This is a genomic window from Streptomyces sp. NPDC104096 (assembly GCF_055584385.1).
In genome coordinates this window covers 1-86,295 of the sequence record NZ_JBVJMD010000039.1, presented here as the reverse complement: position 1 = coordinate 86,295, position 86,295 = coordinate 1, and the positions used below count along the sequence as shown (strand labels likewise).

Here is an 86,295-nt window from a genome sequence, read left to right as displayed (position 1 = left end):
AACGGCTTCACCACCCTCGCCGTCACCAACCTCATCGCCGGCATCGCCTACATGCTGCTCCTGGGCGGTCTCGGCAACTCCTACGAACGCACCCACTCCATGGCCTGGGCCGCCGCCGTCATCGGCATCTGGACCTGCGTCGCCCCCTGGGTCGTCGCCGGCGACGTCGCCCACACGCGCTCCATCACCAGCAACCTCATCACCGGAGTCATCGCCACGCTCCTCGCCTGCGCCGCCGCCATGGCCGCCCGCGGCCATGACACCACCCGTGGAGCCGGCAACCTCCACGGCCGCCACGGCATGCCCGGTCGGCCCTGAGGCCCGGTGCGCGCCTGCAAGAGGGCATCTGGTCCGGGCGAGTCGGCCGGTGTACGCGGCCAGTTGGCCGGACGTGGAGGTCATTGCCGATCGGCGGGTGATGATCGACGTGACCTCCCGGCTCCCGGAACCTCTCGTGGCGGCGAGCGTCGGCCGGCGTCTCGTCCGTCGCCTGATGCCGACTACCGCGGACCGTGGGCAAGCCGTCGCACCACGGCGCCCAGAGGATCACGTGCCCATGAAGTCAGGCGGATACCGTAGGCTCCTGCCCGGTTGTTGAGGCTGCGTACGCGCCCGGCACCGGACTGTCCGGTGCCGCTCTCGAGAGTGCTCAAGTCGGGCGATCTAGGTGGATTCTGGTGAGCGTAAGCGGGGCTCAGACAGCGGCCTTCTTCCGTGAGATCGCTCGAACCCGTACCGTTTGGTGGGTTCGAGATGACGCCGGCAGTCCGACCCCGGTCTCAAGTTCCGGGCAACCGGCTTTCCCCTATTGGTCGTCGGAGACCCGTGCGCAGCGCGCCGCTCAGCTATGGGGTCCTCGATTTCGAGCCGTTGCGATGCCGCTGGATCATTGGCGAAGCGCGGCTTTGCCGGATCTGGCCAAGGACGACTTCCGGGTAGGGATCAACTGGAGCGGACAGCGCCTGACCGGATGGGACTTTACTGTCGGTGAAATAGCGAATCGTCTCATTCATGCGCTTGGCGAGCCACCGTACGACCGGGAGATTCGGCCGAGCGACGGCTGTCGCGACAGCTGCGATCCGGGATGAACGGTTGTCGGCCGACGCTCCGGTAACTGCCTGCTCTCCATTCGACGATCCGAACGGCTATGTGCCCCCGAGGCGATCCGCGGCGTGTGGCTGGTGGACAGCGGCGGGAAACTGACAGGCGAGTACCAGGAGAACTCCCGTATGACCGTGGACGCGAACGACGGGACCTGCGATCGGCAGTTGCCCCTGCCTCCAAGACCAGTTCTGCCGGACATGACTGCGGCACGCGGTCGCGGACCGGCTGACGTCGTCGAGGCTCATCGGCGGTCCATTCGGCTCGCCTGGCAGTGGAGACACGCAGTGCACCGGATACGGTCGCCCGAACGCCCGTATCCGGGCATCGTCTTGCTGCTGGAGGCTGCCGCCGCTCAGCCACGACTCCGGCGGCTGTATCCGTTCACCAGCCACTTCACCCTGCTTTTCAGCAGCTCCACCAGCTATCCCTGGACCTTGCAGGCCGGATCGATCGAGCCTCTGCGCAACGGACGGTTCATGGTTCGCCGACGCGGTCCTTTCACTGTGATCGGCGAAGACGATGTGTGGGGTCTTCGGCGAGGCCGCGGTGGCGGAGGTGATCGCGTCGGCTCAGTGGATAAGCGCTGGCTCGTGTCCCGTCCCGTGCCTCACAATTCCCGGCGTGACAGACACGGGACCCACCGGGGAAGAGGCGCCGGAGGGGCTGCTGGGGTGGTGCCTGGTGGCCAACGTGGCGCGGGAGACCGCGCACGGCGAGAGCGGCCTCGAGATCCAGCACGGCACGAAACACTTCCGCGCAGGCACCCTGCTGTGGATCCCGCCTGTCCGCTGGGATCCTGGCTGGGGTCGCTGGCATGCGGTGGGCCGGCACCGGGGCAACGGCCGCCGGTACGTCAACATGGTGGTGCGCGCGGACGACTTGGAGAACTTCCGGGTCAAGGGTGTCTACGGCGAAGCTCTGGTGCGCAGCCTCAACGGTCACGACCATGACCCGGCCGCCCCGCGGACCCTGCAGAATCCGTGGACCCATGAGCGGGCCCAGGAACGGGCGGACGGCTGCAACGGTCTCCGGAAGCCGCTCTTCATCGAGGGCCACCGCTACGCCCGTCCGCGGATCTCTTTTTCCAACCCTCCGCCGGCCGAGATCGAGATCGACGGTGAGACCCTCCATCTCACCTGTTACGGCACCTGGGGAGCGCACTACAGCCGCACGCCCCCGCCCGCGGAGCGGACCCCCGAGCACTGAACGGGATGGTCGTACGCACGGACGGGGAAGTCGGTGCCGCTGACGGTGAAGTGCGCGCCCGCGGCGAGAAATTCGGTGACGCCCCGCGACGGGGATCGACTCTGCTGTGTGCCTGTGGGTGAGCCGTTCGTGCTGATCAGACGGTGGGTTAGGGTCGTGACGATCCATCGGTGTTGGGCGAGTTCGGGGAGGGCGCCGGTGACGGTGACGACGTTCGATGAGAGTGAGCGGCTGATCTGGGCGGGCCGGGCGGCCGCTTATGCCGCGAGCTTCGCCAAGCTGTGCGCCCATCCGGTGCCGCCGCTGCTCGATGCAGTCGGTGTCGGGCCGGGGGTTCGGCTGCTGGACGTGGGGACCGGGCCGGGTACGGTCGCTGCTGCCGCGTGTGCCCGGGGCGCGACGGTGACAGCGGTGGACGCGGAGCCGACCATGGTCGAGCTGGCCGTCAGGGCCGCACCTGCGGCTGACGTGCGGGTGGCTTGTCTGCCCGAGCTTCCCTTCGCCGACGCGGAATTCGACGCCGTCGTGGCCAACTTCGTTCTCAACCATGTCGGTCGGCCCCAAGTGGCGCTGGCTGAACTGCGCCGTGTCGTCAGGCCCGGCGGCTGGATCGCGGTGACGATATGGGCGGCGCCACCGGCGCCGGGACAGACGTTGATCGGCCGTGCGATCCAGGCCGGGGGCGCGGTGCGTCCACCGCACCTGCCCGCAGGACTGGCTGCCGAGGACGATTTCCCCCGCGACGAGAGCGGCCTGCGAGGGCTGATGGACGCGGCGGGGCTGCGCGAGGCGACGTGCGAGACCTTGCGCTGGGACCATCGCGCGGGCGCCGACGAGTGGTGGAGCGGTCCCGCGGGCGGCGTGGCGTTCGGCGGGCAGCTGGTGCAGAGCCAGACACCAGCCGTCCGCGCCGAGATCAAGCGTCACTTCGATCTGCTGAGCGCGGAGTTCGCCGACGAGGAGGGTCTGCTGACGCTGCCGCATGCGGCCCTCCTCGCGCGCGGCCGCCGCTGACCCCTGAGCCTGTGGATCCTTCCCGTCGGGTGTTCCTCCGGCGGGGACGGCGGTGTCGGACCTCATGAACCGCTGTACGCAGTGCGCAGGGTGTGAGAGGGCGGCAGGTGCGGTGGCAGGGGGGACAGCCGCCCGGGGCCGGCCGGAGCAGGAATCATCCGCCTCGGGCGGGCTGCCGAGCCGGCCCGCTGCATCCATCCTCCGGGCAGGATGCGGGCCGGTGCTGCCGGACGGAGCACGGGCCCACCGGTTTTTCCCGAGCCTGACACCAACGGCCTTGGTGCTCTGGCCGCATAGGTCGCCGGGGCGAGGACCGTGGCGGCCGGACTGTCGCTGAGCGGCCACGAAGCGCAGATGCGATCCGAGTTGTCGGGAGCCCCCTGGACGGTGCTGTGACCGCACGGATTCGACGCGAGGGACGGGGTGTCCGCACGGAGGACTCCGGTGAACAGAGCGAACGTCGCTCGATCGGGCACGAGGGCGGGTTGCGAAAGCGTGTGCGGTGACGGGTGCGCCGTAGTACTCCTGGAGTGGCTCGGAGATCCGTTCGTCCTTGCTTGGAGGCGTCGATGGCTGTTCGCCGTGTCGTGCCCAATATCCAGTCCGACGCCGCGCGGGAGAGCAGGGACTTCTACGGCCTGCTGGGTTTCGAGGAGGTCATGAACCACGGGTGGATCATGACGCTGGCCTCCCCGTCCGCCCCGGCGGCGCAGATCAGCGTCATGACCAGCGACAAGACTGCACCGGTCGTGCCCGATGTCAGCATCGAGGTGGACGACGTGGACGTGGCCTACGCGATCATGCGCGACAGCGGTGCGGAGATCGTGCACCCGCTGCGGGACGAGGAGTGGGGAGTGCGCCGGTTCTTCGTCCGTGACCCCAACGGGCGGGTGGTCAACGTGCTGGGCCACAGGTAGCCGCCATCGTGCACCGGCGTAGGGCTCGGCGTCTGCCGCGCCTCGACGCCCTCGGCGGGGGCGAGGCGGGTCAGGTTCCCTTCGCGGTTTCGGGGTGGGCGCATTCGGTCAGTCCGGCCGCGGTCAGGGTGAGGTGCTGGACGAGTACTTCGGCTGCGGTGTCGGCGTCGCGGGCGAGCGCTGCCTCTTCCAGTCGGCGGTGCTCGCCGACGTGGTCCCGGCCGGGCCGACGGTGTGACGACCAGCGGCGGGCCAGCTCGCTCGCGGTCCAGGTCCGGTCGAAGGTCTCCAGCAGAACGGGGTTGCCGCAGCCCTCCAGCAGGGTGCGGTGGAAGACCCGGTGGGCTTCGGACCACGCACTGCTGTAGTACGCGCCCTCGTCCGGCGCGTATGCCGGAGTGCGGGCCAGGCGGTGATGGGCGGCTCGTACGCGGGCCTCCCAGTCGACGTCGCCGCGCTCGATGGACATGCGCAGCACGACCGGTTCGATGGTCCGGCGGGCTTCGGCGATGTCCTGCCAGCGGCGGTCGGAGACGGCCGGGACGGCGAAGCCGCGGTTGGGCAGCCGGTCGGCGAGGCCCTCGCCGACCAGCCGTACGAGCGCCTCGCGCACGACGGCCAGGCTCACGCCCTGCTGTTTGGCGAGGTCCTGCGGTTTGAGGGCGTCGCCGGGGGCGTGGTGCCCGCCCATGATCGCGTCCCGTAGGTGTGCGTAGACCTGCTCGGAGAGCATCTGCTTCGCCGGCGGGGTCGGGGTGTGGGCCGTCTGAGTCACAGTCGTCAGCATAGACGATCCGATAAATAATCGATTATTGATGCTATGGTCGATCGTATGGCTGATGGAGGGCGACTGCGGCACCTCCGCGGGTACCTCCGTGTGCCCTTTCGTCGGCCGCGTCACCGCCATCCCGCAGCACGGCCCGAGAGGAACAACGCGATGAGTGCCAACGACCCCTTCGCCCGTCTCCCCGAGGCGGCGTCCTTCACCGTCACCAGCACCACCGTCACCGACGGAGCCGCCTGGGCGCCCGAGCAGTTCTCCGGCATCTTCGGCGTCCCCGGCGGCAAGGACGTCTCCCCGCAGCTGTCATGGAGCGGCGCCCCGCGCGGCACCCAGAGCTACGCCGTCACCGTCTACGACCCCGACGCCCCCACCGGGTCCGGGTTCTGGCACTGGGCGGTCGCCGACATCCCCGCCACCGTCACCGAGCTGCCCGAGGGGGCCGGCGACGACACCGGCTCGGGCCTGCCCGCAGGCGCCTTCCAGCTGCCCAACGACGCCCGCGCCGCCCGCTTCGTCGGCGCCGCCCCGCCCGCCGGACACGGCCCGCACCGCTACTTCATCGTGGTGCACGCACTCGACGTCGCATCCATCGGCGTCGCGGCCGATGCCACCCCGGCCGTCCTCGGCTTCACCATGGCCGGCCACATCCTGGGCCGCGCGGTGATGACCGCCACCGCCGAAACCTCTGCCTGACGCACCGCATGACCCACCTCACCGGCACCACCAAGAGGTATCTGCGCACCATCCTGGAGCTCGAGGACGAAGGCACGGTCCCGCTACGCGCCCGCATCGCCGAACGCCTGCACCACAGCGGCCCCACCGTCAGCCAGACCGTCGCCCGCATGGAACGCGTCGGCCTGCTGCACATCGCCGCCGACCGGCACCTGGAGCTGACGCAGGCGGGCCGGCAGGCCGCCACACGCGTGATGCGCAAGCACCGGCTCGCCGAGTGCCTGCTCGCCGACGTCATCGGGCTGACGCGGGAACAGGCCGACGCCGAGGCCTGCCGCTGGGAGAACGTGATGAGCGAGGCCGTCGAACGCCGCATCCTCGAGCTGCTGCGCCACCCGACGCACTCGCCCTACGGCGACCCGATCCCGGGCCTGGACGAACTCGGCCGCACGGGCACCGCAGACGCGTACCCCGACGGGAACGCGATCGGCCTCAGCGACGTGGCGTGATGCTCGCACACGGCAAGAAGACTGCTGAACCTCCCACGCGGAGCGCCGTGCACGTCTTCGTGACCAACCGCCGGGTCCGGCCGGGCGGCGACCCGTCACCGTAGCCCGTGCGGGGCCGAGGACGGCCCTCGACCACGATCCCGGTCGAGGGCCTTCCTCGTGGCGGCGACCCGCGATGTCGTTCGATCGCCATGGTGGTCGCCGACCCCGGCCGCCTGGCTCACACGCTCGCCCCGTAGCCTCCGCGCATGACTGATGATCCGTTCCAGTGCCGTTGCGTCCTTTGTCATGACTACGGTGACCGTGACGAAGCGGACCGCGTGGATCTGACGATCATGGAGAACGTGCAGCGGCACGGATGGCACGTAGTGATGGTTCCGGAGGACGAGATCGGTCCTGGATTCGCCTACACGATCGGCCTCTCACACACTCACGGGGCACCCGAACTCGCCATGTTCGGACTCGAAGTCCACGCCATGCACCGCATGCTCAACGGGCTCGGAGCGAAGTCCGCCGCGGGCGCGGTACTGGCTGACGGCCAGACGCATCCGGACGTCGCCGATGGTCACCAAGTCGCGCTCAGGCAGGTGGATCTCCGCTGGTACCGGATCTTCTTCGGACGGGCCATCGGGTTCTACCGGCGGCCTCCCTTCCCCGTGCTCCAGGTCGCGTGGCCCGACGTGAATCACCGCTTCCACTGGGAGGACCGGGCTCAGGAAAGGCATCGCGAGTCACAGCCTCGACTGTGGCTGCCACCGAGCGAGCACCCCGCCGGAATCTGGACCACCGAACTCTGATCAGACCTCGTAGCGGGTTCGGGTCGGTTCGACCCCGACTGCGGGTCCGCCACAGGCACCGCCTTCACCCGCCGAGCTGCCCCATCGGACACCCTCCGAGGCTCCGTTTCCCCGACCAGGACCGGGAAGCGGAGGCGGCACGGGCCGGATGTCAGCGCTGTGCGAGGGCCCGGATCTCCTCGGCGATCAGCTTGGGGTCCTCCTCGGCCATGAAGTGGCCGCACGAGACCGTGCGGTGGCGGAGGTCGTCGGACCAGGCGCTCCACAACCCCTGGGCGTGGTAGCCGAGGGCCGCGCCCCAGTCCTGCTGGAGGACGGTGACCGGCATGGCCAGCCGGTTGCCCGCCTCCTTGTCGACGGTGTCGTGGTCCACGTCGACGCCGGCCGAGGCGCGGTAGTCGGCGACGATGGAGGGTACGGCCGCGGCGGACGCGGCGAGGTAGTGGTCGCGGACGTCGGCGGGGATCGCGTCCGGGGCGTTGGTCCAGGCGTCGAGGAAGCAGGAGAAGAAGGCGTCGGCGGATGCCTCGATCATCCGCTCCGGCAGGCCCGGGGGCTGGGCCATGAGGTAGAGGTGGAAGCCGACCGCGGCGGTCACCCCGTGCAGGGCGTCCCACATGTCGAGGGTCGGCAGGACGTCGAGGAACAGGGCGTGGGACACGGCCCGCGGGTGGTCCATCGCGGCGCGGAAGGCGACCAGGGCGCCGCGGTCGTGGCCGGCCAGGGTGAAGCGGTCGTGTCCCAGTCCGGCGGCGAGACGGACGATGTCACGGCCCATGGTGCGCTTCGAGTAGGTCCCCGGCCCGTTCTCGGCGGGCTTGTCGCTGGCGCCGTAGCCGCGCAGGTCGGGACAGATGACGGTGTGGTCGGCGGCGAGGTCGGCGGCGACGTGCCGCCACATCAGGTGGGTCTGCGGGAAACCGTGCAGCAGGACGAGGGGGCTGCCGGTGCCGCCGACGGCGGCGTTCAGCGTGACGCCGTCACCGACCGGCACGCGGTGCTCGGTGAATCCGGGAATGCTCGGGTGTGTCACAGCGACTCCTGTGGCTCGTGGCAGAGTGGACATCCCGGACCTCCGGCCTCGGCGGACCGGGGCGTCCGGGGACGGCACCCAGGTTGCGGGCCCCGGATCAGCGATCGATGAGTGGACACGCGGCACCCGGGGACGGCGCCGCCCGCGAAGGGACGATGCCGTGGGCGTGGAGTTCGGACTGCTGGGACCGGTCGCCGCCTGGGACCCCGACGGCACGCCCCTCGCGCTCGGCGCGCCCCGCCACCGCGAGGTGCTGGGCCGGCTCCTGATCGCCCGGGGCCGGGTGGTGCCCGTCGGCCGGCTCGTGGCCGACCTGTGGGAGGAAGAACCCCCGGCCGGCGCCGTCGGCGCGGTCCGCACCTTCGTCGCGGCCCTGCGCCGTGCCCTGGAACCCGCACGCCCGCCGCGTCGGCCGTCCCGGCTGCTGGTCACCGACGGCCCCGGGTACGCCCTGCGCGCCGGACGCGACACGGTCGACGCCCGGCGGTTCGAGGACACCGCCGCACGGGCCGCCGCTGCCGCGCCGCACGCGGCGGCAGCCCTGTGGGACGAGGCACTCGCCCACTGGCGAGGACCGGTCCTCGCCGACTTCGCCGATGCCACGTGGGCCGCCGCGGAACAGGCCCGGCTGGAGGCCCTGCGCCTCGACGCCGTCGAGCGGCGCGCCGACGCCCTGCTGGTCACCGGTGCCGCCCGCGACGCGGTCGCCGACCTGCGCGCCCACGTCGCCGCGCATCCCGGCCGGGAGGACGGCTGGGTCCTGCTGGCGACCGCGCTGCACCGGTCCGGCCGCCGTGGTGAAGCCCTGGACACGCTGCGCCGCGCCCGCCAGGCCCTCACCGACGCGTACGGCCCCGCCGGCGCGACCGCCCTGGCACGTGCCGAAGCCCGCATCCTCAGCGACACCGCCGGCTCCGCGTCCGAGCCGGCCGGAGCGGCGGACAGCATCTGGGACCGCACGGCCGCCGCGTGGGACCGTTCGGTGCCCGCCCGGTCCCGGGCCCGGCTGCACGCCACGGCCGGCCTGCTCCGCGACCTCGCGGTGACCGGCGCCGACGGCCTGGAAGAGGCACGCGAACACCGCCGGGACCTGGTCGCGGCGGCCGAGACGACCGGCGACACCGAGCTGGCCGCCAGGATCATCGGTTCCTACGACGTCCCCGCCGTGTGGAGCCGCGCCGACGACCCCGCGGACGCCGGCGAACTCGTCCGAACCGCCGCGCGTGCCGCCGCCCGGCTCGGCCCGGACGGACCGCCCGCCCTGCGGGCCCGGCTGTTGTCGGTCGTCGCGGTCGAATCACGCGGCGACGCCGCCGCCGACGCGGCACTTCCCCGGGCGGCCGAACCTCCCGCGGCCGAACCGTGGCGGCGGCGCGCACAGCGCGCCGCCGAGGAGGCCGTCCGCATCGCCCGCCGCCTCCAGGACCCCGCGCTGCTCGCGTTCGCCCTCAACGGCGCCTTCATGCAGTCCTTCGCCACCTGCGGATCCGCCGCACGCCGAGACGCCCTCGGCACCGAACTGACCCGGCTGGCAGCCGACCACCAGCTGCCCGGGCACGAGGTCCTGGGACGCCTGATCCGCCTCCAGGCGCTCGCCGGACTCGGCGACCTCGCGGCGGCGGACGCGCAGGCCGAGGAGATCGACCGGCTCGCCCACCGCAACGAACGACCGCTCGCCGCGGTGTTCACCGCCTGGTACCGAGCTCTGCGCACCTGCGAGACCGACGGCTGGCCGGCCGCCCGTACCCAGTACTCCCGCGTCCTGGCGGAAACCGCCGACTGCGGGATGCCCGGCCTCACCCGGGGAGCCGGCGTCCTCGTCGCGCTGGTCCCGGTCATGCGGGGTGACACCCTGCCCGACCCCGACGACTTCGCACACCTGGACCCCGGCCCCTACCGGCCCTGGCTCGACCCACTGCTCCTGGCCGCCTCGGGCGCCGACGAACAGGCCCACCGGGCACTCACCGAGGTACCCCGCCCACCGCACGACCTCCTCCAGGAAGCGCTGTGGTGCGTACTCGCCCGTGCCGCCGCGTCCGTCGGACACCTGCCGGTCCTGCGCCGTGCCCGTGACGAACTGGCCGCGGCCGAAGCGGAGTCCGTCGGCGCCGGCGGCGGCCTGATCTCCTTCGGCCCGGTCACCCGCCACCTGCGGGCCATCGACACGGCCCTCGCCGCGCGCGTCCCCTCCTGCGCGGCATCGACCGGCCACACGAAGATCATCTCCATGTCGCCCGGTACTGGCTGAGGGACGGACTCGGGCCGCGGCATTCCCCCGAGGGCCGGACGCGAAGGCCGGGATGTGCGGAGCCGCCTCGCTCAGACCGACGAAACGGCGGTGCACATCCGCGACCGCGACGGTGGCGTTCACTCCCCGTACCGTCATCCCGGCGCTCGACCCGGATCGCACCCCGGACGGGGCATCCTCGATGACCAGGCGGTCTCCCGGCCCGGCGCCGAGCCGCTCAGCGGCTCGAAGACAGGGGACGGGAGAGGGCTCGCCCTTCTCGACAGCAGCCGCGTCCGCGATCACGCCCGGTACCGGCAAAGCCGACCTGCCTATGCACGATGCCGAGGCCCGGTATACCTACGTGCCTACCTGTCCCTGCGCGAGGTACGGCACACATGTCCCGCTTGCCCGTCGGGCCGGCGGGGTTCGACACAGAGGACCTCCTCGTATCACGACTCGCCTCACCGCATATGCAGCGACACGCCGATATCGAGTGGTCGTCGGCGTTCAAAGATCCCCCTAAGGGGCTAACCGTAGGTCAATCCGCTGCTTGTGGCGCTGATATGACCGCGTGTCGGCTTCAGGGAAGGGTGTAAATACCCCGATTGGCTCTCTCCTGCTGATCTTTCGATATGACCGATATGTCGGCCGTGGGTAAGTTCGTTCGCAAGCCGGCTGACGGGTCGGCATCCCTGAAACAGGAGACAGCGACATGAAGCTTCGTTCCAAGGCGGTCACGGCCGCCGTCACCGCCGCCGCGGCTCTGGCCGCGACCGGCATCACCTACGCCTCGGCGGCCTCCGACCCGGCCGCCTCGGCCCCGGCCGCCCGTGTGGCCCCGGTTCCTCAGGCGGCCAAGGCCCCCCAGGCGGCTCCGGCTCCCCAGGCGGCCCCGGCCGCCGCCGACCTGGTCGACGGCGGCAACGGGCAGAACGGAAACAACGGCGGAGGCGACGAGGGCGACGACGGCGGCAGGGGTGACGACGGCGGCAGGGGCAACGGAGGCGACAGGGGCAACGGAGGCCGCGGGGGCGGCGGCGGGTACCGGGGAGAGGAGGGCCGCATCTTCATCAACGAGCGGTCGTACTCCGCTTACCCGGGCGACTGCATCACCGTGGCCAGCGGCCTGGGCGCGTGGAGCCTGAACGTCACCAACGAGTCCCGTCGGACCGTCGAGGTCTTCCGCGGTGCGGTCTGCGACAACGGCGCCCCCGTCGCCGTCGTCGGCCCCCACAGCTCCAGCAACGGCGTGCACCCGGGTCGCACCGAGGGCATCGACATCCACCACGGCGTCGTGGGCAGCTTCCGGGTGGTCAGGGACTACTACGGCGGCGGCCGCGGGGACTGGTAGTCGACGGCTGCCGACCGCGTGCTGTGGACCCTCGGCCCTCTGGAATGGGGCCGGGGGTCCAGCCCTGTCCGGTCGACGGCGTTCCTGCCGGACGGGACCGCCGCCGGTCACCGGCCCGGGGTTCGCCACTCGGGAGCGAGGACCGCCCACAACTGCTTGTCGTGGCGCACGCCCTGGTACGTCCATGCCTGGCGGCGCACCCCCTCCAGCGTCATGCCCAGTCGCCTGGCCACCGCCGAGCTGCGGTCGTTGTCGGCCCGGCAGTGCCATTCGCTCCGGTGCAGCCCCCGGGTCGTGAAGGCCCAGTCCAGCAACGCGCCGCACGCTTGCGTGACCAGGCCGTGGCCCTCGGCGGACGGCTCCAGCCAGCAGCCGATCTCGCACGAGCCGGCGGCGGCGTCGAAGGCGGTGAACATCACGCCGCCGACCAGGCGGCCGTCCCGCCAGATGCCGTAGAGACGGGCACCGTCATCGGCCTGGCGTTCGGCATACCGCTTCAGCGTGGCCCGCGCCCCGTCCACGTCGTCGGTGACGAACGCGGGCCCGACCCAGGGGCGAATGTGCTCGCGGGCCCGGTCCATGTGGTCGGCGAACTCCTCGGCGTGCCAGACCTCCAGCGGACCGAGGCGAGCCCCGTCGCGCAGTGACAGCGAGAACATGCGACTCTCCCCATTTGCATAACAAGCGTTATGACAATGTACCGTGACGGCATGCCACGCACCAAGGGAGATCACGAGGCTCGCCGGCGCGACGTCTCCGCAGCGGTCTGGCAGGTCATGGCCACCCGCGGTTTCGCCGGCCTGACCCTGCGGGCCGTCGCGGCCGAACTCGGAGCGACCACCGGCCTGCTCACGCACTACTTCCCCACCAAGCAGGCCCTGGTGGAGTACGCCCTCGACCTGCTCGAACAGCGCACCGTCTCCCGCCCCCGCCGTCACACGGGCGAAGGTCTGGCCGCCCTCAGGGACGCGTTGCTGGACATCCTGCCGCTGACCCCCGAGGCCACCGACAGCAACCGCATCTGGGTCTCCTCCTGGGACACCGCGCTCTCCGACCCCGCCCTGAGCACCGACTACGCCCGCAAGTACGCGAAAGGCCGGGAGCGGCTGACCGAGCGGGTGGCCGCGGCCCAGGAACTCGGCGAACTGCCCCCCGGCGACCCCGCCCAGATCGCCGCCGGAGCTCAGGCCTTCGTCCTCGGGCTGGTGGTCCAGGCACTGCTCGACCCGGCGGAGTTCCCGCCCCCGCGGCAGGTCGAGCTCCTGGACGACTACCTGGCCGCCCTGACCGCCTCGCACTGATCGACGACGGTCGCTCGGCGCGGGCCGGCGGACTCCGTGGCGTGCGTGCGGAACGCGCCCGGCGCGATCATCGGGGCTGCCCGCGGATGCGTGGCCCATGCCCTTCACGACACCACGGCCTCCTGGTACTGCCCCAGGTACCGGAACGCGCCGTCGACGACCTGGAACTCGAACATCGCCGCGTGGTTGTAGCCGTACCCCGACTCGTACTTGACCGTACGGGTGATGCCGGAATACGTGACCTCGGGCATCCGGCGGGCGATCGCGCCCCGCTCCCTGAGCGCGGTGCCGTTCTTGTCGCAGGCCTGGGCCAGGAACATCACGGCGTCGTAGGCCTCCGCCGCGTACCACCCGGGGGTGGTGCCGAAGCGGGCGCGGTAGGCGGCCGTGAACGCGTGGGCGGAGGCGCGGGCCGTCGGGTCGGTGAAGGCGGTGGCGAAGACCCAGTCCTTCGCCGCGGCGCCGGCCGATCTCAGGAACCGTGGGTCGAGGGCGCGTTCCGTCGCCATCCGGGTGCCGGTGAACCGGGCGGCGGTCAGTGCCGACGCGAGCCCGGCGGTCCGGGGCGCGTCGCCGGTGAAGACGACCGCGTCCGCGCGGGCTGACCGCACCTCGGCGGCGAGCGACGCGTAGTCGATCCTCCCGGCGGCCGCACGGGTCACCGTGACGTCCCGGCCGCCCTGGCGCAGCGCCCGTTCGGCCTGGTCGCACACGGTCCAGGCGAAGTCGCCCTGCGCCCGGTCGTCCACGAGGAACACACGCCGGGCATCGACGTGGTTGCTGAGGTAGCGGACGCAGGGGGCGGCGAGAAGCCCGTACGTGACGTGCAGCGCCGCATGACAGTGGAAGGTGTTCGAGCCGAACGACGCGCTCTGGGTGTCGGCGCCCACCGAGACGGACACGACGGGCATCACCGCCTCGGTGTAGGCCCTCTCTGTGGCGCTGAAGCAGGCGTCGGTCGTGGGGCCCAGCACGGCGAGCACCTCCGTGTCCTTCGCCAGCCGGGCGGCCAGCTCCTCGGCCCGCCCGGTGTCGCCGCCGTCGTCGTACGTCCGCAGCTTCAGCCGGAAAGGGCGGTCGCTGTGCGCGGCGAGGTGTTCGACGGCCAGCCGGGCGCCGTTGAGCTGGGCCCTCCCGCTCTCCTTGCCGGCGCCGGTCAGGTCGCCGTGGAACGCCACGACCAGTTCCGGGCGCGGACGGCCGGTGCCCGACGGTGTCGACGGTCCCGGCTTCGCCCGGGTGCTCCACCACCAGGCCCCGCCACCGCCCGCCGCGAGGAGTCCCGCCGTCGAGCCCAGGCGCAGGAAGCCGCGCCGCCCGACCGTGCGCGGGGTGGGGCGGGTGGCGGTGACGGCGGTCAGCGTCGCGGCCTGCGGCGACGCGGGGCTCACCGTGCTCGCGATGTCCGACGGCGCGGACGCCGAGACCTGGGTCGGCTCGATCGAGCCGATGGTGAGTACGGCGGCGGACCTGTCGTTGATCAGCCGGGTGACCGGCGCGGGCAGCCAGCCGGACGGTGGACCCGAGTCGGCTGCCGTTCCCTCCGCGAGGGTCGCACGCAGGAGCGCGAGGCTCGGGCGGTCGGCCGGATCCTTGTGCAGGCAGGCTCTCAGCAGGGGTGCCAGAGCGTCCGGGAGCGCCGCCGGATCGGGCTCCTCGTACACCGTGCGCAGCAGCACCCCCGCCGCCGCGCCGCCGCCGAACGGCCGTACCCCGGTCGCGGTGAACGCCAGCACGCAGCCCAGCGAGAACACGTCGCTGGGCGGACCGATCCCGCCGCCTCGCGCCCGCGCCTGCTCGGGCGACAGGAAGCCGGGGGAGCCGACGATCATGCCGCTGGAGGTGAGCGCCGTGGCATCCGGCGCGCGGGCGATGCCGAAGTCGATGAGCCGCGGCCCGTCCGGGGCCAGGAGGATGTTCCCCGGCTTCACGTCGCGGTGGACGAGACCGGCTGCGTGCACCGCCTCCAGCGCCTCCGCGAGCCGCACGCCCAGCATCCGAACGGAAGCGGGCGGCAGCGGCCCGAAGGTGCCGACCGCTTCGGCGAGCGAGGGTCCCGGCACGTACGACGTCGCCAGCCACGGTGTCTCCGCGTCGGCGTCCGCGTCCAGCAGCGGGACCACCCAGCGGCTGACGACCTGCCGGGCGGCCTCGACCTCACGGCGGAAACGGGCCCGGAATCCGCTCTCGTCGGCGTACGAGGAACGGACCGTCTTCAGCGCGGCGATCGCCCCGCCCGGCGCCCGGGCCAGGAAGACCACGCCCATGCCGCCGGCGCCCAGCCGCCGAAGCAGACGGTAACGGCCGATCCGGGACGGGTCGCCGGCCCGCAGCGGCTCCATCAGGCGGTCAGCGGCGCGGGGCCGTCGTACACGAAGGCACCGCCGGCCACCCGCCAGAGGAAACCGCCGGTGCCGTCGATGACCGTGGCGCCGTACTTGTCGAAGGCGAACGACTTGGTGATGCCCGTGTACGTTCCGCCCCGGAGGGCCGCGAGCAGGTTCTGCCGGGTGCGGCTCTTCGGCGGCAGCCCGGCCAGCGCCTTGAGCAGCATCCCGGTTATGTCGTAGGCCTCCGCCGCGTACCGGGGCGGCGCCTCCTCGAAGCGCGCGCGGTAGGCGGCGGCGAACTTCCGCGCCTCGGGTTTGCGGCTCGCGTCGATGACCGTGGCCACCATCGTCCAGCCCTCGGCCCCCTCCCGTGCCTGCTTCAGGAACTGTTCGTCCAGCAGCGCCGGGCCCGAGACCCGCGCACCCGCGAAGGCGCGTTCCCGGAGCGTCGCGGCGATCAGCGCCGCCCGGTCGGGCAGACCGGCGAAGAACACGGAATCGGCGCCGGCGGAGAGCACCGTGTCCACCGCGCTGCCGAAGTCGTGGCGCATCGCGCTCACCACGTCCGGCACGGACGGGTACTGGATGCTGTTGAGGTAGTTGGCGAGGGAACTGGCCAGCGTCGTCCCGTAGGCGCCGGCCGGGCGGTCGACGACGATACCGATCTTGCGTGATCGAGCCGTGCCGCGCAGGTAGTTGCACGCATAGACGGGCAGCACGGCGTCGGGCAGCCGTGCGTTGAGGAACGAGCGGAACCCCTGGTAGGACAGGGCGGTCGCGCCGGGGGACACGCCGACGACCGGCAACAGCCCGGCATCGTACTCGGCGAGCGCCGCCTGCGCGGTCTCGTCGGTGGTCGGACCGACCACGCCGAGGACCGACGGAGTGTCGGTGAGCCGCGCGGCGAGCCGGGCCGAGGCCACCGGATCACCCCCGTCGTCGACGGTCTCGACCTTCACGGTGAACGGGGCGTCGCCACGCGCGTTGAACTCCTCGACCGCGAGCCGCAGTCCGCGCTCCTGGGCCCGGCCCGTCTCCCGCCGCGGGCCACTGAGGTCGCCGTGCAGCGCGAGAGTGTGCACCGGCCGGCGAGGGGACGCGGCGCTGTCGCCGTCCGGGCCGTTGTCGCGGGCGGCCGCCCACCAGGCGCCGCCCCCGCCCGCCGCCAGCGCCACGGCCCCGCCGGCGAGGAGCAGGAAACGCCGTCGGCCGGCCGGGCGGGAGTCCTCCGCCTCCGCAGGCCCGGACGTCTCACGGGTGTCGGGCTCCGCCGGGTCCGCGGTAACCGGCGCGTCGGACGGTGCCAGCGTGTCCTCGATGTCCGGCAGCGCCAGCGCGGCGGCCGAGCGCTCGGCGATCAGCCGAGCGACCGGCTCGGGCAGCCACCCCTCCGGCCCTTCGTCCTGTGGTGCGGCCCCCGATGCGCCTTCGCTCCGGGCGGCGCCGTCGGCCGTCAGCTCCCGCACCAGCTCGCCGACGTCCGGCCGCCGGGCGGGATCCTTCTCCAGACAGCGGTCCAGCACCTCGTGCAGCCATACCGGTACGCCTTCGAGGTCCGCCGGGTCGTGGACGGCCCGGAACAGCAGGGCGTCGACCGCTCCACTGCCGAACGGCGCCCGGCCGGTCGCCGCGAACGCCAGGGCGCAGCCGAGGGAGAACACGTCGCTCGCGGGGCCGATGCCGTCCCCGCCCCGCCCTTCGGCCTGCTCGGGAGAGAGATAGCCGGGTGTGCCGACCACGACCCCGGTCGCCGTGAGCGTCCGGTCCTCCGGCGCGCGGGCGATGCCGAAGTCGATGAGCCGCGGCCCGTCATGGGCGAGCAGCACATTGCCCGGCTTCAGGTCCCGGTGGACCAGCCCGGCCCGGTGCACCTCGCCCAGCGCCTCCGCCAGCCGGGCGCCGAGCAGCCGCAGCCCGCGCTCGGACAGCGGCCCGTACGCGGTCACCGCCTCGGCCAGCGACGGTCCGGGCACGAACGCCGTCGCCAGCCACGGAGCCTCGGCGCCCGGGTCGGCGTCCACCAGCGGCACCACCCAGGGACTGTCGACCCGCCGGGCGACCTCGACCTCGCGGCGGAACCGCTCCTTGAAACCCGGCTCCTCCGCGTACTCGGCGAGCAACACCTTCAGCGCCACCAGCGCGCCGCCCGGCGAGCGCGCCAGGTACACCACGCCCATGCCCCCGGCGCCCAGCCGCCCGAGCAGACGATGGTCCGCGATACGCGCGGGATCCGACGAACGCAGCGGCTCCATCAGCTGTTACCTCCGAGCTCGGACTCCAGACGGGTGAGCATCGCGGCGTTGGCGTTCGACGCGTACGTGGTCAACTCGTGGTCCGAGTAGCCCTTTGCGCCCTTCACCGACACCGACAGGGTCACCGTGCCGAGCCGGGTGACGTACCAGCCGTAGGTCTGCTCGCTCTTCCCGGTGAGGTATTTGCCGATCTCCACGACCTGGTCGTCGGCGTAGTCGTTGTTGCCCTGACCGTAGGGACTGGCGGTCGACATGAGCTTGGAGATCCACTCGTCCGTCCGGACCTCCTGCTGCCTGCACCGCAGCGGCTCCTCCAAGGTGGTGGCCAGCCGCTCGTCGGCGTCGCGGACGGTGGTGTGCACGGTGACCGCCGCGCTCACCTTCAGCTCGCCCCTGCCGTCGGCGGCGGGAATCTCGCTGTAGCGGGAGAGGGAGGCCAGGACGTCGTGGGGCAGCTCGTGCCGCTCCCACCGGCACTGCCCGTCCAGCACGGCGACGGTGCCCGGAGTACTCACGGCAGGCCGCTGCGCCCGGAAATCCGCGCCCCATCCCTGCGGTTGCAGCGCTACGGCCGTAGCCAGCGCCTCGGCCCGGCTCTTGGTCCTGGGCACCTTGGCGGGGTCCGCCCGGAACGGTGTCGGTGACGGCGCGTCGCTCTTGGCGGAGCCCGCGGACTCGGCGCCCGAGGGGGAGCCGGAGGCGGTCGCGGCGGCGGATCCCGAAGGCGCCGTAGAGCTCGGCGCGGCCGCCTCGCCATGGTCTGCGAAACCGCAGCCGCCGAGCACCAGGGCGGACGCGGCCCCCCAGGCCGCGACCCGCATCCACCGCCAAGTCACTCTGTGCGTAACGGCGTTGTCGTCGTCCATCCCCGCCCCCCAACGGCCACGAGCCCACGCTCGCATTCGATGATCGTACTGACCGACGCGAGGAGGGGGCGGGCGGTTGCACGAACAGGCGGTGACGGAAGCCACGTCCGGCGCGGCCTGGGTGCGCAAGCCGAGTGCACCTGCCCGTGCTGCGGTGAAGGCTGGGCCCGGGACAGGCTGCAAGAGGCACTGTCCATGCTGCCGCCGAGAGCCGCCGCCGAACTGCGGAAACAGGTCGAACGCCTGGACGGGGTGTCACTCAGGCGAACGCACCACGAGCCCATGGCGGATCCGGGGTTGGCGTGGTGGCATCGCCGGTGCTGACCGTGCTGACGCCACCCACTGACTCGTTGGCTTTCGTGTGACTGGTCGACGCGGCGAGAAGAGCATCCGCTGGGGCGGTCGGCGGTCGGCGGTCGGCGGTCGGCGGTCGGCGGTCGGCGGTCGGCGCTCGGCGCTCGGCGCTCGGCCGGTGTCGGCGGTGGCCTGACCGTCCCACCTGGCACGACTAGGAGGTGGCGGCCTCCGCCAGGACGCGGGCGAGTTCGCGGGGGCGGGTGGCCATCGGCCAGTGGCCCGAGTCGAGGTCCACGTACTCGAGGTGGGTAGCGCGAGCGAGCTCAGGACTGTCGCCGGCGGCGATGCACTCCTTGGCCTGGGCAGGGGTGAACTCGGGGCAGACGACCACGACGGGGACGTCGAAGCGTCGCTCGTCGGTCAGGCGTACGACTCCCTTGGCGACCGCTTCGGGGACAGGAACCGCGGCGGAGGCGAAGCGGTCGCGGGTCTGCTGGTCCAGGTCGGCGGCGTCCGCTCCCTCGAAGGGATCCCAGCCCGGGAAGGGCATGGCGCCGTCCTCGATCGCGAAGTAATCGGCGTAGGCCTGTCCGTCGGTGGTGGGGAAGCCGCCGATCAGGGCGACCTTGGCCACCTTCTCCGGTCGCCCGTCGGCGGCCATCCAGGCCAGGGTCGACGCTGCGGAATGCCCTACCACCAGCGGCTTTCCGGGCGCCGCGTCGACCGCGGCAAGCACTGCTTCCAGCTGGTCGTCAAGCGTCGCGGAGGCGGCGCCGTCGCCCTGGCCCGGGAGCGTGAGCGGCACGGGACGGTGGCCGAGCGCGGTGAGTTCCGGCACGACGTCGTCCCAGGCGGACCCGTCGAGCCACAAGCCGGCGATGAGCAGGATGTCCACGATGGTTCTCCCGAAGTGGAGTCGGATCTGGTGGCCGACACGTTATCGGGAGGGTCTGACACCGGGCTCTGGCCAGAGTCCGACCTTTGAAGGCGACTCGGCCCAACCCAACCCGACCCGACCCGACCCCGGCGAACCTACGCGGTCACGGAACTAGGCGTTGCTCCACCCGGTCGTGCTGGAATACGAGTCCAGCAGGTCCACCACGAAGACCAGGGTCGAGCCCGGCGGGATCAACGGCGAGGGCGACTGATTGCCGTATCCGAGACGCGGAGGAACGACGATCTCGCGCCGACCGCCGACCTTCATCCCCCTCACTCCACGGTCCCAGCCCTTGATGACCTTGCCACCGCCCAGGGCGAACTTGAACGGCTGACCCCGATCCCAGGAGGCGTCGAACTCCTTCCCGGACTCGAAAGTCACCCCGACATAGTGGACCCTGACCACCATGCCCGGCTTGACCTCGGCCCCGTCACCGACGACCAGGTCCCGGATGGTCAACTCGGTAGGGGCGTCACCCTCCGGAACGTCGACCTCGGGCTTTGTCAGTTCACTCATCGCAGCCTTACCACTTTCCGTCGGAAGCCGTCGGACCAGCCGGACACATGGACACTCCATGCGGCAGACGGTCACGCCATCGAGAGTGCCGGTCCGCGCCTTATCTTCTCAACATCGACTCCGGGCGGGCCGCATGCTGCCGAGGCGACGTCCGCCTGGGCGTCCTCGCTCATGCGGGCCGCCCGCCGAACTGCCAGTTGTGCACCTCGATGTCGGCGTACCGGTCCGGGGTCAGGACGGCGCGTGCCGTCTGCGGGTCCGGTGCCCGCAGCAGCACCGCCGTGCCCAGCCAGGTGGTGCCGTCGTCGGACAGCAGCGGCCCGTAGGCGATCAGCTCGTCCCGGTCGGACGGTACCGCGAGATCGGCGGCCCGCCCTGTGCCGAGGCCGAGCACCAGATATCGGTTGCCGCCATTCCGGCCGCCGGGGAAGTCCCACATGGTGCGCCCCAGCACGTTGCGCCACCGTCGCAGCAGCACGTCCCGGTAGGCACCGGCCTGGTAGTTCGGCTCGTCGAAGGCGAACGCGCGGGCGGCGGCGGGACCGGGCAGGTCGACGATGTGCACGCTTCCGGTGGGGGTGTCGCCGTCGTCGGCGAGGGTCGGGCCCCGGGCGATCATCTCCTTCGCGTACCGGTCCATGTAGGACCAGTGGTCTTCCAGCAGTTCGTCGCGCAGCGGCAGGGAGCCCGGCCGGTCGCGGTGGTAGCAGAGGAACTCCATGCCCGTAGGGTCTCTTCCTGGACGTGAGCAGGGCGAGTGAGTTTCCCCGTGGTGCCCTCCACAGCGTGAGCCGTAGACATCCCCCTCCTTCAGGAGGAAGAGGGAGCCAAGGGTCAGGGAGTCGGCCGGCGGGATCGGGCCGCCTCGATGTCCGGGACGTGTTCTTCGGCCCAGAGCCGTACGGCGCGGAGCGGGACGAGCAGAGAACGGCCCAGCGGTGTCAGGGCGTACTCCACGCGGGGCGGGTTCTCCGCGTAGTCGTGACGACTGATCAGACCGTCGGCTTCCAGGGAGCGCAGGGTTTCGGTGAGGACCTTCGGAGTGATGCCCTGGATGTGCCCCTTCAGTTCACCGAAGCGACGAGGCCCGTCGTCGAGGGCGTTGACGACGAACACGGTCCAGCGGGCGCCGATACGGTGCAGCACCGTGCGGCTCGGGCAGGTCGCCGCCATCACGTTGTACGCCTTGCCCATGGCTGCTCCCAGTTCCGTTGAAGATACCGGTATCAAATCCATACCGTGGTGCCCGATCCTACGAGAGGGAGTGGAGACACATGGAACGGATCCTGGTCATCGGCGGTGCGCGGGCGCTCGGCGCGGCCGTCGCGAGACGTGCGGCGAAGGACGGGTACGACGTTGTCGTCGGTGCCCGCGACCTGGCCGCGGCCGAAGCGCTGGCGGGCGAGATCGGCGCCACAGCGGTGCGGGTCGATCTGCAGGACGAGTCGACGCTCGCGGCCGCGGCGGAACGGCTGAAGGACGGTATCGACCACATCGTGACGACGGGTTCGGCGCCGCACGATGTTCGCGCCGCCGAGCTGGATCGCGACAGGCTGCTGGCCGCGTTCACGGCGAAGGTGGTCGGCCCGATGCTGGTGGCGAAGCACTTCGCGTCGGTCCTGCGGCCGACCGGGTCGATGGTGCTGTTCTCCGGTGTGGTCGGCTGGCGCCCTGGGCGGGGATCACTCGTCAAGGGCGTCACGAACGGTGCGGTCGAGTACGCCGCGCGCCACCTGGCGGCCGATCTGGCGCCGGTACGGGTCAATGCCGTCTCGCCCGGTGTCGTGGACTCGGGCGCATGGGATCGCCTCGGTGACAGGAAGACCGCCTTGCTGGGCAAGAGCGCCGACGGGACCTTCGTCGGACGCCACGGCGAGGCCGACGACGTCGTCGACACGGTGATGTGGCTCCTGCGCGCGGGCTTCGTCTCCGGCGAGACGATCCACATCGAGGGCGGTGCCCGCCACAAGTCCGCCTGATCGGCAACGGCGGCGGCCGGGAAGGGGCACCGGGGGAGAGGGGGATGGGCAGCGCGAGCCAGGAAGCGGGGCGCGCGTGCCCGGCCCCGCTCTTGCGTGGCGGTGGGGTCGATTCCCGTCCGGCGGTGGCTGTGGGGCCGCCAGGTGCGGACCGGGGTTGCGGGTGGGTGGTCCAGGCCGGCCAAGGTCGCCGCGGCCGACCGGTCGTTACTGAGGCCGACGCTTCAGGGTGTCCGGGTCGCCACGAAGCAGCTGACGCTGTCCACAGCCCAGTGCCGCATCAGACAGCGTTCGCCCTGTTGATGCGCCACGCGAACACAGCCGCACCGACGGGTGTCGCGACCAGGTAGCCGATGAAGACACCGACCTCTGAGTCAGCCGATGCTGGAAGGGCCCAGTTCGCTGCTGCAGCCACGAGCAGTGTCACCGTTGCCAGCGCAAGGACAGCGGCAACAACGGCAAGCCGTCGGGGCGGCCCCGCACGGTACAACTCAACCGCAGGCCAGAGCGCGGGCCAGGTCACAAGCATGCCCGAACTCAACGCGGCGAGACCGGAGTCGGGCAGCCAGCCGAACGGCCACGCCAACAGGACGACGATCCCGAAGAGGGCGAGGCCGCCGAGTTCCAGCAGGACGGTCTCCACCACCAGGTCCCACATGAGGCCCCATGGACGTCGCCGGATCGAGCCGTTCCCGCTGTCCTCCTCATCCGCCACGTCGGCACAGTACCCACCGGCAGGGCGGATGTTGCCTGTTGTGGCACCCGTCGCCGCGCTCAGGTGTTCACGCTGCCGACGGGTGAGACCGGATCCCGCACTCTGGAGCGCCGGTCTCAGCACTGCCCCAGCGGCCGCGCTCACGCCGGTGACGGCAGGGTCGCGCTGCTCTTCCTCGTGCCCGTCCACGGGCTTCAACGACGGTGGAGCGCCGGGACGCTGCCCCCGACGGGCAGCATCCCGGCCGACGCGGCCCACCGTCTGCCGGTGGCCTGGTGGTCCGGTCCTACTTCAGGTGCCGGGCGAAGAACCCGGCCGCGTCCTCCCCCGCGAAGTGTGGGACGCCGGTGTGTCCGCCCATATTGGCGTGCAGCGTCTTCTCCTTGGAGCCGAAGGCGTCGAACAGGTCCAGGGCCGCCTGCCGGTCGTTGCCTTCGTCGTCCCACTGCAGCAGGACGTGCAGCGGAACGGTGACCTGGCGGGCCTCCTCGAACATGACGCGAGGCACGAGGCTCCCGGCGAAGAGGCCGGCGGCCACGATGCGCGGCTCGACCGCCGCAAGGCGGACGCCGATGGAGATCACCCCGCCCGAGTAGCCGACCGGGCCGCCGATCTCGGGCAGCGACAGGAGGGCGTCCATGGCGGCCTGCCATTCCGGGACCGCCTTGTCGACGAGCGGCAGGACGAGGGCGTCGATGATCTCGTCGCTGACCGGCGTGCCGTCTTCCATCGCTCGGCGCAGGTCGGCGCGGGCCTGGTCGACGGCGGCCCACCGGGGGCGTTCACCGCTCCCGGGGAGCTCGATGGTGGCCGCGGCGAAGCCGTCCGCCGCGGCCTGCTGAGCCCGGGCCGCCAGCCGGGGATACATCCTCTGCAGTCCGAGCGGGGGGTGGCCGAGCAGGATCAGCGGAACCGGTGCGGACGCGGACGCGGATTCCGGCGTCCACAGGATGCCGGGGATCTCATCGAGGGTGAATCGGCGCTCGAGAATGTTGTGGTCGAGACGCTGTTCAGAAGTGAAATGCATGGTCGTGCCTTTCGGGAGTGCACTGGAACGGCGCTCCCGGACGACGACCTATCGCCCGACCGTGACCCCGAAGGAGAGCACCCATGTCGATACTGTGTTCACGGGTACCACCTCCTCGTTCTCTCGCACGGCCTCCGCGAAATTAGCAGAGGCCGCCGTGATTCGCCAAACGGGTTCTCGCGGCTTCGATGTTGCCGTGGTCGGCGGCTCGGCGGGCCGGGTGCACTGAGTATCGGCGCACAGTGCTGCGGCTCTGTGATATCCGAGTGCTCTGCCGGGAAAGAGAACCCGGCAGAGCAGAGCTCACAGCAGGTCGGCCCAGGTGCTCCAGCCGGCGGTGGCCTTTGTGACGCGGCTCTTGAAGCTGCCGGTGCCGGTGCCGGCGTAGAAGTACAGGGCGCCGGAGGAGTTCGTGGCCATGAGGTCGGCCTTGCCGTCGCCGTTGGCGTCGCCGGGTGAGAACACCTTCTTGTACTGCTGCCAGCCGGTGCCGACCTTCACCCGGGCCGAGAAGGGGGCGGACGCGCTGCCGGTGCCGGCGTAGCGCCACAGGACGCCGGAGGTGTCCCGGGCCATCAGGTCGGGACGGCCGTCGCCGGTGAAGTCGCCCGCGCCGACGACGGCGTTGTAGCGCTGCCAGCCGGTGCTGACCGTCACGCGGGAGCCCACGGAGGTGCCGGAGTTGTCGCCCGCGTAGAGGTAGAGCGTGCCGGAGGTGCTCACGGCCAGCAGGTCGCCCTTGCCGTCGCCGGTGACATCACCGGGGCCGATGACCCGGTTGTAGGAGGTGGAGCCGGTGGCGAGTTGGGGGTCCGAGAGCGCGTAGAACGCCGGGTTGGTCAGCCTGCCGCTGCTGACGGACTGGACGACCAGGTCGGCGAGGCCGTTCTGACGGAGCGAGGAGGCGTACGCGAGGCGGGTGGTGGCGGACGGCCAGGCCTCGCCGACCAGAAGCTTGCCGGTCAGTGTGCCGGTGCCGGTGACCTCGTAGCTGTAGAGGCTGCCGGCCGTCGTACGGGCCATGGTCCCGAACTTGCCGAAGTGCGGGTTGTCGCCGGCTCCCGCGAACTGCGTGACCTTGCCCCAGCCCTTGCTGCGGGCGGACCGGGTGCCGAAGGTGCCCTTGCCGTCGCCCGGGTAGAACCACAGGGCGCCGGAGAAGTCCCTGGCCAGCAGGTCGGTCCTGCCGTTGCCGTCCCAGTCGCCGCCGCCGATGATCTGGTTGTACGACGCCCACTCGGTCCTCGGGTCCTTGACCCGGGTCCCGAAGGTGCCCCCCTTCTTGCCGGGGTAGCGGTAGAGGACGCCTGCCGGAGTGCGGGCCAGGAGGTCGCCGACGCCGTCGCCGGTCAGGTCACCGGCGCCGATCAGCTCGTCGTACTGCTGCCAGCCGGTGCCGACCAGCACACGGGTGCCGAAGGCGCCGGTGCCCTTGCCGGGGTAGTAGTAGAGCGAGCCGGCCGGAGTACGGGCCAGCAGGTCCGCCTTGCCGTCGCCGTTGAGGTCCCCGGGGGCGACGACCTTGTTGTAGATCTGCCAGCCGGACGCGACCGTACTGTACGAGCCCAGGCCGCCGGGGCTGCGCGCGTAGCCGCCGGAATGGAAGTACAGCACGCCGCTCGCGCTGAGGGTCAGCACGTCCTGGAAGCCGTCCCGGTCGAGGTCGCCCGGGGTCAGTACGTCCTTGACCTTGGCGACGTCCGAGTCGAGGACCATGACCTCGGCCGAACCCGTGTCGAGGTACAGCTGGCCCGCGACGTTGCGGTAGATCAGGTCGGACGTGCCGTCCCTGTCGAAGTCACCGCGCACCGGGGCGGCGGCGTCCGCGTGGGTGGGCAGCATCACGAAGACGCCTGTGGTGAGCACCGCCGCCGTGGCGGCCAGCACCGATGCCTTCATGCCAGGGGAGCGCCGGCTTCCGGGGCTCCGGTCGCGCCGCCGGGGGCGGGTGGTGAACACGTTCTCTCCCGGAAGGTCAGGGGGTGGCGGAGACGTCGGTGGTGGCGACGTCGGTGGCGGCGTCGCTCGGGGACTGCGTGACGGAGGGCGATGCGGGCGCGGTCGTCGCGGCCGGGTCCGTGGCCGACTCCGTCGGCTCGGCCGACTGCGTAGGGGTGGCGGTGTCCGCCGGGGTGGCGGTGTCCGCCGGTCCCGCGGGCTCCTCCGCACTCGCGCTCGTGCTCGACGAGGGCTCGGTCGGGACGCCGACCTGGTACACGCCCGGCACACCGTTCTCCACCCGGAAGGTCGCCGCCGTGGTGGTCGTGCCGTTCCTGGTCAGCACGGTGGAGATCGCCCGCAGTCGTGCCTCGACACGGTCCTCGGTGATGTCCAGCAGCAGATAGCCGCGCCGGGCGTCGATCATCTTCCAGTGCGGGTTGTCCGCCAGCTTGGGCGCCCACTCGGCGGCGAAGGCGACCAGGTCCTCGTCCCCGCTGCTGGAGATGGACGTCCCGACGAACTCCGCGCCGACCACGGCCGACTTCGCGTCGGCGTAGTCCAGCTTGAGGTCGCTGACGATGGTGCGGTGCCTGTCGCCGGAGAGCACCACGGGGTTGCGGACGCTCTGGAACTCGGCGAGCAGGGCGGCACGTTCCTTCTGGTAACCGTCCCAGGCGTCGTACGACCACTGCTTGCCCACACCCGCGAGGTAGTCGGTCTCGGCCATCATCACCTGGGAGGCGACCAGGTTCCAGCGCGCGCCGGAGGTGCGCATGCTGTTCACCAGCCAGTTGCGCTGGGTGTCGCCCATGATGACCCGGCCGGCCTTCAGGGCCCCGGCGGCGGTGGTCGCCTGGTCGTCGCGGTACTGCCGGGTGTCCAGGACGTGCAGCCGGGCCAGGGGGCCGAAGTCGAGCGAGCGGTACATCAGGACATTCGGGCCGCTGGGCTTCTGCGCGGCACGGATCGGCATGTGCTCGTAGAAGGCCTGGAAGGCGGCCGCCCGGCGGGCCCGGAACTTCGCGGCGGGCCAGGCGACGGGGTCGTTCGCCACGTCACCGGCCCAGTCCTGCTCCACCTCGTGGTCGTCGAAGACGACGACGAAGGGTGCCGCGGCGCGCATCGCCTGGAGGTCCGGGTCGGTGTTGTACTGCTCGTGGCGGGCACGGTACTGGGCGAGCGTGACGGGCTGGCCCACGCCTTCGTGCCGGCGTACGCGATAGGAGTAGGCCGAACTCTCGTAGATGTAGTCGCCGACGAACAGCACGAGGTCCGGCTGCTGTTCGAGCATGTCCCGGTAGGCGGCGAAATAGCCGTGCTGCCAGTTCTGGCAGGAGGCCAGCGCGATCCGCAGGTTCTTCGGGGCGTCACCGGCGGCGGGGGCGGTGCGGGTCCGGCCGGTGATGGAGGTGCGGCCCAACGCCTTGAACCGGTACCAGTAGTCGGTGGCCGGGGTCAGGCCCGTGACGTCCACGTGGACGCTGTAGCCGAGGCCGCTGGTCGCCGACGCCGTACCGCTCTTGACGACCTTGGTGAAGCCGCTGTCCGAGGCGAGCTCCCAGCTCACCGCGACGGTGGGAGCCAGAATGCCGGAGCTGCCCTGCTGGGCCGGCACCACCCTGGTCCACAGCACGATCGCGGTGGGCAGCGGATCGCCGGAGGCGACGCCCAGCTTGAAGACCGTGCCGCTCACCGCCGCACCGGCACCGGCCGTGGCGGTCGCCCCGCCCACGGACGCCGAGGCGCTGCCCGCCAGCAGTTGCCCGGCGGCCGCCGCACCCGCGGCGCCCAGCGTGACGGCCCCCGCGCCCAGGAACCGCCTGCGACGGATCCCGTTGGCTTCTGTGTCGTTGTCACTCGGCTGCACCGGCATGCCTTTTCCCCCCGGGGCGGTGCCCTGCGCAGCGCCGGTGAACATGATCGCCAGGGATTCTATGCAATACCCTCGCGTCTACAGCACCGGGCCCGTGAATCCGTTCGAACAACCAGCAGGAGCCATGCACCGACCGCACCGACCACTGATTGCCGCAGTCACGGTCCTGCTCCTCGCCGGCGCGGCAGGATGCTCGTCGTCCGGCGCCGAGCAGGAGGCGGGAAGCGGCTCCGGTGCGGGTTCCGGTTCGGGTTCGGGTTCGTCGAGCATCGTGCCCAGGGGCGGGTCGGAGAGCGACGGCTCGCCGAGTGCGGACGGGAGCGGGGCCACCCGAGAGAGCGGCAGCGAGGGCAGAGGCGGCAGTGGTGGGGCGTCCTCCCCGCCCGCCGAGGTGCTCTTCGGAGCCGACTCCCTCCCCACTCCCGCCGCCGACCACTGCCGTACGGAGAACCTGACGGCCGTGGCACGCAGTACCGGTCAGGGCCTGGCCTCGGTAGTGATCACCAACCACGGCACCGGCTCCTGCACGGTGCGCGGCTTCCCCTCCCTCCTCTTCAAGACCGAGACCGGCAGGACCGAGTTGCCGGTGGACTGGGCCGGGTCGGCCACCGAGGCGGCGGAGGTCACCCTCGCTCCTGGCGATTCGGCTTCGGCCGCGCTCAGCTTCGCCGGCCTCGGCGAGTGCGAGCCGGTCACCGGCCTCGACCTCGTCCCGCCCGGCGAATCCCGGGCCCTCACCCCTGCTTTCACGACCTCGAACGGGAAGAAGGCGGCGGTGCACATCTGCGACACCGGGGTGAAGGTGCAGGCGTTCTCGCCCGCGCGGTGATCCTGGGCTCTGCCCTGCGATGCTGCGAGGCCCCCGTCGGGGGGCGCCGGAGACGCACCCGCGCCAAGCCGAACCGCCTGGTCGCACACGGCGGTGCCGAGCGTTGATGGGGACCGTTCGACGGCGATGCGTTAAGGGGCACCGCTCGACGGCGATCGAAAGCGGGCCATGATCTGCTGTGCGTACTGATCGTCCGGGCCGATGTCCTGGACCACTCGATGGGCCTCTTGGGCCCGACCCGTCTCGCACAGCAGCCGAACCAGGACGTACAGGGCACCACGATCACCGTCTCTGGCGCGGTCGTGCAGTGTCGCCTCCATCCCCCGCTCGCGAAGCGCTCTGTTGAGTCTCCGACGTGCGTGGACATCCGTGAGGGCGCGCTCGGTGAGTTCCGGGAGCCGTTCCGCGCGGGCGAGCAGATCCATGTGCCACAGGTGGTTGTCGTGCCTGTAGGGATCGGTGGAGTAGCACTCGGCGTGGGCGCTGACCAACGTGATGGCCGTATCCCAGTCCCGGCGCCGTTCCGCTGTCCGGGCTTGCTCGAGCCAGTCCACCGGACGAGTATCGCGCAGCGCTGCGTCGTACAGCATCGCGGGCGCGGTCGCCGACCGGCGTCCGCCAGGAGCAGGCCCCCACCGCTGTCTGCCGAACACTCTCGAAACGACGGGGCGGCGGTGACCCCGGACGGTCCTGACACCTGACCTGCGGTGGGTGGGTCCGGGAATGCGGGCCCGTTGGTCCGACCGGTCGGATCTGCCGGTGGGTCGCGCCGGGACGCTCCGGGCGGCGGCAGCGCCGAGGTTATGAATATGCCGCACCTGACCGTCCACGAACATCAACTTCAGGAGCCACACAATGCGCCCCATCAGGGCAGCCTGCCTCGGCACGGCCACCGCGCTGGCCGGTCTTCTCGCCTGCGCCCCTCTCGCGGCCGCCGCGACGGACACCGGTTTCGCACCCGCCACGGGCAAGGACCGGGTCATCACGCTCATCGGTCATCTCGCACAGCAGACCCGTTTCCCCGTCAACCCCGGCGGCAGCCCCGCCCAGGGCGACCGGACCGTCTTCCGCTCGGACCTCTTCGACCTGAACGGCAACCAGGTCGGCGACACCGCCGGCACCTGCACCACCACCCGGGTCGACAACGGCGGAGCGGAGGTGTGCAACGTGAACTACAACCTCCCCGGTGGCCAGCTCACCGTGCAGGGGATGGTCTTCGGCAACCTCATCCCGGGCCCTCCGCCCTCGTTCGACAACGCGATCACCGGCGGCACCGGGGTATACGACCGGGCTCGTGGCCAGGTCCACGCCGACACGATCGGCATGGGCATCAGGCGCTTCACGATCGACCTCGACCGCTGAGCGACCCTGCCCCTGCCCGGTGAGCGGGCGGCGCGGTCGAGCGCGGCGAACGCTTCGCCGTCCTGGCCGTTGCCGCCCGGCTCAAGTGCAACCGCACCGGGCAGCAAGGCCGTCAGGTCGCCGCAGCCCGGTGCGACTACGGCGGTCGGCTGAAGGCAGTCGTAGGCTGTCACTGCTGCGGAAGGGCGCTGTCATGGACGAGGACTCCCGGACCAGGGCCGCGATCGAGGAGCACTGGCGGGCCTCGGAACGCGGGAACACCGAAGCCGAGCACGCCATCTACGCCACGGACGCGATCCTGGACTACCCGCAGTCAGGTGAGCGGTTCCGGGGCCGCGCGGCGATTTCGGCGCAACGCGGTGGGCATCCTGCCGACCGTCACTTCACCGTCGAGCGGATCACCGGCCACGCGCACCTTTGGGTGAGCGAATGCGTGATCACCTACGACGGTGTGCCTTCGTACTCGGTGAGCATCATGGAATTCGCCGACCAGCACGTGGTGCACGAGACGCAGTACTTCGCCGAGCCCTTCGGCGCGCCGCCCTGGCGGACCGCGCTCGCGGAGCCGATGCCAGACCGAACCATCACCGGAATCTGAGGTCCGGCCTCGTTCGGGGCACGGACTGATCAGCCTGTCGCTTTGCCCCCTGGCGAGGAGGACCTCGTGCAGCTGGGGGCCGGACATCGTCGCCGGCCGAACGGCCCGCTGATCGCCGAGGAGACCGGGCCGCGCGAGCGACTGGTCGTCCAGCGCGCCGCTCATACCGCCACCGACCGCGAGGAGGTCACCTCGAGACGCCGGGACGGCACCGGACGAAGGGGGAGTGCCCGCAACCCGGCGCCGAGGAAGCTGTGCTTCTTCGGCCGGTGTGCAAGCGGGTTCAGGTGAATGCGTCTTCGAGGGCAAGGCGCCGTACCGTGCGCAGGGTTGATCGGAGGCTGTGCAGGTCGGCCGAGCCGAGGGCGAGGCGAATGGCCTGCGGCGGGTGAGCCGAGGTGGTGAACGGCTCCGCCGTGGTGACCGAGATGCGGTGACGCGCGAGGGTGGCGGTCAGGCGGTCGGCGCGTGCGTTGTCGGGCAGCGGGACCCAGGTGAAGTAGGACGCGGGATGGCCGACCAGCGTCAGCCCTGCCAGTTCTTGCACGGCGAGGGCCTGGCGGGCCTTGGCGTCCTCTCGCTTCTGCGCCTCCAGCTGGTCCACGGTGCCGTCGTCGAGCCAGCGGCAGGCGATCGCCGTGGTCAGGGCCGGGGTGTTCCAGGTGGTCGCCCGGACCGCGCGTTCGAGCAGTGGCACCACGGTCGGCGGGGCGAGCACGAAGCCGACCCGCAGACCCGTGGCGACGCTCTTGGACAGCCCGGAGACGTAGACGGTGATGTCCGGTGCGGCCGCCACCAGCGGCGGTGGCGGGTTCTCGACCAGGTAGGCGTACGAGGCGTCTTCGATGACGAGCACGCCGTGCTGCCGGGCGATCCTGATCAGGCGGACGCGGTCGGTTTCCGTCATGACCCAGCCCAGCGGGTTGTGCAGCGTCGGCATGGTGTACACCGCGCGCACCGGTCGGGTCGCGCACAGCTTCTCCAGGGCGTCGAGGTCTGGTCCGTCGGCGGTGGTGGGGACGGGCTCCAGGTCGAGGCGCAAGGTGTGCGCGAGCACCTTGAAGCCGGGATAGGTGAGCGCGTCGACCGCGATGACGTCGCCGGCGTTGAGCATGGCCATGGCCGTGACGGCCAGGCCGTGCTGCGCACCGTTGACGACGAGGACGCGGTCCGCGTCAGCGGGGATCCCCCGGCGCCCCAGGTGCCGTCCGATCGAGGCCCTGTCCTGGGGGCGGCCCGGGTGCGGCTGATAGCGCAGCAGCGAGTCGAGATCACCGGAGACGGCCACTTCTCGTAGGGCCTGGCGCAGGAGGCCGGTCTGGCCGGGCAGCGACGGATAGTTGAAGTTGAGGTCGACCGCGTCCGTGGCGACGACCTGCTGGTCGATGCCCTGGCTGGGAGAAACCGCGAGGTCGCGCACGAACGTGCCGCGGCCCTGCTCCCGGCTGACCAGCCCCATGGCCTCCAGTTCGGCGTACACCCGCGTCGCGGTCACCACCGCGACGCCCTCACGGGCGGCCAGCGCGCGGTGGGTCGGCAACCTTGCGCCCGCCGCGAGGCGTCCCGTCCGGATGTCGGAGGCGAGTGCGTCGACCAGAGCTTTGTAGCGCGGGGCTGCCATGGGCCGAAATTGTATCCATGACAATTCTTTGACTGTCCTGATCGCGGGTCCGTACCGTCGCGGTGTTTCCGCGCTCACCTGGAAAGGACAGCCGTCATGCACGTCGCCATCCTCACGTTCGAGGGTTACAACGAGCTCGACTCCCTGATCGCGCTCGGAGTGCTCAACCGCATCAAGGCGGACGACTGGCGCGTCACCATCGCCACGCCCGGCCCCAAGGTGACGTCCATGAACGGGGTGGTCATCGAGCAGATGTCCACCCTGGAGGAGGCGTGCACCGCCGACGCCGTCATCGTCGGCAGCGGCATCGCCACCCGTGAGGTCGTCGAAGATCCGGCGATCATGAGTGTCCTTCGGGGCCTGGACCCCTCGCGCCAGCTCATCGCGGCACAGTGCTCCGGCGCGCTCGTACTGGCCAGGCTCGGGCTGCTCGACGACATCCCCGCCTGCACCGACCTGACCACCAGGCCCTGGGTCGTCGCGGCCGGTGTCGAGGTCCTCGACCAGCCCTTCTACGCGAAGGGCAACGTCGCCACCGCGGGCGGCTGCCTGGCGTCGCACTACCTCGCCGCCTGGATCATCACCCGACTGCACGGCAAGGACGCCGCCGAGAGCGCACTGCACTATGTCGCCCCGGTCGGCGAGAAGGACGAGTACGTCGAGCGTGCCTGGCGCAACATCAACCCCTATCTGCCCGCCCCCACGCCGACGCTCGTCTGACGCTTCACGCCGGGTCTCCAGCCTCCTCCGGCAGCTCGGCGACGCATTGATCGCCCAAGAGCCTGGCCACGACGGCCTTGAAGAGGCGGTCTTCCTCGGCCGGGAGCAGGATTTCAAGCTGTCGCCCGGCTGCGTCGCACACCAGCATCGAGTGATCAGCGACGACTTCGACACCCACGAGTGGGGCCCCGAGCTGAAGTTTCGCGATTGTGCCGTCGGCCATGGACAGGAAAACGCCCTCGGCTTCCACTGTCAGGCGCGCGCGGTGCCGACCGCCGCCGGAGTTGCGGAAGCGTGCGGCACAGCGAATGCGGGCGGTGCCCCCCTGGCCCAGTGCATCGACCGCCTGGCGAATCCGCATCCGGCGCCACCGCTTCCGTATCTGGCGAAGGAGTGAATCGGCCATGATCGCAAAGACCGCGGTCACGAAAAGCTTCTCCCGCACAGACATCTCCTGCAGCTCGGCACTCTCATGATCAAAATGATGCTCAGCCTGCCGCTGACCTCAGGATCTGGCGCCTCGGAATGATCCCATGACCCTGCCCACTCCGTACGGCTGAGGGTGGACGGCGGGCACGGGGAGCGTGTTCGATGTGCGCGAGAACCGACAGAAGCAGCGGATCGCATCCGACCGCCTGCGGTGTGGTGGGATCACGCGGAACGAATCTTCGCGGTGCTGGGAGGACACGATGGCGGCTCGCGCGGTGCTCTTCGCTGTGGAGGCCGAGGAGCCACTGGACGGGCAGTGGCTGAGCGATCGCTTCGCCACACTCACGTTCGACACCTACCAGGGCACCGGCGACGCCGACGACATCGCCTACACCCAGGCGTTCCTGCCCGGACTGAAGAACTTCTACCTCACCGCAGCACAGAACGACCGAGCGGTCGTCTTCACCGTCGACCAGTAGACCGGCGCCAACTCAGGCCGCAGGCCGGGGCGAACTCGGACCGGAAGCGGCTCTCGTTCGGATGCTCTGGCCAGGCCGACTCGGTCCGCTGCGGGGCGGCGGACGCCGCCGCTCTGGTACGGAAACCGGTGGACGTGGCGCACAGGCGCCCGGAGCGCCCGCCCGACCAAGCTGATCGGCTGCCCCTCTCGCCGACGTCTCCATGTCTCATCCCGCTGAGCCGGTGAAAACCCGTGGTCACGCATCTGTTCCTCCACGATCACGTGATCATCCGTGGGCGGTGCGTCGATCGCCCGAGGGCGCCGTCGGCTGCCGACGGGCGCGGCGGGCGCGGGGGTCATGTGCCGTGGAGTTCGGCCTGGACGCGGCGGGAGGGGCGGAAGGCGTAGAGGTCGAGGATGTCGGGCGGGTCGGCGAGGCCGGGGCCGCCTTCCTCGATCCAGGCGGTGATGTCGATGGTGGTGTCGGGGTCGTTGACCAGGCCGAGCCAGACGGGGCGGCCGCCGTTCTCGCGGCCTTCGGCGGAGGGCTGGACGACGATGACGTTGGCGCGCTCGCAGGCGTCGAGGCAGTCGGTGACGCGTACGGTCGCCGTGCCGTCGAGAGCCTGGCGCAGGTCGCGGAGCTGGGCGGTGTGGTCGAGGCCGGGGACCTTGGGGGTGCCGCAGCAGCAGCCGCGGCAGACGGTGACGGTGGGCAGTGCCGGCCCCGGGGCGGAGGCGGCACGACGGGTGCGTCTGCTCACGCGGTGTCCTCGGTGGGTCGGGGCCAGGCGGTCTCGCGCAGCAGGCGCAGGCCGTTGAGGCCGACGATGACGGTGGAGCCCTCGTGGCCGGCGACGCCGAGGGGCAGGGGGAGGGTGCCGATCAGGTCCCAGGCGACCAGGACGGCGATGAACGAGCCGGCGATGGCCAGGTTCTGGATGACGAAGCGGCGTGCGGTGCGGGAGAGCTGCACGATCGAGGGGATGGTGGTCAGTTCGTCGCGGACGACGACGGCGTCGGCGGTCTCCAGGGCGAGGTCGGAGCCGGCCTTGCCCATCGCGATCCCGCAGTGCGCGGCGGCCAGGGCGGGGGCGTCGTTGACTCCGTCGCCCACGACCAGCACCTTGTGTCCCTGGGCTTCCCACTTCTTGACGGCGCCGACCTTGTCCTGGGGCAGCAGCCCGGCGCGGACGTCGGTGATGCCGACCTCGGCGGCCAGGCGCCGGGCGGCGCGTTCGTTGTCGCCGGTCAGCAGGATCGGGGTGCGACCGGTCAGGCGGGTGAGCGCGGCGACGGTGGCCGCCGCGTCGGGCCGCAGCCGGTCCGCGATCCCCAGCACGCCCACCGGTGCCCCGTCGCGCAGGACGACGACCGCGGTACGCCCGGCCTCCTCCAGCTCGGCCGCCACTGCCCGGTGCGGCTGGTGGCCGGCAGCGTCCAGCGGCCGGGCGGGGGAGCCGACCGTGATGGTGCGGCCGCCGACGACGGCGGTGACGCCCTGTCCGGGGGCGGAGGCGAAGTCTTCCGCGTCGGTCAGGGGCAGGCCGCGTTCGCGGGCGGCGGCGACCACGGCCCGGGCCAGCGGGTGCTCGCTGGGGTGCTCGGCGGACGCCGCCAGGGCGAGGAGCGAACCCTCCTCCAGGCCGCTGCCGGGCAGGGGGCGCAGGTCGGTGACGTGAGGGGCGCCTTCGGTGAGGGTGCCTGTCTTGTCCAGGGCGACGATGTCGATCTGGCCGAGCCGTTCCATGGCGACGGCGGACTTGGCGAGCACGCCACGGCGGCCGGCGTTGGCGATGGCCGACAGCAGCGGCGGCATGGTGGAGAGCACCACCGCGCACGGCGAGGCCACGATCATGAACGTCATCGCCCGCAGCAGTGCCGCGGAGAGGGTGTCGCCGAAGGCGAGCGGGATCGCGAAGACGGCGAGGGTCGCGAGGACCATGCCGATCGAGTAGCGCTGCTCGACCTTTTCGATGAACAGCTGGGTGGGCGCCTTGGTCCCGGAGGCCTCCTCGACCATCTTCACGATCCGGGCGATCACCGAGTCCGACGGGTCGCGCTCGACCCGTACGCGCAGGACCCCGGTGCCGTTGACGGTGCCGGCGAACACCTCGTCCCCTGCCTGCCTGGCCACCGGAAGCGGCTCACCGGTGATGGTGGCCTGGTCGACGTCACTGGCTCCGTCGAGCACCTGTCCGTCCGCGCCGACCCGCTCGCCGGGCCGGACCAGGATCGTGTCCCCGACCGCCAGGCGCTCGGCGTCCACCGTCTCCTCGGTGCCGTCCGGCAGGAGCCGGGTGGCGGTGGTGGGGGCGAGGTCGAGCAGTCCGCGCACGGAGTCGGCGGTGCGGGCGGTGGCCACGGCTTCCAGGGCGCCGGAGGTGGCGAAGATGACGATCAGCAGCGCGCCGTCGAGGACCTGGCCGATCGCGGCGGCCCCGAGGGCGGCGACGACCATCAGCAGGTCCACGTCCAGCGTCTTGTCCTTCAGGGCTTTCAAGCCCTCCCAGCCGGGCTCCCGGCCGCCGGTGACGTAGGTCGCGGCGAACAGGGCGCCCCACAGCCACGCCGGACCGTCGAGCAGGTGGACCGGCAGCGCGAGAAGGAACAGCACCAGCGCCGCGAGCGCCCAGCGGGCCTCGGGCAGTGCGAGCAGGCGGGTGCGGCGCCGGGGCGGTAGCGGACGCGGAGCCCCGGTGGGCGGCGCGGAGCGCTGCTCCAGGACAGAAGACATGACAAAACAACCCTTCACGGGCGGGAGGGGGTTACGCCTCCACCGTACATGAACACCTGAACAGCTCTTCATGTGTCATCGGTATGATGGGCGCATGGGACATGGACGGGACGCCACCGCCGGCAGCGCCAGTACCCGCGAACGGCTCGACGCGGTCGGTACCACCGATGTCGCCGCCACCCTCCAGGCCCTCGCCGCACCCTCCCGGCTCTACATCCTGGCCCGCCTCCAGGAAGGCCCCTGCCCGGTCGGAGAGCTTGCCGAAGCCGTCGGCATGGAAGCCTCCGCCTGCTCGCACCAGCTCCGGCTCCTGCGCAACCTCGGCCTGGTCACCGGCGAGCGGCAGGGCCGCTCCATCGTCTACTCGCTCTACGACAACCACGTCGCGGAGCTTCTCGACCAGGCCCTCTACCACGTCGAGCACCTGCGCCTGGGACTGCACGACACCCCGGCCCGCGAGGCTGCTGCCGCCGCCGGGCGCTGAGCACGGGCCTGGCGCAGCTCCCGCGAACTCATCCCCCGCATTCCCGTCCTGAACGAGCTGCGCGCGGGCGCCGGGGCGGTGGTGGGCCGACTGCCCGCCGCCGCCGTCGTCCTGGCCGTGCTCGCCGCCGGGACCTGGTGGCTCGGCCGACGGCGCGACCCGTGCTCCTGTGGGCCGAAGACCGCTGAGCAGGACGGGTGCGGCTGCAAGGCGCCGGGGGGCCCGTTGAAGATCACGGGTGCGGGCCGCGGGGCTTGACCGTCGAGCCGAGGTGAAGGCTTACGGGCGAGGGGGGGGGAGCAAGATGCGGATCTCGTCGCTCGTCGAACGCAGCGGCGTCCCGGCGGCCGGCAGACCGGCGGGTCCACGGGACCGCAGCTCTGCCGGCCGCCGAGCGGACCCCGGCCGGTGACCGCCTGTACGGCGGGGACGTGCTCGGCCCACTCTTCATCCGCTGTCTTTCGGAGCCCGGCCGGCACCTCTAGTGGTTCTGTTCGACCGCTCGGAGTGCTTCTGCCAGCCAGTTCCGATACCAGCGGGAGAAGGTGATCGGCTCCTGTTCCGGCCCGAGCAGCGGTTCGAGGTCCCGCTCGTCGACCCGGTCGTCGGACCAGATGTGACCGCGTTCGGGACCGCTCACGACGAGCCACTGGCGGTAGGCGCAGCCCAGATGGCACAGAACGATGGCGCCGACTGTCCGCTCGGGATTCCACATCACCGCGTCCCACTTCTCGTCCCAGGCCTCGTACGCCTGGTCGAAGTCCGTGATCTCCTCGAAGTCCTCCTCCTCCGGACACTCCTCCTGCAGTGCGAGGACCAGCGCGGGGTCGGGGCCCTGGGCCGGGAACGGCTCGGTGAGCCGGTCGAGTTCAGCCAGGTCCGCGCCGTCACCCGTCCACCGCCATCGCCCCTCCACCCGACGTACGGGGAAGACTCCGTAGGCGGGGCCGGCACCGCCCGCACCGACCTGGGTCAGGAACTCCCGGTAATCCTCGGGAAGCCGGACGCCCAGCTGCTCCTCCAACTCGGCCAGCTCGCGCTCGCCGAGAGGATCCTCCAGCGCGAAATCGTGACCGTTGAAGCCGAACACCGCGTCGGCTCCCGGCGCCTTCGCCAGTTCCTGTATCTGCTCGCGGACGCCCGCCCATGATCCTGCACTCATGGCCGCAGCGTACGGGGCGGCTCCGACATCCCCCGGCGGGCCGTCGTCCGGCCTGCCCGCGCGTCATGGGGCGGCGTCGGCGGTGATCGCTTCGGAGTCCGGTCCCCGGCGGCCGCGACGAGCTTCATCGGCGCCCGGCAGCAGGCGGGGGCAAGGATGTCGCGGGGGACGCCACTGAGGTCGTAGACCACCTCGATGCCGATCCCACCGACTGGAATCACATCCAGGACGAGTGGGGTCGACCTCCTACCGGGGCCGCATCGTGGCCTCCTCCCCGAGGACGAGGCGGACGGGTCGGTTGGTGCTGTGTCAGCAGGCGGAAGTGCGAGCAGGCGCACGATGCCTCGGGGCAGGGTTCACGGCCACTCTGGTGATCCACCCGAAACCAGACCTGGAGATCCGTTTCCCGTGGCCAACTTGCTCTACCGACTGGGCCGGACCGCCTTCCACCGGCGCTGGCTCGTCACATTGCTGTGGGCGGTGATCCTCGGTGCCGTCGGCGTCGGGGCCGCCACGGCTCCGTCCTCCTCGGACGACGGCACGTCCTTCATGCCCGGCATCGAGGCGCAGAAGGCGTTCGACCTGATCGGAGAGCGCTTCCCGGGCTCGTCCGCCGACGGAGCCGGCGCGCAGATCGTGTTCGTCGCCCCCGACGGGGAAAAGGTGACGGCCACCGGCCGTCGTGCCGCGATCGACACCTTCGTGGAGGAGGCCGCCTCCGAGCCGCAGGTCGCCGCGGCCGTGAGCCCCTTCACGGCGAAGGCGGTGAGCAAGGACGGTTCCACCGCCTACGCCACCGTGAACTTCAAGGTGCCGGCGGGCCATCTCACCGAGGCCGACAAGAGTGCGATCGAGAAGGCGATCGACCAGGTCCGCGACTCCGGGCTCACGGTCGAGGTCGGCGGTACCGCGCTCGCCGAGCAGGTGTCGGCCGGCGGTTCCTCCGAAGCGATCGGTATCGTGCTGGCCGCGGTCGTCCTGCTGATCACCTTCGGGTCCCTGGCCGCTGCGGGGCTTCCGCTGCTCACCGCCATTATCGGCGTCGGAGTCAGCATGGCCTCGATCACGGCGCTCGGCAGCACCTTCGGTCTGTCCCTCACCACGGGCACGCTCGCCACCATGCTCGGGCTCGCGGTCGGCATCGACTACGCCCTCTTCGTGGTCTCCCGCTACCGCGAGGAGCGCGCGCAGGGTCACGAGCCGCGTGAGGCGACCGCCCTGGCCACCGGTACGGCCGGGTCCGCCGTGGTCTTCGCCGGGCTCACCGTCGTCATCGCCCTCGCGGGGCTGTCGGTGGTCGGTGTGCCGATGCTGACGAAGATGGGTCTGTGTGCGGCGGGCGCGGTCGTCGTCGCCGTACTGATCGCCCTCACGCTGGTGCCCGCCCTGCTGGGGATGTGGCCGAACGCCGTGCTCTCCCGTGCCACGCGCAAGCGCGGTGGCTCGACCGCTCGGTCGGACAACGGCGGTACGCGCTGGGCCCGCTTCGTGCTGCGCCGTCCGGTGACGGTGCTGGTGACCTGCGTCGTGGGCCCGGGCGCCCTGGCCCTGCCCGCCGTCGACCTGCGGCTGGGCATGCCGGGCGCCGAGTCCAAGCCGGTCTCCTCGACGGAACGGCGCGCCTACGACGCGCTCGCGGCCGGCTTCGGCGCGGGCTTCAACGGGCCGCTGACCATCGTCGCCGACGTCCGGGGAACGGACCGGCCCCAGGCCGCCGTCGCCCGGATCAGCAGGACGATCGGAGACACCGAGGGAGTCGTGTCCGTCTCCGCCGCCCGGTTCAACCCGGCGGGCGACACGGCGCTGTTCTCCGCGGTCACCGCCACCGGCCCCAACGACGAGCACACCAAGGATCTCGTCCGCACCATCCGGGCCGAGCGCGCGGGCCTGGAGAAGGACACCGGAGCGACCTTCGAGGTCACCGGCAGCACCGCGATGAACATCGACATCGCGCAGGCTCTCCAGGACGCCCTCGTGCCCTACATGGCCGTGATCGTGATCCTTGCCCTGCTCCTCCTGCTGGTCGTGTTCCGCTCCCTGCTGGTGCCGGTCAAGGCGGCCTTCGGCTTCCTGCTGTCGGTGCTGGCCGCGCTCGGTGCCGTGGTCGCGGTCTTCCAGTGGGGCTGGGGGGCGGGTCTGCTGGGCGTGGAGCAGCCGGGGCCGATCATGAGCCTGATGCCGATCTTCCTGGTGGGCATCGTCTTCGGCCTGGCGATGGACTACGAGGTGTTCCTGGTCGCCCGGATGCGCGAGGCGTACGTGCACGGCGATCGGGCCCCGCAGGCTGTCGTCAGCGGGTTCCGGCACAGCGCACGGGTGGTCGTCGCCGCCGCGGTGATCATGATCGCGGTGTTCTCCGGGTTCATGGGTGCCGGCGAAGCGATGATCAAGACCATCGGGTTCGGGCTCGCCGTCGCGGTACTGTTCGACGCGTTCGTCGTCCGTATGGCGCTGGTGCCGGCGGTCCTGGCACTGTTGGGTGACAAGGCCTGGTGGCTGCCCAGGTGGCTCGACAGGCTCCTACCGCGCGTCGACGTAGAGGGCGTCGGCCTCACCCCGGTCACGACGCCGGATGCCGCGGCTGCGAACGGCGCGACGACGTCGCAGGAGACGGTCCGTATCTGATGCGCCTGCCGCAAGGCCGCGGGGCTGCCTCGGGCACCCACGGCCTTGCGGCCGTGGGACCCGCGCTCTCCCGCGGCGGGTGGTGACGATGTCGGTTTGTGCAATTGGCTCGGAGCGAGATGAAGACCAGCTGGCAGCGCTGGGCGGCGGTCCGCCCGCATGCCGCCGAGGCCGTGACCCTGCTTGTGGTGTTCACGATCACCATCGTGGCCGTCGTCGTCACCTGGGCGGTGATGCCCGGATCACTGCTGTGGCCGGCCATCGGCGTGTCGGCTCTCGCCTGCGGCGCTCTTCGGTGGCGACGCAAACGGCCCTTTCCCGTGCTCGTCCTCACCCTGCTGTGCGCCATGGCGCAGGGAGCACTCGGTTACCTCCTGACCCCCGGCCTCATGGGGCCGCTGCTCGTCGCGCAGTACTCGCTCAGCGCGCAGAGCCGCCGACGCACGACCTGGAACAGCGCGTTCGTCGCCGTCCTCGGCATAGGGGTGACGGGATTCGTCCTCACGCCGTTCCACAAGTCGCCCGTTCTGGCCGTCGTCAACCCGACGGCATGGGTGCTCCTGTCCGCGGCCTTCGGCAGCTACGTCCGGGTGCGCCGCGAGTACGCGGTGGCCCGCGCGGAGCACGCCGCCTGGGAACGCGAGGAGGAAGCGCGTCACCGGGTCGTCCAGGAACGTATGCGCATCGCCCGGGAACTGCACGACGTGGTCGCCCATCATCTGACCCTCGCCGACGCCCAGGCCGGCACCGCCGCGCACCTCGCCCGGACCCACCCCGACCAGGCGCTCGCGATCATCGGCAAGCTGCCGCAGACGACGTCCGAGGCCCTGCGCGAACTCAAGGCCGCTGTCGGCCTGCTGCGCCAGGACACCGACACGGACGACGACCTGGCCCCCGCACCGGGGCTCGAGCACCTGCCCGCTCTGGTCGAGACCTGCGCGTCCGCGGGCCTGACGGTGACCGTCACGGTCGACGGCGCGGCTCGTCGGCTCACCCCGGTGCTGGACCTCACGGCATACCGCATCGTCCAGGAAGCCCTGACCAACGTCAGCAAGCACGCCACCACCCGCACCGCAGCGGTGCGCCTCGCGTACACCTCGCACTATGTGACACTCACCGTCACCAACGACGCGACTCCCGGCGGGTTCTCCGGGCCGCAGGGCGGATTCGGTCTGCTCACCATGCGCGAGCGCGCCACCGCGGTGGGCGGCACGTTCCACGCCGGCCACCGCCCGCAGGGCGGCTTCGAGGTCGCCTGTACCCTCCCGCTCGACAGCCACGACGAAGGCCCCGCCACATGACCATCCGTGTCCTGCTCGCCGACGACCAGGCGCTGCTCCGCGCCACCTTCCGCATCCTCATCGACACGGTCGAGGACCTGACCGTCGTCGCCGAGGCGGCCGACGGGCGGCAGGCCGTCGACCTGGCCGTCGAACACCGTCCCGACGTCGTCGTCATGGACCTTCGGATGCCGGACATGGACGGCGTCGCCGCCACTGCCGCGATCTGTGCCCGGCCGGAACTCTCGCAGACCCATGTGCTCGTCCTCACCACCTTCGAGAACGACGAGAACGTGGCCAAGGCCCTGCGCGCCGGAGCGAGCGGCTTCCTCGGCAAGGGCGTCAGCCCCGACGTCCTGCTCTCCGGGATCCGCACCGTCGCCGACGGTGAGTCCCTGCTCTCGCCGAGCGCCACCCGGGCCCTCATCACCCGGTTCCTGGCCACTCCCGACACCGACGGCGTCCTCGCGCTCACCGACGATGTCAAGTCCCTGACCGACCGCGAACGCGAGGTCACGGCACTGGCCGCGTACGGCAAGTCCAACGCCGAGATCGCCGAGCACCTGGTCGTCAGCCCACTGACCGTGCGCAGCCACATCCAACGGGCGATGGCCAAGGTGGGCGCCCGCGACCGCGCCCAGCTCGTCGTCAGCGCGTACCAGAGCGGTCTGGTCAAGGCGCAGCAGATGCCCGGTGGGTGAAGAGGGCGGTCGGGTCTGTGAGCGGCCGCCCGGGGAGCAGGCCGATGGACATGGGATGGCACCGCCTAAGCTCTGACTCCCGCTTCTTTGCCCGCTGACCTGCCACGGTCACCCCATTCGGCCCCGCAGGGCGGCGATGGCCTTCTCGACGCGCCGTCGGCCTCGACCTCGTCGCCGACCGTGACACCGGCCGACCGGCGGTTGGCCTTGCTCAAACAGAGCAGGTGGCGACCGCGCATGACGGCAACCCGGCTCTTCCAGGAACGCCCGTCGACCGTGATCGCCAAGCGGGCGAAGCCTCACGGCACCGGCCTGGGCCTCTTCCACGAAGCCGTCGAGCGCACCATCACCGGTTTCGCTGCTTCCACCGCTTGCGCATCTGCCGGGAGCGACGCGACGGCATCGACGAAAGCATTCCTCGGCAGGGACAGCATGTCCGTCCACTGTGCTCCGCACGACGTGCGGAGGTTGTCGCCGAAGTTTCAGGGGTTGGGGGAGACGTGCGGACGTCCTCGCGCGCGGTGTGGAGTCCGTTCGGCGACGGTCAGTCGGTCCTCTGCTCCGCGGGAAGAGCGGCGTCCTGGGTCGCGGCCCAGGAGGCGAGCAGACGCAGACCCTCTTCGGAGGCCGAGCCGGGTTCGGCGGTATAGATGGTGAGCGTGAGACCGGGTTCGGCGGTCATTTCCAGGCCCTCGTAGGCGAGGGTGAGATCGCCGATGGTCTGGTGGTGGAAGCGCTTGGTGCCGGTGCCGTGGTGGCGGACGTCGTGGGAGCCCCAGCGGGTGCGGAACTCGTCGCTGCGGGTGGACAGCTCGCCGACCAGGTCGTGGAGGTCCTTGTCGTGCGCGTTGCGGCCGGCTTCGGTCCTCAGGATGGCGACGGCCATGTCGGCGGCCTGGTCCCAGTCGGGGTAGAAGCGGCGCGAGGCGGGGTCGAGGAACTGGAAGCGGGCCAGGTTGGCCTGGTTGCCGGCCGTGACGTAGACGTCGTCGTAGAAGGCGCGGGCGAGCTGGTTCGTGGCGATCAGGTCCATGCGGCCGTTGCGTACGAAAGCCGGTCCGGCGGTGACGGCGTCCAGCACCCACTGCAGGCTCGGGTGCGCACTCCAGGCCCGGGCGCTGCGACGGCGGGGCCGAACGAGCGCGTCCGAGCCGTCAGCGGTGTGGGCGAGGTTGAGCAGGTGGGCGCGTTCGGCCTCGTCCAGCTGGAGGGCGCGGGCGAGGGCTTCCAGGACGGCCGGGGAGGCGCCGGCGAGGTTGCCGCGTTCGAGCTTGGCGTAGTACTCCACACTCAGGTCGGCCAGAGCGGCGACCTCGCTCCTGCGCAGGCCGGGCACCCGGCGCCGGCTGCCGACGGGCAGGCCCGCACGGTCGGGGGTGATCTTGGCTCGTCGCGAGGTCAGGAACTCGCGGACCTCTGCTTGGTTGTCCACGCCTTCGACGGTACGTCCCGCACGCGTCCATAGGGATGTACCGGCAGTACACCCCTTGACGGTGTCTCGCTGCCCGCGCCAGGACCGGGTTACCTGGATGCCGTGGTGCTTTCCGCCCGTCCCCGTCACGGCGGGCGTGCACCCCGCCCTGCACACGGCGGCGGTCCCGGTCATCCCGCGGCCGCACGCCTTGGAACGCAAAGGAAACCCCGCTCATGCGCGGCGCAGTGATCCATGCTCCTGGCGACGTCCGGTTCGAGACCGTGGACGACCCCAAGATCCTCCACCCGACCGACGCGGTCATCCGGACCGCCGTCACCTGTGTCTGCGGCTCGGACCTGTGGCCCTACCGCGGGGCCGAGCCGATCGGCGACCCCCACCCGATGGGCCACGAGTACGTCGGATTCGTGGAGGAGGTCGGCTCCGAGGTCACCGCACTGCGGCCGGGACAGTTCGTCGTCGGCTCCTTCGCGACCTCCGACAACACCTGCGCGAACTGCGCGAACGGCTTCCAGTCGAACTGCCTGCACCGCGAGTTCATGTCGACCTGCCAGGCCGAGTACGTACGCATCCCCAACGCCCAGGGCACCCTGGTCGCCACCGACGAGGTGCCGGACGAGGAGCTCTGGCCGGGTCTGCTGGCCGTGTCCGACGTGATGGGCACCGGCTGGTGGGCCGCCGACGCCGCCGAGGTCAGGCCCGGCTCGACGACCGTGGTCGTCGGAGACGGCGCGGTCGGCCTGTGCGGAGTGATCGCCGCGAAGGAGATGGGCGCGGAGCGGATCATCGCCATGTCCCGGCACGAGCCCCGCCAGAAGCTGGCCCGGGAGTTCGGCGCCACCGACACCGTCACCGAGCGCGGCGAGGAGGGCGTGGCCCGGATCAAGGAGCTGACCGGCGGGATCGGCGCCGACAGCGTCCTCGAGTGCGTCGGCACCGCCGAAGCCATGCGGCAGGCCCTGCACTCGGCCCGGCCCGGCGGCAACGTCGGCTTCGTCGGCGTCCCCCACGGGGTCGCCGTCGACGGCCAGGAGCTGTTCTTCTCCCACGTCGGCCTGCGCGGCGGCCCGGCCCCCGTACGTCGCTACCTGCCCGACCTCATCGACCGCGTCCTGTCGAGCCGGATCGACCCGGGCAGGGTCTTCGACCTCACCCTGCCCCTGGGCCAGGTCGCCGAGGGCTACCAGGCGATGGACGAGCGCCGCGCCATCAAGACCCTCCTCAAGCCCTGACCCCCTGCCATTCAAGGAGCAACCGTGCAGATCACCCGCAGTTCCCTCGACACCGCCAAGGGCCCGGCCGACTGGTTCACCGGCGACGTCTACATCGACGCCGTCGCGGCCGCCCCCGACCCGTCCCGGGTCACCGCGAACCTGGTTCACTTCATGCCCGGCGCCCGCACCCACTGGCACCGCCACCCGCTGGGCCAGACCGTCTTCGTCACCGAGGGCGTCGGCCTGTGCCAGCGCCGCGGCGGACCGGTCGAGGTCATCCGCCCCGGCGACCGCGTCCTGTTCGAGGCCGACGAGGAGCACTGGCACGGCGCCGCACCCAACCGGCTGATGGTCCACCTGGCCATCAACGAGGGCGACGCCGACCACGACGTCGTCCACTGGCTGACCCCCGTCACCGACGAGGAATACCAGGCCGCCCCGGCCACCGGCTGAACTCGGCCGGGAGAACCACCGCGACCGCCTTCGCCGTCGTCGGTGACGGCCCGGGCCTGGGCTCGAGCCGGCGCGGGAGGGCATCCAAGGCCCGTGCGGCTGCCCTCGACGTCCAAGATCCACACAGGCATGATGCCGAAGACGACGAACCACCCTTGGTCCAGCGCTTCGGCGCGAGCGTCCGAGCCGGCTGACACGGAGGTTCACGAAATCCGCCGTCTGGACGGGCGGCACAGTCAACCTTGAGGGCATGAGTGAAACAGAGGAATTCAACGTCTCGGCGCCGTGGAGCTGGAACGCCCGCCACTTCGTGGACCGAGGATGCCCTCGGACCGGTGGATTTGAGTTCCTCCTCTACTCCGACAGCGGCGCAATCGGCGGGCTCGAGGCGGCGTGTCCTCCGTATGTGCTGACCAACTGCCTCGGGGAGCCCGAGAACGGGCGCCTGGCCCCGGTCATCGCGGTCTACCTCGACGACCACAGCCCCGTCTTCGACGTGCAGCCGATGGACAAGACGGACACCGAAGGCTGGTTGAACCTCTCCCTCGACGACGAGATCGCCTGCCTCATCTCCGTCGTGGCAGGCGTGCGTCTGCGTTCCGGCGGCCCCGTCCGGCGCTTCACGGCGGAGCCGGCCGACCGGGGCACGCCTGGGTTCTCGGCCCATCGCGTGCCCGACTGGACGGCGGCCGCACGCCCCGTCTACCCCACCCCGCAGCAATTTCCTCTCAAGCCGTCGGCCGACTGGATGAACCGATACCTCGCTCTGGGCAGAGAGGACGCCGTGACGCTGGTCCGTGCCGCCCGCCAGTTCAGAGACGCCCTGTGGGTGGCCGATACGGATCCGGAACTGGCCTGGCTGCTCCTGGTCTCAGCGGTGGAGGTCATCGCCGGCCGGGAGGCGCTCAAGGACGTACTCCCTGCCGAACTGCTGCGGCACGAGATGCCGGCGCTGGCGGAGCAGCTGCTCGAAGCAGGGGGTGACACGCACGTGGAGGCCGTGGCGGAGCAGCTCGTCTCCATCGTGAAGGCCACCACGCGGTTCATGTCCTGCATGGACAGGTACCGGCCTGACCCGCCGGTGATGAGGCCCGAAGAGTATGCGCAGGTCGACTGGAAGTGGACCGGTCTGAAGAAGGCCATCAAGCTGGTCTACAGGTACCGATCGGAAAGACTCCACGCGGGCGTGCCCTTCCCGCAACCGATGTGCCATCCGCCCATGACGAGCGGGGTCGCCCTCGACGAGCGGCCTTCGGTGCGGGCTGTCGCGGCAGGGAACTCCGCCTGGATGGCCCGGGACCTGCCGATGCACCTGCATACCTTTGGATACATCGTCCAGGGGTGTCTCCTGAATTGGTGGCGATCCCTGCCGGCCGCGGCAGTTGAAGCACCGGGTCCGGACGCTTCCGGGTGAGGTGCGAGCGATTCGGCTCGTGGAGGACGCCGACGCCGGAGGAGACAGCTGCCTGCCCCGGCGTCGGATCTCGGAGGTCCACCATTTCCTCGGAGGTCATGGTGTCGGACTCGCCCCCACTCACGGCCGACGAGTCCTCCGACCGGGGCCGGCCGCCGTCGCGTGCGCGGACGTCAGACGCCGGTGACGCCGTTCGAGTAGGACTTCATGTAGTACGTGGCGAAGCCGTTCTGGACCGGATCGCCGGCCTTGTCGATGGCGTGCAGGATGCCCCCGCCGCCGGGGCCGTTGAGGCAGACCGTCATGAGGTCGGTGAAGACGACGCCGGGGGTGTCGGGGACCTCGTACGCGCGGTCGGTGTAGATGTCCGCGTTGAGGTTGAAGAAGCAGTAGCTGCCCAGACCCCAGGCATGGTGGTCGCGTACGTGGTCGCCGACCTTGTAGGCGGCGTAGCCGAGGGTGGAGCCGTGGCGCCAGGCGGTCTGGGTGGGCACGTCGTAGGGGTGCTCGTTCTGGAAGAAGTAGGTGCGGCCGTGCTCGCCCTGCCAGAGCACCTCGTACTTCTGGTAGTGCTCGACGAACAGCCCGTACGCGGTGACGTGGTCGCCGTTGACCACGATGCCGGTGTCGGCGGGGTTGACCGTCCAGCCCACGGTGTTGTCGAGGCCGTGGTCGGCGCGCCAGAGCCAGAGGTGGTCGAGGACCACGTCGTTGCTGTCGATCTGGACGCTGATGCCGGCGCCGCCGGGCAGCGCGCCGCCGATCCGGGCGACGATGTCGAACAGCACTGTCGGGTCGGTGCTGTGTCGACGCCGGGTGCAGCCGTTGCCGACGCGCAGCAGGACCGGGGTGTGGTGGGAGGCTGCTTCGAAGAGCAGGCCGGCGAGGGTGACGCCGGGGACGTCGGCGACCTCGAGCACGGTGTTGCCGTGGGTGGAGCGCAGGGTGGTCAGGCCGAGCCCGAGGACCACGGTGCCGGGGCGGTTCACGCGCAGCGGTGCGGAGATGTCGTAGATGCCCGGGGTGAACAGCAGGTGCTTGCCGGTGGACAGGGCCCGGTTGAGCTGTGCGGCGGAGTCGCCCGGCTTGGCCACATGGAAGTGCGACAGCGGGATGTTGTGTCCCTTGGCCGGGCCCTTCGCCCAGGTCGTGCCGGTGCTGTCGGTGCGCAGCGCGGGTACGAACACCTGGTGGGAGCCGTGGCGGTCCACGGTGAGGAACGGCTTCTCCCGGATCACGGGGGTGCGGTCGACGGTGGTGTGCGGCGGGGTGGGGAAGGACTGTGCGGGGGCGCCCTGGGTGCCGACGAACACCATGTTCCAGTTGGCGCCGTTCCAGCTGCCGAAGGTGTCGTTGCGCGAGAGCCACTGCTGCTGGGAGCCGGACTCGACCTGTCCGTCCACCACGCTGTCGGCGAGGAAGCCGCCGCTGGACCACCGGTTGCCGGGCGGGCTCGGCCACAGGGTGATGTCGCCCTTGATGTGGACGCGGCGCATCGGAGCGGCCTGGGCGACCGCCCAGCGCTCGAGTCCGTCCGGCGGCACGATGGTCAGGTTCTCCGCGGCGCGCCAGAAGTTCTGGGTGCCGTTGCCGTCGAACCACTGCGCGTCGACGGTGACATGGCCGTTGATCACCACGTCGGAGGGGCTCGCGCCCAGGCCCAGGACGTGGGTGTAGAAGCCGACGTTGATGTCGACGGTGTAGGTGCCAGGCAGGAAGGCCAGGGCGAAGCGTTCGTCGCCGAACTGGTTGGACTCCTGGACGGCGAACACGGCGTCGACCTTGGCCTGAATCGACGCGTCGCTCATGGACGGATCGAAGACCAGGACGTTCGGGCCGAGCACGGTGGAGCTGTGGCCGGGCCGGTGCGAGTCGGAGGCCGACGCGAACGCCTGTCCCGAGCTGATACCGCTGATCAGCGGCACCGACGCAGCGGCCGCCCCGCGCAGCACACCACGACGAGAGGGAATCATGGACACGGCTCTCCCTGCATAGGGTGAATGGACGGGACCGTCAACCGGCCCCCGGTCTCTGAGAGCGCTCTCAGCCACGAAGTGAATCACCGTGGCTGGGGATGGTCAATGCGCTTGTGGCAAAAGGGATTTGAGCGCTCATCAGGGAATGTGGGTGCCCGTGTGAGCCCGTGAGGATCGCGCGGTGCGCTTCCGTTCGCGCGGACGCAGCCGACGGTCTGCGCCGCGGTCCCGTCGCAGGCGGGGCCCCGGGCCCGCGTCCTGGTCCTCGGCTCCGTCGAGGGCAATGGGCAGTCGGACAGGAGCGGGATGCGCGGGGGACCGGGTCGAGCATCGTCTCGTCGCGGGGCGGGCGCGGATCCGTTCACCGCCTCCGGGACGCCGGGCACGTGAACGCCGTGCGGGAGGGCGGGAGACAGGACGGCCAGGGCGGTGCCGATGCCGTGGGCGAGTCCGAAGTCGCCGGGTCCGACGAGGTGGTCGGGGTGTGGGGACGGCAGCTGAGGTGGTGGGCGCCCGACCCGGTCGAGCCCTGGATCAGGAGGCGCCCACCGCTCGGAACGGAACGTGTGCGGGTCCGTGAGATCGATGACGATCGAGGCCGGAGGTCACTGCAAAGCCCGGCACCCGGATCGGCGCTCCGGACTCCGCACCGTTGTCGGTCTCGCAGGTCAGCCTTCGGAGGGACGCGGGGCGCGCAGGTGCGCCCGCTCCTTCAGCTCCTCCTCGTCGACCAGCCTGAGCATCGGCTGCCCTGGTGCGCACACCATGGTGACCACGAACTTGGTCGGTGCGTCCGAGAGGGCGTTGCCGTCCTGGTAGTGGATCACGTCACCGCCTGGCTCCCAGAACGTCCCACCGGCCTCGATCACGCGCTCCGGCTCGCCCTCGAGCTCGAACCGGACGGCGCCGTCCATCACGTAGCCGAAGGCCGGGCCCGAGTGGCGATGCGGAGGGAGCCCGGGGTGACCGGGTGGCCAATCGACGAGGATGGTCATCGCCGAACCGCCTTCGGGAAAGAAGGGCGGATCGACCTCCTGCAGCAACTTCACCTCGGGCGGCAGGGAGACCTCCTCGGCGCTCTCGCCCTCGGAGTTCTTCGCTGACATGTGTCACACCTCCGTAGGCCCCGGAGTCCCGGCTCGGACACCGGCCGCAAGGTAGCGGCTCAGGGCTTTGCGATCGCGGTCGACGCCTGCGCGCAGCAGGGCGTCGATCTCGGGGATCGGGGTTCTGGTCGGCGGTCGGGACTCGCGCGTAGCCGATGCGCCTGTGCCGGAATCTATCGTCCGGGGCGTTCGGCACCGTTGATTTCCGACGCGAGTTGCCGACACTGCCCATCTGCGGGTTCGTGATCACTTGAGGGTGTCTTCGTCCGTCGGCACCCGGGCAGCGGCTGCCGGTCTACGTTGCGGCGGTTCGGATCCCGAGGGCGAGGAACACCCCGGCTGTGATCTTGGTGGCCGTGTGCTTGAAACGGGGTTTGCGCAAAGCCTGTGAGGCCCGCCGGACAAGGGCGGTCCAGGCGAGGAGCCAGAGTGTCATCAGCAGCGCGTGGGCGCTGGCCAGTGTGAGGATCTGGGCATCGAGCGAGCGGTCGGCTGCGATGAACTGCGGTACCAGGGTCAGGTAGATGGAGGCCGCCTTCGGGTTGAGGACGTTGCCGAGCAGGGCCTGGGTGTAGACGGAGTCCGACTGCAACGGCAGACGCCGGCGGGCGGGTGGGCGCGCCGTTCGTGTGGTGGAGCGCCATGTCCACAGGCCCAGGCCGATGAGGTAGGCGGCGCCGATGAGCTTGACGGCGGTGAAGGCCTGGCTGGAGTGCATGACCAGGGCCGACAGGCCGGCCATGGCGAGGGTGGCGTGGACGTACAGGCCCGTGACCGTGCCGAGGATGACGGGAAGGGCCTGACCGCGCCCCTTGTCGGTTACATGCCGAACCAGAAGGGCCAGGCTGGCTCCGGGGGTGGCGATCAGGGGAAGGAGTGCCGCCAGGAACCCGAGGACGGTGTAGGGGTTGATCATGGCTTCTCCCGCTCCGGCGGTCGGGGTCAGAGCACGACGCGGTAGTGGGTGGTCAGGCGCCGGTCGTCGCCCAGGAGGTGGAAGGCCAGGCCGGGCGGCTGGTCGCGGTCCGCTGCCCGGTCGCCTTCCCAGGGCATGCGCAGGGTCCAGGTGACGGCGGGGCCGACGATCAGCGGGCGGCCGGCGAAGGTCGAGGCGGCCGCGGTGTGAGCGTGTCCGGTCAGGACGGCCACGACCTGCGGGTGGGCGTCCAGCAGTTCGGCCAGATCCCCGGGCTGTTCGAGCATGCCGGAGTCGGGCAGTGGGTGGTGGAGCTCGACCGGCGGCTGGTGGAAGGCGACCAGTGCCGGGGTGTCGCGTGGCAGTGCGGTGAGCTGGGTGTCGATCCACTCGAGGGTCTCGGCGTCGAGGCGCCCTTCGTCGCGGCCCGGGATGGTGGAGTCGCACATCAGGATGGCGGTTCCGGCGATGTGGTGGATCCGGTTGACGGGCCCGTGGCCGGGTGTCTCGCCGAGCAGGGCCTTGCGGTAGGCCGGACGGGCGTCGTGGTTGCCGGGGCAGGCGAGTACCGGGAACGGGGCCGCCAGGATGCGGGCCGCTTCCTCGTACTCGGCTTCCTCGCCGTGATCGGCGATGTCCCCGGTGACCAGGACCGCGTCGACCGGACGAGGCAGGGCCCGCAGGTGGTCCATGACGCGGCTCGCGCGCCGGGTGGCCCTCTCACCGCCGTCCAGGTGCAGGTCGCTGATCTGGGCAAGCAGCACGGTCATTGTTCTGTCCCCTCCCGTGATGGCGGCTCCGGCCGCCGGTTCGCAGTGAGGCGTGGTGCGTCACCCCACCTCGGCGTCTAACGGTAATTCTCGTTTTACCGTTAGAGACTCTAGGGTGTGCGCGGGAATGTGATCAAGTGGTTGACGACCAGGCAGGGAAGGAGACACGGGTGGAGCACTGGCCGGCGCTGGAACTGGCGAGCACGATCCGTCACGACGGAGACGGCGGCGTCGCCGACGACCTCGCCACCGTTCACGGCACGACGCGCTGGATCCAGGCCCGGACCGACCTGTTGGCCGACTGTCTTCCTGCTGGAGGTCTCACGGCGGACGAGAGCCTCAGAACCGAGATCGTCGAGCTGCGACAGGCGGTGCGGGCACTGTTCGCCCGGGCGGTCAGTCCCGCTCCCCCCAGCTCGGCGGATGCCCGGCGGCTGATGTCGGCGGACCAGGCATTGGCCCGCCTCAACACGGTTGCCGCCCGTGAACCGGTCGTCCCGTACCTGGACTGGCCGCCGGAAGACGCCCCCACGGTCCGGCTGCTGTCGGCGGAAAGCGACGCGAGGGTACGCCTCGTGGCGGCCCTGGCCCGTGCCGCCATCGACTTCCTGAGCGGCCCGCAGCGCGAGCAGTTGCGCGCCTGCACCGCACCCCGCTGCGTGCGCTACTTCGTCAAACGCCATGGACGGCAGGAGTGGTGCAAGCCGTCGTGCGGCAACCGTGCCCGAGCAGCTCGCCACTACCGGCGTCAGCGCGTGACGACCGATGACGGTCCAGCCCCGTCCTGACCGTCACCTGGCATGGCGTCGGGCCGCGAATCCTTCAGCGGAAGGCAGCCGCGAGGGATTCAGCCGATCGGGGGCGGGGCACTGCGGGGGTGAGCCCGAGGGCGAGACGCCTGCCCGTGTCCAGGCGGAAGGTGCCGCAAGGGCTGCGGTTCGACCGGAACGGCCCGGTCGGCCCGCGTGGCGCAGGAGGCGCTGCGGGACGACGCCAACGCCGACGAGTGTCGTTCACACCATGTCGTCGCCTGCGTGGGCGTCGCTCTCGGGCGTACCGGCCGCACTCCACATGTCGACCGGTACGAAGTCCCGTGCCCGGCCGTCCGCATCGAGGACGCGGCCCATGTGCTTGGTGATCCGCAGCGCGATCGAGCGGTCGGCGACGCGCAGCTGAGGCAGGGCGCGGGCCAGGCGGAACTCCAGCCGCTGGACGTCGGCGAGAGAAGCGACCCAGGCGATCGCGAGCAGGTTCTGCGGACCCGCCACCGCCACGCACAGCCGGATCTCGGGAAAGCGGGCCACCTCGTGGGCGGTGGCGTCCAGGTGCTCGGAGGGCACCGAGGCGAAGAAGGTGACCGAGACCGGCGCGCCGGACAGCGGCGGGGCGAGGTCGCAGCGCAGCACCAGCCCGCCTGAACCCAGCGATCTGCTGAGCCGCCGTGAGGCGGTGTTGAGGCTGACGCCGAGCCGGGTGGCGAGTTCGGTGAGCGGGAGCCTGCCGTCCTCGGCCAGAGCCAGAGTCAGTTCGCGGGCGGCTTGTGACGCCGTCTCCTCGCGGCCTGCGAGCGGGCGGCGGGAAGAGGCCAGCGATCGCGACTGCGAGCGGGCCAGGCTGCGCAGCCTCCACGAACTGCCCTCGGCGTACAAGCCGCCGGTCACCAGGTGGGCCCGGGTCGCCGTGACGCCCGGCAGGACGCCGATCCGGTCCAGGATGAACGAGCTCAAGGAGCCGAAGTCGCCGGCCAGGGCGGTGACGAGCAGGTCGCGCCCGCCCGCTGCCAGTTCGATGGTCGCCGCCATCGGTTCCCGGGCCAGTGCCCGTGCGACGGCGGCGTCCTGTCCGGGCGCGCAGTCCACCTCGACCAGCGCGCCGCTGCCACCGCGGTCGTAGAGGTAGGCGGTCACCCAGGCGTAACCGCCCTCGCGCAGCCGCTGCCAGCGGCGGGCCACGGTCGCCGCGTCGACATCGAGGGCCGCGCCCACTTCGGTCCACGGCGCGCGCGGGTTGATCTGCAGGGCGTGGACCAGCGCGAGGTCGACCTCGTCGAGCGGCTGCCGGGGCGTGCGGGCCATGTCCACCAGTTCCTCGTCCTGCATTAATCCAGCATTTGATCAGTGGCAATGGAGATTACTGGCATTTCGCGTGCGGTGATCAGTGCAGACCTAGCGTTCCGCCATCGACGCGAACCCTACGTCCGCCTCAGGAGCAGCGATGTCCCGTTCCGGTCCCTCCAGGCCCGCCCCGCCGGCCGTCCCCGGCAGCCTCGCCGTCGTCGGCTTCCTCGTCCTCGTCGAACTCGTCAGCGGACTGCTGCAGGGCATGATGCCCGGCCTGCTGCCGCGCATCGGCGCCGAACTCCACGTCGGCGCGGGCGACCTCAGCTGGGTGAGCAGCGCCCAGTTGCTGTCCTCCGCGGTATGCGTCCCGCTGTTCGCGCGCCTCGGCGACATGCACGGACACCGCCGCCTGCTGCGCGTCGCCGTGGTGACGCTCGCGGCGGGATCGGTCCTCGTCGCCTGGGCACCCTCGTACGCGGTGCTGCTCGTGGGGCGGGTGCTCCAGGGCGTTCTCGCGGCGCTGCTCCCCCTGGAGATCGGTCTCGTGCGGGACCGGCTCGACCCGGAGCGGGCCAGGGGCGCGGTCGCGCTGCTGGTCGGCGCCCTCACGTTCGGCGCGAGCGCCGGACTGCTCGTGGCCGGCGGCCTGAGCGAGGCGATCTCCGGCGTCCGGGGCATCCTGTGGGCGCCCGCGATCGCCGCGCTGCTCTGCGTCGGAGTGGTCTTCCTCCTGATCCCCGAGTCGGTCACCCGCGCGCCCGGCCGCGCCGACTGGGCCGGTGCCGTCCTGCTCACCGCGGGCCTCGCCACCCTGCTGCTCGGCATCGGGCAGGGACCCCACTGGGGCTGGACCGACGCCCGCACCCTGGGACTGTTCGCGATCGCCGTGGTCGCCTGCGCGGTGTGGACCCGGGTCGAACTGCGCGTCGCGGAGCCCCTCGTGGACCTGCGGCTGACCGCCCGGCGGGACCTGCTGCCGGTGTACGCGGCCGCCTTCATGGTCGGCGTCGCCGTCTTCGGCGCACAGACCGCCGCCTCGCTGTTCGTCGCCGGACCGCCCGAGCTGCTGGGCTACGGATTCGGCTACGACACCCTGGGCATCGCCTGGATCCTGCTGCCCAGCGGTCTGTGCGCCCTCGTCGCGGCGGGTGTGTCCGGACGGCTCGCCAAGACGGTGCGCTCACGCACGCTGCTGGCCGTCGGCGGGGTGCTGATGTGCGCCGGCTACCTGGTGCTGACGGCCCTCCACGACCGGCCCTGGCAGTTCGTCGCCGCCAACTGCCTGATCGGCTTCGGCACCGGTCTGTGCCTGAGCGCGATGCCCGCTCTGATCCTCGACGTCAGCCCCGCCGACCGCACCGGGATCGCCACCGGCATCCACAACACCACCAAGACGATCGGCGGCGGCGTCGCGGGCGCCGTCTTCGCCGCCGTGCTGACGGCCCTCACCCCGCCCGGCACCCAGGTGCCGGCCGAGAGCGCGTACCGCACCGTCTGGGCGTGCTGCGCGGGCGTCGCCCTGCTGGTCACCCTCAGCGCCTGCACGGTCCGCTCGTCGAGCCCGGCCACCCGACCCGCCGGGCAGCCGCAGCCCGCGGCCGCCGCCTGACCCGTCCCCGTCCCGCCTCCGAGGAGCACGCAAGAACATGACGACGTACCGAGAACAGTCCGAAGCGATCGCCGCCGACCTCGTCGCGCTGCGCCACGACCTGCACCGCGAACCGGAGCTGGGGCTCGACCTGCCCCGCACCCGGGCCAAGGTCCTCGCCGCGCTCGACGGCCTGCCCCTGGAGATCACCACCGGCAAGGAACTCACCTCGGTGGTGGCCGTCCTGCGCGGCGGCCGCCCCGGCCCGGTGGTCCTGCTGCGCGGCGACATGGACGCCCTGCCCGTACAGGAACTGGCCGACGTCCCCTACGCCTCCCGCATCGAGGGCGCCATGCACGCCTGCGGCCACGACCACCACACCGCGATGCTGGTCGGCGCCGCGCGCCTGCTCGCCGGCCGCCGCGACGAACTGCCGGGCGACGTGATCTTCATGTTCCAGCCGGGCGAGGAAGGGTACGACGGCGCCGGACTCATGATCGCGGAAGGCGTGATGGAGGCCGCGGGCCGCACCCCGGTCGGCGCGTACTCCGTGCACGTCGCCTCCAGCGGACTTCCGCTGGGCACCGTCGCCGGCCGGGCCGGCACGCTGTCCGCGGGCAGCGCCGAACTGCACGTCACCGTCCGCGGCCGCGGCGGCCACGGCTCCAACCCGCACCAGGCGGCCGACCCGATCCCGGTGGCCGCCGAGGCGGTCACCGCCCTGCAGACCCTCGTCACCCGCACCGCCGACGCCTTCGACCCCGTCGTCATCACCGTCGGCACCTTCCACGCCGGCACCAAGGCCAACGTGATCCCCGCCGAGGCCACCTTCGGCGCCACCGTGCGCGCGACCTCCGAGAAGGCCATGACGTCCTTTCTCCAGCGCGCCGAGACCCTGTGCCGCGGCCTCGCCGAGGCGCACGGCCTGAGCGCCGACGTCCGCACCGACATCCAGTACCCGGCGATGGTCTGCGCACCGGAGGCCGTCGGCCTGGGCCAGGAGGCGGCCGAAGCGCTCTACGGTCCAGGCGCGTTCGTCCGCATGCCCACGGCGAACATGGCCTCCGAGGACTTCGCCCGGGTCGCGGCCCTCGTGCCGGGCGCCCAGTTCGGCATCGGGGCGCGACCGCTCGCCGCGCCCCCGGACGCGCCGTTCAACCACTCGCCCTACGCGGTCTTCGACGACGGCGCCCTGCCGGTGGGTGCCGCGCTCCTGGCCGAGGTGGCCGAACGGCGACTGCGGCAGGGCTGACCGAGTCCGCGGGCTCGTCGGCTGCGGCGGTGTGACGGTGCTTCCGTCACACCGCCCTCTGCATGTTCTCGCCCCGGAGCGCCGCCCTCCTCGGAGCAACCGCTGCCAGGAACCGGGCGGGTGCTCCGAGGACGTGCAACCGCAACACCCGCGCCGGCGAGCGGAAACGGCTTCGGGCGTTCCCGCTCGCCGGCAAGCAGCCAGGCCCTCGCTCGCGCCACGAGACGAACCACCGCGCTCGGCGTCGGGTCGACAGCGGACAGGGCGGACACTGCCTGGTGCGGCGCTAATCGGAGGCGTGGTCCTGCGGTCTCGGCGTGCCGGGCGCGAGTTCGGTCCGGTTCCAGAGGCGGAGTTTGTCGGGGTTGAGGACGACCCAGACGTGGACCACGTGGGGGCCGGCGATGTCGAGGCTGAGCACGGCCGCGACATGGTTCTCGTACCGCACGACGAGCCCTGTCCGCCCGTTGACGGAGTGGGGGACCACCGTCGTGTGCGGGCGCTTGGCGAGCAGGGTGAGCAGACTGCGGACGACCTGCAGATGGCCGTCGACCGGTCGGGTCAGGGTCCGCACCTTCCCGCCGCCGTCGAAGAAGGCGGTGACGTCGGCCGCCAGCAGGGACGCCAGCCGGCCGCTGTCCTCGTCGGCGCACGCCTCACCGACCGCGCGGACCACGAGGTCGTGCTGGCGGGTCGTTGTGGTCCGGGCTCCTCGGGCGCGCAGGCTGTGCCGGGCATGCTCGGTGAGTTCGGCGCACTCCCGTTCGGACTGTCCCACGACGTCGGAGACTGCTCCGGGTGCCATACCGAACACGTCGTTGAGGACGAAGGCTGCCCGCTCGGCCGGCGACAGGGCCTCCAGCGCGTCGAGGAGGACCTGGCCCACCTCCTCCTCGAGGGAGTCGTCGAGCCGCGCGGTCCGGCCGCCCTTCCCCGGCAGGTCTGCGCTCCGGCGCCCGGGCAGCGCCAGGCGGGCCAGGCAGATGGCTCCTGCGGTTTTTGCGAGCCAGGACCGGGGATCGCCGATCCGCACCCTGTCCGATGCGGAAAGGGTGTACCACTGCCGGTAGGTCTCGGCGACGACGCTCTCGGCTCCGTGGCCCTTGCCCAGCATCCAGCAGGCGATATCCAGAAGGTGGCGTCGCTCGTCGAGCAGTTCCGAAATCGGTATCGCGTCACCAGCCCGATCCATCCCGATTCCTCCCTCGTGTGGAGAGGCCCGGAAACCGAGACCGCGATCGCTCGGTCGCCGCTGAGCCGGCCTCGGGTGGTCCGATCTTTCGGGTCCGAGGTGCCTCGACTTCCCCATCGGCGCTCCTGACAAGCTGACCGGACAGGCGGCGATCGTGTGACACCTCACTTACCGTGCAGGTGACGCGTCCGCCGGGCACACTCATGGCGCAAGGCCCGAGGCCACGGACTTCGCAGAGGGACATCGGGGTCGGACGGGCTCCTGCGTCCCCGCTGCGCGGGCGGCCGCGGCTGTCTCCTGGGCGGTCCGGCCGCCGCCGATGACGACGATGCGCGCACCGTCCGTGAAGCCGGCCTCGAGCCGCTCGCTGTCACCGACGCGCCGCAGGTACAGGACGTCGTCGCAGTCCGCGCCGGGCACCCAAAGCCGGCATGGGGACGAACCCGTCAAGTCGGCCCATCGGGTTGCGGACCGGCCTCGCCGCCAAGTGGGTAGGAACGGCGAGGCGGTTACGCCGGAAATGACCCGTCCGTGCCGCGGTCGGTGACTGCTGTGGCACGGACGGGTGGTGAGTGTCGGTCCTCTGGCGTCAGGCTCGGGACAGCGGAAGACCGACAGGCTCCGCCGCGCGCCTGCACGCGAACCGTCAGCCGAACATGCCGACCTGATAGTCACCGGCCGGCTGGCGGTTGATGACGTTGATGCGGTTGTAGGCGTTGATGAGTGCGATCAGCGAGATCAGTGCGGCCAGTTCGTCCGCGTCGTAGAACTTGGCGGCGCCGGCCCATGCCTCGTCCGTCACACCGGTCGGGCTGTCCGCGATGCGCGTGCCCTGCTCGGTCAGTTCCAGCGCGGCGCGCTCGGCATCGGTGAAGACGGTGGCCTCGCGCCATGTGGCCACCAGGTTCAGGCGCTGCTGCGTCTCTCCGGCTGCTGCGGCCTCCTTGGTGTGCATGTCGGTGCAGAAGCCACAGCCGTTGATCTGGCTGGCACGGATCTTCACCAGTTCCTGGGTGGCGGTCGGCAGGGCCGGAGCAATCACCTTGGCGGCCGAGTTCAGGTGTCTCATGACCTTGCCCGCGAGGCCGTTGCCGAAGTAGTCGATGCGTGCGTCCATGATGGGATCTCCTCACACGGTGAACGGGGTTACGACCTATTGACCGAGCACCCTGGCGGTTTGTGACACGAGGCCGCCGCGGTTCACAGCGGATGGTGTCCCTTTCTGTGCGCTTGTTGCGCCATGGGGAAAGGGCCTGCCGTTCCGCGAGGCGGACGGCAGGCCCTGGTACGGGTGAGAGCCGCAGGCGGGCCGACACTCGACGATCACTGCTGCTGCGCGAGCCAGTCGGTGAAACGGGTCTTCGCGAGGTGGGCGCCCGGGCCGGGCGGCAGGGTGTCCTCCCGCAACTCCGCACCGAAGTAGGGGGCGTGCACGTCCGTCACGACCTCACAGGGGTCGTCCTTGGCGGCGAGGCCCTCGCGGATCAGCAGAGAAGGCCGGTTCCACGCGTCTTTTGTGACGTACAACGGCCGTATCTTTGGTTGCTCTGTTCGCTGCCTGGTCAGGCATGCGCACGGGTTATTCGACGAGCTTTCCGTCGGTCGACACGTCCTCCATCAGGGAGGCGATCTCGTCCGGGATCTCGGAGATGCTTTCGCGCGTGATTCCGGTCCGGGGGGACCACACGAGGTTGACGCGCAGCGCGGGGTCCATGTCCGGGTGGTCGCTGCGGTTGTGGCACCCGCGTGTCTCCCGGCGTTCCAGGGCCGCTTCCAGGGTGGCTCTGGCCGCCAGCGCCGCGGACTTCAGGTCGAAGGCGTGCGCGAGGTCCTGGAATCCGGCGATGTCGGGGTGCACTCCGACGTCGTCCATCCGCTTCTCGACCGTCGCCAGTGCCGCCAGCCCGGTGCGCAGGCCCTCCTCGTCGCGGACGACACCGGCGTATTCGGTCATGATGTTGCGGATGGCGCGCTGCAGCGCGCGCACGTTCTCGGGTCCGTCCGCGGCGAGCAGGTCATCGACCTCCGCTCGAGCCTCGGCGACCGCGGAGGACGAGCGCGGCTGCGCGGTGAGCGACTCGGAATAGGCGGCCGCTGCCTGTCCTGTGATGCGGCCGTAGACCAGCAGCTCGATGAGGCTGTTGCCGCCCAGGCGGTTGGCGCCGTGCAGGCCGCTGGCTGCCTCCCCGATGGCGTACAGGCCGCGTACGTCCGTGCTGTGGTCCTCCGGTCGAACCCATACCCCACCCATCGAGTAGTGCGCCGTGGGAGCGACCTCGATCGGTTCCCGGGTGATGTCCAGCATCTGAAGGTCGAGCAGGGTCTGATACACCCGGGGGAGCCGCTGCATGATCGTCTGCCGGGGGAGGTGCGACACGTCCAGCCACACTCCGCCGTTCGCCGTGCCGCGGCCCTCCTTGATCTCCGTGTAGGAGGCCAGGGCGACCCGGTCCCGGGTGGAGAGTTCCATGCGCGCCGGGTCGTAGCGGCTCATGTACCTCTCGCCCAGGGCGTTGCGCAGCACGCCGCCTTCGCCGCGGGCGGCCTCGCTGACGAGCGTGCCCGCGGCGTTCTCGGGCTCGATGATCCCCGACGGGTGGAACTGGACGAGCTCGGGGTCGCGCAGCCGGGCTCCGGCCTCCACGGCCAGCCGGAAGGAGTCGCCCGTGTTCTCGTCCCGGCGGGAAGAGGTGCGTCGCCAGATCCGTGTGTGGCCGCCGGCGGCGAGGATGACGGCGTCGGCGTGGATGAGGTACCGCGTGCCGTTGGCGAGGTCGAAGCCATAGGCGCCGAAAACGGCGCCGTCATGGGTCAGGAGGCGGGTGATGTAGACGTTGTCGAGCACGGGTGTGTTCAGCCGGCCCGCGCGCCGGATGAGCGTCCGCTGGATCTCCAGGCCGGTGTAGTCGCCGGCGAAGGCGGTGCGGCGGAACTTGTGCGCGCCGAAGAAACGCTGCGAGATGCGGCCGTCCTCTTCCCGGGCGAAAGCCATGCCATAGCGCTCCAGGTCGTCGATACCGAGTGCGGCGCCCCGGGTGACGATCTCCGCGGTGCGGGGGTCGCCGAGCAGGTAGCTCTCCTTGAGGGTGTCGGCCGCGTGCTGCTGCCAGCTGTCCTCGGAATCCATCGTGGCCAGCGCGGCGTTGATCCCGCCGGCGGCGAGCGAGGTGTGGGTGTCCTCCTTGGGGCGCTTGCCCACGGCAATGACGTCGACACCGGCTTCCGCCAGTTCGATCGCGGCACGCAGGCCCGAGCCGCCGGTACCGATCACCAGCACCATGGTGGAAAGACGTTGTTCGGTGGCAACCACGACTGCTCCGATCGCTTGGTTGGGTCACCAGACAGGACCGGAGCGGGCGCCGGTTTGTGACACCGGGACGCGACGGCGAGTCCGGCGCGTGGGCGGCTCCGCGGCCCGGCGCACGCGCGCTCAGGTGAGTGGGACGCGGGAGAACAGCAGGTGAGGAGGGATGGGTGCAACGAGTGCCACGTTGTGTCGGTACGGGTTCACACGGGCCCACCCGTCCACTCGTACCGGCCCGGACGCGCGTAGCATGGCTGACGGACAGGCCAGAAGGGACGATTCCGATGTGCGCTGGTGCCCCATCCGACACCGACGACCGAGCGACCCGGGATTTCCTCGCGGTACGTCCCCAACTCTTCGGCATCGCCTATCGCGTACTCGGCAGCAGTACGGAGGCCGAGGACGTCGTGCAGGAGGCCTGGCTGCGCTGGCAGAACACCGATCGCACGACGGTCCGCGAGCCCGCCGCGTTCCTGACCGCGGTCGCCACCCGCTTGGCGATCAATGTCGCGCAGTCCGCGCGTGTGCGCCGCGAGTCCTACGTCGGGCCCTGGCTTCCCGAGCCCGTGGACACCAGCCAGGACCCCCAACTGGGTGCCGAGCGCGCCGAGGCCGTGGAAATGGCGGTTCTGCTGCTTCTGGAGAAGCTGAACCCGGTCGAGCGTGCCGCCTATGTGCTGCGCGAGGCTTTCGACTACCCCTACGCGCGCATCGCCGACATCCTGGAGACCAGCGACGCCAACGGCCGTCAGCTGGTGAGCCGTGCTCGGCGGCATCTTGCCGCCGAGCGCAGGGAGAGCGTCAGCCCGACCGCACACCGACGTCTGCTGGAGGTCTTCCTCTCCGCGGCGCGAACGGGTGACATGGCGGTTCTGGAAGACGTCCTGACGGCCGACGTCATCAGCTACGCGGACGGCGGCGGCATCCGCGGCGCGTCCAAGATCCCGGTCGTCGGCCGCGCACACGTCTCCCGTTACCTCGCGGCCTTCGCGCCCCGCTTCTGGCCGCAGGCGGAGGTCCGCTGGGTGGAGGCCAACGGGCAACCGGCCGTGCTGGTCGAATCCGGTGGGGACGAGGTCGCTCTGCTGTGCCTCGACGTCTCCTCGCAGGGCATCGAGCGGATCATGTGGGTGATGAACCCGGCCAAGCTCGAGCCCTACGTCGCGTCGCTGACGGCCGCTTGACCGGTTGCCGCAGGGCCGCGCAACGGGTGGACGTCGCAGGACCCGTTCTCCGGCCGTGCGGCGCCCTTCCCTTCTCGGTACTGCCGCTTTCCTTCCCCCCTGAGGCCGGCACTCCCGGCCTCGGGGTGACCTGGCGGCTCGGCCCGGTCGGACATGGCCCGGCGGCCGCGCCGTGCGCCCGGGGAGATCCCGGGTGAACACCATCACCTCGGCATCCGATCCGGCCCATCTCCTCGGGCAGTCGACCGAGGCCCCGGACTCCCAGCCGCTGGAGAACCACGCAACCGCCGCTCCAGCCATCCCCGCCGGCTTTCCATCACGCACCCGAACGCACCCGCGTGACCCGACGCAGCCTGTCCCTCGCTTCTGTCACATCCGCCGCGGGTGCCCGGTCAGACATACGCAAGCGTCCAGTACGACCAAGCCAAGCATGGAGACCGCAGTGGAACCCCGTCTGAACTACTTCACCCACCCCCTCGCGGGCAAAATCCTCAAGCACATCAACTCCGCTGCCAAGGCAGCATCCGATGCCGGGGTACCGCAACTGACGCAGGAACTGGTGAAGACCCGCGCGAGCCAGATCAACGGCTGCGGGTTCTGCACCGACATGCACACCAAGGACGCCGCCGCCGCGGGCGAGAGCGCGCAGCGCCTCAACCTGATCGCGACATGGCGGGAAGCCACTGTCTTCACCGACGCCGAACGCGCCGCCCTGGAACTCACCGAGCAGGGCACCCGGATCGCCGACGCCGCCGGTGGCGTCCCTGACGACGTCTGGGCGAACGCCGTCCAGCACTACGAGGAGGAACAACTGGTCGCGCTGATCTCTCTCATCGCGATCATCAACGCCTACAACCGCATCAACGTCATCAACCAGCAGCCCGCCGGTGGCTACGAGCCCGGAATGTTCGGCTAGACCGAGTCGGCCAGCCGGGAGGGGCCACCTCCTCCCCGCATCCGACGCCGGCCTGGGCATGGCCACCGTCGCACGCCCCATTCCCCCACAGCGCAAAGAGCCATCACCATGACCCAGAACCTCTCAGCACGGCACTTCGTTCCCCGGTCGGCTCCCGATCACCTCAAGTCGGTGTTCCGCAGCGCGGCAGCATGCCCGGAGAGCCTGTCGGTCCTACGTGCCGTGGCACGCGGCGCAGCCCGCCTATGGCAACTGCCCGCCGACATCGAGGACACCCTGGCCCTCGTCGTCAGCGAGCCGGCGACCAACGCCGTGATCCACAGCGGAAGCGAAGACCTGGCTCTGATCCTGGACCTGGACCTGGACCTGCGCGAGCACACCCTGCACATCGCAGTCCGAGACCGCGGCAACTGGAAACAGCCGGACACCCGTACGACCCCACCCGAGGACAGCACCAGCGGCCGCGGCCTGGACATCGTCCGTTCCAGCACCACCGCATCGGGCACTCACCGCACCACCACCGCATGGGCCAGCCTCGCACTGCCGTGACTGTCCGGGTCACTGCCGGCCCGGACGATCCCACTCTCGACCGCCCCCGCGCAGGCTCTCGATGAGGGTGTCGCGTGCGTCGCGCAGGCGTGCCTGAACCGGTCGCAGCGTCCGGCATCGCCTCCCCGCGCCGCATCGGGACGAGCGACGTCAACCGGCTGACCCGACGTCACATACGAACTGGCTGCCCCCGAGGTCTTGCCCGCACCACCGGTGGGCCGGTGCCCGGTCGGCTCCCGGCAGCGGCTCGCACAGCTCGCCTGACCCGCCGTTCATGACGGGCCTGATACCGGTCTCCCGCGAGCCTCGTTCTCCGGTGTGCCGGACGACCTGGCGCACCACGGGTTGCGAAGCCGATTGCGGCTACGCACCGCTCATGACGATGACCCGGGCCTCTTCGTCGCCTGAAGTGCTGCGGTTGCGGGTGCCGCACACCGGCACGAAAATCGTACAAAGATGCGTGATGTCCGCCGTAACGGCGTCGGCGACGCGCCGGCCGCTCCCATTTCGCTTGCGGCGGTCATGCCGCGACGCGGGCGTCGGCATGACCAGGCGATTCCAGCTCGACTCACCGAATGTCCCACGGCCGTGCTGTGCCCAGCGACAACACTCCCGCGGCACCACGGCGACGGCATCGAGGCGTGTGCGCGAGGTGATCAGAACATGAAGCCGTCCACCGCTCCAGCAGCAGTGGCCCCTGCCGTCGTACAGAGCGCCGACGGCGCCGGTCCCGGAAGCGCCGACCGCGCGGCCCGGCAAGGCGGAACCCCGTCCTCGCCCAGCACGCGACGCGGCCGATGGGTGTGTGCCATCGCCTGCGTCGCGCTCGCCGTTCCGCTGGGAGGAGCGGCCTCGGCCCAGGAAGCGTCTGCGGTCTCCGCCGGCCCACGGCAGGGCGCGATGGCACCCTCCGCCGACAGCGCCCCGTACACGTGTACCGTCCGGCCCGGCCCCTTCAAGTTCTGCGACAGGGTCGTCGCGCTTCCCGGCGAGACGGTGACCGTCTCGGTCAGCGATTCAGGGACGGTGACCCGGGGGGACTTCCAGGCCGTCAACCGCCAGACCCAGGAGGTGCTCGGCACGGTCCACGGCGTGCTGCCGCCATTCGGCGCTGCCGTCGTCTGGAGGAACGACACCGACCGCTCGGTGATCGTGGACCTGCTGGCGCGCGCGGACGACGAGGGCAGGATCGACGGGCAACTGGTCGCCGGAGGCTGACCGCCTGACCCCATCGTGCGCTCCGGGATCCGGCTCACCTCCCCGGCCTCGATCGGTCAGCCGGTGAGCAACTGCGTCCCGATCACGGAAAGGAGCGCCAGGCGGTCGGCGTCTTCGGTCCCGGGCTGGGCTGTGTAGACCATGATGCGCAGGTCGCTGCCGGCGGCGCTGAGGACGTCGCAGTCCAGGGTCAGTGCGCCGACATGGGGATGGTCGACGGTCTTGCGGCCGGCTTCGTGCTCGCCGACGGCGCCCGATTCCCACAGGTCGTTGAAGTGGCCGCTGCGACGGCGCAGTTCGGCGATGAGGGACTGCAGGTTCGCATCGCCGGGGTAGCGGCCGGAGGTGCGGCGCAGGTCGGCCACGAGCGCTGCCTGCAGTGCGCCTTTGGACTCCGGGGTGTGGCGTACCCGGCTGTCAGGGGTGAGGAAGTTGCGCCAGACCCCGTTGAGGTCATTGCCGTGCCATTCCCCCATGAGCGCCGTGTGGAGGGGGTTGGCGAGCAATTGGTTCCAGGCGGCGTCGAAGACGGCGACGGGCGTGCCGGCCAGACGGTCCAGCATGCGGTGGACACCGGGAGTGATGTGCCGCGGCACCGTGCCGGGGCCCGGTGGGACGTGGCCGGCCAGACGGAAGAGGTGGTCTCGTTCGCCCTGGGTGAGTCGCAGGGCGCGGGCCAGAGCCTCGACGATCTGAGGTGAGGGCCTGGTGGCGCGTCCCTGTTCCAGCCGCACGATGTAGTCGGCGGAGACGCCGGCCAGCTGGGACAGCTCCTCACGGCGCAGCCCGGCGGCGCGCCTGCGTCCGCCCGTGGACAGACCGACCGCCTGGGGCGAGACGCGATCGCGCCAGTGACGCAGGGCCGCCCCGAGTTCCGTGGTCGCCATGCCCTTGATTGTGGCAAGAGGGACGTTCGCCTGTCCTGGTACTGGCGTTCCTATGAAATCGGGACTACTGCCTGATCGTCCGTTTCCCGCCGACCGTGGAGGCATGACAGAGCCACGAACGCACGACACGGCCGGTGAGCCGGCTACTGCCTGCGACGACGTCTGCCTGTGCGTGCGCGCGGATGACGACGCCCTTGGGCCGGCCGACCGACTGCTCGAAGGACCGCGTCGCGGGACGGTCGTCGTCAACCACGGCAGCGGCCTGCCCGATAACGCCGTGCGGCTCGCCGAGCTGTGTGCGAAGGGTGATGTGGAGGCGTTGGACGCGCCAGGGTGGAGACGGGTCAGACCTCCGCCTGCCGCTCGCAGTACCAGGCGGAGCGCGGCACCGACGGCCTCCGGCGCATCGCCCGGATCACCTCGAAATACGAGAAGGAAAACCTCGAGCCGGTTCTGCGGGGCACCCGGCCCGCCGTCGACGCGGCAGGGCCGGCCGGCCACCGGCTCCTCGCCGGGTAGCCGGGCCGCAGGGGCTGCACCGTCGGCGAGCACCGCCTCGCTGCCGGCCGGCCCGAGGCCGTCGCCGAGACAGAACCGCGCCGAACACACTCACCCCCGAAAGGAACAGCTCTCATGAGCAAGCTCGCCCTCGTCACCGGCGCCACCTCCGGCATCGGCAAGGCATTCGCCGAACGCCTCGCCGCGAACGGCCACGACCTGATCATCGTCGGCCGCGACAAGGACCGCCTCGAGGAGTTCGCCGCCAGCCATCCCGGCGTCAAGGTCCGCACCGTCGCCGCCGACCTGTCCACCGACCTCGGGGCCGACACCGTAGCCGAGATCTGCGCCGACGAGCCGCTGACCACGCTCGTCAACAACGCCGGTGTCGCCCACTACATGCCGCTTGCCCAGCTGCCAGCCGACAAGGCCCGCGAACTCGTCCACGTCAAGGTCGTCGCCCCCACCTTGCTCACCCGCGCCGCCGTCGTCGGCATGCAGGAACGCGCCCACGGGAAGATCGTCAACGTGGCCGGGATGATCGCGTTCAGTGGCCCCGCCGACACGTCCGTCATGCCCCGCCGCGCCGTCTACGCGGGCTCGCTGGCCTACCTCGTCGCCATGTCCCAGACCCTCAGCGCCGAGCTGGCGGACACCGGCGTCCAGGTCCAGGTGCTGTGCCCCGGCGTCGTCGCCACCGAATTCCACACGCGCCAGGGAATCGACATGAGCATCGTGCCTCGCATGTCCGCCGAGGACGTCGTCACCGCCGGGCTGCGCGGCCTTGAGCTCGGCGAGGTCGTCTGCGCCCCCGGTGTCGAAGACGCCGGCCTCCTCGACGCCGTCTTTCAGGCCGACCTCGCCGCCTTCGGCGGACAGAGCCCCGAACTCGCCTCCCGCTACCGGGCCGACTGAACCAGTCGCATCGCACCGCAGGCCTTGGCGGCTGTGGACCGGGAGGGGTGGGACCGCAGCTTCGGCACGCTCTCGACGAGCGTGTGCCGGACACGGACCGGAGCCAGGCGGCTGAGCAGGGGCGGTGCGGGCCTTGCGGCCTGACGGCGGGTGTTCGCGCAGGCGCAGCGCGCCGGGCACCTGGATCCGGCCGCCGACGCCGAGGTGCTCGGCGGGCTGATCCTCACCACGCATCGCGGGCTCGAGGCGCTCGCCAAGGCGGGGGTCGACACGAAGACCGGGAACCGCATCGCCGGCGCCGCGATCGACAGCATCGCACTGCCGGTTCCTCATCCGGCCGGGCACACGTGCGCCGTGGCGAAGGTGGGTAGGGCTTCCCGGTCGTGGAGCGACGAGCGTGCGGTATCAGGGGACCGGTCGGGAGGAACTGTGGTGCTCTTGGATCAACTGCCTGCTCTGATAGGCGTTGTGGTCGGTTCGCTCGGTTCGTATGCCGTGCAGAGCCTGACCGAGAGTCGGCGGTGGAAGCGACAGCGCCAGGAGCGGTGGGACGAGAAGCGCTTCGAGACGTACGGCCGGTACGCCAGTGTCCTCAAGGCACAACTTCGCGTCGCCCACCGCATCGGTGCCGGGCTCGGATTCGCGGACGTGGCCGATCCGCTGCAGCCGGCCGAGGGCCTGTCGCTGCTTGCCGATGCGGAGTCGCGTCGTACGACGGAGTGGGAGTCGGTCCTGCTCGTCGGGGACGCGGCGACGATCGCCGCGGCGCGGCGCTGGCACGAGACGATCTGGACCATAGAGCTGCTCGTACGTGAAGGGCCGCTGGACGAAGAGATGTGGACCAGGGCCCATCGGCTGGCGAGCGCGGCGCGTGATGCCTTCTACGAGAGCGCACGGGGTGACCTCGGCATCGCGGGAGCTGCGCCCCCGTCCGGTGCGTGGCCACGGCAGTGGCGGGCCGAACTCTCCGAATGAGTGCCGAGTCGGTCCTTCCTCTCGCCCACATGCGGGTCCAGGACCGTCAGCCGGGCCCGTGGACTGTGCTCTTCTGCCCGACGGCGGCCGCCCTGGCCGTGAACTCTGGCCCACCACCGTTCTCGGTGGCCTTGAACCTCACGGAGGCTTTGATGCGTATCTCTTCGCTGCCGTACCTGGACGAGCACGCGACGGCCATCACCGCGGAGACCGACGAGGTCTGGCGCGCGCTGGTCGCGACACTGGACCGGTCCTTCTCGCGCCCCGGATGGGCCACCTGCACGAGGCTGGTGGGATGCGCCGACCGCTCGGTGTCCGGGCCACGTCCTCTTGCCGAAGGCTCGACGTTCCCCGGTTGGCGAGTGGTCGCCGCGGACCCGGGACGAGAGCTGGTCCTCCAGGGACGCCATCGTTTTTCGTCCTACGCCCTGATCTTCCGTATCGATCACATGGGTCCGGGGAGATCACGGCTACGGGCCGAAAGCCGGGCCGCTTTTCCCGGTCTGGCCGGCGGCCTCTACCGGCGGCTGCTCATCGGGACGGGCGGGCACGTGGTCGGCACACGGCGCCTTCTCTCAGCAGTCCGCCGCCGATCCGGGTAGCTCTAACACATTCACTGGCCATACGGTCCCGCTGGCCGGCCGCTGGAGGACTTGTGCGGCTCAGTGGTCGATACGCTGCCCGCGCGGAGCTGCCCTCCGCATCCCCACACGCGGATGATCCTTGCCCGTAAGGGTGGTCTGCCGACGGCAGCGCAGTGGCCGACCCGGCCGGCTGTCGTCCGCCGACCGGTCTCCTCCACGCCGATCGTGCGGCACGAGGCGAAGTGCCGTCAAAGGCGCCTGATCACCAGGACGGCCACGTCGTCGAGGTGGTCCACTGCCACCGCCGCGTCGAGGATCCGGTCGGCGACCGCCTCGGCGTTCAGTCTGTCGTGGACGGCTTGGGCGGCCAGTGTCGCGACCCGCTCCAGTCCGGCGTCCAGCGTGAGCCCCGGCCCTTCGACCACACCATCGGTAACCATGACGAGGGCGGTGCCCGCCTCCAAAGTGAAGGTTTCCTCGATGTAGTCGGTGCCGGAGAGGACACCCAGCACCGGACCGCCCGGCAGCTCGCGGATGTAGCTGCTGCCGTCCGCGCGTGCGCACAACAACGGCACATGTCCTGCGCTGGCGCCGGTGACCCGCCCGTCGTGTGGATCGATGTGCAGCATCGTGCAGCTGGCGAATCGTGTCGCGTCCATCGTGACAAGCAGTTCGTTGGCGCGCGTCAGCACGGTCGCCGGCTCCGCTTCGTGAGAGGCGATCGCGCGGATGGAGGTTCGCACCTGTCCCATGAAGGCGGCGGCCTCCACGTCATGACCTTGGCTGTCGCCGATCTCCACTGCCACCGCACCGTCGGGCATCACGAAGGCGTCGTACCAGTCGCCGCCGATGTCGAGCCCGTCTCGGCTGGGCCGGTAGCGGGCGGCAACCTCGAGGCCCGGGAGGTGCTCGGGCAGTGTCGGCAGCATGCTCTGCTGCATCGCGTCGGCCAGATCGACGCGGGCCTGCTGCAATCGGATGCGCCTGAGTGCCTGGCCTGCCAGGTCGGCCAGAGTACTCATGAGGGCACGCTCGTCCGGGGACGTGTGGTGCTCACTGTCATAGAACAGCGCCCAGGCCCCGAGCGGTTGATCGCCGATCGGACTGAGGGGGGCAACCGATATGCCGATGAAGGAGTCGAGCCACGGAACGCCGGCTGTCTGCGGCCAGCGGCGTATGAGTTCTTCGTGGTTGGGGATGAAGTACGGCATGCCTGTCCGGATCGCGCAGGTCATGGGCAGCGATTCATCGAGAGACAGTCCGTCCATGGCGTTCGTCTGTCGCGGGTCGCCCTGCGCATCGGAAGAGGCGTGCAGGAGCCCGGTGTCGTTGTCGAAGAGTGCGAGTACGGCAGCCGTGGCGCCGAACGTCGCTGCGACCCGTGTCAGGACGACCTGCTGCAGTTCCTGCTCGGTGGCGGAGCTGATCAGGGCGGCGGAGAAGGCGGCGATCTCATCGGCACGCTGGCGCTCGGCAACCAGCGTGGCCTGTGCTTTTCGCCGGCTCGCCTCCTGCCGGGTGTCGTCACGGAGTATTCCGAAGATTTGCTCAGGGCCGCCGTAGCCGAGCTGGAGGCGACGTTTCTGGCAGGCCAGGTGGTGCCACTCGTCGCTCTCGGTACGAAACCTCAGGCTGGTCCAGGGGGACCGGGCGGCGGGTGAGCACACGAGCCGCCTCAGGGCCTCCCGGTCATCCGGGTGAACTCGCCGAACGGCCTGGGACAAGGACGCAGAGTCATCCGGGAACAGCGCGGCCAGGGCGGGTGCGCCACCCAGCCACTGCAGACGGCGCCCGTGGCGTGCGTACATCCACACGCCGAGTTCCGCGGCGGCGGCCGCCAGCTGGAACGGAACCAGCAGTCCGCCCGGGTCGTTGTGCGCGTCCACCGAGTGCACCCACACCAGCCGCTCGCGACTCGTGGGATTGTTCACCGGGCGGGCCTCGATGAGGCTGAGTACGGACGCACTGGCCAGCGCCGAGAACATCAGCACGCGCATCGCGACGGTTTGCGTCGTGGCCCCGTGGGTCAGCAGGCTCTCGGCCGAGGCCCGCTGCGATTCGGGCAGCAAACCGGGAAAGCCGTGGCCTACGCACTGCTCCGTGAGCCTGCCCAGCGACGCGGCCATCGGGGCGTTGAGAGAGCGGATGGTGCCATCCAGCGCCAGCAGGGCTGACGGGGTGGGCCATCGAAGGAGTTCGTCCCAGGTGTCCATCTGTCACTCCATGGCAATCATCGAGCACAGGCCCAAATGATCCTCCACACCATATTCCGTCCCTTTCTTGCAAGATGCTCATATAAAGCGCCCGTGCAGTTAGGTATGTGCTATCTCGTATGTCTTTTCCTTTTGGTTCTCGGCGAGGTGCTCTACCAGGAATCAGGAGCATCCGTCCGCTTGCGCGACGGGCCGCGCCGGCGACGCGGCTGCACCAGGTAGCGCCGCCTGGCGCCCCTCGCTCACTCCTGTCCGGGCGCGGGCGTCCCGGATGCGCCCGTCGACTGCCGGGCCCGGCGCGCCGTCCGGCCGGGTTTCCCCGGTACCGGGCGGCAGGCCGATGGCCCCGGCTCTTGCTCACGGCCTTCGGGGTGACGTGGGCGGGGTGCGGTCCAGGTGCCGCCGGGGCGGCAGGTCAGGGACGCGCGTCCTCTGGGTGGGTGAGGTACGCCCGGGCCGGCGGGTTCCACCGCAGGCGGCGTACCTCGATGCCGTCGATCTCGCTGTCGCCCGGCGCGGCGTCCTGGCGGCCGGACTCCGTGGACCGGCACAGTGTCGTGGTTACCGCGGCCGCGTCGGTGAAGAGGCTTGTTCCTGGACGACGGTGAGTACGATCTTGCCCTGGATGTGTCCTCGGGCGGCACGTTCGTGCGCGGCCCGGGCATCGGCGAGCGCGAACGTGCTGTCGATGGCGACGCGGACTGTGCCCGCGTCGAGCAGGCGTCCCAGTTCGGCGAGCTGCGCGGCGTCCGAGCGGACCTGGGTGCCCGTGACGGTGATGCCCAGTCTCGCGGTCTCTTCTTCGTCGAACTCACCGAAGAACACGGGGAACTGGGAGCCGCCGCGTTTGATCGTGCGCAGGAATCGCCTGCTGTCGGGGCCGCCGACGGTGTCGAGCACGAGGTCGACGTCGTGTGCGAGTTCCTCGGGGCGGCTCGTGGTGTAGTCGATGAACTCGTCGGCGCCCAGCTTGCTCAGGAAGAGTTCATGCTCGCCCGACGCCACGGCGATGACACGTGCGCCCTTCCATTTCGCCAGCTGCAGGGCGAGGTGCCCCACACCGCCCGCGGCGCCGTTGATGAGCACCGTCGTGTCGGCGTCGAGCGGCACCGGGCGATGCTGCGCAGCCTGGAAGGGCGACGGGTGATCGTGTCCGAGGTCGATCAGGAACTGCCATGCGGTGAGCCCGGCCATGGGCGCTCCGGCGGCGTGCACGTGATCGATGCCGGCCGGCTTGACCGCGAGGTCCGACGCGGGCGCGGCCACGTACTCGGCGTAGGTGCTGCCGTCGAAGCCGGGGAAGCGAAGGAGGCCGAAGACCTCGTCGCCGACGGACAGGCCGTCCACATCCGCGGCGACCGCCTCGACGACGCCCGACAGGTCGGTCCCCGGGATCACGGGCAGGCTGAACTTCGGCCTCACGTGCGGAGGCAGGTTGGACATCCCGTCGCGCAGGTACCAGTCCGGCGGGTTGACGCCGACCGCGTGCACGCGGACGAGCACCTCGCCCGGCCCCGGCACGGGGATCGGCACCTCGTCGTAACGGAGCACTTCAGGGCCGCCGTGCTCGTGGAGCCGGACCGCCTTCATCGTGTGTGTCGGCATCGTGTTCTCTCCTGCCCATGCTGAGGGATAGGCTTATTCGGATCGGCGATCCACATAAACGGACCGCTGATCCGAATATATGGACCACTGATCCGGATAGTCAAGGGGGACAGATGCGCGCCGACGCCAGGAAGAACCGCGAGCACCTGCTCGCAGTAGCGGGTGCCGCCATCGCCGAGCAGGGTGTCGACGTGTCACTGCGCGACATCGCACGCAGGGCCGATGTCGGACTCGCGACACTGCTGCGTCATTTCTCGACGCGCGAGGCGCTGCTCGATGCCCTGCTCCGTACGAGCTTCGACGAGCTGACCGCCAAGGCGGGCGCCCTCGAAACCTCCGGCTCGCCCGGCGACGCACTCGCTTCGTGGCTGCGCGACTGTGTCGCGTGGACCACCGAGTACCGAGGCGCGATCGTGCTCATGGCGGCCGCCATCGAGGACACCGAGTCGGCACTCCACGCTTCGTGCGTCACGCTGCGCGCGGCCGGTGCGAGACTCCTCACCCGTGCCCAGGCCGCGGGTGTGGCGCGGGCCGACATCGATGGCACCGATTTGTTCGCGCTCGTGACGGCCCTTGCCTGGCTCGGAGATCAGCCCTCGCTCGCGCCGCGCGCCGATCACCTCTTCGATGTTGTCGCAAGCGCGATCCTGAACAGCACGGCGAGCGGCGATGCCGAGGGAGGGCGCGGCCCTCGCCCCCGCGGCTGACGTCGTCGCGCCCGCGGACCTGGCGAACTCGGCCGCGCGCCCGGCAGTTGCGGATCGACGCCGAGTTCGCCGGCGCGGTCAAGGGCACCGGTAGTGGACCGCGACCGTCGGGGGATGGCCGACGACGGGCGTACCGGCTGATCGCGCCCTGACCGGCTCCTGGCGGGCGGTCCTGCGCTCTGCCGCGTCCTCGTCCGGTGAGGGCCCGTCCGGATCAAGAGGGGTTGCGGCCCCTGGGCCGGCCCGCCGCCCGCGAAATCCAACCGGTGGCGCCCCGTGGAGTCGGTGTGCCTGTCCTTCCGCGGGGACGGGCGGGCCGCGTTCTCGTCCTGGAGGTCGTTGCCCTCGACGACGTCCAGGTCGGCCGGGGCGGGCGTAGGGCCGGCCTTGTCGACGCGCCCGTGCTCGGTGAACGAGGCGCCGTGCGGGATGGGGCTGTCGGCCTGCATGCGAACGTGGGCGGGGGCGGCCCTCGCGGCCAGGCGGCCGCATCGGGTCGTCGGCGCGGACCTGGATGCTGGTCGGCGACCGGGCCGCGCGCCGCATGTCCGCACCGCGCGCACGGCGATCCGCTTCGAGTCCACCTGATCGCGGGCGACTTCGGCTCGCCGACCGTGTCGGGCTCGTCCGTCGGCGGGTGGGCCCGGCCACCGCCCTCGGGGGCGACGATCCCGGCCTTCGTCCTGTCCTCCGGCCTCGGAGGTGCCGCGCAGTGACGTCCTGACGCCCTGCCCGGTGGCTGCGGTGCCCGCGACCGCGAGGAAGCGGTCGCGATCCCTTCCGGCGTCGCCCCGCCTCCGGCCACTCGATTTTCCGGATCGGTGGTCCATATATCCGGATCGGTGGTACGTTTATGTGGATCGCTGATCCGGGTAAGCCCGCACCGCAGTGACGGCAGGGCGCGAAGACGCCCCGGCTGCGACCACTCCCCGTTGAACCGGTGACGCCTCGGGCGTAATCCACCGGCGTCAAGAAACAAGGACACCCCCCATGAACCTGAAACTCGAGATGATCGTGCTGCCCGTCTCCGACGTCGACCGGGCCAAGGCCTTCTACGAGAAGGCCGGATTCCGCCTGGACGTCGACTACGTGGCGAGTGAGGACGTCCGGGTCGTGCACTTCACCCCGCCCGGCTCCGAGTGCTCGATCAGCTTCGGCGAAGGGATGACATCCATCGCACCCGGCTCGTTCCAGGGCCTGTACCTCATCGTCTCCGACATCGAAGAGGCCCGCGCGAGCCTCGTCGGCCGCGGCATCGAGGTCGGCGAGATCTTCCACGACGCGGGCGGCCTCTTCCACGGCCACGAGGGCGCAGACGTCACCCACCGCGTCCCCGGCCAGGAGCGGCTGGCCGGCCTGCACCCCGAGCGCGCCTCCTACGGCTCCTTCGCAACCTTCAGCGACCCGGACGGCAACGGCTGGGTGCTCCAGGAGGTCTCGCAGCGCCTCCCCGGCCGCTGACCCCGCCACCAGCCACAGCCACCCTCCAAGGGATACAACGTGCCGTTTCCGGTCCGGATGGCAGCCGGTCCGACCCAGCGGCCCATGCGGTGCGGCAGCCCGGGCCGTCCGGCGGCGGGGACCGGCAATCGCGGTCGGTGATTCGGCCGGACGCCGAAGCCGTCCGGCCGAATCACCGACGCGATGAGAACCGAGCGATGAGAACCAAGCAATGAGGATCCAAGCAGTGATGGACCAAGCAGTGATGAACGAGACAACCCGCACCTACGACGTGGTCGTCATCGGCGCAGGGCCGGTCGGTGAGAACGTGGCCGAACGCGCCCGCGCCGCGGGTCTCAGCACCGTGATCGTGGAGCGCGAACTGCTCGGCGGGGAGTGCTCGTTCTGGGCCTGTGACCCGAGCAAGGCGCTGCTGCGGCCGGTGGTGGCACGTGCCGACGCGCGCCGCATACCCGGACTCAGCCCGGCGGTGGCCGGCCCGCTGGACGTCGAGGCAGTCCTCGCACACCGCGACAAGATGTCCTCGTACTGGAAGGACGAGGACCAGGTCGACTGGCTGGATTCGGTCTCCGTCGACCTCATCCGCGGCCACGGCCGGCTCACCGGCCCCAAGCAGGTGGCCGTCCGGACCCCCGAGGGCGACACCGTCGCCCTGACCGCCCGGCACGCCGTCGCCGTCTCCACCGGTACCCGCGCCGCCCTGCCCCCCATCCCCGGACTCGACACCGTCCGTCCCTGGACCAGCCGCGAAGCCACCAGCGCCGGCAAGGTGCCCGACCGCCTCGCCGTCGTCGGAGGCGGTGTGGTCGCCGTCGAGATGGCCACCGCCTGGCAGGCCCTCGGCTCCCAGGTCACCATGCTCGTCCTCGAGAACGGACTCCTGGAACGGATGGAACCGTTCGCCGGCGAACTGGTCACCGACGGACTGCGCGAAGCAGGCGTGGACATCCGCTTCAACACCACCGTCACCTCCCTGGCGCGCGAGGGCGGAGAGGTGCGGATCACCCTCTCCGACGGCGGGGAACTGGGCGCGGACGAGATCCTGCTGGCCACCGGTCGCGCACCGCAGACCCGCGACCTCGGCCTCGAGACCGTCGGTCTCACTCCCGGCGACTGGCTCACCGTCGACGACACCTTCCAGGTCACCGGCGTCGACGGCGGTTGGCTCTACGCCGTCGGCGACGTCAACCGCCGCGCCCTGATGACGCATCAGGGCAAGTACCAGGCCCGGATCGCCGGCGCCGTCATCGGCGCCCGCGCCAAGAACGAGCCCATCGACGACACCCTCTGGGGCGCGCATGCCGCCACCGCCGACCATGCGGCCGTCCCCCAGGTCGTCTTCACCACCCCCGAGGTCGCCTCCGTCGGCCTGACCAGCCGCGAGGTCGAGCACAGCGGGCGCCGCATCGAGATCGTCGACTACGACCTCGCCCGCGTCGCCGGCGCTCACCAGTACGGTGAGGACTACCGCGGACGGGCCCGCATGCTCATCGATACCGACCGCAACACCGTGGTGGGTGTCACCTTCGCAGGCCCCGGCGTCGGCGAGCTGGTGCATTCGGCCACCGTCGCCGTCGTCGGCGAGGTGCCCCTCGACCGGCTCTGGCACGCCGTCCCCGCCTTCCCCACCCTCGGTGAGGTATGGCTGCGGCTGCTGGAGACCCATCGCGGCTGACCGTGCTCCGGCCGGCACACGGGGCGGCTCCGGCTCCGCCGGGTGATCCGTCGTCCGCGGGAGAGGAGCCATCCTCCTCTCCCGGTGGCCGGCAGCGGCACGCCCGGACCGCGGATCGGAGGGGAAGCCGCCGCCCTTGTCCGCGGTCACGGACGGAACCCACGGCGTTCGCGCCGGGCAGCGCGTCCACTCCCGTACCGCAGTCACTCATACCCGGCGACCATGCGTCCTCGACCGGCGCTGTGCGCCGCCGGTCGTCTCAGGAGACTATGGAGAGGTACCGGAAAGGCACGAAAAGCGTCTCAACACCGCAGCTCGGGGGCCTGCGCCGGGCGCGCTCCGCCCTGGCAGGTGGAAGGAACACCTGGGATGAGTGAAGCGGCATCTTTCAGTGCGGACGGTGACTCGTCCGACCTCCGGCTGGAGCTGCCGAGCGGGATGCTGGATGCGCTCGGCGTGGCGGTGGTGGCGCTGGACACGGCCGGGCGGATCGTGCTGTGGGGCCCGCAGGCCGAAGAGCTGTTCGGCTACTCCGCGCAGGAAGTGCTGGGCCTGCACGCGGCTCGTGTCCTGGCCCATGCCTCGCACATGGACATGGTGGCCGGCAAGTGCGAGCAGATGATGGAGACCGGCCAGAGCTGGGCCGGAATCATTCCCGTCCGGAACAAGGACGGCAGTACGCGGCTGGTTGAATTCCACTGCAACCGTCTGCCGGACAAGCAGGGTGACTTCTACGCCCTGGGCATCGCCACCGATGCGTCGACACTGCGCAAGGCGGAGCAGGACCTGGCGTTGTCCACGCAGTTGATCGCCCAGTCGCCGGTCGCGCTCGAGGTTCTGGACACCGATCTGCGCTATGTGGCCGTCAATCCGGCGATGGAACGGATACACGGCCTGCCGGCCCGGGAACACCTCGGCCGGGGCTTCCGCGAGGTCCTGCCCTCCGCCAGTGTCGACGCGTCCGAGGCGGCGGTCAGGGAAGTGCTCGAGACCGGACGCCCTCAGGTCGACAAGTACACCATCGGCCGCACCCCGGCCGACCCTGACAACGATCATGCCTGGTCCGTCTCCGTCTACCGGTTGGAGGGCCACAACGGTCAGGTGCTCGGTGTCGCCATGTCGGTGCTGGACGTCACCGATCGGCACGGCGCCATCACGGCGGCGGCCCAGGCACGGCAGCGCCTGGCCCAGGTCGCCGAGGGCTCCGCACGCATCGGTACCACCCTGGACATGGAACGCACCGCCCGCGAGCTCGCGGATGTCGCGGTGCCCGAGCTCGCCGACGTCGCGGTCGTGGACGTACTCGACTCCGCCATGGACGACCGCCGCCCCGCGCCCCCCGACAGCGGCCCGGCGCTCTTTCGCACCCTCGCCGTGAAAGCCGCCTATCTGGCCGACGCCGCCGGCGCCGCCGGCACGGTCGGCCAGCTGGTCAGCTATGACGCCGACCAGCTGCCCACCCGATGTGTGCGGACCGGTCAGCCGGTCATGGTGACGCGCGTGGACGAGTGGGATCTGGCGCGCATCGCCCGGGACACCGCAGCCGCTGCGGTCCTGGCCAGTGTCGGCATCCATTCCTATCTCGCGATACCGCTGGCCACCCAGGGCCGGGCACTCGGCGTCCTGGGGCTGATGCGCGGCCGCAATCAGCTGCCCTTCAACGCGGACGATGTCACCCTGGCCGGTGAGCTCGCCAGTCGGACCGCGATGTCCCTCGACAACGCACGCCTGTACCAAAGCGTCCGCAACACCGCGGTGACGCTCCAGCGCAGCCTGCTGCCCCACCCGACGCCACCCGAGAGCCTGGAGATCGCCACCCGTTACCAACCTGCCGGAACCTCCACCGAGGTCGGCGGCGACTGGTTCGACGTCATCCCCCTCGCGGAGGACAAGACCGCGCTCGTCGTGGGTGACGTGATGGGCAGCGGCATCGACGCGGCCGCCACCATGGGCCGCCTGCGCACCGCCACCGCGACCCTGGCCGATCTCGACCTCGCGCCCGCCGAGGTGCTGCAACGCCTCGACAAGATCACCGCCGGTCTGGACCCCTACATCGCCACCTGCATCTACGCCGAATACGACCCGCACGGCGACCGGTGCCGCATCGCCGCAGCCGGACACCTGCCCCCCGCACTGACACCTGCGGGCGGGCCCCCCGAACTGCTCGACCTGCCATCCGGACCACCCCTGGGCGTCGGCGGCGTCCCCTTCGAAACGACCACTGTCCCGCTTCGCGCCGGAGATCAACTGGTCCTCTACACCGACGGCTTGGTCGAAACACGCCGCGACGCCATCGACGAACGCCTTGACCTCCTCCTCCGCGTACTCGACGGCCACGACCTTTCCCCGGAAGAGACCTGCGACCGTCTCCTGGGAACATTGCGTGATCCGGACGACCACGACGACGTGTCCGTACTCGTTGCCCGCCCCAGACCGCGACGCTGACCCACTACGGACGCCGGTCGGCGGGGGGACAGCCCAAGGCCCACAACATCCGCCAGCGGGTGGAAGGCTCCGGCGGGGCATCCGGGGGAGGGGCGGTCTTGCCATCTCCAATGTAGGAGCATATGCTCGTATTGCAGGCAGGGGCCCTCCCGACCCCTTCTCCCTCTGGAGAATCCCCGTCAAAAGGTTGTGTCATGACTCTCTCCACCGGATCGGCCGCCGAGCGTGAGCGGGCGCGCCCCGCGTCGGCAGAACAGACCTCCAAGCCGAGCCAGGGCGCCCACCGGCCGCCCGTGAAGTCATGGCTCCAGCCGGTACTGATCTCCCTCGTCGTCGTGGCCGCCTTCATCACGTGCTACGTCGGCCTCCAGCGTGACCCGCAGCCCCACCGGGTGCCCATCGCCGTCACCGGTCCGAGCCTGCCGGGCGAGATACAGCGGGCCCTGGGTGACGCCGTCGAGGTCCACCCCGCTGCGGACGCCATGACGGCACGGCACGCGCTGGAACGGCACGACGTCGTGGCAGTACTCGGTGCCGCAGCTCCCGGCCACCTGGACCTGCAGATCGCCGGCGCCGCCGGTGTGTCCACCACTTCGGCCGTGAGTCAACTCGTCGATGCCTACGCCCGGGGTGCCGGCGCGCACGTGACCACCACGGACGTCGTCCCTCTGGCCGAGCACGACGCCCGCGGCCTGGCCGGCTTCTACGTGGCCTTCGGCGTGAGCCTGGCCGGTTTCGTTCTGGGTTCCAACGCTCTGGGTCTGGCCGGCGTCATGCGTCTGCGTCACCGGTATTTCCTGCTCGTCGGAACCTCCGCCGCCATCGGCACCGTGGGAGCGATCGTCGTCGGGCCCGTCCTGGGCGCTGCTCCGGCCCCGCTCGTGCCGCTGGCCTTCCTCCTGGCCCTCCTGGCCGCCGCCACGGCGTTCACGACCAAGCTGCTGGGCGCCTTCCTGGGGCCGATCGGGCTGCCGATCACCACACTGCTGCTGCTGACCGTCGGCAACGCCACGAGCGGCGCGGTCATCGGAGCCGACCTGCTGCCCTCCGGGGCCCGGGCGGTCTCCGCCCTGCTGCCGCCAGGAGCGGCTGTCCGCGGCATCGCCGATCTCGGCTACTACAACGGCTCGCACCTCGGCGGCCCCGTACTCACCCTGGCCCTGTGGGCCATCGCCGCCGGGATCCTGCTGGGCCTGCGCCCCCGCTTGGTGCGGCGTCGGGCAGCCGTCGCCTGACCGCTGCCACAGGCCCCGCACCTGCCGTTCCTGCCGGGCAGGACACCCGGCGCGAACGCTGTTCGGCCACCGGCCCCTCCGCCGGAAGAGGTCATCGAACGCGGCGCGAACACCGCGAAAAGGAGACGCTGAAATGGAACACGAACACACCTGATGTGACTGAGCGCCCCAGTTGGCACTCGAGCAACTCAGTTGGCACCGTGAGCGCGGTATCTGGCAGGTAGCCGCCCAGAATGGGGCGAGGACGGTGGGGCGAATCGTGGCGGTGTGCTTCGAATTGGTGGTGGACTTCGGTGACGACGCCAAGGCGGCCCGGGCGGCTGCGTTCAGCGAGCCGTGGCCGTCCACGCTTCGCGCGGGTGCGTTCCGGATCCCACTGCACCGGCCCATGCTGTCGGTCTCGGGAACGAACACGCAGCTCAGCGTGCTACCGGTGGCTGTCGGATATGGCGTGGCGGCCGACGGCAGTCTGCCGCGGTTCGACCTCACCGAATCTGAGCTGATGGAGCTGGGCCGTGGCCTCTACGGGCTGCTCGAACGTTTCGAGGGCTACGTTGCCGCCATGGTGGGGTGGGACCCAGAGGGTTTCCTCCACGTCGACGACTTGGCCGCTGATTGGTCGGAGGAACTCGCCGAGGGCACCCTGCCCGGACTTGTCCTCGCCGATCACCTCCGTACCCGTCTCTCCCTGGGCCCGGCGTGGGTCCCCTTCCGACCGGGCTACTTGTGGCTCCCCTACCCGCAGCGGTGAGCCTCGGCCGTTGAGGTTCACCGCGGAAACGGGGCGACGCTGTCTGACCGCAGACGGGCTGAGCGTTTGAGTTGGCGAGCGGCGCCTACTACGACGCTCAGTCACAGCACCTGTGACTGAGCGCCGTGGTTGGCCCTTGAGCACGCTAGCGGGCACCTGAGCGCGATAGCTGGCCCGCAGAGGTCGGCTGGAGGGGAACCGCCTGCGACGATCCTGGAAGGCTTCACTAGGCACAAATCCGTCGCGTCCGGACCGTTGACGGGGTGTCATGCGCGCAGCAAGCATGTCTGGCGTCCGAGTTCTGGGAGCGCTCCCACGTCCCCTGGCGCCCCCGCACGTCCCGAGGAGCCCAGACGTGAAACGACGCACAACCGCCGTGTTGACCCTCACCGCCCTGCTGGGCACGGCGCTGACCGCGCTGCCCGTACAGCAGGCCGGTGCCGAGGAGGTCGAGCAGGTCAGGAACGGCACCTTCGATACCACCAGCGACCCTTGGTGGACCAGCAACGTCACCGCGGGCCTGAGCGACGGCCTGCTGTGCGCGGACGTGCCCGGCGGCACCGCCAACCGCTGGGACTCCGCGATCGGGCAGAACGACATCACACTGGTGAAGGGGGAGACGTACCGGTTCTCCTTCCACGCCTCCGGCATCCCCGAGGGGCACGTCGTGCGGGCGGTCGTGGGCTTGGCCGTGTCGCCGTACGACACCTGGCAGGAGGCGAGCCCGGTGCTCACCGAGGCCGACGGTTCGTACTCCTACACCTTCACCGCGCCCGTCGACACCACCCAGGGGCAGGTCGCCTTCCAGGTCGGCGGCAGCGCCGACGCCTGGCGGTTCTGCGTGGACGACGTCTCCCTGCTCGGCGGGGTGCCCCCGGAGGTCTACGAGCCGGACACCGGACCCCGGGTGCGCGTCAACCAGGTCGCCTACCTGCCTGCCGGGCCGAAGAACGCCACCCTCGTCACCGACGCCACCGCCCGGCTGCCTTGGCAGCTGAGGAACGCCCAGGGCACGACGGTCGCCCGGGGCCTCACCGTGCCGCGCGGCGTGGACGCCTCCTCCGGGCAGAACGTCCACTCGATCGACTTCGGCCCCTACCGCGGGCACGGCACCGGCTACACCCTCGTCGCCGACGGCGAGACCAGCCACCCGTTCGACATCGACGCGGCGGCCTACCGCCGCCTGCGGCTGGACTCCGTGAAGTACTACTACACGCAGCGCAGCGGCATCGCGATCCGCGACGACCTGCGGCCCCGCTACGGCCGCGCGGCCGGCCACCTGAACGTCGCCCCCAACCAGGGCGACGCGAACGTCCCCTGCCAGCCGGGCGTGTGCGACTACACCCTCGACGTCACCGGCGGCTGGTACGACGCAGGCGACCACGGCAAGTACGTCGTGAACGGCGGCATCGCCACCTGGGAGCTGCTGAGCACCTACGAGCGGTCGCTGATGGCCCGCACCGGCCACCCGGCCGCCCTCGGCGACGGCACCCTGGCGCTGCCCGAGAGTGGCAACAAGGTGCCGGACGTCCTCGACGAGGCCCGCTGGGAGCTGGAGTTCCTGCTGAAGATGCAGGTGCCCGCCGGGCAGCCGCTGGCCGGGATGGCCCACCACAAGCTCCACGACGAGCAGTGGACCGGTCTGCCCCTGCTGCCCGGCCAGGACCCGCAGAAGCGGGAGCTGCACCCGCCGACCACCGCGGCGACCCTCAACCTGGCCGCGACGGCCGCCCAGGCCGCCCGGCTGTACCGGCCCTTCGACAAGGTGTTCGCCGCGCGGGCGCTGACGGCCGCCCGCACGGCCTGGCAGGCCGCTCTCGCCCACCCCGACCTCCTCGCCGACCCCAATGACGGCACCGGAGGCGGCGCCTACAACGACGACGACGTCACCGACGAGTTCTACTGGGCCGCGGCCGAGCTCTACCTGACCACGGGGGAGCGGCAGTTCGCCGACCACGTGCTCGACTCCCCGGTGCACACCGCCGACATCTTCGGCCCGACCGGCTTCGACTGGGGTCACACGGCCGCCGCCGGCCGGCTCGACCTCGCCCTCGTGCCCAGCCGGCTGCCCGGCCGCGACCAGGTGCGCCGCTCGGTGATCAAGGCCGCCGACACCTACCTCGCCACACTGACCGCCCACCCCTACGGCATGCCGTACGCCCCCGCCGGTAACCGCTACGACTGGGGCTCCAGCCATCAGGTCCTCAACAACGGCGTGGTCCTCGCCAGTGCATACGACCTCACCGGCGTCGCCAAGTACCGCGATGGGGCGTTGCAGGGCATGGACTACGTCCTCGGGCGCAATGCCCTGAACATGTCCTACGTCACCGGCTACGGCGAGGTCAGCTCCCACAACCAGCACAGCCGCTGGTACGCCCACGAGCTCGACCCCACCCTGCCGAACCCGCCGTCCGGCACCCTCGCCGGCGGTCCCAACTCGAGCATCCAGGACCCGTACGCCCAGTCCAAGCTCACGGGCTGCGTCGGCCAGTTCTGCTACATCGACGACATCCAGTCCTGGTCAACCAACGAGACCGCGATCAACTGGAACGCGGCCCTCGCCCGCATGGCCTCCTTCGCGGCCGATCAGGGGTGACCGTCCGGCACGCCTGAGGCACCGCTCGGGTACCGCACTGACCTGGGGACACTTACAGGCCAGTACCCGAGCGGTATCGCGAAGGACATGCCAGCCCTCAACGTGGAGTTCAGTGATCGCAAGCTGGAGGGCCTGCGGCAGATCGCCAAGGAGCGCGGTACGTCAATGAAGGCGCTCATGTGCGAGGCGGCCGCCGCCGACACAGCGCGCCACCAGGCGCTGCAGGAGGGAGCGGAGGCGTTCCGGAGCTTCTTCGCCTCGCACGCCGACGAGTTCGCGGAGGCGTTTTCCGACGACGAGGCGCCCGTCTGGGGCGAGGGGCGGGTGCTCGTTGTCAGTCTGCCCAGCACGTTGGCGGCTCCCACAGCTGCCTCTGGCGATATTCGCTTCGCCTACGGACTCCACGAGCAGGACCGGCTGCTGCGGTGGGCCTACTGGACTGCGTGTGGAAGATTGCTGTGGCTGTGCTCCACTCCAGCGCGGGCAAGCAGCAGTGACGGCCGGCGCGACGAGTGAGGTCTCCACGGCGGCTGACTCGTGGGCGCGGATCTGAGCACTTACTTGGCCAGACGGGCCAACTATCGCGCTCAGTCACAACACCACCGCCGACCCGGCGCGGCGACAGCGCAGCCTGCGCTTCTCCGAGCTGCCCAAGCCCATCCGGCTGGAGGACACGGTGGAAGAGCGACCGGCCGTGCCGCACGGCACGGTGAGCGGCGCTTACAACCCGGACTGGTGGCTCATACGCATGGGCGGCCTGTGAGCCGCTCGACCCAGCCGGCCGGGGTGGTGTCGCGCGTCGTCGTCCCCGCGAACCGGCAATCGCCCCGGCCGGCTCCGTGATGGTTCTGCGGTGCTGCGCCGTCCTGCGCACGTTGTACGAGTCCTGAGGAGGTCGTTGTGAACTATCAGAAGATCCTTGTCCGGCTGACATCGATCGCAGCCACCGCAGCAGTCGCGATCGGATGCTTCCTCCACGTCTTCTAGGACCTGTCCGGCGACCGCTTCCTTCCCGAGTTGTCGATGTGGTCATGAGGCGAGGTGACCGGATCGCCGAGCCGAACGTCGGTCGTCACCGCCTGCCCAGAAGCTCGCGGAAGGCGGAAGGCGGAAGGCGGAAGGCGGAAGGCGGAAGGCGGAAGGCGGAAGCAGGAGGCCGGGGGCTTCGTGGCACGTCGATCCTGCTAGAACGGTGAGTGATGGGTACTCAGGAGCGCGAGCGCAAGGTGTACCGGCCGCTGTGGCGGGCCGGGCTCGAGGTGATCCCGAACGCTGTGCCGCCCGGCACGATGCCGTTCGTCGGCGGATACGCTGTCGAGGACGTGGTCGGAAGCTTCTCTCACCCGTACGGCACTCCGCGGCTCGTCGAGCGGCTCAACGCGGACTGGTACGACCTTGCCGTCTCCTCGGGTCTTTTCGACCGACGGCGCGAGTTCCTCGTCAAGCTTCCACAGGGCACCCGGACACACCGGAACGTGCTGCAACACATGCACAGCGGCAACGACGCGCCGGCGGTCTGGACCCGGGTCCGGCTTCTGCGGCGCTGGGACATCATGGGCCGGGGCGCGGCGTCAGCGTTCCTCGGCGTGCACGCGGGCCACCCGGGCTTCGGCATGATGGCTCTCGACAGCGGCGTGTACATCGTTGCCTCGACAGGCGAGCTCGGTGTCGACGTACTCGCGGTGGGCCACCCGGACCGCTCGGAGCACGTCCTGCGGCACATGGAGCGGATCGTGCTTCACGACGGCCTCCATGACGACCACCCGTTCAGGCAGCAGGTCGCCGTCTGGCTCGCGGGCCGCGCGGGGAGACGGAACGTCGACTCGACCCGGCCCGCCGAAGAGTCCCGATGACCGTGCCGAGCCGGTCGTGCGACCGGCTGGGCGGTTGTGGACTGCCTTCCGTCTCGCGGCATCGCCCAGCTCGCGCAAGCTGCCCGGCCGACTGCGCCCTTCGTCATCACGATGGTGGAGGCTTCGTCGGCCCATAACACCGGCGGTGTCGCCGCGGAGGTCAGTTGCCGACGGGGTAGCGGCTGGTGATCGCGACGCGGTTGAAGGCGTTCATCACGGTGGCCAGCCAGGCGATTGCCAAGACCTGGTCCGCGGTGAGCACGGTCGCGGCGGCGTTGAAGTCCTCATCGCTCACGTGTCCGTCGGGCACGCGCGTGATCGCCTCGGTCATGATTCCTTCGATCCGTTTGTCCGGCCTGCGCCGCGCTCTTCGAGTGCCTCGCAGTGGCCGGTCGCGGGTGTTCGGGCAGAGGGCGCGTGTTGGGCGGAGCGGTGCCGCCGCTGCGTGTCCCGGGCTGCGATGCCTGGCCCGTCGGCCTCGAGGCGCGGTCGGCGTGGCGACAACCAGGAGGCCGGCGGCGGTTCGCGTTCCGATCGCGATGGGGTTCCTGATTCAGTCTTCCGTGACGCGGATGATCGTCTTGCCAGGGGTGCGCCGGCCGGGGGCGAAGGCGGAGGGTGCTTCGGCGAGCGGACGCACAGCACCGACGACCGGCTTGAGCCGGCCGTCCCTCAGCCGCGTGGCGAGATCG

The 86,295-nt window shown here is 70.9% G+C and carries 79 protein-coding genes and 6 pseudogenes; 47 read left to right on the top strand and 38 right to left on the bottom strand.

Going from position 1 to position 86,295, the window contains the following annotated elements; genetic code table 11:
- The 7 genes and pseudogenes from ACZ60B_RS30525 to ACZ60B_RS30495 all read left to right on the top strand — a co-directional run.
- The coding region (locus ACZ60B_RS30525) for an SPW repeat protein (protein WP_469392578.1) at positions 1-318 on the top strand (318 nt) is incomplete at its 5' end.
- Positions 257-598 (top strand): DUF6928 family protein, encoded by a 342-nt coding sequence (locus ACZ60B_RS30520; RefSeq protein WP_469392576.1) that lies wholly within the window; start codon positions 257-259, stop codon positions 596-598. The genes ACZ60B_RS30525 and ACZ60B_RS30520, both read left to right, overlap by 62 nt.
- 79 nt (positions 599-677) lie before the next feature.
- Entirely contained in the window at positions 678-1,088 is a 411-nt protein-coding gene (locus ACZ60B_RS30515) for a DUF2750 domain-containing protein (RefSeq protein WP_469392574.1), read from the top strand.
- Positions 1,089-1,229: 141 nt separating this feature from the next.
- Positions 1,230-1,610: pseudogene (locus ACZ60B_RS30510) on the top strand (DUF6193 family natural product biosynthesis protein); the annotation flags it as partial.
- Positions 1,611-1,725: 115 nt separating this feature from the next.
- Positions 1,726-2,310: a hypothetical protein gene (locus ACZ60B_RS30505; protein ID WP_469392569.1), complete on the top strand. Its 585-nt coding sequence runs from the start codon at positions 1,726-1,728 to the stop codon at positions 2,308-2,310.
- A 204-nt stretch (positions 2,311-2,514) separates the two neighbouring features.
- Positions 2,515-3,324, top strand: coding sequence for a class I SAM-dependent methyltransferase (locus tag ACZ60B_RS30500; RefSeq protein ID WP_469392584.1), 810 nt, complete (start codon positions 2,515-2,517; stop codon positions 3,322-3,324).
- 569 nt (positions 3,325-3,893) lie between these two features.
- On the top strand, positions 3,894-4,241 hold the full coding sequence (locus tag ACZ60B_RS30495) for a VOC family protein (protein ID WP_469392567.1): 348 nt from the start codon (positions 3,894-3,896) through the stop codon (positions 4,239-4,241).
- 70 nt (positions 4,242-4,311) lie between these two features.
- On the opposite strand, the gene ACZ60B_RS30490 is transcribed toward ACZ60B_RS30495, so the two are convergent.
- Positions 4,312-5,016: a GntR family transcriptional regulator gene (locus ACZ60B_RS30490; protein WP_469392565.1), complete on the bottom strand. Its 705-nt coding sequence runs from the start codon at positions 5,014-5,016 to the stop codon at positions 4,312-4,314.
- A 162-nt stretch (positions 5,017-5,178) separates the two neighbouring features.
- Here ACZ60B_RS30490 and ACZ60B_RS30485 point away from each other — a divergent pair, with 162 nt between their 5' ends.
- The 3 genes and pseudogenes from ACZ60B_RS30485 to ACZ60B_RS30475 all read left to right on the top strand — a co-directional run bounded on the left by ACZ60B_RS30485 (position 5,179) and on the right by ACZ60B_RS30475 (position 7,003).
- Positions 5,179-5,718, top strand: coding sequence for a YbhB/YbcL family Raf kinase inhibitor-like protein (locus ACZ60B_RS30485; RefSeq protein ID WP_469392562.1), 540 nt, complete (start codon positions 5,179-5,181; stop codon positions 5,716-5,718).
- An 8-nt stretch (positions 5,719-5,726) separates the two neighbouring features.
- Positions 5,727-6,200, top strand: a pseudogene (locus tag ACZ60B_RS30480) (metal-dependent transcriptional regulator); the annotation flags it as partial.
- 254 nt (positions 6,201-6,454) lie between these two features.
- A complete protein-coding gene (locus ACZ60B_RS30475) occupies positions 6,455-7,003 on the top strand; it encodes a DUF4262 domain-containing protein (protein WP_469392560.1) in 549 nt (182 codons plus the stop codon).
- 151 nt (positions 7,004-7,154) lie between these two features.
- On the opposite strand, the gene ACZ60B_RS30470 is transcribed toward ACZ60B_RS30475, so the two are convergent.
- The gene (locus ACZ60B_RS30470; protein ID WP_469392558.1) at positions 7,155-8,069 is read right to left on the bottom strand and encodes an alpha/beta hydrolase; all 915 of its coding nucleotides are present in this window, start codon (positions 8,067-8,069) and stop codon (positions 7,155-7,157) included.
- Between the two features lie 127 nt (positions 8,070-8,196).
- Here ACZ60B_RS30470 and ACZ60B_RS30465 point away from each other — a divergent pair, with 127 nt between their 5' ends.
- A complete protein-coding gene (locus ACZ60B_RS30465) occupies positions 8,197-10,284 on the top strand; it encodes a BTAD domain-containing putative transcriptional regulator (RefSeq protein WP_469392556.1) in 2,088 nt (695 codons plus the stop codon).
- Positions 10,285-10,317: 33 nt separating this feature from the next.
- Here the strand turns inward: ACZ60B_RS30465 and ACZ60B_RS30460 are convergent.
- Positions 10,318-10,593: pseudogene (locus tag ACZ60B_RS30460) on the bottom strand (HAD family hydrolase); the annotation flags it as partial.
- 385 nt (positions 10,594-10,978) lie between these two features.
- On the opposite strand from ACZ60B_RS30460, the gene ACZ60B_RS30455 reads away from it, so the two are divergent.
- Positions 10,979-11,617 carry a hypothetical protein gene (locus ACZ60B_RS30455; RefSeq protein ID WP_469392554.1) on the top strand — a complete coding sequence of 213 codons (639 nt, stop codon included), beginning with the start codon at positions 10,979-10,981 and terminating at the stop codon, positions 11,615-11,617.
- Between the two features lie 107 nt (positions 11,618-11,724).
- Here ACZ60B_RS30455 and ACZ60B_RS30450 read toward each other — a convergent pair whose 3' ends face one another.
- A complete protein-coding gene (locus ACZ60B_RS30450) occupies positions 11,725-12,276 on the bottom strand; it encodes a GNAT family N-acetyltransferase (RefSeq protein ID WP_469392552.1) in 552 nt (183 codons plus the stop codon).
- Positions 12,277-12,327: 51 nt separating this feature from the next.
- On the opposite strand from ACZ60B_RS30450, the gene ACZ60B_RS30445 reads away from it, so the two are divergent.
- On the top strand, positions 12,328-12,918 hold the full coding sequence (locus tag ACZ60B_RS30445; RefSeq protein ID WP_469392550.1) for a TetR/AcrR family transcriptional regulator: 591 nt from the start codon (positions 12,328-12,330) through the stop codon (positions 12,916-12,918).
- 104 nt (positions 12,919-13,022) lie between these two features.
- Here the strand turns inward: ACZ60B_RS30445 and ACZ60B_RS30440 are convergent, their stop codons facing one another.
- The 7 genes from ACZ60B_RS30440 to ACZ60B_RS30410 all read right to left on the bottom strand — a co-directional run bounded on the left by ACZ60B_RS30440 (position 13,023) and on the right by ACZ60B_RS30410 (position 21,310).
- Positions 13,023-15,260, bottom strand: a complete 2,238-nt coding sequence (locus ACZ60B_RS30440; protein ID WP_469392548.1) for a bifunctional serine/threonine-protein kinase/ABC transporter substrate-binding protein — start codon at positions 15,258-15,260, stop codon at positions 13,023-13,025.
- Complete coding sequence (locus ACZ60B_RS30435; protein WP_469392546.1) at positions 15,260-17,500, bottom strand: bifunctional serine/threonine-protein kinase/ABC transporter substrate-binding protein; 2,241 nt, start codon at positions 17,498-17,500, stop codon at positions 15,260-15,262. Before ACZ60B_RS30435 ends, ACZ60B_RS30440 begins: the two co-directional genes overlap by 1 nt.
- Complete coding sequence (locus ACZ60B_RS30430) at positions 17,500-18,321, bottom strand: hypothetical protein (RefSeq protein ID WP_469392544.1); 822 nt, start codon at positions 18,319-18,321, stop codon at positions 17,500-17,502. The genes ACZ60B_RS30435 and ACZ60B_RS30430 overlap by 1 nt, the downstream gene beginning before the upstream one ends.
- A 553-nt stretch (positions 18,322-18,874) precedes the next feature.
- A complete protein-coding gene (locus tag ACZ60B_RS30425) occupies positions 18,875-19,558 on the bottom strand; it encodes an alpha/beta fold hydrolase (RefSeq protein WP_469392542.1) in 684 nt (227 codons plus the stop codon).
- A gap of 153 nt (positions 19,559-19,711) precedes the next feature.
- Positions 19,712-20,116, bottom strand: a complete 405-nt coding sequence (locus tag ACZ60B_RS30420; RefSeq protein WP_469392540.1) for an FKBP-type peptidyl-prolyl cis-trans isomerase — start codon at positions 20,114-20,116, stop codon at positions 19,712-19,714.
- Between the two features lie 169 nt (positions 20,117-20,285).
- Complete coding sequence (locus tag ACZ60B_RS30415; RefSeq protein WP_469392538.1) at positions 20,286-20,837, bottom strand: YciI family protein; 552 nt, start codon at positions 20,835-20,837, stop codon at positions 20,286-20,288.
- Positions 20,838-20,950: 113 nt separating this feature from the next.
- Positions 20,951-21,310 (bottom strand): winged helix-turn-helix transcriptional regulator, encoded by a 360-nt coding sequence (locus ACZ60B_RS30410; protein ID WP_469392536.1) that lies wholly within the window; start codon positions 21,308-21,310, stop codon positions 20,951-20,953.
- Between the two features lie 80 nt (positions 21,311-21,390).
- Here ACZ60B_RS30410 and ACZ60B_RS30405 point away from each other — a divergent pair, with 80 nt between their 5' ends.
- Complete coding sequence (locus ACZ60B_RS30405; RefSeq protein WP_469392533.1) at positions 21,391-22,095, top strand: SDR family oxidoreductase; 705 nt, start codon at positions 21,391-21,393, stop codon at positions 22,093-22,095.
- A 280-nt stretch (positions 22,096-22,375) separates the two neighbouring features.
- Here ACZ60B_RS30405 and ACZ60B_RS30400 read toward each other — a convergent pair whose 3' ends face one another.
- The 4 genes from ACZ60B_RS30400 to ACZ60B_RS30385 form a co-directional block, all read right to left on the bottom strand.
- Positions 22,376-22,810 carry a hypothetical protein gene (locus ACZ60B_RS30400; protein ID WP_469392531.1) on the bottom strand — a complete coding sequence of 145 codons (435 nt, stop codon included), beginning with the start codon at positions 22,808-22,810 and terminating at the stop codon, positions 22,376-22,378.
- A 286-nt stretch (positions 22,811-23,096) separates the two neighbouring features.
- Positions 23,097-23,837: a dienelactone hydrolase family protein gene (locus ACZ60B_RS30395; protein WP_469392529.1), complete on the bottom strand. Its 741-nt coding sequence runs from the start codon at positions 23,835-23,837 to the stop codon at positions 23,097-23,099.
- Between the two features lie 303 nt (positions 23,838-24,140).
- Positions 24,141-25,736, bottom strand: a complete 1,596-nt coding sequence (locus ACZ60B_RS30390) for an FG-GAP repeat domain-containing protein (RefSeq protein ID WP_469392527.1) — start codon at positions 25,734-25,736, stop codon at positions 24,141-24,143.
- A 76-nt stretch (positions 25,737-25,812) separates the two neighbouring features.
- The gene (locus tag ACZ60B_RS30385) at positions 25,813-27,651 is read right to left on the bottom strand and encodes an alkaline phosphatase D family protein (protein WP_469392525.1); all 1,839 of its coding nucleotides are present in this window, start codon (positions 27,649-27,651) and stop codon (positions 25,813-25,815) included.
- 124 nt (positions 27,652-27,775) lie between these two features.
- Here ACZ60B_RS30385 and ACZ60B_RS30380 point away from each other — a divergent pair, with 124 nt between their 5' ends.
- Entirely contained in the window at positions 27,776-28,480 is a 705-nt protein-coding gene (locus ACZ60B_RS30380; RefSeq protein WP_469392523.1) for a DUF4232 domain-containing protein, read from the top strand.
- A gap of 131 nt (positions 28,481-28,611) precedes the next feature.
- On the opposite strand, the gene ACZ60B_RS30375 is transcribed toward ACZ60B_RS30380, so the two are convergent.
- On the bottom strand, positions 28,612-29,070 hold the full coding sequence (locus ACZ60B_RS30375) for a hypothetical protein (protein WP_469392521.1): 459 nt from the start codon (positions 29,068-29,070) through the stop codon (positions 28,612-28,614).
- A gap of 265 nt (positions 29,071-29,335) precedes the next feature.
- Between ACZ60B_RS30375 and ACZ60B_RS30370 the strand changes: the two genes are divergently transcribed.
- Together ACZ60B_RS30370 and ACZ60B_RS30365 are read left to right on the top strand one after the other, a co-directional pair.
- Positions 29,336-29,842, top strand: coding sequence for an allene oxide cyclase barrel-like domain-containing protein (locus ACZ60B_RS30370; protein ID WP_469392519.1), 507 nt, complete (start codon positions 29,336-29,338; stop codon positions 29,840-29,842).
- A gap of 193 nt (positions 29,843-30,035) precedes the next feature.
- Entirely contained in the window at positions 30,036-30,440 is a 405-nt protein-coding gene (locus ACZ60B_RS30365) for a nuclear transport factor 2 family protein (RefSeq protein ID WP_469392517.1), read from the top strand.
- Positions 30,441-30,723: 283 nt separating this feature from the next.
- Here ACZ60B_RS30365 and ACZ60B_RS30360 read toward each other — a convergent pair whose 3' ends face one another.
- Complete coding sequence (locus ACZ60B_RS30360; RefSeq protein ID WP_469392515.1) at positions 30,724-32,061, bottom strand: aminotransferase-like domain-containing protein; 1,338 nt, start codon at positions 32,059-32,061, stop codon at positions 30,724-30,726.
- Between the two features lie 96 nt (positions 32,062-32,157).
- Here ACZ60B_RS30360 and ACZ60B_RS30355 point away from each other — a divergent pair, with 96 nt between their 5' ends.
- Positions 32,158-32,781, top strand: a complete 624-nt coding sequence (locus ACZ60B_RS30355; RefSeq protein ID WP_469392513.1) for a DJ-1/PfpI family protein — start codon at positions 32,158-32,160, stop codon at positions 32,779-32,781.
- A gap of 4 nt (positions 32,782-32,785) precedes the next feature.
- On the opposite strand, the gene ACZ60B_RS30350 is transcribed toward ACZ60B_RS30355, so the two are convergent.
- The gene (locus ACZ60B_RS30350) at positions 32,786-33,226 is read right to left on the bottom strand and encodes a hypothetical protein (RefSeq protein WP_469392511.1); all 441 of its coding nucleotides are present in this window, start codon (positions 33,224-33,226) and stop codon (positions 32,786-32,788) included.
- A gap of 244 nt (positions 33,227-33,470) precedes the next feature.
- Between ACZ60B_RS30350 and ACZ60B_RS30345 the strand changes: the two genes are divergently transcribed.
- Positions 33,471-33,689 (top strand): hypothetical protein, encoded by a 219-nt coding sequence (locus ACZ60B_RS30345; RefSeq protein WP_469392509.1) that lies wholly within the window; start codon positions 33,471-33,473, stop codon positions 33,687-33,689.
- 337 nt (positions 33,690-34,026) lie between these two features.
- Here ACZ60B_RS30345 and ACZ60B_RS30340 read toward each other — a convergent pair whose 3' ends face one another.
- Positions 34,027-34,434 (bottom strand): (2Fe-2S) ferredoxin domain-containing protein, encoded by a 408-nt coding sequence (locus ACZ60B_RS30340; RefSeq protein WP_469392507.1) that lies wholly within the window; start codon positions 34,432-34,434, stop codon positions 34,027-34,029.
- Positions 34,431-36,407, bottom strand: coding sequence for a heavy metal translocating P-type ATPase (locus ACZ60B_RS30335; protein WP_469392505.1), 1,977 nt, complete (start codon positions 36,405-36,407; stop codon positions 34,431-34,433). The genes ACZ60B_RS30340 and ACZ60B_RS30335 overlap by 4 nt, the downstream gene beginning before the upstream one ends.
- A 94-nt stretch (positions 36,408-36,501) precedes the next feature.
- On the opposite strand from ACZ60B_RS30335, the gene ACZ60B_RS30330 reads away from it, so the two are divergent.
- Positions 36,502-36,891, top strand: a complete 390-nt coding sequence (locus ACZ60B_RS30330; protein WP_469392503.1) for an ArsR/SmtB family transcription factor — start codon at positions 36,502-36,504, stop codon at positions 36,889-36,891.
- Positions 36,892-37,372: 481 nt separating this feature from the next.
- Here ACZ60B_RS30330 and ACZ60B_RS30325 read toward each other — a convergent pair whose 3' ends face one another.
- A complete protein-coding gene (locus ACZ60B_RS30325) occupies positions 37,373-38,053 on the bottom strand; it encodes an SMI1/KNR4 family protein (RefSeq protein ID WP_469392501.1) in 681 nt (226 codons plus the stop codon).
- A gap of 408 nt (positions 38,054-38,461) precedes the next feature.
- Here ACZ60B_RS30325 and ACZ60B_RS30320 point away from each other — a divergent pair, with 408 nt between their 5' ends.
- From ACZ60B_RS30320 to ACZ60B_RS30310, 3 genes are all read left to right on the top strand, one after another.
- Positions 38,462-40,678, top strand: a complete 2,217-nt coding sequence (locus tag ACZ60B_RS30320) for an MMPL family transporter (RefSeq protein ID WP_469392499.1) — start codon at positions 38,462-38,464, stop codon at positions 40,676-40,678.
- 119 nt (positions 40,679-40,797) lie between these two features.
- On the top strand, positions 40,798-41,979 hold the full coding sequence (locus tag ACZ60B_RS30315) for a sensor histidine kinase (RefSeq protein WP_469392497.1): 1,182 nt from the start codon (positions 40,798-40,800) through the stop codon (positions 41,977-41,979).
- Entirely contained in the window at positions 41,976-42,659 is a 684-nt protein-coding gene (locus tag ACZ60B_RS30310) for a response regulator transcription factor (protein WP_469392495.1), read from the top strand. Before ACZ60B_RS30315 ends, ACZ60B_RS30310 begins: the two co-directional genes overlap by 4 nt.
- 65 nt (positions 42,660-42,724) lie before the next feature.
- On the opposite strand, the gene ACZ60B_RS30305 is transcribed toward ACZ60B_RS30310, so the two are convergent.
- The gene (locus tag ACZ60B_RS30305) at positions 42,725-42,946 is read right to left on the bottom strand and encodes a DUF1905 domain-containing protein (RefSeq protein WP_469392492.1); all 222 of its coding nucleotides are present in this window, start codon (positions 42,944-42,946) and stop codon (positions 42,725-42,727) included.
- A 257-nt stretch (positions 42,947-43,203) separates the two neighbouring features.
- Positions 43,204-44,091 (bottom strand): helix-turn-helix transcriptional regulator, encoded by an 888-nt coding sequence (locus ACZ60B_RS30300; protein WP_469392490.1) that lies wholly within the window; start codon positions 44,089-44,091, stop codon positions 43,204-43,206.
- 215 nt (positions 44,092-44,306) lie between these two features.
- Between ACZ60B_RS30300 and ACZ60B_RS30295 the strand changes: the two genes are divergently transcribed.
- The 3 genes from ACZ60B_RS30295 (at position 44,307) to ACZ60B_RS30285 (ending at position 47,172) form a co-directional block, all read left to right on the top strand.
- A complete protein-coding gene (locus ACZ60B_RS30295; protein WP_469392488.1) occupies positions 44,307-45,323 on the top strand; it encodes a zinc-dependent alcohol dehydrogenase family protein in 1,017 nt (338 codons plus the stop codon).
- 24 nt (positions 45,324-45,347) lie between these two features.
- Positions 45,348-45,758, top strand: a complete 411-nt coding sequence (locus ACZ60B_RS30290; protein WP_469392486.1) for a (R)-mandelonitrile lyase — start codon at positions 45,348-45,350, stop codon at positions 45,756-45,758.
- A 505-nt stretch (positions 45,759-46,263) separates the two neighbouring features.
- A complete protein-coding gene (locus tag ACZ60B_RS30285; protein ID WP_469392484.1) occupies positions 46,264-47,172 on the top strand; it encodes a hypothetical protein in 909 nt (302 codons plus the stop codon).
- 173 nt (positions 47,173-47,345) lie between these two features.
- On the opposite strand, the gene ACZ60B_RS30280 is transcribed toward ACZ60B_RS30285, so the two are convergent.
- The 4 genes from ACZ60B_RS30280 to ACZ60B_RS30265 form a co-directional block, all read right to left on the bottom strand.
- On the bottom strand, positions 47,346-49,145 hold the full coding sequence (locus tag ACZ60B_RS30280; protein WP_469392482.1) for an adenylyl cyclase: 1,800 nt from the start codon (positions 49,143-49,145) through the stop codon (positions 47,346-47,348).
- Positions 49,146-49,816: 671 nt separating this feature from the next.
- Positions 49,817-50,254: a cupin domain-containing protein gene (locus ACZ60B_RS30275; RefSeq protein ID WP_469392480.1), complete on the bottom strand. Its 438-nt coding sequence runs from the start codon at positions 50,252-50,254 to the stop codon at positions 49,817-49,819.
- Between the two features lie 295 nt (positions 50,255-50,549).
- On the bottom strand, positions 50,550-51,170 hold the full coding sequence (locus tag ACZ60B_RS30270; protein ID WP_469392478.1) for a LysE family translocator: 621 nt from the start codon (positions 51,168-51,170) through the stop codon (positions 50,550-50,552).
- 26 nt (positions 51,171-51,196) lie between these two features.
- A complete protein-coding gene (locus tag ACZ60B_RS30265; protein ID WP_469392476.1) occupies positions 51,197-51,940 on the bottom strand; it encodes a metallophosphoesterase in 744 nt (247 codons plus the stop codon).
- 170 nt (positions 51,941-52,110) lie between these two features.
- On the opposite strand from ACZ60B_RS30265, the gene ACZ60B_RS30260 reads away from it, so the two are divergent.
- On the top strand, positions 52,111-52,728 hold the full coding sequence (locus ACZ60B_RS30260) for a CGNR zinc finger domain-containing protein (protein ID WP_469392474.1): 618 nt from the start codon (positions 52,111-52,113) through the stop codon (positions 52,726-52,728).
- A gap of 225 nt (positions 52,729-52,953) precedes the next feature.
- On the opposite strand, the gene ACZ60B_RS30255 is transcribed toward ACZ60B_RS30260, so the two are convergent.
- On the bottom strand, positions 52,954-54,039 hold the full coding sequence (locus ACZ60B_RS30255; RefSeq protein ID WP_469392472.1) for an Lrp/AsnC family transcriptional regulator: 1,086 nt from the start codon (positions 54,037-54,039) through the stop codon (positions 52,954-52,956).
- Between the two features lie 115 nt (positions 54,040-54,154).
- Between ACZ60B_RS30255 and ACZ60B_RS30250 the strand changes: the two genes are divergently transcribed.
- A complete protein-coding gene (locus ACZ60B_RS30250; protein ID WP_469392470.1) occupies positions 54,155-55,609 on the top strand; it encodes an MFS transporter in 1,455 nt (484 codons plus the stop codon).
- A gap of 37 nt (positions 55,610-55,646) precedes the next feature.
- The gene (locus tag ACZ60B_RS30245; RefSeq protein ID WP_469392468.1) at positions 55,647-56,840 is read left to right on the top strand and encodes a M20 metallopeptidase family protein; all 1,194 of its coding nucleotides are present in this window, start codon (positions 55,647-55,649) and stop codon (positions 56,838-56,840) included.
- Positions 56,841-57,126: 286 nt separating this feature from the next.
- Here ACZ60B_RS30245 and ACZ60B_RS30240 read toward each other — a convergent pair whose 3' ends face one another.
- The 5 genes from ACZ60B_RS30240 to ACZ60B_RS30220 all read right to left on the bottom strand — a co-directional run bounded on the left by ACZ60B_RS30240 (position 57,127) and on the right by ACZ60B_RS30220 (position 61,312).
- Positions 57,127-58,032: a sigma-70 family RNA polymerase sigma factor family protein gene (locus ACZ60B_RS30240; protein WP_469392466.1), complete on the bottom strand. Its 906-nt coding sequence runs from the start codon at positions 58,030-58,032 to the stop codon at positions 57,127-57,129.
- A 201-nt stretch (positions 58,033-58,233) separates the two neighbouring features.
- Entirely contained in the window at positions 58,234-58,707 is a 474-nt protein-coding gene (locus ACZ60B_RS30235) for an FAD-dependent oxidoreductase (protein WP_469392464.1), read from the bottom strand.
- Complete coding sequence (locus ACZ60B_RS30230; protein WP_469392461.1) at positions 58,679-59,149, bottom strand: carboxymuconolactone decarboxylase family protein; 471 nt, start codon at positions 59,147-59,149, stop codon at positions 58,679-58,681. The genes ACZ60B_RS30235 and ACZ60B_RS30230 overlap by 29 nt, the downstream gene beginning before the upstream one ends.
- A 206-nt stretch (positions 59,150-59,355) precedes the next feature.
- The gene (locus tag ACZ60B_RS30225) at positions 59,356-59,559 is read right to left on the bottom strand and encodes a hypothetical protein (protein WP_469392459.1); all 204 of its coding nucleotides are present in this window, start codon (positions 59,557-59,559) and stop codon (positions 59,356-59,358) included.
- A 52-nt stretch (positions 59,560-59,611) separates the two neighbouring features.
- Entirely contained in the window at positions 59,612-61,312 is a 1,701-nt protein-coding gene (locus ACZ60B_RS30220; protein ID WP_469392582.1) for an L-aspartate oxidase, read from the bottom strand.
- A 308-nt stretch (positions 61,313-61,620) separates the two neighbouring features.
- Between ACZ60B_RS30220 and ACZ60B_RS30215 the strand changes: the two genes are divergently transcribed.
- The 4 genes from ACZ60B_RS30215 to ACZ60B_RS30200 all read left to right on the top strand — a co-directional run bounded on the left by ACZ60B_RS30215 (position 61,621) and on the right by ACZ60B_RS30200 (position 65,203).
- A complete protein-coding gene (locus ACZ60B_RS30215) occupies positions 61,621-62,520 on the top strand; it encodes an RNA polymerase sigma-70 factor (protein ID WP_469392457.1) in 900 nt (299 codons plus the stop codon).
- Positions 62,521-62,962: 442 nt separating this feature from the next.
- Positions 62,963-63,436, top strand: coding sequence for a carboxymuconolactone decarboxylase family protein (locus ACZ60B_RS30210; RefSeq protein ID WP_469392580.1), 474 nt, complete (start codon positions 62,963-62,965; stop codon positions 63,434-63,436).
- Positions 63,437-63,544: 108 nt separating this feature from the next.
- Positions 63,545-63,985 carry an ATP-binding protein gene (locus ACZ60B_RS30205; protein WP_469392455.1) on the top strand — a complete coding sequence of 147 codons (441 nt, stop codon included), beginning with the start codon at positions 63,545-63,547 and terminating at the stop codon, positions 63,983-63,985.
- A 900-nt stretch (positions 63,986-64,885) separates the two neighbouring features.
- The gene (locus tag ACZ60B_RS30200) at positions 64,886-65,203 is read left to right on the top strand and encodes a hypothetical protein (protein ID WP_469392453.1); all 318 of its coding nucleotides are present in this window, start codon (positions 64,886-64,888) and stop codon (positions 65,201-65,203) included.
- Between the two features lie 56 nt (positions 65,204-65,259).
- Here ACZ60B_RS30200 and ACZ60B_RS30195 read toward each other — a convergent pair whose 3' ends face one another.
- Positions 65,260-66,090 (bottom strand): helix-turn-helix transcriptional regulator, encoded by an 831-nt coding sequence (locus ACZ60B_RS30195; protein WP_469392451.1) that lies wholly within the window; start codon positions 66,088-66,090, stop codon positions 65,260-65,262.
- Between ACZ60B_RS30195 and ACZ60B_RS30190 the strand changes: the two are divergent.
- The 5 genes and pseudogenes from ACZ60B_RS30190 to ACZ60B_RS30170 all read left to right on the top strand — a co-directional run.
- Positions 66,089-66,409: pseudogene (locus ACZ60B_RS30190) on the top strand (hypothetical protein); the annotation flags it as partial. The gene ACZ60B_RS30195 and the pseudogene ACZ60B_RS30190 sit on opposite strands and share 2 nt — an antisense overlap.
- 14 nt (positions 66,410-66,423) lie before the next feature.
- On the top strand, positions 66,424-66,609 hold the full coding sequence (locus ACZ60B_RS30185) for a hypothetical protein (RefSeq protein ID WP_469392587.1): 186 nt from the start codon (positions 66,424-66,426) through the stop codon (positions 66,607-66,609).
- 114 nt (positions 66,610-66,723) lie between these two features.
- Positions 66,724-67,503 carry an SDR family NAD(P)-dependent oxidoreductase gene (locus ACZ60B_RS30180; protein ID WP_469392449.1) on the top strand — a complete coding sequence of 260 codons (780 nt, stop codon included), beginning with the start codon at positions 66,724-66,726 and terminating at the stop codon, positions 67,501-67,503.
- A 150-nt stretch (positions 67,504-67,653) separates the two neighbouring features.
- Positions 67,654-68,478, top strand: coding sequence for a hypothetical protein (locus tag ACZ60B_RS30175; protein ID WP_469392447.1), 825 nt, complete (start codon positions 67,654-67,656; stop codon positions 68,476-68,478).
- Between the two features lie 29 nt (positions 68,479-68,507).
- Positions 68,508-69,080 carry a hypothetical protein gene (locus ACZ60B_RS30170; protein WP_469392445.1) on the top strand — a complete coding sequence of 191 codons (573 nt, stop codon included), beginning with the start codon at positions 68,508-68,510 and terminating at the stop codon, positions 69,078-69,080.
- A gap of 230 nt (positions 69,081-69,310) precedes the next feature.
- Here the strand turns inward: ACZ60B_RS30170 and ACZ60B_RS30165 are convergent, their stop codons facing one another.
- Together ACZ60B_RS30165 and ACZ60B_RS30160 are read right to left on the bottom strand one after the other, a co-directional pair.
- The gene (locus tag ACZ60B_RS30165; RefSeq protein ID WP_469392443.1) at positions 69,311-71,275 is read right to left on the bottom strand and encodes a PP2C family protein-serine/threonine phosphatase; all 1,965 of its coding nucleotides are present in this window, start codon (positions 71,273-71,275) and stop codon (positions 69,311-69,313) included.
- Positions 71,276-71,836: 561 nt separating this feature from the next.
- A complete protein-coding gene (locus ACZ60B_RS30160; RefSeq protein WP_469392441.1) occupies positions 71,837-72,880 on the bottom strand; it encodes an NADP-dependent oxidoreductase in 1,044 nt (347 codons plus the stop codon).
- A 113-nt stretch (positions 72,881-72,993) separates the two neighbouring features.
- On the opposite strand from ACZ60B_RS30160, the gene ACZ60B_RS30155 reads away from it, so the two are divergent.
- The 9 genes and pseudogenes from ACZ60B_RS30155 (at position 72,994) to ACZ60B_RS30115 (ending at position 85,603) form a co-directional block, all read left to right on the top strand.
- Positions 72,994-73,587: a TetR/AcrR family transcriptional regulator gene (locus tag ACZ60B_RS30155; RefSeq protein ID WP_469392439.1), complete on the top strand. Its 594-nt coding sequence runs from the start codon at positions 72,994-72,996 to the stop codon at positions 73,585-73,587.
- A 990-nt stretch (positions 73,588-74,577) separates the two neighbouring features.
- On the top strand, positions 74,578-75,048 hold the full coding sequence (locus tag ACZ60B_RS30150; protein ID WP_469392437.1) for a VOC family protein: 471 nt from the start codon (positions 74,578-74,580) through the stop codon (positions 75,046-75,048).
- Positions 75,049-75,292: 244 nt separating this feature from the next.
- A complete protein-coding gene (locus ACZ60B_RS30145) occupies positions 75,293-76,723 on the top strand; it encodes a dihydrolipoyl dehydrogenase family protein (RefSeq protein ID WP_469392435.1) in 1,431 nt (476 codons plus the stop codon).
- A gap of 369 nt (positions 76,724-77,092) precedes the next feature.
- On the top strand, positions 77,093-79,168 hold the full coding sequence (locus ACZ60B_RS30140) for a SpoIIE family protein phosphatase (protein WP_469392433.1): 2,076 nt from the start codon (positions 77,093-77,095) through the stop codon (positions 79,166-79,168).
- Positions 79,169-79,362: 194 nt separating this feature from the next.
- Positions 79,363-80,403, top strand: coding sequence for a hypothetical protein (locus tag ACZ60B_RS30135; protein ID WP_469392431.1), 1,041 nt, complete (start codon positions 79,363-79,365; stop codon positions 80,401-80,403).
- A gap of 172 nt (positions 80,404-80,575) precedes the next feature.
- The gene (locus ACZ60B_RS30130; protein WP_469392429.1) at positions 80,576-81,154 is read left to right on the top strand and encodes a hypothetical protein; all 579 of its coding nucleotides are present in this window, start codon (positions 80,576-80,578) and stop codon (positions 81,152-81,154) included.
- A 355-nt stretch (positions 81,155-81,509) separates the two neighbouring features.
- Positions 81,510-83,750, top strand: a complete 2,241-nt coding sequence (locus tag ACZ60B_RS30125; protein ID WP_469392427.1) for a glycoside hydrolase family 9 protein — start codon at positions 81,510-81,512, stop codon at positions 83,748-83,750.
- A gap of 87 nt (positions 83,751-83,837) precedes the next feature.
- Positions 83,838-84,074, top strand: a pseudogene (locus tag ACZ60B_RS30120) (hypothetical protein); the annotation flags it as partial.
- Between the two features lie 875 nt (positions 84,075-84,949).
- Complete coding sequence (locus ACZ60B_RS30115) at positions 84,950-85,603, top strand: hypothetical protein (protein WP_469392425.1); 654 nt, start codon at positions 84,950-84,952, stop codon at positions 85,601-85,603.
- A 160-nt stretch (positions 85,604-85,763) separates the two neighbouring features.
- Here the strand turns inward: ACZ60B_RS30115 and ACZ60B_RS30110 are convergent, their stop codons facing one another.
- Together ACZ60B_RS30110 and ACZ60B_RS30105 are read right to left on the bottom strand one after the other, a co-directional pair.
- Positions 85,764-85,934, bottom strand: coding sequence for a carboxymuconolactone decarboxylase family protein (locus ACZ60B_RS30110; RefSeq protein WP_469392423.1), 171 nt, complete (start codon positions 85,932-85,934; stop codon positions 85,764-85,766).
- 222 nt (positions 85,935-86,156) lie between these two features.
- Positions 86,157-86,295 (bottom strand): annotated as a pseudogene (locus ACZ60B_RS30105) (NADP-dependent oxidoreductase); the annotation flags it as partial.

Coding starts and splice junctions, on each gene's coding strand:
- ACZ60B_RS30520 (WP_469392576.1), top strand. CDS start 257: ATGACACCACCCGTGGAGCCGGCAACCTCCACGGCCGCCACGGCATGC.
- ACZ60B_RS30495 (WP_469392567.1), top strand. CDS start 3,894: ATGGCTGTTCGCCGTGTCGTGCCCAATATCCAGTCCGACGCCGCGCGG.
- ACZ60B_RS30485 (WP_469392562.1), top strand. CDS start 5,179: ATGAGTGCCAACGACCCCTTCGCCCGTCTCCCCGAGGCGGCGTCCTTC.
- ACZ60B_RS30475 (WP_469392560.1), top strand. CDS start 6,455: ATGACTGATGATCCGTTCCAGTGCCGTTGCGTCCTTTGTCATGACTAC.
- ACZ60B_RS30470 (WP_469392558.1), bottom strand. CDS start 8,069: ATGTCCACTCTGCCACGAGCCACAGGAGTCGCTGTGACACACCCGAGC.
- ACZ60B_RS30455 (WP_469392554.1), top strand. CDS start 10,979: ATGAAGCTTCGTTCCAAGGCGGTCACGGCCGCCGTCACCGCCGCCGCG.
- ACZ60B_RS30450 (WP_469392552.1), bottom strand. CDS start 12,276: ATGTTCTCGCTGTCACTGCGCGACGGGGCTCGCCTCGGTCCGCTGGAG.
- ACZ60B_RS30445 (WP_469392550.1), top strand. CDS start 12,328: ATGCCACGCACCAAGGGAGATCACGAGGCTCGCCGGCGCGACGTCTCC.
- ACZ60B_RS30440 (WP_469392548.1), bottom strand. CDS start 15,260: ATGGAGCCGCTGCGGGCCGGCGACCCGTCCCGGATCGGCCGTTACCGT.
- ACZ60B_RS30435 (WP_469392546.1), bottom strand. CDS start 17,500: ATGGAGCCGCTGCGTTCGTCGGATCCCGCGCGTATCGCGGACCATCGT.
- ACZ60B_RS30430 (WP_469392544.1), bottom strand. CDS start 18,321: ATGCGGGTCGCGGCCTGGGGGGCCGCGTCCGCCCTGGTGCTCGGCGGC.
- ACZ60B_RS30420 (WP_469392540.1), bottom strand. CDS start 20,116: ATGAGTGAACTGACAAAGCCCGAGGTCGACGTTCCGGAGGGTGACGCC.
- ACZ60B_RS30415 (WP_469392538.1), bottom strand. CDS start 20,837: ATGGAGTTCCTCTGCTACCACCGCGACCGGCCGGGCTCCCTGCCGCTG.
- ACZ60B_RS30410 (WP_469392536.1), bottom strand. CDS start 21,310: ATGGGCAAGGCGTACAACGTGATGGCGGCGACCTGCCCGAGCCGCACG.
- ACZ60B_RS30405 (WP_469392533.1), top strand. CDS start 21,391: ATGGAACGGATCCTGGTCATCGGCGGTGCGCGGGCGCTCGGCGCGGCC.
- ACZ60B_RS30395 (WP_469392529.1), bottom strand. CDS start 23,837: ATGCATTTCACTTCTGAACAGCGTCTCGACCACAACATTCTCGAGCGC.
- ACZ60B_RS30390 (WP_469392527.1), bottom strand. CDS start 25,736: ATGAAGGCATCGGTGCTGGCCGCCACGGCGGCGGTGCTCACCACAGGC.
- ACZ60B_RS30385 (WP_469392525.1), bottom strand. CDS start 27,651: ATGCCGGTGCAGCCGAGTGACAACGACACAGAAGCCAACGGGATCCGT.
- ACZ60B_RS30380 (WP_469392523.1), top strand. CDS start 27,776: ATGCACCGACCGCACCGACCACTGATTGCCGCAGTCACGGTCCTGCTC.
- ACZ60B_RS30375 (WP_469392521.1), bottom strand. CDS start 29,070: ATGCTGTACGACGCAGCGCTGCGCGATACTCGTCCGGTGGACTGGCTC.
- ACZ60B_RS30370 (WP_469392519.1), top strand. CDS start 29,336: ATGCGCCCCATCAGGGCAGCCTGCCTCGGCACGGCCACCGCGCTGGCC.
- ACZ60B_RS30365 (WP_469392517.1), top strand. CDS start 30,036: ATGGACGAGGACTCCCGGACCAGGGCCGCGATCGAGGAGCACTGGCGG.
- ACZ60B_RS30360 (WP_469392515.1), bottom strand. CDS start 32,061: ATGGCAGCCCCGCGCTACAAAGCTCTGGTCGACGCACTCGCCTCCGAC.
- ACZ60B_RS30355 (WP_469392513.1), top strand. CDS start 32,158: ATGCACGTCGCCATCCTCACGTTCGAGGGTTACAACGAGCTCGACTCC.
- ACZ60B_RS30345 (WP_469392509.1), top strand. CDS start 33,471: ATGGCGGCTCGCGCGGTGCTCTTCGCTGTGGAGGCCGAGGAGCCACTG.
- ACZ60B_RS30335 (WP_469392505.1), bottom strand. CDS start 36,407: ATGTCTTCTGTCCTGGAGCAGCGCTCCGCGCCGCCCACCGGGGCTCCG.
- ACZ60B_RS30330 (WP_469392503.1), top strand. CDS start 36,502: ATGGGACATGGACGGGACGCCACCGCCGGCAGCGCCAGTACCCGCGAA.
- ACZ60B_RS30325 (WP_469392501.1), bottom strand. CDS start 38,053: ATGAGTGCAGGATCATGGGCGGGCGTCCGCGAGCAGATACAGGAACTG.
- ACZ60B_RS30315 (WP_469392497.1), top strand. CDS start 40,798: ATGAAGACCAGCTGGCAGCGCTGGGCGGCGGTCCGCCCGCATGCCGCC.
- ACZ60B_RS30310 (WP_469392495.1), top strand. CDS start 41,976: ATGACCATCCGTGTCCTGCTCGCCGACGACCAGGCGCTGCTCCGCGCC.
- ACZ60B_RS30295 (WP_469392488.1), top strand. CDS start 44,307: ATGCGCGGCGCAGTGATCCATGCTCCTGGCGACGTCCGGTTCGAGACC.
- ACZ60B_RS30285 (WP_469392484.1), top strand. CDS start 46,264: ATGGACAAGACGGACACCGAAGGCTGGTTGAACCTCTCCCTCGACGAC.
- ACZ60B_RS30280 (WP_469392482.1), bottom strand. CDS start 49,145: ATGATTCCCTCTCGTCGTGGTGTGCTGCGCGGGGCGGCCGCTGCGTCG.
- ACZ60B_RS30275 (WP_469392480.1), bottom strand. CDS start 50,254: ATGTCAGCGAAGAACTCCGAGGGCGAGAGCGCCGAGGAGGTCTCCCTG.
- ACZ60B_RS30270 (WP_469392478.1), bottom strand. CDS start 51,170: ATGATCAACCCCTACACCGTCCTCGGGTTCCTGGCGGCACTCCTTCCC.
- ACZ60B_RS30265 (WP_469392476.1), bottom strand. CDS start 51,940: ATGACCGTGCTGCTTGCCCAGATCAGCGACCTGCACCTGGACGGCGGT.
- ACZ60B_RS30255 (WP_469392472.1), bottom strand. CDS start 54,039: ATGCAGGACGAGGAACTGGTGGACATGGCCCGCACGCCCCGGCAGCCG.
- ACZ60B_RS30250 (WP_469392470.1), top strand. CDS start 54,155: ATGTCCCGTTCCGGTCCCTCCAGGCCCGCCCCGCCGGCCGTCCCCGGC.
- ACZ60B_RS30245 (WP_469392468.1), top strand. CDS start 55,647: ATGACGACGTACCGAGAACAGTCCGAAGCGATCGCCGCCGACCTCGTC.
- ACZ60B_RS30240 (WP_469392466.1), bottom strand. CDS start 58,032: ATGGATCGGGCTGGTGACGCGATACCGATTTCGGAACTGCTCGACGAG.
- ACZ60B_RS30230 (WP_469392461.1), bottom strand. CDS start 59,149: ATGGACGCACGCATCGACTACTTCGGCAACGGCCTCGCGGGCAAGGTC.
- ACZ60B_RS30220 (WP_469392582.1), bottom strand. CDS start 61,312: ATGGTGCTGGTGATCGGTACCGGCGGCTCGGGCCTGCGTGCCGCGATC.
- ACZ60B_RS30215 (WP_469392457.1), top strand. CDS start 61,621: ATGTGCGCTGGTGCCCCATCCGACACCGACGACCGAGCGACCCGGGAT.
- ACZ60B_RS30205 (WP_469392455.1), top strand. CDS start 63,545: ATGACCCAGAACCTCTCAGCACGGCACTTCGTTCCCCGGTCGGCTCCC.
- ACZ60B_RS30200 (WP_469392453.1), top strand. CDS start 64,886: ATGGCACCCTCCGCCGACAGCGCCCCGTACACGTGTACCGTCCGGCCC.
- ACZ60B_RS30195 (WP_469392451.1), bottom strand. CDS start 66,090: ATGGCGACCACGGAACTCGGGGCGGCCCTGCGTCACTGGCGCGATCGC.
- ACZ60B_RS30180 (WP_469392449.1), top strand. CDS start 66,724: ATGAGCAAGCTCGCCCTCGTCACCGGCGCCACCTCCGGCATCGGCAAG.
- ACZ60B_RS30170 (WP_469392445.1), top strand. CDS start 68,508: ATGCGGGTCCAGGACCGTCAGCCGGGCCCGTGGACTGTGCTCTTCTGC.
- ACZ60B_RS30165 (WP_469392443.1), bottom strand. CDS start 71,275: ATGGACACCTGGGACGAACTCCTTCGATGGCCCACCCCGTCAGCCCTG.
- ACZ60B_RS30160 (WP_469392441.1), bottom strand. CDS start 72,880: ATGCCGACACACACGATGAAGGCGGTCCGGCTCCACGAGCACGGCGGC.
- ACZ60B_RS30155 (WP_469392439.1), top strand. CDS start 72,994: ATGCGCGCCGACGCCAGGAAGAACCGCGAGCACCTGCTCGCAGTAGCG.
- ACZ60B_RS30150 (WP_469392437.1), top strand. CDS start 74,578: ATGAACCTGAAACTCGAGATGATCGTGCTGCCCGTCTCCGACGTCGAC.
- ACZ60B_RS30145 (WP_469392435.1), top strand. CDS start 75,293: ATGAACGAGACAACCCGCACCTACGACGTGGTCGTCATCGGCGCAGGG.
- ACZ60B_RS30140 (WP_469392433.1), top strand. CDS start 77,093: ATGAGTGAAGCGGCATCTTTCAGTGCGGACGGTGACTCGTCCGACCTC.
- ACZ60B_RS30135 (WP_469392431.1), top strand. CDS start 79,363: ATGACTCTCTCCACCGGATCGGCCGCCGAGCGTGAGCGGGCGCGCCCC.
- ACZ60B_RS30115 (WP_469392425.1), top strand. CDS start 84,950: ATGGGTACTCAGGAGCGCGAGCGCAAGGTGTACCGGCCGCTGTGGCGG.
- ACZ60B_RS30110 (WP_469392423.1), bottom strand. CDS start 85,934: ATGACCGAGGCGATCACGCGCGTGCCCGACGGACACGTGAGCGATGAG.